The sequence below is a fragment of the Streptomyces sp. NPDC001068 genome (assembly GCF_042897315.1).
GTDB lineage: Bacteria > Actinomycetota > Actinomycetes > Streptomycetales > Streptomycetaceae > Streptomyces.
In genome coordinates this window covers 1-114695 of the sequence record NZ_JBIAYD010000004.1, presented here as the reverse complement: position 1 = coordinate 114695, position 114695 = coordinate 1, and the positions used below count along the sequence as shown (strand labels likewise).

At 71.6% G+C, this 114695-nt stretch carries 88 protein-coding genes and 1 pseudogene (1 of these 89 running past the window's edge); 43 read left to right on the top strand and 46 right to left on the bottom strand.

What is annotated here, in order from left to right:
* The 4 genes from ACFY3I_RS12770 to ACFY3I_RS12755 form a co-directional block, all read left to right on the top strand.
* Positions 1–776, top strand: the 3' portion of a protein-coding gene (locus ACFY3I_RS12770; protein WP_390860586.1) for an SDR family oxidoreductase. 226 nt of this gene lie to the left of the window's left edge; 776 of the gene's 1002 nt are visible here — the last part of the coding sequence; the start codon falls outside the window, past its left edge; its stop codon occupies positions 774–776.
* 127 nt (positions 777–903) lie between these two features.
* Complete coding sequence (locus ACFY3I_RS12765; protein WP_390860585.1) at positions 904–2178, top strand: sensor histidine kinase; 1275 nt, start codon at positions 904–906, stop codon at positions 2176–2178.
* Positions 2163–2813 (top strand): LuxR C-terminal-related transcriptional regulator, encoded by a 651-nt coding sequence (locus ACFY3I_RS12760; protein ID WP_390860584.1) that lies wholly within the window; start codon positions 2163–2165, stop codon positions 2811–2813. The genes ACFY3I_RS12765 and ACFY3I_RS12760 overlap by 16 nt, the downstream gene beginning before the upstream one ends.
* Before the next feature lie 172 nt (positions 2814–2985).
* Positions 2986–4548: a DUF1996 domain-containing protein gene (locus ACFY3I_RS12755; protein WP_390860583.1), complete on the top strand. Its 1563-nt coding sequence runs from the start codon at positions 2986–2988 to the stop codon at positions 4546–4548.
* Between the two features lie 76 nt (positions 4549–4624).
* On the opposite strand, the gene ACFY3I_RS12750 is transcribed toward ACFY3I_RS12755, so the two are convergent.
* A complete protein-coding gene (locus ACFY3I_RS12750; protein WP_390860582.1) occupies positions 4625–5032 on the bottom strand; it encodes a hypothetical protein in 408 nt (135 codons plus the stop codon).
* A 159-nt stretch (positions 5033–5191) separates the two neighbouring features.
* On the opposite strand from ACFY3I_RS12750, the gene ACFY3I_RS12745 reads away from it, so the two are divergent.
* From ACFY3I_RS12745 to ACFY3I_RS12730, 4 genes are all read left to right on the top strand, one after another.
* On the top strand, positions 5192–7120 hold the full coding sequence (locus ACFY3I_RS12745; protein WP_390860581.1) for a hypothetical protein: 1929 nt from the start codon (positions 5192–5194) through the stop codon (positions 7118–7120).
* A 133-nt stretch (positions 7121–7253) separates the two neighbouring features.
* The gene (locus tag ACFY3I_RS12740) at positions 7254–8159 is read left to right on the top strand and encodes a metal-dependent hydrolase (protein ID WP_390860580.1); all 906 of its coding nucleotides are present in this window, start codon (positions 7254–7256) and stop codon (positions 8157–8159) included.
* Positions 8159–9187, top strand: a complete 1029-nt coding sequence (locus ACFY3I_RS12735; protein ID WP_390860579.1) for a PDR/VanB family oxidoreductase — start codon at positions 8159–8161, stop codon at positions 9185–9187. Before ACFY3I_RS12740 ends, ACFY3I_RS12735 begins: the two co-directional genes overlap by 1 nt.
* A 56-nt stretch (positions 9188–9243) precedes the next feature.
* Positions 9244–9933 (top strand): TetR/AcrR family transcriptional regulator, encoded by a 690-nt coding sequence (locus ACFY3I_RS12730; protein ID WP_365296217.1) that lies wholly within the window; start codon positions 9244–9246, stop codon positions 9931–9933.
* A 10-nt stretch (positions 9934–9943) separates the two neighbouring features.
* Here the strand turns inward: ACFY3I_RS12730 and ACFY3I_RS12725 are convergent, their stop codons facing one another.
* The 7 genes from ACFY3I_RS12725 to pulA all read right to left on the bottom strand — a co-directional run bounded on the left by ACFY3I_RS12725 (position 9944) and on the right by pulA (position 22987).
* Complete coding sequence (locus ACFY3I_RS12725) at positions 9944–10300, bottom strand: 5-carboxymethyl-2-hydroxymuconate Delta-isomerase (RefSeq protein ID WP_390860578.1); 357 nt, start codon at positions 10298–10300, stop codon at positions 9944–9946.
* A gap of 62 nt (positions 10301–10362) precedes the next feature.
* On the bottom strand, positions 10363–11244 hold the full coding sequence (locus ACFY3I_RS12720; RefSeq protein ID WP_390860577.1) for an ABC transporter permease: 882 nt from the start codon (positions 11242–11244) through the stop codon (positions 10363–10365).
* Positions 11241–12353 (bottom strand): ATP-binding cassette domain-containing protein, encoded by a 1113-nt coding sequence (locus ACFY3I_RS12715; protein ID WP_390860576.1) that lies wholly within the window; start codon positions 12351–12353, stop codon positions 11241–11243. The genes ACFY3I_RS12720 and ACFY3I_RS12715 overlap by 4 nt, the downstream gene beginning before the upstream one ends.
* A gap of 105 nt (positions 12354–12458) precedes the next feature.
* Positions 12459–12614, bottom strand: coding sequence for a VenA family class IV lanthipeptide (locus tag ACFY3I_RS12710; RefSeq protein ID WP_365296223.1), 156 nt, complete (start codon positions 12612–12614; stop codon positions 12459–12461).
* 48 nt (positions 12615–12662) lie between these two features.
* Positions 12663–15356, bottom strand: coding sequence for a class IV lanthionine synthetase LanL (gene lanL, locus ACFY3I_RS12705; RefSeq protein ID WP_390860575.1), 2694 nt, complete (start codon positions 15354–15356; stop codon positions 12663–12665).
* A gap of 558 nt (positions 15357–15914) precedes the next feature.
* The gene (locus ACFY3I_RS12700; protein ID WP_390860574.1) at positions 15915–17549 is read right to left on the bottom strand and encodes a SpoIIE family protein phosphatase; all 1635 of its coding nucleotides are present in this window, start codon (positions 17547–17549) and stop codon (positions 15915–15917) included.
* A 71-nt stretch (positions 17550–17620) separates the two neighbouring features.
* Entirely contained in the window at positions 17621–22987 is a 5367-nt protein-coding gene (pulA, locus tag ACFY3I_RS12695) for a pullulanase-type alpha-1,6-glucosidase (protein ID WP_390860573.1), read from the bottom strand.
* Positions 22988–23354: 367 nt separating this feature from the next.
* Here pulA and ACFY3I_RS12690 point away from each other — a divergent pair, with 367 nt between their 5' ends.
* Positions 23355–23945: a DUF4232 domain-containing protein gene (locus tag ACFY3I_RS12690; RefSeq protein WP_390860572.1), complete on the top strand. Its 591-nt coding sequence runs from the start codon at positions 23355–23357 to the stop codon at positions 23943–23945.
* A gap of 79 nt (positions 23946–24024) precedes the next feature.
* Here ACFY3I_RS12690 and ACFY3I_RS12685 read toward each other — a convergent pair whose 3' ends face one another.
* The 5 genes from ACFY3I_RS12685 to ACFY3I_RS12665 form a co-directional block, all read right to left on the bottom strand.
* Positions 24025–25398: an alpha-amylase family protein gene (locus tag ACFY3I_RS12685; RefSeq protein ID WP_390860571.1), complete on the bottom strand. Its 1374-nt coding sequence runs from the start codon at positions 25396–25398 to the stop codon at positions 24025–24027.
* 151 nt (positions 25399–25549) lie between these two features.
* A complete protein-coding gene (locus ACFY3I_RS12680) occupies positions 25550–27211 on the bottom strand; it encodes a glycoside hydrolase family 13 protein (RefSeq protein WP_390860570.1) in 1662 nt (553 codons plus the stop codon).
* Between the two features lie 208 nt (positions 27212–27419).
* Positions 27420–28331 (bottom strand): sugar ABC transporter permease, encoded by a 912-nt coding sequence (locus ACFY3I_RS12675; RefSeq protein WP_390860569.1) that lies wholly within the window; start codon positions 28329–28331, stop codon positions 27420–27422.
* Positions 28332–28344: 13 nt separating this feature from the next.
* Positions 28345–29349 (bottom strand): carbohydrate ABC transporter permease, encoded by a 1005-nt coding sequence (locus ACFY3I_RS12670; protein ID WP_390860568.1) that lies wholly within the window; start codon positions 29347–29349, stop codon positions 28345–28347.
* Positions 29350–29452: 103 nt separating this feature from the next.
* Positions 29453–30727: an extracellular solute-binding protein gene (locus ACFY3I_RS12665; protein WP_365294561.1), complete on the bottom strand. Its 1275-nt coding sequence runs from the start codon at positions 30725–30727 to the stop codon at positions 29453–29455.
* Between the two features lie 394 nt (positions 30728–31121).
* Between ACFY3I_RS12665 and ACFY3I_RS12660 the strand changes: the two genes are divergently transcribed.
* Positions 31122–32144, top strand: a complete 1023-nt coding sequence (locus ACFY3I_RS12660) for a LacI family DNA-binding transcriptional regulator (RefSeq protein WP_365294559.1) — start codon at positions 31122–31124, stop codon at positions 32142–32144.
* A gap of 102 nt (positions 32145–32246) precedes the next feature.
* A complete protein-coding gene (locus ACFY3I_RS12655) occupies positions 32247–33068 on the top strand; it encodes a phosphatase PAP2 family protein (RefSeq protein WP_390860567.1) in 822 nt (273 codons plus the stop codon).
* Between the two features lie 149 nt (positions 33069–33217).
* On the opposite strand, the gene ACFY3I_RS12650 is transcribed toward ACFY3I_RS12655, so the two are convergent.
* Positions 33218–36238, bottom strand: a complete 3021-nt coding sequence (locus tag ACFY3I_RS12650; protein ID WP_390860566.1) for a bifunctional [glutamine synthetase] adenylyltransferase/[glutamine synthetase]-adenylyl-L-tyrosine phosphorylase — start codon at positions 36236–36238, stop codon at positions 33218–33220.
* 146 nt (positions 36239–36384) lie between these two features.
* Between ACFY3I_RS12650 and ACFY3I_RS12645 the strand changes: the two genes are divergently transcribed.
* The 4 genes from ACFY3I_RS12645 (at position 36385) to ACFY3I_RS12630 (ending at position 40514) form a co-directional block, all read left to right on the top strand.
* Positions 36385–36894, top strand: a complete 510-nt coding sequence (locus tag ACFY3I_RS12645; protein ID WP_390860565.1) for a pyridoxamine 5'-phosphate oxidase family protein — start codon at positions 36385–36387, stop codon at positions 36892–36894.
* Positions 36895–37268: 374 nt separating this feature from the next.
* The gene (locus ACFY3I_RS12640; RefSeq protein ID WP_390860889.1) at positions 37269–38141 is read left to right on the top strand and encodes an alkaline phosphatase family protein; all 873 of its coding nucleotides are present in this window, start codon (positions 37269–37271) and stop codon (positions 38139–38141) included.
* Position 38142: 1 nt separating this feature from the next.
* Positions 38143–39489 (top strand): MFS transporter, encoded by a 1347-nt coding sequence (locus tag ACFY3I_RS12635; RefSeq protein ID WP_390860564.1) that lies wholly within the window; start codon positions 38143–38145, stop codon positions 39487–39489.
* A gap of 5 nt (positions 39490–39494) precedes the next feature.
* The gene (locus ACFY3I_RS12630) at positions 39495–40514 is read left to right on the top strand and encodes a TolB family protein (protein WP_390860888.1); all 1020 of its coding nucleotides are present in this window, start codon (positions 39495–39497) and stop codon (positions 40512–40514) included.
* A gap of 106 nt (positions 40515–40620) precedes the next feature.
* On the opposite strand, the gene ACFY3I_RS12625 is transcribed toward ACFY3I_RS12630, so the two are convergent.
* The 3 genes from ACFY3I_RS12625 to ACFY3I_RS12615 all read right to left on the bottom strand — a co-directional run bounded on the left by ACFY3I_RS12625 (position 40621) and on the right by ACFY3I_RS12615 (position 43273).
* Positions 40621–41388, bottom strand: coding sequence for a calcium-binding protein (locus ACFY3I_RS12625; protein ID WP_390860563.1), 768 nt, complete (start codon positions 41386–41388; stop codon positions 40621–40623).
* A 134-nt stretch (positions 41389–41522) separates the two neighbouring features.
* A complete protein-coding gene (locus ACFY3I_RS12620) occupies positions 41523–41723 on the bottom strand; it encodes a hypothetical protein (protein ID WP_390860562.1) in 201 nt (66 codons plus the stop codon).
* 188 nt (positions 41724–41911) lie between these two features.
* Positions 41912–43273, bottom strand: coding sequence for a glutamine synthetase family protein (locus ACFY3I_RS12615; RefSeq protein WP_351325696.1), 1362 nt, complete (start codon positions 43271–43273; stop codon positions 41912–41914).
* 315 nt (positions 43274–43588) lie between these two features.
* Between ACFY3I_RS12615 and ACFY3I_RS12610 the strand changes: the two genes are divergently transcribed.
* Positions 43589–44776, top strand: coding sequence for a globin domain-containing protein (locus tag ACFY3I_RS12610; protein WP_390860561.1), 1188 nt, complete (start codon positions 43589–43591; stop codon positions 44774–44776).
* Positions 44777–44890: 114 nt separating this feature from the next.
* Here ACFY3I_RS12610 and ACFY3I_RS12605 read toward each other — a convergent pair whose 3' ends face one another.
* Complete coding sequence (locus tag ACFY3I_RS12605) at positions 44891–45337, bottom strand: Rrf2 family transcriptional regulator (protein ID WP_390860560.1); 447 nt, start codon at positions 45335–45337, stop codon at positions 44891–44893.
* A gap of 167 nt (positions 45338–45504) precedes the next feature.
* Between ACFY3I_RS12605 and ACFY3I_RS12600 the strand changes: the two genes are divergently transcribed.
* The 3 genes from ACFY3I_RS12600 (at position 45505) to ACFY3I_RS12590 (ending at position 49034) form a co-directional block, all read left to right on the top strand.
* Entirely contained in the window at positions 45505–46167 is a 663-nt protein-coding gene (locus tag ACFY3I_RS12600; protein ID WP_365294507.1) for a DUF3105 domain-containing protein, read from the top strand.
* On the top strand, positions 46167–46790 hold the full coding sequence (locus ACFY3I_RS12595; RefSeq protein ID WP_390860559.1) for a DUF305 domain-containing protein: 624 nt from the start codon (positions 46167–46169) through the stop codon (positions 46788–46790). Before ACFY3I_RS12600 ends, ACFY3I_RS12595 begins: the two co-directional genes overlap by 1 nt.
* Positions 46791–47075: 285 nt before the next feature.
* Positions 47076–49034: a protease pro-enzyme activation domain-containing protein gene (locus tag ACFY3I_RS12590; protein ID WP_390860558.1), complete on the top strand. Its 1959-nt coding sequence runs from the start codon at positions 47076–47078 to the stop codon at positions 49032–49034.
* Between the two features lie 85 nt (positions 49035–49119).
* Here the strand turns inward: ACFY3I_RS12590 and ACFY3I_RS12585 are convergent, their stop codons facing one another.
* The 5 genes from ACFY3I_RS12585 to ACFY3I_RS12565 all read right to left on the bottom strand — a co-directional run bounded on the left by ACFY3I_RS12585 (position 49120) and on the right by ACFY3I_RS12565 (position 54804).
* Positions 49120–49734 (bottom strand): Uma2 family endonuclease, encoded by a 615-nt coding sequence (locus tag ACFY3I_RS12585; protein ID WP_365294502.1) that lies wholly within the window; start codon positions 49732–49734, stop codon positions 49120–49122.
* A 122-nt stretch (positions 49735–49856) separates the two neighbouring features.
* On the bottom strand, positions 49857–51080 hold the full coding sequence (locus ACFY3I_RS12580) for an MFS transporter (protein WP_390860557.1): 1224 nt from the start codon (positions 51078–51080) through the stop codon (positions 49857–49859).
* Between the two features lie 144 nt (positions 51081–51224).
* Positions 51225–52277, bottom strand: coding sequence for an endonuclease/exonuclease/phosphatase family protein (locus tag ACFY3I_RS12575; RefSeq protein WP_390860556.1), 1053 nt, complete (start codon positions 52275–52277; stop codon positions 51225–51227).
* 202 nt (positions 52278–52479) lie between these two features.
* On the bottom strand, positions 52480–53121 hold the full coding sequence (locus tag ACFY3I_RS12570) for a TetR/AcrR family transcriptional regulator (protein WP_390860555.1): 642 nt from the start codon (positions 53119–53121) through the stop codon (positions 52480–52482).
* Positions 53122–53205: 84 nt separating this feature from the next.
* A complete protein-coding gene (locus ACFY3I_RS12565) occupies positions 53206–54804 on the bottom strand; it encodes an MFS transporter (protein WP_390860554.1) in 1599 nt (532 codons plus the stop codon).
* A 192-nt stretch (positions 54805–54996) separates the two neighbouring features.
* On the opposite strand from ACFY3I_RS12565, the gene panB reads away from it, so the two are divergent.
* From panB to ACFY3I_RS12550, 3 genes are all read left to right on the top strand, one after another.
* The gene (panB, locus tag ACFY3I_RS12560) at positions 54997–55872 is read left to right on the top strand and encodes a 3-methyl-2-oxobutanoate hydroxymethyltransferase (RefSeq protein ID WP_390860553.1); all 876 of its coding nucleotides are present in this window, start codon (positions 54997–54999) and stop codon (positions 55870–55872) included.
* Between the two features lie 305 nt (positions 55873–56177).
* Entirely contained in the window at positions 56178–57185 is a 1008-nt protein-coding gene (locus ACFY3I_RS12555) for an ATP-binding cassette domain-containing protein (RefSeq protein WP_365294491.1), read from the top strand.
* A complete protein-coding gene (locus tag ACFY3I_RS12550) occupies positions 57182–58015 on the top strand; it encodes an ABC transporter permease (protein WP_365294489.1) in 834 nt (277 codons plus the stop codon). Before ACFY3I_RS12555 ends, ACFY3I_RS12550 begins: the two co-directional genes overlap by 4 nt.
* 22 nt (positions 58016–58037) lie before the next feature.
* Here the strand turns inward: ACFY3I_RS12550 and ACFY3I_RS12545 are convergent, their stop codons facing one another.
* On the bottom strand, positions 58038–61304 hold the full coding sequence (locus ACFY3I_RS12545; protein WP_390860552.1) for a BTAD domain-containing putative transcriptional regulator: 3267 nt from the start codon (positions 61302–61304) through the stop codon (positions 58038–58040).
* A 173-nt stretch (positions 61305–61477) separates the two neighbouring features.
* Here ACFY3I_RS12545 and ACFY3I_RS12540 point away from each other — a divergent pair, with 173 nt between their 5' ends.
* Entirely contained in the window at positions 61478–62278 is an 801-nt protein-coding gene (locus tag ACFY3I_RS12540) for a site-2 protease family protein (protein ID WP_390860551.1), read from the top strand.
* A gap of 3 nt (positions 62279–62281) precedes the next feature.
* On the opposite strand, the gene ACFY3I_RS12535 is transcribed toward ACFY3I_RS12540, so the two are convergent.
* A complete protein-coding gene (locus ACFY3I_RS12535) occupies positions 62282–62929 on the bottom strand; it encodes a heme oxygenase (biliverdin-producing) (RefSeq protein ID WP_390860549.1) in 648 nt (215 codons plus the stop codon).
* A gap of 158 nt (positions 62930–63087) precedes the next feature.
* On the bottom strand, positions 63088–63945 hold the full coding sequence (map, locus tag ACFY3I_RS12530; RefSeq protein ID WP_365294481.1) for a type I methionyl aminopeptidase: 858 nt from the start codon (positions 63943–63945) through the stop codon (positions 63088–63090).
* Between the two features lie 58 nt (positions 63946–64003).
* Between map and ACFY3I_RS12525 the strand changes: the two genes are divergently transcribed.
* Positions 64004–64237 (top strand): hypothetical protein, encoded by a 234-nt coding sequence (locus ACFY3I_RS12525; protein ID WP_365294479.1) that lies wholly within the window; start codon positions 64004–64006, stop codon positions 64235–64237.
* Positions 64238–64250: 13 nt separating this feature from the next.
* Here ACFY3I_RS12525 and ACFY3I_RS12520 read toward each other — a convergent pair whose 3' ends face one another.
* Positions 64251–65519 carry an MFS transporter gene (locus ACFY3I_RS12520; RefSeq protein WP_365294477.1) on the bottom strand — a complete coding sequence of 423 codons (1269 nt, stop codon included), beginning with the start codon at positions 65517–65519 and terminating at the stop codon, positions 64251–64253.
* A gap of 82 nt (positions 65520–65601) precedes the next feature.
* Positions 65602–66204 carry a hypothetical protein gene (locus tag ACFY3I_RS12515; protein ID WP_390860548.1) on the bottom strand — a complete coding sequence of 201 codons (603 nt, stop codon included), beginning with the start codon at positions 66202–66204 and terminating at the stop codon, positions 65602–65604.
* Positions 66205–66284: 80 nt separating this feature from the next.
* On the opposite strand from ACFY3I_RS12515, the gene ACFY3I_RS12510 reads away from it, so the two are divergent.
* The 3 genes from ACFY3I_RS12510 to ACFY3I_RS12500 all read left to right on the top strand — a co-directional run bounded on the left by ACFY3I_RS12510 (position 66285) and on the right by ACFY3I_RS12500 (position 68481).
* Positions 66285–67364 (top strand): exo-alpha-sialidase, encoded by a 1080-nt coding sequence (locus ACFY3I_RS12510; RefSeq protein ID WP_390860547.1) that lies wholly within the window; start codon positions 66285–66287, stop codon positions 67362–67364.
* 37 nt (positions 67365–67401) lie between these two features.
* Positions 67402–68130: an NADPH-dependent F420 reductase gene (gene npdG / locus ACFY3I_RS12505; protein WP_365294472.1), complete on the top strand. Its 729-nt coding sequence runs from the start codon at positions 67402–67404 to the stop codon at positions 68128–68130.
* Positions 68131–68214: 84 nt separating this feature from the next.
* The gene (locus tag ACFY3I_RS12500) at positions 68215–68481 is read left to right on the top strand and encodes a hypothetical protein (protein WP_390860546.1); all 267 of its coding nucleotides are present in this window, start codon (positions 68215–68217) and stop codon (positions 68479–68481) included.
* Here ACFY3I_RS12500 and ACFY3I_RS12495 read toward each other — a convergent pair.
* The 3 genes from ACFY3I_RS12495 to ACFY3I_RS12485 form a co-directional block, all read right to left on the bottom strand.
* Positions 68474–69142 carry a PhzF family phenazine biosynthesis protein gene (locus ACFY3I_RS12495; RefSeq protein WP_390860545.1) on the bottom strand — a complete coding sequence of 223 codons (669 nt, stop codon included), beginning with the start codon at positions 69140–69142 and terminating at the stop codon, positions 68474–68476. The two genes, ACFY3I_RS12500 and ACFY3I_RS12495, sit on opposite strands and share 8 nt — an antisense overlap.
* A 73-nt stretch (positions 69143–69215) precedes the next feature.
* Positions 69216–70718, bottom strand: a complete 1503-nt coding sequence (locus ACFY3I_RS12490) for an HtaA domain-containing protein (protein WP_390860544.1) — start codon at positions 70716–70718, stop codon at positions 69216–69218.
* Positions 70719–70773: 55 nt separating this feature from the next.
* Complete coding sequence (locus ACFY3I_RS12485; protein WP_390860543.1) at positions 70774–72186, bottom strand: HtaA domain-containing protein; 1413 nt, start codon at positions 72184–72186, stop codon at positions 70774–70776.
* 119 nt (positions 72187–72305) lie between these two features.
* Here ACFY3I_RS12485 and ACFY3I_RS12480 point away from each other — a divergent pair, with 119 nt between their 5' ends.
* The 7 genes from ACFY3I_RS12480 to ACFY3I_RS12450 all read left to right on the top strand — a co-directional run bounded on the left by ACFY3I_RS12480 (position 72306) and on the right by ACFY3I_RS12450 (position 79916).
* Entirely contained in the window at positions 72306–73301 is a 996-nt protein-coding gene (locus ACFY3I_RS12480; RefSeq protein WP_390860542.1) for a hemin ABC transporter substrate-binding protein, read from the top strand.
* Positions 73298–74356 (top strand): FecCD family ABC transporter permease, encoded by a 1059-nt coding sequence (locus tag ACFY3I_RS12475; RefSeq protein WP_390860541.1) that lies wholly within the window; start codon positions 73298–73300, stop codon positions 74354–74356. Before ACFY3I_RS12480 ends, ACFY3I_RS12475 begins: the two co-directional genes overlap by 4 nt.
* A gap of 302 nt (positions 74357–74658) precedes the next feature.
* Complete coding sequence (locus ACFY3I_RS12470; protein ID WP_390860540.1) at positions 74659–75480, top strand: heme ABC transporter ATP-binding protein; 822 nt, start codon at positions 74659–74661, stop codon at positions 75478–75480.
* Between the two features lie 162 nt (positions 75481–75642).
* Positions 75643–76779, top strand: coding sequence for an iron uptake system protein EfeO (gene efeO, locus ACFY3I_RS12465; RefSeq protein WP_365294458.1), 1137 nt, complete (start codon positions 75643–75645; stop codon positions 76777–76779).
* Between the two features lie 10 nt (positions 76780–76789).
* Complete coding sequence (gene efeB / locus ACFY3I_RS12460; RefSeq protein ID WP_390860539.1) at positions 76790–78070, top strand: iron uptake transporter deferrochelatase/peroxidase subunit; 1281 nt, start codon at positions 76790–76792, stop codon at positions 78068–78070.
* Between the two features lie 3 nt (positions 78071–78073).
* Positions 78074–78967, top strand: a complete 894-nt coding sequence (efeU, locus tag ACFY3I_RS12455; protein ID WP_365294454.1) for an iron uptake transporter permease EfeU — start codon at positions 78074–78076, stop codon at positions 78965–78967.
* Positions 78906–79916, top strand: coding sequence for a hypothetical protein (locus ACFY3I_RS12450; RefSeq protein ID WP_365294453.1), 1011 nt, complete (start codon positions 78906–78908; stop codon positions 79914–79916). The genes efeU and ACFY3I_RS12450 overlap by 62 nt, the downstream gene beginning before the upstream one ends.
* Before the next feature lie 235 nt (positions 79917–80151).
* Here ACFY3I_RS12450 and ACFY3I_RS12445 read toward each other — a convergent pair whose 3' ends face one another.
* The 4 genes from ACFY3I_RS12445 to ACFY3I_RS12430 all read right to left on the bottom strand — a co-directional run bounded on the left by ACFY3I_RS12445 (position 80152) and on the right by ACFY3I_RS12430 (position 84491).
* The gene (locus ACFY3I_RS12445; protein ID WP_390860538.1) at positions 80152–80916 is read right to left on the bottom strand and encodes a bifunctional DNA primase/polymerase; all 765 of its coding nucleotides are present in this window, start codon (positions 80914–80916) and stop codon (positions 80152–80154) included.
* A 93-nt stretch (positions 80917–81009) separates the two neighbouring features.
* Positions 81010–82008, bottom strand: a complete 999-nt coding sequence (locus ACFY3I_RS12440) for a small ribosomal subunit Rsm22 family protein (RefSeq protein WP_390860537.1) — start codon at positions 82006–82008, stop codon at positions 81010–81012.
* A 9-nt stretch (positions 82009–82017) separates the two neighbouring features.
* Positions 82018–83238 (bottom strand): serine hydrolase domain-containing protein, encoded by a 1221-nt coding sequence (locus tag ACFY3I_RS12435; RefSeq protein WP_390860536.1) that lies wholly within the window; start codon positions 83236–83238, stop codon positions 82018–82020.
* Positions 83178–84491 (bottom strand): multidrug effflux MFS transporter, encoded by a 1314-nt coding sequence (locus ACFY3I_RS12430; protein WP_390860535.1) that lies wholly within the window; start codon positions 84489–84491, stop codon positions 83178–83180. Before ACFY3I_RS12430 ends, ACFY3I_RS12435 begins: the two co-directional genes overlap by 61 nt.
* 135 nt (positions 84492–84626) lie before the next feature.
* Between ACFY3I_RS12430 and ACFY3I_RS12425 the strand changes: the two genes are divergently transcribed.
* Together ACFY3I_RS12425 and ACFY3I_RS12420 are read left to right on the top strand one after the other, a co-directional pair.
* Positions 84627–85622 (top strand): Gfo/Idh/MocA family protein, encoded by a 996-nt coding sequence (locus ACFY3I_RS12425; RefSeq protein WP_390860534.1) that lies wholly within the window; start codon positions 84627–84629, stop codon positions 85620–85622.
* Between the two features lie 150 nt (positions 85623–85772).
* Positions 85773–86531: an SDR family oxidoreductase gene (locus ACFY3I_RS12420; protein ID WP_390860533.1), complete on the top strand. Its 759-nt coding sequence runs from the start codon at positions 85773–85775 to the stop codon at positions 86529–86531.
* A gap of 242 nt (positions 86532–86773) precedes the next feature.
* Here the strand turns inward: ACFY3I_RS12420 and ACFY3I_RS12415 are convergent, their stop codons facing one another.
* The gene (locus ACFY3I_RS12415) at positions 86774–87961 is read right to left on the bottom strand and encodes a D-alanyl-D-alanine carboxypeptidase (RefSeq protein ID WP_365294441.1); all 1188 of its coding nucleotides are present in this window, start codon (positions 87959–87961) and stop codon (positions 86774–86776) included.
* Between the two features lie 201 nt (positions 87962–88162).
* On the opposite strand from ACFY3I_RS12415, the gene ACFY3I_RS12410 reads away from it, so the two are divergent.
* Positions 88163–89620: an ABC transporter permease gene (locus ACFY3I_RS12410; RefSeq protein ID WP_390860532.1), complete on the top strand. Its 1458-nt coding sequence runs from the start codon at positions 88163–88165 to the stop codon at positions 89618–89620.
* 84 nt (positions 89621–89704) lie between these two features.
* On the top strand, positions 89705–90460 hold the full coding sequence (locus tag ACFY3I_RS12405; protein WP_390860531.1) for an ABC transporter ATP-binding protein: 756 nt from the start codon (positions 89705–89707) through the stop codon (positions 90458–90460).
* Positions 90461–90539: 79 nt separating this feature from the next.
* Here the strand turns inward: ACFY3I_RS12405 and ACFY3I_RS12400 are convergent, their stop codons facing one another.
* Positions 90540–91526, bottom strand: coding sequence for an aldo/keto reductase (locus ACFY3I_RS12400; RefSeq protein WP_390860530.1), 987 nt, complete (start codon positions 91524–91526; stop codon positions 90540–90542).
* Positions 91527–91573: 47 nt separating this feature from the next.
* The gene (locus tag ACFY3I_RS12395; protein WP_365294433.1) at positions 91574–91900 is read right to left on the bottom strand and encodes a nuclear transport factor 2 family protein; all 327 of its coding nucleotides are present in this window, start codon (positions 91898–91900) and stop codon (positions 91574–91576) included.
* A gap of 133 nt (positions 91901–92033) precedes the next feature.
* Between ACFY3I_RS12395 and ACFY3I_RS12390 the strand changes: the two genes are divergently transcribed.
* Complete coding sequence (locus tag ACFY3I_RS12390; protein ID WP_390860529.1) at positions 92034–92579, top strand: DoxX family protein; 546 nt, start codon at positions 92034–92036, stop codon at positions 92577–92579.
* 62 nt (positions 92580–92641) lie between these two features.
* Positions 92642–92986 (top strand): MazG-like family protein, encoded by a 345-nt coding sequence (locus ACFY3I_RS12385; protein WP_390860528.1) that lies wholly within the window; start codon positions 92642–92644, stop codon positions 92984–92986.
* 31 nt (positions 92987–93017) lie between these two features.
* Here the strand turns inward: ACFY3I_RS12385 and ACFY3I_RS12380 are convergent.
* Positions 93018–94118: pseudogene (locus ACFY3I_RS12380) on the bottom strand (polyprenyl synthetase family protein).
* A 172-nt stretch (positions 94119–94290) separates the two neighbouring features.
* On the opposite strand from ACFY3I_RS12380, the gene ACFY3I_RS12375 reads away from it, so the two are divergent.
* Both ACFY3I_RS12375 and ACFY3I_RS12370 read left to right on the top strand, forming a co-directional pair.
* Positions 94291–94839: an HD domain-containing protein gene (locus ACFY3I_RS12375; protein ID WP_365294426.1), complete on the top strand. Its 549-nt coding sequence runs from the start codon at positions 94291–94293 to the stop codon at positions 94837–94839.
* A gap of 209 nt (positions 94840–95048) precedes the next feature.
* Positions 95049–97337, top strand: a complete 2289-nt coding sequence (locus tag ACFY3I_RS12370; RefSeq protein ID WP_390860887.1) for an FdhF/YdeP family oxidoreductase — start codon at positions 95049–95051, stop codon at positions 97335–97337.
* Between the two features lie 16 nt (positions 97338–97353).
* Here ACFY3I_RS12370 and ACFY3I_RS12365 read toward each other — a convergent pair whose 3' ends face one another.
* Positions 97354–98187: a PIG-L family deacetylase gene (locus ACFY3I_RS12365; protein WP_390860527.1), complete on the bottom strand. Its 834-nt coding sequence runs from the start codon at positions 98185–98187 to the stop codon at positions 97354–97356.
* A 325-nt stretch (positions 98188–98512) separates the two neighbouring features.
* Between ACFY3I_RS12365 and ACFY3I_RS12360 the strand changes: the two genes are divergently transcribed.
* Complete coding sequence (locus ACFY3I_RS12360; RefSeq protein WP_390860526.1) at positions 98513–98881, top strand: hypothetical protein; 369 nt, start codon at positions 98513–98515, stop codon at positions 98879–98881.
* 1063 nt (positions 98882–99944) lie between these two features.
* Here the strand turns inward: ACFY3I_RS12360 and ACFY3I_RS12355 are convergent.
* The 6 genes from ACFY3I_RS12355 to ACFY3I_RS12330 all read right to left on the bottom strand — a co-directional run bounded on the left by ACFY3I_RS12355 (position 99945) and on the right by ACFY3I_RS12330 (position 114204).
* Entirely contained in the window at positions 99945–100529 is a 585-nt protein-coding gene (locus ACFY3I_RS12355; protein ID WP_390860525.1) for a hypothetical protein, read from the bottom strand.
* A 144-nt stretch (positions 100530–100673) separates the two neighbouring features.
* Positions 100674–101489: an SAM-dependent methyltransferase gene (locus ACFY3I_RS12350; protein ID WP_390860524.1), complete on the bottom strand. Its 816-nt coding sequence runs from the start codon at positions 101487–101489 to the stop codon at positions 100674–100676.
* Between the two features lie 325 nt (positions 101490–101814).
* Positions 101815–103095 carry an IS701 family transposase gene (locus tag ACFY3I_RS12345; RefSeq protein WP_390860523.1) on the bottom strand — a complete coding sequence of 427 codons (1281 nt, stop codon included), beginning with the start codon at positions 103093–103095 and terminating at the stop codon, positions 101815–101817.
* A gap of 362 nt (positions 103096–103457) precedes the next feature.
* The gene (locus ACFY3I_RS12340) at positions 103458–103874 is read right to left on the bottom strand and encodes a hypothetical protein (RefSeq protein WP_390860522.1); all 417 of its coding nucleotides are present in this window, start codon (positions 103872–103874) and stop codon (positions 103458–103460) included.
* Between the two features lie 174 nt (positions 103875–104048).
* Positions 104049–104561, bottom strand: coding sequence for a hypothetical protein (locus ACFY3I_RS12335; protein WP_390860521.1), 513 nt, complete (start codon positions 104559–104561; stop codon positions 104049–104051).
* 31 nt (positions 104562–104592) lie between these two features.
* Positions 104593–114204, bottom strand: a complete 9612-nt coding sequence (locus ACFY3I_RS12330) for a LamG-like jellyroll fold domain-containing protein (protein WP_390860520.1) — start codon at positions 114202–114204, stop codon at positions 104593–104595.
* Positions 114205–114695 lie beyond the last annotated feature (491 nt).

Sequence of the window (114695 nt, the reverse complement as noted above, 5' to 3'; positions counted from 1 at the left end):
CCGTGCGGGAGACCGCGCGGCTGCTGCGGGGCCGTGCCGGACGGTACGTGTACGTGTCCAGCTGCTCGGTGTACGAGTGGCCGGCTCCGGCGGGTGCCACCGAGGACACGGCCCTGGTGACGGGGACCGCCGCCGACGCCGGTCGAACCGACTACGCGCGGGACAAGCGGGGCGGTGAGCTGGCCGCCGTGGAGTCCTTCGGCGCGGACGGCTCGGTGCTGGTGCGGGCCGGGCTGATCCTCGGGCCGCACGAGAACATCGGCCGGCTGCCCTGGTGGCTGAACCGGATCGCCCGGGGCGGCCCGGTGCTGGCACCGGGCCCGCACGACCTGCCCGTCCAGTTCGTGGACGCCCGGGACCTCGCCGAATGGGCGCTGGGCGCGGTCGAGCGGGGCCTGTCGGGGCCCTACAACCTGGTCTCGCCGCCCGGCCACACCACGATGGGCGAGTTGCTGGAGGCCTGCCGCCGGGTCACCGGCTCGACCGCCGAGCTCCGCTGGACCGGCCCCGAGGCGATCCTCGCCGCCGGGATCGAACCGTGGGTCCAGCTGCCGGTGTGGGTGCCGGCGGGCAGCGAGTCGTACGACGCGGTGCACCGGCTGGACGTGACGCGGGCGGTGGGGACGGGACTGGTGTGCCGCCCGGCCGAGGAGACGGTGGCGGACACGTGGGCATGGCTGCGGGAGGCCGGCGGCGAGGCGCCGAGGCGTGCGGACCGGCCGGCCGTCGGGCTGGACCCTGTCGTCGAGGCGAAGGTGCTCGGCCTGCCGGCGTAGGAGTTCGCGACGGATCCGCGGCCCCCCTTTCGGGGTGCGACAGCGCCCGGGGTGTACCTGGCACCACCCCCCGGGACGGGGCTTCGGGCCAGTGACCCGTGACGTGGGGGTCGGACAGACTGGCGCCATGATGACGAACACGAACAGCGGGGGCCTCCGTGAGCGGGTGCGGGAGGTCGTGCTCGCCGCGGTGCGGGGGCTGGTGCTGGCGGTGGTGATGCCGGCGATCTCGATCCTCTGCTTCGTCCTGACCGCGGTCTCCGTCGCCCTGGTCCCGGTCGGCCTCGGCGTCCTCACGACCCCGTGGATCCTCGGCGGGGTGCGGGACGTGGCGGACGCCAGGCGGCGGCTCGCCGAGGAGTGGTGCGGGATACGGATCCGGTCCGGGTACCGGCCGCCGCCGGTGACGGCCAACCCCTGGACCCGCACCCTCGCGCTGCTCCGGGACCCGCAGGTCGGGCGGGACGTGCTGTGGCTGCTGGTGGACATGACGGCGGGGTTCGTGACCGCGCTGCTGCCGGCGCTGGTCGTGTTCTACCCGCTGGAGGGGTTCGCGGTGGCCGCCGGGCTGTGGCGGGTGCTGGGGGACGGCTACTGGTACGGCTTCGTGCCGGTCACCGGACAGGCCACCGCCTTCGCCGCGGCCGGGCTCGGCGCCGTCATCCTCGTGGCCGGTGCCCGCCGGGCCCCGGCCCTGCTGACCGCGCACTTCCGGCTCACCCGTGCGGTCCTCGCCCCCGGCGAGGGTGAACTCACCGAACGCGTGCGGGTGCTGACCGAGACCCGCAGGGACGCCGTGGACACCTCGGCGGCCGAGCTGCGCCGGATCGAGCGGGATCTGCACGACGGGGCGCAGGCCCGGCTGGTCGCCATGGGCATGGACCTCGGGACCGTGGAGATGCTGCTGGACAAGGACCCGGAGAAGGCCAGGCAGTTGCTCGCGCAGGCCCGGCGGGCGTCCGTGGAGGCCCTGGGCGAGCTGCGCGACCTGGTGCGGGGCATCCACCCGCCGGTGCTCGCCGAACGCGGGCTCGGGGACGCCGTGCGGGCGCTGGCGCTGCGGCTGCCGGTGCCCACGGAGGTGGCCGTGGACCTGCCGGGGCGGGCGGACGCCCCGGTGGAGTCGGCCGCGTACTTCGCGGTGAGCGAGGTGCTGACCAACGCGGTCAAGCACTCCGGCGCCGACCGGATCTGGGTGGACCTGCACCACGTGGCCGCAGGCGGCGGCATGCTGCGGATCTCGGTCACCGACCACGGCCGGGGCGGCGCGGCGACCGGCGCCGGGTCGGGGCTCGCGGGGGTCGAACGGCGGCTCGGTACATTCGACGGCGTCCTGGCCGTCAGCAGTCCCGTGGGCGGCCCCACCATGGTCACCATGGAGATTCCGTGCGCGTTGTCCTAGCCGAAGACCTGTTCCTGCTCCGCGACGGGCTGGTGCGGCTGCTGGAGGCCTACGACTTCGAGATCGCGGCCGCCGTCGAGACCGGCCCCGAGCTGGCCCGGGCACTGGCCGAACTGGAGCCGGACGTGGCCGTGGTGGACGTGCGGCTGCCGCCCACGCACACCGACGAGGGCCTGCAGTGCGCGCTCCGGGCGCGGCGGGACCGGCCGGGGCTGCCGGTGCTGGTGCTCTCCCAGCACGTGGAGCAGCTGTACGCGCGGGAGCTGCTGGCCGACGGCAGGGGCGGGGTGGGGTACCTGCTGAAGGACCGGGTCTTCGACGCGGAGCAGTTCGTGGACGCGGTACGGCGGGTCGCGGCGGGCGGTACGGCCATGGATCCGCAGGTGATCCAGCAACTGCTGTCCCGCCGGGCGGGCGACCGGCCCCTGGAGGGCTTGACACGGCGGGAGCTGGAGGTCATGGAGCTGATGGCGCAGGGCCGTTCGAACGCGGCGATCGCCGCGCAGCTCGTGGTGACGGAACGGGCCATCGCCAAGCACACCTCCAACATCTTCACCAAACTGGGACTGGAGGTGTCGGACGATGACAATCGGCGCGTCCTGGCGGTGCTCGCGTATCTTGACCGCGACCGCTGATTTTCCAGAAGTTGCCCTGCTCAAACGGTAGTTGTGCCCCAAGTCGGTAACAAGTCTCTGATGAATTCATGAGACGGCTGAACACCACTGAGGCGCCCTTCGTATGAGAGGGCGCCGCTTCACTCCTGTCGGGCGCCTCGATGCTGCCCCGCAAGGAAGTCAGAGGAGTTCCATGGGACGCAACACACGCAAGCGCCGCTCGCCGCTGGCCGTCAAGGCCATAGCCGCATCGGCGGCCCTAGTGCTCGGTGGGGGCGGGCTGCTCTGGGCACAGATGAACGCTTCGGCGCACGAGTCCAACAACTCGGCCCAGAACTACACCAAGGCCGCCGCCGCTTCGTCGGTCGCGACGATCTCCTGCCCGGACGTCGGTCAGAAGCTGACCAACGTGCCGTGGAAGGCCAGGCAGGGGGTGGCGATGGAACTGGCGAAGCTCGACAAGCAGATCACCGAGGCCTACGCCCGTCTCGCCTCCACCCGGCAGGCCCAGGCCAAGGACCCGAACTTCGTGCAGAACGCGATCGTCGGGCCCCTGAAGGAGAAGCGGGCGGCCACGATCGACCGGATCCGGATCGACATCACCCGGGTCGGCGGCAAGTTCGACAGTTCACTTGCCCAGCTCGCCGCCTGCACCACCCAGACCGCCAACCAGACCACCGCCGGCGGGGGCAACAACAACGGTGGTCAGAACAACAACAACGGCCAGAACAACGGTGGCCAGAACAACGGCGGGCAGAACAACGGCGGGCAGGCCACGGCCGCCCCGAGCGCCAGCGCCAGCGCCAGCGCCCCGGCCAACATCGGCGGGCAGGCGGGCAACGGCCCGGTCGCGGCCGACTTCGTGGACATCACGAGGGTCGCGCCGAACGTCCTGGCCAAGCCGCAGAAGCAGCAGACCGCTTCGACCGGTTCCTTCACCACCCGCTGCGGTGTGAACGCGAACAAGAACCACAACACCGACAACGTCATCGTGGCGCCCGGCGTGGCCAACGGCGCGCACCACCTGCACGACTACGTCGGCAACCAGAAGGTCAACGCCTTCGCCACCAACGACTCGATGCTGGCGGCGCCGAGCTCCTGCCAGAACCAGAGCGACCTGTCGTCGTACTACTGGCCGGTCGTGCGTGTGCAGAACGGCACGCAGGACTTCGACCAGAACTCGGACGGCGGTGGCAAGGAAGGCAACGTCGGCAAGATCCTGACCCCGCAGTCGGCGGAGATCAAGTACGTCGGCAGCCCGGCCTCCAAGGTCGTCGCGATGCCGCAGTTCCTGCGCATCATCACCGGTGACGCCAAGACCACGACCAACGGTCTGGCCAACGCCAACGCGCACTGGAGCTGCACCGGCTTCGAGAACAAGGTCCAGCTGACCCAGCAGTACCCGATCTGCCCGCAGGGCAGCAACGTGGTGCGGACCTTCGCCTTCCAGAGCTGCTGGGACGGCGTCAACATCGACAGCGCCAACCACCGTACGCACGTGGCCTTCGCGGACCCGGCGAGCGGTGTCTGCGGCAACGGCTTCAAGGCCATCCCGCAGCTGACGATGCGTCTGGTCTACAAGATCACCCCGCCGAGCATCCAGAACGGCCAGGTGAAGAACGCCTACGCGGTGGACGGTTTCCCGGAGCAGCTGCACAAGCCGGCGACCGACCACGACGACTTCATCAGCGTCACCAAGAACAACCTGGCGGCGAAGATCGCCAACTGCGTGAACTCCGGACGCCGCTGCCAGTGAGCGGTGGCTAGCCGGTAGCACGAGAGCGGGCGGTGGGAATCTCCCACCGCCCGCTTCCGTATGTCCCGGGGACGCCTCAGCCGGTGTGCTTGCTGTGGTCGGTCCCGATCTCCTCCTCGCCGCCCAGCGTGGTCTGCAGCGTCTTGACCACCACGTCGTCGCCGACGGCGACCCACTTGCGGCCCACGAGGTAGAAACCGCCGTAGTCCTTGGCGTCGTTGATCCACTCGCGCTGGCCGCGGTCGGTGGCGAAGGTGGCGAAGACGAACTTGCCGGCGGAGGTCTTGCAGATGGCCTGACGGACCTCGTCGGAGTCGATCTGCATGTCCGGGGTGCACTTCACCTTGGCGGCCAGGCTCTCCAGGCTGCCGGTGGCGGCCACCGGGATCTTCGCCTCCGCGGTGCTGTCGCCGGATCCACAGCCCGCCAGCGCCAGTACGGCCGCCGCGCCGGCCACGGCGAGCATCGGTCGGGTCAACCTCATCTGTTCCTCCGGTCGCGTTGCCGGCCCCGGGAACGACGTCGGGGCCCTCCCCCTCGATACGGCCGCGGGGCCCGGGACGCTCAAATCGCACTGGCGCCCATGATGCCGTGGTCACCCGAGTGGCGGTGACCTACCAACGGTTCGCTCGTTCTCCAGGACGTGCAGTCACAGGATGTAGCCCAGCGTCACGCAGCCGCCGCCACCGGATCCCCGGGTCCGGCCGTCGACGTCGAACAGGCCGAGGCCGCGCTCGTCGAGCACTACCCGCGGCTGGTACGGCTCGCCTACCTGGTGCTGCCCCCAGGCCTGGCCCGCAACCGCCGCGTTCTGACCGCCCACTGCCTGGTCCAGCGGGCGCTCCCCCGGGGACGCAGGCCGGCCCCGGTGATCCCGGCCCAGTCCACCGGGCGGAACACCGACCCCGGGTACGCCCTGGTCCGCCTCGACGTGGTGCGAACGGCACTGGAGGCGGGCCGTCCCCTCAGGCTCACGGCCTGGCCCAGGCGGGCGCAACTGCCGCCGCTGCTCCCCCAGGTGTGGGGTCTGCGGCTGTTCCCGCGTTCCGGGGGCGCCGACGAACTCGCCCTGGACCAGCGCCTCACCGCGCTGTCCGGCCCGGCCCGCGCCGCCTACGCCCTGCGCGGCCTCGAACAGCTCCCCGACGACGAGGTCCGCGGGATCCTGCGGACGGCGGGTGTCGAGCACCCGGACCGCGCGCTCGCCGACGCGAACGGCGTGCCGGCGGAGTACCCGCTGCTCGACTCCCCCGAGTTCGACCCCTGCTCGTTGCAGGCCCGGCCCACCGATCTGATGCGCCGCCGCAGGCACACGAAGGCGGCACTGGCCGCGGCCGCCGCGCTCGCGGTGTGCGGCGCGCTGGTCACGCTGCCGGGCGGCGGCTGGGGCGCGGACGGCGCGGCGGCACCGGTGTACGCGCAGAACCCGGCCGCCCTGGCCGCCCTGGACCCGGCCCAGCTGGCCAGGACACCGGCCACCGCCTGGAAGACCGCCGCCCGCACCGACTTCGCCGCCTGGCCCGCCCGCGGCGCGCTCACCGGCGACACCGCGCTGCTGCGCCGGGCGCTCGCCGTCTGGGCCCGCCCCGGCGAGACCGTCCGCGTCTCGGCCACCCCCGGAACCCAGACCGGCGGCCCGGCCGGCCCGCCCCAGCTCCTGTACGCGGGCGTCGTCGACAGCGCCCGGGTCGTGATCTTCTACGACGGTCTGCGCATCGCCCGGTACGCCGAGCCGAAGGACGGCACCGCGGGCGCGGCCCTGGACCTCGCGCGCGTCGACGGCGCGACCGGCGTCGAGGCGGAGGCGCTGGTCCTCGGCCGCTCCGACGGCAACGTCCGCTATCTGACGGCACCATGGGTGACCCGGGCGGCCGAGCGGGACCTGCTGAAGCCGGGCTCGGGGGCGATGGACCTCGGGCTGACCGACGGGGTGGCCGGTCCACTGGCGAGCTCCGCCCTGCAGCAGGGGGCGTGCACGTCGTGGAACGTGCTCCAGCTGACCGACGCGCAGGGCGTGCACCTCTCGACCGACCTGGGCGAACTGGTGCCGGCCCGGCTCACCTCCGGCAGGCCCGGGTACACCGAGGACGCCTCGGGGGCGCAGGCATTGCGCGACTGGGCGCCGTTCGCCTGCTCGCTCTCCGCCGAGCGGTCCGCCGGGGTGCGCAGCGTCAACGCCTGGGCGTTCGCGGAGCAGCCGCTGCCGGACGCCGGCGGCACCGGGTCGTGGGTGTGCACGCGGGCGGAGACCTGGCGGGGCGACGGCGCGGTGTCGCTGGCCCAGTTCCGGACGCCGGGCAGCCGGTACGGAGCGGTGGCGGCGAAGGGCTCCGACGTGACGGCGTGCGGCCCGCGCGATCCGCACGTGCTGGCCGGGGTGCTGTGGAAGTCCGGGGCCGGGCAGTGGTACCTGCTGGCCGCGGGCGGCCGTGACACGACGTCGGTCCGGGCGACCGGCGGGGTCACCGCGTCGGCGCAGGGGGCGCTGCTGACGGCCAGGGCGAAGCAGGGAGCGCAGGCCGACCTGACGGGCACCCTGCGGGAGGGGGGCGGGATCAGCGGGCTGCGCTGAGAGCGCGGTTCTCCGGCCGGGTTCGCCACTCGGCCCCGACGCCGGGTCCATGGCCGAGACCTTGCTGACACTTCCGTAAACAAGCTTCGCCCGGGGTCTTCTCACGCCGCTTACCCGTCAGTACATTGACGCCATGTCCAACAAGCAGCCGCAACCGGTGGCGTCCGAGCACATCGCGCTCACGGCCCGCAACGTGTCGTTCGCCTGGCAGGACACCCCCCTGCACTGGGTGCCCGGCGACCCGCTCGCGACGCACACCATCAACGTGCTGCACCTGCTGCTGCCCGCCGGCGAGCGCTGGTTCGTGCACGTCTACAAGCAGGTACTGCCACTGATCCGCGACGAACGGCTGCGCGCGGACGTCGTCGGGTTCATCGGCCAGGAGGCGACGCACTCCCAGGCGCACGACGAGGTGCTGCCCCGCCTCGAGGAGCTGGGGCTCGACCCGACGCCGTACACCGCCCAGGTGGACTGGTTCTTCGAGAAGCTGCTCGGGGACCGCACGCTGCCGCCGGGCCGGGCGCGCCGCTGGTGGCTGCTGGAGCGGGTCGCGCTGATCGCGGCCATCGAGCACTACACCGCCTTCCTCGGCGACTGGGTGCTCAACGCCGAGGAGCTGGACCGGCGCGGCGCCGACCCGACCATGCTGGACCTGCTGCGCTGGCACGGTGCCGAGGAGGTCGAACACCGGTCGGTCGCCTTCGACGTGTTCCAGCACGTCGACGGCGGCTACCGGCGGCGGGTGCGGACCTGGGCGACGGCCTTCGCCGCGATCGTGTTCCTGTGGCAGCGCGGCGCCCGCTTCTTCATGGCCAACGACCCGACCCTCGACGAGGGCCGCGCCCGGCTCCGGGACTTCCACCTCGCGGGCCGACGCGGCACCCTGCCCGCCACCGGCGACATGCTCAGGTCCGTCCCGAGGTATCTGAGCCGCGGCTACCACCCCTCCCAGGAGGGCTCCACCGCCCAGGCGGTCGCCTATCTCGCCTCCTCCCCCGCCGCACTGGCGGCGGAGCACGCCGAGAAGGGGGCGAAGTGATGCCGGGGCTGCGGACCGTCGTCGCGGTCGCGGGCGCCGCGCTGCTCGTCCGGCGGGCCGTGAGACGCCGTGTCGAGGTCTCCCCGCTCTGGCCGATGCCGGCCCTGGACCCGCCGGTCTCCGGTCGGCCGCGCTCCCGGGTGCTTCGGCTGCGGGTCGCCGCGCGCGAGACCGTCGCGGACGGCGTCGTACAACTGCGGCTGACGGGTGAGCGGTTGCCGGGCTGGGAGCCGGGGGCCCATCTCGACGTGGTACTGCCGTCGGGGCTGGTGAGGCAGTACTCGCTCTGCGGGGACCCGGCGGACACCTCGTCGTACACGATCGCCACGCGGCTGGTCGAGGACGGGCGGGGCGGTTCGCGGGAGGTCCACGAGCGGGTGACCGAGGGCATGGAGCTGGAGGTGCGCGGGCCCCGCAACCGCTTCCCGCTCGCCGGGGCCGACTCCTACGTGTTCGTCGCCGGGGGCATCGGCATCACCCCGATCCTGTCGATGGTGCGGGCCCTGCCGGCCGGGGCGCGGTGGCGGCTGCTGTACTGCGGGCGGAGCCGGGCGTCGATGCCGTTCGTCGCGGAGCTGGCCGGGGACGAGCGGGTCACGGTCGTCGCCGAGGACGAGGACGGCCGCCCGGACCTGGACGCGCTGACCGTCCCCGAGGGCGCGCTGGTGTACTGCTGCGGTCCGCAGGGGCTGATGAGCGCGGTGCGCGAGCGGTTCCCCGCGGTCCGCCTCGAACGTTTCGCACCGCACGCCGGTACCGCGGGCGACCAGGCGTTCGAGCTGGAACTGCGGCGCAGCGGACGGACGTTGACGGTGCCGGCCGACTCGACCGCGCTGGCCGCGGTGCGGGCGGAACTCCCCGCCACGGCCTATTCCTGCGCCCAGGGGTTCTGCGGAACGTGCCGGCAGCGGGTGCTGGCCGGTGAGGTGGAGCACCGGGACGAGCTGCTGACGGACGCCGAACGCGCCGACTCGATGCTGATCTGCGTATCCCGGGCGCGCGGGGGGAGACTGGTGCTGGATCTGTGAACGCCCCTGGCGGGTCAGGTCCGTGGGAGGCCGGATCCGATCGGTAAGGTGTTCGTATGAGTACCGGGGTACGCCGCAGATTGGGAGTCGAGGAGCGGCGGCAGCAGTTGATCGGCGTCGCCCTCGAACTGTTCAGCCGTCGATCTCCCGACGAGGTCTCGATAGACGAGATAGCGTCGGCCGCGGGCATCTCGCGGCCGCTCGTCTACCACTACTTTCCCGGCAAACTCAGCCTGTACGAAGCCGCGTTGAAGCGCGCCTCGGAGGACCTCGCGGGCCGTTTCGCCGAGCCGCGGGAAGGCCCGCTCGGGTCGCGGCTGCTGCGGGTGATGCGGCGCTTCTTCGACTTCGTCGACGAACACGGGCCCGGCTTCGCCGCGTTGATGCGCGGTGGCCCGGCGGTCGGCTCGTCCGCGACGAACGCGCTCATCGACTCCGTACGGCAGGCCGCCTACGAGCAGATCCTCGCGCACCTCGACGTCACCGAGGCACCGGCCCGGCTGGAACTGGTCATCCGCTCCTGGATCTCGCTGGCCGAGTCGACCGCGCTGATCTGGCTGGACGGCCGGCGCATCCCCCGTGCCGAACTCGAGGTCCAGCTCGTGCACGACTTCGCGGCGCTGGCCGCCGTGAGCGCGGCCCACGACGACGAGATGAGCGCCCTGCTGAAGCGCATGGTCAAGGACGAGCCGGGCGACGGCCCGTTCGCGGACCTGGCCGTCCGGCTGCTCGCGCTGGCGGGCTGAGCCGGAGCGCTCAGCCCTCGTACTTCCGGTACGACGGGTCCAGGTCCCGGACCTCGGCCGAGGCGTGCAGGGTGAACCCCTCCGGCTTCAGGTGCTCCCGCAGCAGGTCGAGAGTGGTCTCGGTCAGCCGTGACTTCGTCTCGTCGGTGCGGCCGGCCAGCAGGCCGAAGGTGACGTGCACGACGACGTGCGCCGCCTCGGTGCCGTGGCCGAAGACGGTGGCGTCGGCCGCGCGGAACAGCGTCTTGCAGGCCTCGGGCCGGGCGGCCGCGATCTCCACCACCGCGGAGTGCAGGGCCCGGGCGAACCCCTCCCGGTCGAATACGGGGTCCGCGGCGGCGGAGTAGTCGACGGTGATCTGCGGCATGAGCACTCCTGTTCCACGACAACGGGTGCCCAGCCTATGGCCTGCCGTGCGGACGGGCGGTGTCAGTCGGGGCGGCCGAAGCGGCGGGCGGCCCACAGCAGGGCCAGCGCGCCGACGGCCAACAGGAGACCGCCCTCCAGGAGCGCGGGCGGCTGCCGGCCGGACCACTCGATGCCCACCGCGCCCGCCTGGTGCGGGACCCGCAGCGCGATGCAGCGGCGGAGCAGGTCCACTCCGTAGGCGAGCGGGTTGACGACGGTCAGCGTGTGGGCCCAGCCCGGCAGGTTCGACAGGGGGAAGAAGCCGCCGGAGAGGAACAGCAGCGGCATCATCACCAGGCCGAGCAGCATCTGGAAGATCTCGGGCCGGTCGAGGCTGACGGCCAGCAGCAGGGACAGCGCCGTGACGGTGAACGCGCTGAGGATCATGGCGGCCAGGAGGAGCGCCAGCAGCAGCGGGTCGTAGGGCAGGCCGACGGCGCCGCCGAGGCACAGCAGGACGGTGCCCTGGACCGTGGAGACGAGGGTGCCGCCGGCGCAGCTGCCGAGCAGCAGCGTGGCGCGGCTGACCGGGGCCATCAGGAGTTCGCGCAGGTAGCCGCTCTGCCGGTCGGTGATCAGGCGGATGCCGACGACGATGGCCGGCGCCTGCACCGTCATGATCAGCATGCCCGGGAACAGGTAGGCCTGATAGCCCACGCCCAGCGACGAGTTCGGGATCAGCGCGGCCAGGCCGCCCCCCAGGACGAAGAGGTAGAGCACCGGCTGGAGCAGCATCAGGGCGGTGTGCACCCGCTGGACGGACAGCCGCAGCAGGTCGCGGTGGACCAGGGCGTGGACCGCGCGCAGTTCGTGGCGCAGGGCGCCCCACCGCGTGCGGTCGGTGCCGTCGGCGGGGCCGGGGGTTCCGGTGGCCTTGCCGGCCTGGAGGGCGGGGGCGGTCACGGGGTCTCCTCGTCCCCTGCCGCGGGGCCGTCGGGACCGGCGGCGGCCGGGGCCGGGTGGGGTCCGGGAAGGTGGATGCTGCGGCCGGTGTGGTGGAAGAAGACGTCGTCGAGGGTGGGCGGGGTGGCGGACGCGGCGTGCACCGCGATGCCGTGGTCGGCCAGGGCCACGCACAGCCGGGGGATCCACGCGCTGCCGTCCGGCACCCGCAGGGACACCCCTTCCTCGTCCAGGGTGACGGCGGTGCCCGGAGGCGCGGTCCGGCCGACGATCCGCCGGGCCGCCGTGTCGTCGCCGGTGCGCAGTGCCACCCGGTCGTCCCCGATGGCGGCCTTCAGGGCGACGGGCGTGCCCTGGGCCACCAGCCGGCCTTGGTCGATGATGGCGAGGCGGTCGCAGTGCTCCGCCTCCTCCAGGTAGTGGGTGGTGACGAAGAGCGTGCAGCCGTGCCGGTCGGGCAGCGCGCGCAGGTGGTCCCAGACCTGGGCACGGGCGTGCGGGTCGAGTCCGGTGGTCGGTTCGTCGAGGAACAGCACCCGAGGCGCGTGCAGCAGCCCGCGGGCGAGTTCCAGACGGCGGCGCATGCCTCCGGACAGGGTGCGGACCGGGAACCGCCGCCGGTCGGCCAGTCCGACCGTCTCCAGCATCTCGGTGACGCGCGCCCTCGCGTGACCGCGGCGCAGTCCGTACAGGCGGGCGTGGATGTGCAGGTTCTGTTCGGCCGTCAGGTCCGGGTCCAGGGCGCTGTGCTGGAACAGCATCCCGACCCTCCCGCGTACCTGCTCCGGCCGGCTGAGCACGTCGGCGCCCGCCACCGTGGCCTGGCCGGCGGTGGGGCGGGCCAGCGCGCACAGCAGGGCGAGGGTGGTGGACTTCCCGGCACCGTTGGGTCCGAGGAAGGCGAAGGTCTCCCCCGTGAGCACGTCCAGGTCCAGGCCGCGCACGGCGTGGGTGGTGGTTCCGTCCGGGCCCGGGTAGCTCTTGACCAGGCCGCGGGTGCGGATGGCGTGGGTGGGCCGGGCGGCGGACCGGGGGGCGTCCGGGTCCGTGACGGCGGCGGTCAGCGTGGTCGTCCGGGTGCGGGCGTCGTCACCGGTGTCTGGCTGCATGGTCGGGTCCTCGTCTACGGGGGCTTCCGCAGGTCTGGCTGCCGCAGCGGCCTGTGCTCCGGCCGGCGGCCGCCCGGGGGCGGCCACCGGCCGGAGGTCTTACGGTCAGGCGCAGCTGACGCCGATGCAGACGGTGTTCAGCAGCGTCAGCAGGCCGACGCACGCGCACGTACCGGAGAACGACGCTCCGTCGAAGTCGACCGGGTCGGTCTCCGGAAGGGCGTGCAGTTCGGCCAGCAGCTCGAGGGCCTGGTTCTCCATGGCAATCTCCTTCTCATTGTGCGGTGGCGGCAGGAGGGTTCCTGTCGCTCAGCCCGGCTGCTGGACGGTCCAGTGCCGGGAGTCGGTGTGGCGGGTCCTCAGGAGGAACGCCAGGATTCCTGCGGACCCGTCGCTCCAGCTCGTCGAGACGTCCCCGTACTCGTTGGGGAAGACGACGTGCCGGTCGCGGTGGGCGCGTTCGGCGACGATCAGGCGGGCCAGGTCGTCGGCCGCCGTCCGGTAGGCGGTCTCCCCGGTGGCGTCGGCCATGTCGAGGAGGAAGTCGCCGTTGCCCGCCAGCCCGTGGCACTGGGTCAGGGCGGCCCGGGTGGCGCGTTCCACGACGGCGAGGGCGGCGCCGCGGGCCAGGTCGCCGAACCGGTCGTCCCCGGTCCACTGCCAGAGCCGGACGAGGAAGGACCCGATGCCCGCGGAACCGTGGCACCAGTACGGGGCCGTGGGCGGGTCCGTGGCCTGGGCCGGCCACTGGGCCGCTTCGCCGACCGTCACGGCATGGGCCACCAGGTGCTCTCCGGCGGCGACGGCCAGCTCCAGGTGTTCCGGGCGGTGGGAGACGGCCGCGGCCGCGAGGAGGAAGCTGCCGATGCCGGCCGTGCCGTGCGCGAAGCCCAGATAGCGTTTGCCGGCTTCTTCGGAGACGGCCTCGGCGGGGACCGGCCAGCTCACTCCGGCCGGTTCGGGCCGAGCGGCGGCGGTCAGCCGGTCGGCCGCGTCCACGACCAGTTCGGCCAGGCGTGGATCACCGGTGCGGTGCCACAGGTGGGCGGCGGCCAGTCCGCTGCCCGCCGAGCCGTGGGTGATGTCGTGACTGGGCGTCGGCTCCAGCGGGGCCAGCGCCAGGGCCAGCGCGTGGTCGGTGAGGGCGCGGTCGTCGAGGGCGCGTCCGGCGTCGTACAGGGCCCAGGCGATGCCGCGGCCGCCGAAGTGCAGGCCGGGACGGACGGCGCCGGTGCCGGCGCGGGCGGTGATCCAGTTGCCCGCGGTGCGCATCAGGTCCGGCAGGCGCGGGTCGCCGGTGAGCTCGAAGTACCGGGTCAGGACGGCCAGTACACCTGCCGCCCCCTGCTGCACGGTGCACGGGTCGGTCTCCCCGGCCAGGGTGGACACGGGCCACAGGCGCCGGTCGTCGTCCGGGGTCATCGAGTCGACGAGGTGGTCCACCATCCCGGTGATCGCGGCCTGTGTCGCTTCGTCCGGACCGGGTGGCCGGGGCGGCGCTGCGGTGGCCCGGGGCGGCCCGGCGGTGGGCCGCCCCGGTGGCGCCGGGTCCGCCTCGCGGAGGGCGGCACGTGCCCTCGCGGGGTCCCAGCGCTCCTCGGGATCGTCCTTCGTGAGCCCCAGAACGAGCTGTGGCAGACCGTCCGGCAGCCACGACGTCCCGGCGCAGGCGGCCAGCCACCGGGCGTAGCGTTCCTCCGCGGGCCTGGCGGCCGGCTCCTCGGGGAGCAGGTTCGGTACCTTCCCGTAGAGCACGAAGCACAGGGTGGCGCCGAGGCTGTAGTAGTCGGCCGTCGGGGAGACCGGCGCGTCCGTCAGGCGTTCGGGGGCGCTGAAGCCGGGAGTCCCCACCCGGGTCGGGAGCGGGACGTCGTCCTCGGTGACGGCGAGCTCCAGGTCGATGAGGCGCAGTTCGCCGTCGGGGCGGACCATGACGTTGCCGGGGGTGAAGTCCCGCAGGACGCAGCCGTGTTCGTGGGCGGCCGCGACCAGTTCGACGAGGCGTGCGGCCTGGGCGACGGCGTCCGCCCGGTAGCGTTCGCTGCCGACGTCGCGGAAGTGCTCGGCGACCCAGTTGCGCAGGGGCGCGCCCGGCACCTCCTCCTGGGCGAGGAACAGGTGCCCGCCCGTCTCGAACATGGCGAGCGGTTCCGGCGCCAGTCCCGTGCCCTTGAGTTTCTCCAGCGTTCTGGCCTCGGCGCGCAGCCAGTCGCGGACGTCCGAGCCGGACGCGTCGCCCTCGACGTGCGGCCGGGTCTCCTTGATGACCACGGGTGCGCCGGTGGTGACGTCGGTGCCCCGGTAGACGCCGCCCTTGTTGGTGTGGCGGATCGCCTCCCTTACCGAGAACCGGCCGCCGAGGAGTACCGGCCTGTTCGCCTTCTTTTCCTCCCGTCGTGGCAGGGGAACCGGGGCGGGAAAGGGGCTGACCGCCCATGCGGGCGGGGAATACTGCCCGGTGCGCTTGTCCTCGACGGGATTTCCGTCGGGGTCCTCGATGAACCACACGAGCAGACCCTGGTCCGAAAGCCGCCGCCGGCCGACGAAGGCGCCGTAGCGGTAGTGCACCAGACTGTTCGGGGCATAAGGCTGGTCGGACAGGATCCGGGGGCCGGCCAGTCCTGCCGTGGCCCGGTGCAGTTCCAGCGCCAAGCGGGCGGCGGCGGTGTCGGAGGTCGGGTATACGGTGATGAACTTGCCGGAGCTCCCTCGTGGTGTGGCGCGGGAATTGAGCGCGCTCACCTGTTCGAGAGACCGTACGAACTTGAATCCCGACTCCTCGCGCAGCAGCACGTCCAGGGATTTCTCGAGTACTTTCGGGGCTGAGGCGGCCGTCGCCGAAACGTGCAGTTTCCAGCCTTGCCGGCGGCTCATTCCGGACTGGTGCGCAAGGCGGCACCACATCTCGTCCGCGTCGGTCGTCCAACGCGTGCCGGCGCCTGTGGCCTGTAATGCCCGGCGGAGCAGACTTTCGAGTTCGACTTCGGTTGCGTGGCTCGTCATGCACGTCCCTCTCAACGGCGAGAACCGCTGGTTGGAATAGGCCTTCGGTGAGAAGAAACGTACAACTCCCATCCGGCCGGACGCTACTCGATTCAGTGAGCGCACGGTGTTGCGCCGACATTGGAGGGCGCAGTCCGGCGCAAATGGAGGCGTATAAGCGCCGCCACTCCGAGAAATAATCCACGCGTTCGACGGCATCGCAGAACGCGGCCCGGAAAGGCTAAACAGTGTGCACCAATTAACTCTTAATCAAATCCCGGTGATGAGAATGGATTCGAGAGACCCGCGAGAACACGCAGACCCCACCCTCCCCAGCGTCGCTTATGCGAGCGATCACGGAAGGAGCCATTCCACCCTCATTATCGAACGGCTCCCGGCCCCGATCAAGCCACTGAATTGACCACGATTAGTGACAGTCATGGCCACGGCGAACGGCAACGGCGCGGAATACCTGGCACCACTTCCCGGCCGTCTTTCGAATTCGCTCGGTTGCGCGCGATCCCGCTCGGTTCCGCACGAATTCGCCATCACGCCCCCAGGGGCGGGCCGGCGGTCCGCTCAGCGGCCGGCCCGGTCCGCCAGGCTCAGCGCGAGCAGCGCGACGTCGTCCTCACGCTCGCGGCCGAAGCAGGCCAGGAGGGTGTCGCACAGGGCCTCCAGGCCGGGCAGCGCGCCGACGGCGGCGGCACGCAGGTGCTCCATCGAGACCGACAGGTCCGTGCCCCGGGTCTCGATCAGGCCGTCGGTCACCATGAGGAGGCGGTCGGTGGGCCCGAGGACCAGCTCGGTCGGCGGCGGGTGCGGAAGACCCACGCCGAGCAGCGGACCGGACGCCTTGACGTACTCGGCGCTGCCGTCGTCGCCCAGTATCAGCGGCGGGATGTGGCCCGCGTTGGCGATCCGGGTGCGCCCGCTGCCCGGGTCGATCAGAGCCAGGCAGACCGTGGCCGTGACCTCGGTGTGGTAGTGCTGGAGCAACTGGTCGAGCCGCTCGGCGAGCGCGGCCGGATCGCTCTCCGCGAGGCAGTAGGCGCGCAGCGCGTGCCGCAGCTCCACCATGACGGTGGCCGCGTCCAGCGAGTGCCCCACCACGTCCCCGACCGCCGTGAGCACCTGGTCGCCGACCCTGAGCGCGGCGTAGAAGTCGCCGCCGATCTCCGTCTCCTGGGAGGCGGGCTCGTACCGCACCGCTATGTCGACGCCCGGCAGTTCGGGCAGCTGGTGCGGGCGGGGCAGGAAGCTGTGCTGGAGGGTGAGCGCCACGTGCCGCTCCACCTGGTACATGAGCAGCGGCTCGGCGGCGAGCACGGCGGCCTGGGCCAGCTGCGCCAGCAGCGCCTCGTTCTCGGGACTGACCCGGCGCCGGCCACGGGTCGGGATCGCCAGGCAGACCGGCACCCTGCCGTCCTGGGTGAGGACCAGCGTCAGCCGGGCGTCGTGCTGCACCCCGGGCCGGAAGAACCCGGTGGGCCACAGCGGCGCCGGCACGGTGGTGATCCGGACCCCGGACTGGCCCCGGGTGAGCCGGCGCAGCAGCTCGGCCACGTCCCGGTGGGCGCCCTCGTCGGGCATGGCGAGGGAGGTGCGTTCCCGGCTCAGGCCGCGGTACAGCTCGCCGTCCCGGTCCAGGACGAAGACGGCCGCGGGACAGCCGAGCAGCCGGGCGGCGCCGTCGGCCGTCGCGTCGGCCAGTTCGTGCAGCGAGCGCGCCGACTGGATGGTGACGATCGTCTCCGACAGCAGCCTGAGCCGCCGTACCAGTGCCTGGTCGTCGGCGCGCAGCCGGGCCGCGCGGACCGCCGCACGGACCGCGGCCTCGATGTCCTCCGGCTCGGCGGGCACGGTCAGATACGCCTCGGCGCCCGTCTCCAGCCCCTGGCAGCGGTCGGCCGGGACGGCGGACTGGGCCGAGAAGTGCACGACGGGCAGACCGGCCATGTGCGGCCGCTCCTTGAGCCGGCGGCACAGCTCGAAGCCGCTCATGTCCGGCAGGTGCACGTCGATGAGGGCCACGTCGGGCAGCCGGCCCTTGCGCAGCCGTACGTCGAGTTCGCTGAGCGCCTCCTGGCCGCGGGTGACCGCGACGACCTCGTGGCCGGCACGGCGCAGCACGGTGCCGATCGCGTAGCGGCTCGCGGCCGTGTCGTCCACGATCAGCACGGTGGTGTCGGTGAGGTTGCCGTTGACGTCCATCTACCAGTCCCTGGACCACGCCGGTGGGACGGACCCGGTGCCGGGCCCGTCCCACCAACGTAGTCCGGATGTCACCCCGTCCGGGAGAACACCGCCACGGTCCGCCCCGGAACGGTGAACGTGCCCGCGCTCCGGTCGTACGAGGCGGACTTGACGACCGGGTCGGCGCCCGCCGCCTGCACGGGGTGCAGCCGGTAGCCGGTGCCCGACAGCGCGCCCACCCGCTGCTCCTGCCGCTCGGGAGTCGCGTTGAACACGACGACCAGGTCACCGAGGCGCATCGTGACGACACCGGGCGTCTCGTCCCTGCCGGAGAGCGGGAACGAGAGTTTCCGCTGCACCTGACCGGCCGTGCCGAGCGAGAACACTCTGTCGGTCGTACGGATCCTCAGCAGGTCCCGGTAGGCGGCCGAGGCGCCGTCGATCTCCGCGCAGCCGACGCGCACCGAACCCAGCAACGGCTTGGCGTAGGGCCACTTGGACGCGTTGTCGGCGGCCATGGGCAGTCCGCGCCCGAAGCCGTTGCCGTCGGAGCAGTTCCAGTGGATGGCGTTGAACCAGTCGCCGCTGTCGAAGGAGTTGCGGTCCAGCGACTTGGAGCGCAGCAGGTCCGTGCCGGCCTGGGAGAGCGACGGGCCCTGCGACAGGGCGGCCGTGGCCATCGCGAGGACCTGCATCCTGGCCCGGTCCTGGGCGCTGGTGGTGGCGGGCAGCTTGTAGGCCAGGGCGTCGAACAGCGACTCGTTGTCGTGCGCGTCCACATAGGCGAGGGCTTCCCCCGGCGCGTGTGCGTAACCGGCGGGCGCGCCGTTGTAGTCGACCTCGGCGCCGGTGACCTCCTTGCCCGCGGTGTCGGTGAACCGGTACCCGGCCAGGTTGCCGCTCAGGCCGACCTTGATCAGGTCCTGGTAGTGCAGAAGGCGCGCCTTCTGCTCGGCCGGTGTGCCGTTGGCCGCCGACGTGTTGGGGTCGGTGTACAGCCCGGACGCGAACCCCTGGACACCGGGGTCCTCGTCGAAGGGGCCCCCGCCGCGTACGGCGTCCCGGGCGCGGTCGGAGAACGTGGCGACGCCGGTGCCCGCCATGTTCGCCTGGGTGGCCTGCACGAACCGGGCGTCGTTCGCGACCTCGCCGAAGTTCCAGCCCTCGCCGTACAGGATGATCTTCCTGCCGTCGACGCCGTCCTTCTTCGGGGTCAGCGCGTCCAGGGCCTTCCTGACCGCCAGGATGTTGGCCTTCGGGTGGTGGCCCATCAGGTCGAAGCGGAAGCCGTCGACCTTGTACTCCTTGGCCCAGGTGACGATCGAGTCGACCACCAGCTTGCCCATCATGGCGTTCTCGGGCGCGGTGTTGGAGCAGCAGGTGCTGTCGGCGACCGAGCCGTCGGCGAGCAGCCGCTGGTAGTAGCCGGGCACGATCCTGTCCAGGACGGACGTGTCCGCCTGCCCGCTGGCCGCTGTGTGGTTGTAGACGACGTCCATGACGACCCGCAGGCCGTCCTCGTTCAGCGACTTGACCATCCGCCGGAACTGGACGGTGCGGGCGGTGCCGTCGGGGTCGGTGGCGTAGGAGCCCTCCGGGACCGTGAAGTGGTACGGGTCGTAGCCCCAGTTGTAGGCGTCCTTGGCGGCGGTCGCGGCGACGCACGCCTGCTGCTGGTCGGAGTCGGCGGGGTAGGAGGCGAGGTCGCAGCCGGGGCTCGCCCGGTCCGCTGACTTCTCGGGCACGGTGGCGAAGTCGAAGACCGGCAGGAGGTGCACGTACGACGTGCCGGACCTCGCGAGTTCGCGCAGGTGCTTCGAGCCGTCGCTGCCCTTGTCGGTGAAGGCCAGGTAGGTGCCCCGGTGGGCGGCCGGGACGGTGGCGTCGGCCACCGAGTAGTCCCGGACGTGCAGTTCCTGGATCTGGGCGTCCTTCAGGGGGACGGCCTTGGGCTTGGTGTAGGTGGACCAGCCGTCCGGGGCGAGGGACCCGTCGTCCAGGTCGACGACCAGACTGCGTTCGGAGTTCGCGGTGAGGGCGAGGGAGTAGGGGTCGGTGACCTTGTTGGTCACCACCTTCCCGGCGCCGGGCGCCCAGACCTTCACCACGTACCGGTAGGCCTTGTTCCTCCAGGAGCCGGGGCCGGTGACGGACCAGACGCCGGTGGCGGCGTCGCGCTTCATGGCCACGGTGGAGCCGTCGATCTCGACGCCCACGCTCTGCGCGGTCGGTGCCCAGACGGAGAGGGTCGGCCTTCCGCGGTGCAGGACCGGCCCGAGACGCGCCGTCGTCGCCTTGGCGTACAGGTCGTCGAGGACCCCGGCGACCTGTACTCCGGTGGCGGCCAGCACCGCGCCGTTCGCGGCCCGCTGGGAGGCGACGAGCTGTCCGGTGAGCGCCTCGCGCACCCGGTCGCGGTCGCGCGGATCGACCGACCAGGCCGTGTAGTCCTTCAGATGGGGGAATTCGGCCTTCTGGGCGTCGGTGAGGGTGGTCCTCGTCAGCCGCAGCCACCGCTCGTCGTCGCTCGTCAGCGTCCCGTCCGCCACGGCGATCGAACCGTCGTGGGAGGAGAGCAGCTGGGTGGAGGCGGCGCCGTCGACGCCGTCCCAGGCGACGGTGTCCCGGTCGATCCAGACCGCCTTGGAGGTGGTCAGGTCGAGGGCGGCCGCGCTGCCGGCGGGCTGTGGGAGCAGGTGCTCGTCCTGACCGTTCAGCAGCCACACCTCGTGCCCGCCGGACGTGAGGTCCAGGGACTGGTCGGCGGGGAGATCCTTGTCGTCGCCCTTGTGGATGATGTAGCTGAGGCTGGTGGCGCCCGCGGTGAGCGGCACCTCGAAGACCGCGCCGTAGGCGTCCGTCCGCGCCGGCTTCAGGGGGCTGGACCAGCCGGTGGGGTTCGCGGCGCCCGTCCAGACGTGCAGGCCCCAGCCGTCGTAGTCGCCGTCGGCGCGGTGGTAGTGGACGACGGCCTTGGTGGTGTCCTGGGCGGGGTAGGCGGGCCGTTCGGTCGTCACGTCCGCCTTCCCCTGTTCGATCCAGACCTCACCGGTCCTGGTGACGTCGATGGAGCGGTCGGCGGAGACGTCCTTGTTCCCGTCCTTGTCCACGACGAGGAAGCCGACGTCCGAGGCACCGGGCTTCAGTCTGACCCAGGCGAACGCGCCGTACGCGTCGCGGCCGGTGAACGGGTGGCCGGCGGGCCAGGTGGTCGCCTCCCCGTCGGCGAGGTCGCCCCAGGCGTACAGGCCCCAGTCGGCGTAGTCGCCGTCGGCGCGCTTGTAGTGGACGATCGCGTAGTCGCGGGAGGAGGCGGTGGGGGTCTCGGGGACGGGCGGGGTGCCGGAGGTGCTCGCGGCCGTGGCGGCCGCGCGGTGTCCGGCGGAGTCGATCACGACCGCCTTGTAGCGCAGCGGGGTGCCGGCCGGTACGTCCTCGGCGAGGGTCTGGGTGACCTGGTAGGGGGCGTGGTCGGCGGAGCCGAGGGTGGTCCACTTCCCGTTGCCGACCTGGGCGGCGAAGACGACCCGGTCGAGCCGGCCGCCGGTGACCTGCGCGGACAAGCCGACGGTGCCGGTGGCGCCGGCGGCCGGGGCGGCGAGGGTGATCCGCGGCGCGGTGGCGGGCGCGGCGAGGGGGCCGGCGGCTTTGTACACGACGGCGGACTCGGCCGGGACGGTGACGGTGACGTCGTGGTCGGCGCCGGAGGTGAGGGTCCCGTCGGTGCCGTGGATCGCGCGGTAGCGCATGTCCGCGGAGCCGGTGGCGAAGGTCGCGGTCTTCGCCGTGCCGGCGTTGTTGAAGGCGACGACGTACTCCTGGCCGGTCCTGGCGTCCGTCCGGGTGAACGCGTAGACGCCGGCGCCGTCGGCCGCGTAGCGCTCGGTCTGCACGCCGTCGGCGAGGGCGGGGTTGGCCTTGCGGAGCCGGGAGAGAGCACTGATCTGCTTGTAGAGCGGCGCACCGGTGTCGTAGGCGTCGCTCCCGTGGGTGCGGTCGGTGCCGATCTCGTCGTCGTCGAGGTAGTCGGCGACCTTGGAGGCGAACATCGTCTGCCGGGCGTCCTTGTCCCCGCCCGAGCCGGTGAAGCCCTGCTCGTCGCCGTAGTAGACGACCGGGTTGCCCCGGCTGAGGAACATCACCTCGTTGGCGAGCCGGTCCTTGGCGAGCAGCTGGGCGTCGGTGGCCTTCGGGTTGTCCTGCTCGAGGAAGTACCCGATCCGGCCCATGTCGTGGTTGCCGAGGAAGGTGACCTGCTCGTAGGCGTTGGCCTTGTCGGTCGTGTACTTGTAGTCGTCGCCGAAGACGCTCGCGAGTTTCCGCGCGCTGCCGCCCTGGGAGGCGTAGGAGCGGGCCGCGTCCTGGAAGGGGAAGTCGAGGGTCGCGTCCAGCCGTCCCCGGGTGACGTACGGGGAGGTGACCGAGGTGTCGGCGGAGTAGGTCTCGCCGAACATGAAGAAGTTCTTGCGGCCGTGCCGGGCCGCGTAGGCGTCGAGCGCGGTGGCCCACTGGGTCCAGAACCCCATGTCGACGTTCTTCACGGTGTCGATGCGGAAGCCGTCGACGCCGTAGTCGCGCACCCAGCGCTCGTAGATCCTCTCCATGCCGCTGACGACCTCGGGGCGTTCGGTCCACAGGTCGTCGAGGCCGGAGAAGTCGCCGTAGGTGGCGGACTCGCCGGCGAACGTGGAGTCGCCCCGGTTGTGGTACATCGTCGGGTCGTTGAGCCAGGACGGCACCTTCGAGCGGTCGGCCGCGGTGGGCGTGCGCGGGAAGGAGGCGGCGGAGACGGCCGGGAACCCCTTGCCGCCGGCCGCGTAGTCGGCGTCGTCGAAGGGGCGTCCGTCCTTGGTCAGGTAGGGGAAGGCGCCCTTGGAGAGGTAGTCGTAGGACTTCTCCCGGTAGTCGACGACGTCGGCGGTGTGGTTGGTGATGACGTCGAAGAAGACCTTCATCCCCTTGGCGTGTGCCTTCGAGATGAGCGTCGTCAGGTCCTTGTTGGTTCCGAAGTGCGGGTCGACCTGGGTGAAGTCGGTGATCCAGTAACCGTGGTAGCCGGCCGACGCGTTGTCGCCCGTGCCCTGCACCGGCCGGTTCTTGAAGATCGGCGCCATCCACAGGGCGGTGGTGCCCAGACCCTTGATGTAGTCGAGCCGCTTCGTCAGGCCCTTGAGGTCACCGCCCTGGTAGAAGCCCTTGTCGGTGGGGTCGTAGCCGGTGGCGAGGCGGGAGCCGGTCAGGCCGCCCTTGTCGTTGCCGGTGTCACCGTTGGCGAAACGGTCCGGCATGACGAAGTAGAACTGCTCGCGGGTGGCGTCGTGCCGGGCGGGCTCGGCGGCGAGCCTCGCGTCGGAGGGCGGGGCGGGCGGGGCGGCCGCGTGTGCGGCGGCGGGCTGCACGAGCGCGGCGGCGAGGGCGACGACGGCGACGGCCGCGACCCGTCTGACATGTATCACCGGTGTGAACTCCTAGCGATAGCGGCTCTCTTGGTCCGACCCGGCGCGACCGTATCGCCAACGCAAGGTTTACAGCAAGAGTCTTGAAACTCGCGGCAAGAGATTTCACAGCGCACATCGGCGCGGGATCTCGACACGGCACCTCGACCGCCGCACCCTCCGGGGTCGCCGAAGAACTCCCATCCCGGATGCCCGGCCCGTCGGCGACGGGCCGGGCATCCGGGATGGGAGATTTTTTCCGGGTTCCGGTGAACAGAACGGCTGTATCTCGCATCGAACCCTGTGCAGGTCACCAGAGGACGGCGCGGAGGGCGGGTACGGACACCGCCGCCGACCGCGCCGCGGAGCAGAGTGGAGCACCGTCATCGTGAACGATCACCGGAACACCATCGACAGGACCGGCACCGCCCCGCACCGCGCCCCCCGCGGGATCGGGCGCGCGGTGCTCGCCGTGGCCGCCGTCACCGGCCTGGGCCTCGCCTGGGCGGGCACCGCCGAGGCCGCGAGCCCGAGCGCCGCGAGGTCGACGCCGACCTGCTCCGCCGCCGCGCTCAAGGCCGGCTTCGGCCGGCAGCTCTCCGGCGGCATGAACCACCAGGGCGTCGTCATCACCCTGCGCAACCTCAGCGGCCGGACCTGCGCCCTGCGCGGCTATCCCGGCCTCGGCCTGGAGAACTCCGCGCACCACGCGCTCACGGCCCACACCCACTGGGGAAACACCTGGTACGCCAAGGACCCGGGCAGGAAGACCCTGGTCCTCAAGGACGGCCAGGGCGCCGAGGCCGTGATCGCCTGGACGCATGCCAACACCGGCACCTCGGGCGCGGTGCACGCCTCCTACCTGGAGATCACGCCGCCCGCCTCGACCCAGCACAAGACGCTGGCGTTCCCCCAGTGGGTGGACCACGGCGACCTCTCGGTCACCGCGCTCGCCACGCACGTCGACGTCACCCCTTGATCACGCGCGTCACCGGGACTCCTCGCCGGGGGCGAGGAGTCCCGGCCCGCGGCGGAGTCACCGGTACCCGCGGGACGGTTCAGCAGGCGGACTTCCCGGCGTAGACCGCGAGGGCCGTGTTGCCGCCGAGGGTCGCGGTGAGCTGCCCGGAGCCGTTCACCGTCACGCTCGTGTTGTTCTGCACGTTGCAGTACGTGCCCGCAGGCAGCGACGTCTGGTAGGTGCGGGTGAGGGACCCCGGTTCGTGGTTGATCGCCACGTATCCCTTCGTGCCCCGGCCGAAGGCGATCGCGTCGGCGCCGTCGTCCCACCAGTTCGTCACCGCCTGGCCGCGGGTCGCGTTGCGGAAGGCGACCATGCGGATGATCTCCGGCCAGGCGTGCTGGCACTTCCAGCCGTCCTGCCAGCAGGCGTTGACCGTGCCGCCGTTCGGCGGCCCCGCGTCGGCGTCGCTCCACTCGTAGCCGGAGTTGATGTCCGGCGCGCCGTAGGGGTAGGCGAGCATGAAGACGTTGGCCAGGGTGTAGTTCGCGCCGTCCTTGTAGTTCAGCGTCGAGCCGTTGCGCTCGGTGTCGTGGTTGTCGACGAAGACCCCGGCGACCGAGCTGCTCATGTACCCCCAGCCCTCGCCGTAGTTCTTGAGGTAGGCGAGGTTCTCGTCGTTGAAGACGCGCTTGAGGTCGTAGGCGTAGCGGAACTCCTGGACGTCCCCGTTGCCGGTGTACTCGGTGGGCTGGACGGCCTCGCCGGCGCCGTAGATGACCTCCTGCTTCCAGTAGGCGGACGGGTTGGTGAGCCGGGACTTGATGTCGGCGAGGTCCTCGGCCGGGATGTGCTTGGCCGCGTCGATGCGGAACCCGTCGACGCCGAGGCCCAGCAGGTCGTTCAGGTAGCCGGCGATGGTCTTGCGGACGTACTCCTCGCCGGTGTCCAGGTCGGCCAGGCCGACGAGTTCGCAGTGCTGGACGTTCCAGCGGTCGGCGTAGTTCGAGACGGGCGAGGTGCAGTCGTCGAAGTCGTAGGAGGAGTACAGGCCGGGGTAGTCGTACTTCGTGTACGAGGAGCCGCCGGTGCCGGTGCCGCTGCCCGCGGACATGTGGTTGATCACCGAGTCGACGACCACCTTCACACCGGCCGCGTGGCAGGTGTTCACCATGCTCTGGAAGGCCGTGCGGTCGCCGAGGCGGCCCGCGATCTTGTACGACACCGGCTGGTACGAGGTCCACCACTGCGGGCCCTGTATGTGCTCGGCGGGCGGGGAGACCTGGACGTATCCGTAGCCGGCGGGGCCCAGGGTGGCGGTGCACTCCTTGGCGACCGAGGCGTACTTCCACTCGAAGAGGACGGCGGTGACGTCCTTGGTGCCGGGCGGGGAGGCGGCCGCGACAGACGGGGCCATGACAACGCTACAGGCGGCGAGCGCCAGTGCGGCGGAGAGGATCTTGGGTGCCATGTGGGGGTTCCTTCGTCATTGAAGGCGCCGATGAAGGCTCTTGCTGAAATGTTGCGGAAACCTTGCGGTTGCGCAGATGTTAAGGGCCCGCTCCCCGAATGGGTAGCGGGCCCTCAGAAGTTGCCGCAATCAATTACCGGATGACGCTCCGTCAGGCGGTCGTCCACCACACGGTGGTGTCGGCCGGCAGCTTCGCCTCGCCGTCGGCCTCGGTCACCTCACCGCTGCTGAGCAGCAGGCGGCCGTAGGCCGGAGTGGTCACCGACTCCCCACCGGTGTTCGCCACGCACACGAACTCCCCGCGCCGGAAGGCGAGTACGCCCTCCGGGGCGCGCAGCCACTCCACCGCCTCGCCGGCTCCCAGGTCGGGCTGGGCGCGTCGGAGGCGGAGCGCGGCCCGGTACAGCTCCAGGGTGGAGCCGGCCTCCCCGCTCTGCGCCTCCACGCTCAGCCCGCCCCAGCTCGCGGGCTGCGGCAGCCAGCTGCCCCCGTCACCGAAGCCGTACGACGACCCGTCCCGCGTCCAGGGGATCGGCACCCGGCAGCCGTCCCGGAAGCCGTCCTGACCGGCGCCGCGGAAGTAGGCCGGGTCCTGGCGGACCTCGTCGGGCAGGTCGACGACGTCGGGCAGGCCCAGCTCCTCGCCCTGGTAGACGTACGCCGAACCGGGCAGCGCGAGCATCAGCAGGCTGGCCGCCCGTGCCCTGCGCAGCCCGAGCTCCCGGTCACCGGCGGTACGGATCTGGGTGCCGAGGCCGGGCGGGTTGGCGAAGCGGGTGGCGTGCCGGGTGACGTCGTGGTTGGACAGGACCCAGGTGGCGGGGGCCCCGACCGGGCGCATCGCCTCCAGGGTGCGGTCGATGACCGTGCGCAGCTCCTTCGCGTCCCAGGCGGTGCTCAGGTACTGGAAGTTGAAGGCCTGGTGCAGCTCGTCCGGGCGGACGTAGTTGGCGGTGCGCTCCACGGTCGGGGTCCAGGCCTCGGCGACGAAGATGCGCTCGCCCGCGTACTCGTCCAGGACGTGCCGCCACTGCCGGTAGATCTCGTGCACGCCGTCCTGGTCGAAGAACGGCATGACATCGTTGCCCAGCAGCTTCAGCTGGTCGGCGCCGCCGAGGTCCGGAAGACCCTCCGCCTTCACCAGGCCGTGCGCCACGTCGATGCGGAAGCCGTCCACGCCCATGTCCAGCCAGAAGCGCAGGATGGAGCGGAACTCGTCGCCGACGGCCGGGTGCTCCCAGTTGAAGTCGGGCTGCTCGGGGGCGAAGAGGTGCAGGTACCACTCACCGTCCGGCACCCGCGTCCAGGCCGGGCCGCCGAAGATGGACTCCCAGTCGTTGGGCGGCAGCTCACCGCTGACGCCCTTGCCCGGGCGGAAGTGGTAGCGGTCCCGCAGCGGCGAGCCGGGGCCTTCCGCGAGCGCGCGCTTGAACCACTCGTGCTGGTCGGAGGAGTGGTTCGGGACCAGGTCGACGATGACCCTGAGGTCCAGCCCGTGGGCGTCCCGGATCAGCGCGTCGGCGTCCAGCAGGTTGCCGAACATCGGGTCCACGGCCCGGTAGTCGGCGACGTCGTAGCCGGCGTCGGCCTGCGGGGAGGCGTAGAACGGGCTGAGCCACACGGCGTCGACACCGAGGTCACGCAGGTACGGGAGTCTGGAACGCACACCCTCCAGGTCGCCCATGCCGTCGCCGTTGCTGTCGGCGAAGCTGCGCGGATAGACCTGGTAGATCACCGCGTCCCGCCACCAGTCGCTGCGCTTGGCTTTGGCGGAGTTCGGTGCCGGGGCGATGGCGGAGTGCTGCTGGCTCATGGCGTCCTTGGTACGTGAAGGGGTCGTCGGATCAAGCGTGTGTGGATCGGTGATGACGAGACGGCCGCGGTGTCAGCGGGGTCGGATGGACATCGCGGCCGCCTCGGGTTTCGGGTGCGGCGCCGTCGGGGCTGGTCGCGCCCACTCGGCGGAGCCGCACATCAGATACAGTCCCGCGCCCCTTGCGGGGCGCCGGTGAACCGGCGTGCTACCCCTTCGTTCCGCCCGCGGTGAGCCCGGTCACCAGGTTCTTCTGCACGAGGTAGAAGAACACGGCCACCGGTATCGCGATCAGCACGGCCGTCGCGGTCATCAGGTTGCGCTGCGCGTCGTGCTCGCTGATGAAGCTCTGCAGTCCCACCGCGAAGGTGTACTTGTCGTCGCTCAGCATGAACGTGGACGCGAACGCCACCTCGCCGAAGGCGGTGAGGAAGTTGTAGAACGCGGCGACCGCGAGGCCCGGCTTGGCGAGCGGCAGGATCAGCCGGAAGAAGGTGCCGAACGGGGAGAGCCCGTCGACCCGGCCGGCCTCGTCGATCTCGAACGGGATCGTGTCGAAGTAGCCCTTCAGCAGCCACGCCGTGTAGGGGACGACGGTGGTGCAGTAGACCAGGATCAGACCGAGGTAGCTGTCGATGAGCCCGAGCCTCGACAGGATCTGGTACATCGGCACGATCAGGACGGCGATCGGGAACATCTGGGTGACCAGCAGCAGCCACATGAACTTCCGGTAGCCCGGGAAACGCATCCGGGACACCGCGTAGCCGGTGGTGGACGCGAGGATCAGGCCGATGACCGTGGTACCGCCGACGACGATCATCGTCGTACGGAACCAGTCCCAGAAGCCGGTGTGCTGGAGGACGAAGGAGTAGTTGTCCAGGGTCATCTTGTGCCAGATGCCGCCCGGATGGAGGTAGTCGTCCTTGTCCGGGCCCAGCGACAGGAAGATCAGCCAGCCGACCGGGAAGAACGCGATCAGGCTCGCGACGCCCAGCAGGCCGTGGGTGACGGCGGTGCCGAGCGGACCGCGCTCGCCCCGGCGGCGGACACGGCGCGTACTGCTGGTCACAGGTGCCTCCTCGGTGACCTGGGCGGAGGTCTCGACAGTGGTCGTACTCATGGGAACTCCTGCCTCAGATCGCGAGCTGCTGGTCGTTGCGGTTGAGCCAGCGGCGGTAGAAGGAGGTGAAGACGATCAGGACGGCCAGCAGCAGCATGCCGTAGGCGGCGGACTGGGCGAAGTCACGCGGCTGCTGTCCGAAGCCGAGGTAGTACGCCCAGGTGACCAGGATCTGCGCGTCGGGGGCGGTGTTGCCGAACAGCAGGAAGATGACGGCGAACTGGTTGAACGTCCAGATGATGCCGAGCAGGACCACCGTGGAGCTGACGGACCGCAGACCCGGAAGGGTGACGTACCGGAAGCGCTGCCAGGCGCTCGCGCCGTCCATCTCGGCGGCCTCGTAGAGCGTGCCGTCGATGGCCTGCAGGCCGCCGAGCAGCGAGAGCATCATGAACGGCACACCGCACCAGGTGTTGACGAGGATCGCCGCGGCCCGCTGCCAGAAGGTGTCCTCCAGCCAGTCGGGTTGCGGCAGATGGAGGAAGTGCAGGGCGGCGTTGACGATGCCGCCGTCGGCGAGCATGAACCGCCAGCCGAACACGGTGACGAAGGTCGGCACCGCCCAGGGCAGCACCAGGACCATGCGGTAGAAGGTGCGGCCGCGGAACTTCTCGTTCAGCAGCAGGGCCAGGCCCAGGCCGATGGTGTAGTGCAGGGTGACGCAGAGCGCGGTCCAGACGATCGTCCAGACGAAGTGCGACCAGAAGCGGTCGTAGGACGTCGGGCCGAACAGGATGTCCTTGTAGTTGTCCAGGCCGACGAAACTGTAGGTGGCGTCGATGTGGTTGACGCCGATGGTGCGGGCGGTGTTGAGGCTGTTGGCGTCCGTCAGCGTCAGGTAGAAGCCGTACACCAGCGGGTAGATGACGAGCGCCCCGAGGACCACCGCCACGGGGGCGATCATCGCGTAGGCGTACCAGTACTTCTGGTAGTTGTTGCGGATCCGCCGGCCCAGCCCTGGGCGGGGCGCGCGGTCGCCGTGGCGCTTGCCGGTCGCGCGGTCGATGGCGACTGTCATGGTTCGACACCTTCTGGGTTTTCCGGGATCGGGCTGGGCACAGGCTCGTGGCCGCCGGGTCCTGTCCCTGTCCGTCAGGGGGGATCCGGCGGCCACGCGGGGCTTACTTGCTGAAGTCGGGGACGAGCTTCTCGACCCCGAGTTCGGCGGTGCTCAGACCCTTGTCGAGGGTCTCCTTGCCACCGGCGATCTTGGTCAGCTCGGTGCCGACCGGACCCCACAGGGAGGAGTACTCGGCGAGCGCCGGGCGCGGCTGCGCGGAGGACAGGACCGCCTGGTAGCCGGCGATGCCCGGGTCGGCCTTGACCTCCGCCGTGTAGGCGTCGGAGCGGGTCGGCAGGGTGGAGTTCTTCAGCGCGATCTGCGTCTGCGTCTTGGCGGAGGTCATGAAGGCGACGAACTTCTCGGCCGCCTCCTGGTGCGCCTTGTCGATGCCGGCGTAGATGGAGAGGTTGTGGCCGCCGGTCGGGGCGCCCGCCTTGCCGGTGGAGCCGGCCGGGACGGTGGCGATGCCGAGGTTGGACTTGTCGCCGAACGCGGAGCCCTTGTAGAAGTTGGTGATCTCCCAGGGGCCCTCCATGGTCATGGCGACCTTGCCGTTGACGAAGGCGTCCTGGCGGTGGGCGTAGGCGTCGGCGGTGGTGTCCGCCTTCTGCAGGCCCTTGCCGGAGTAGAGGTCCAGCCAGGTCTGGTAGCCCTTCTTGGCCGCCGCCGAGGTGAGGGTGATCTTCTTGGCGGAGGCGTCGACCATGTCGGTGCCCTCGCCGTAGAGGAAGGGCTGCGTGTAGTACGCGGCCTCGGGACCCCAGTAGCCGGTGACCTTGGCCTTGTCCTGGATCTTGGCGGCGTCGGTCCGCACCTCGTCCCAGGTCTTGGGGGCCTCGGTGATGCCGGCCTTCTTCAGCAGGGCCTTGTTGTAGACGAGCGCCAGGGTGTCGGTGACCAGCGGCACGCCGTAGGTCTTGCCCTCGTACTGGGCCTGCGTCATCAGGCTGGGCTGGAACTTGTCCTTGTCCGCGAGCGCGCCGGTGCCGTCCAGCGGCAGGAAGTAGCCGGCCTTGGCGAAGGCGGGCGTCCAGCCGACCTCGGAGCGCAGCACGTCGGGTGCGCCCTTGCCGGACTGGGCCGCGGTGTCGAACTTGTTCTGCGCCTGGTCGAACTGGACGTCGACGTAGTTGACCTTGATGCCCTTGTTGGCGGCTTCGAACTCCTTGACCAGGGCCTTGTAGGTCGGTGCCTCATTGGTGGCGTTGGAGGTGTCCCACCAGGTGATGGTGACCGGGCCGTCCGACTTGCTGTCGCTGTCGCTCCCGCCGCACGCCGTCGCCGTGAGGGCGAGGGACGCCACCAGCGCGGAGGCCGCTATGCCACGCCGCATGAGTTCTCCTTGAGGGTGAAAAGCCCGAGTGATGCGAGGGCGGTCCCGTCCGCCGTCCTCGCCGTCGTGCCGACAGCGCCTTTGCGGCGGCCGGGCGTCAGGGAACGTAACAGCGATGTAAGCGTGACGAAAGACCTTGCAGCAAAAAAGTGCAAGAGATCTTCGAAGTTATCCGCGCGTGACCTCCTGGCGACCGCCGTGAGACGCTTGCCTGCCGGTTGTTTTCGGCGGTAGAGCGCTACAGGGGCCACTTGTGCAAGACTCTGCAAGCTCTTGCCATCACGTTTCACGAGGGAGTGCGATGACGCAGCAGCCCGGACCGGGCCGCCCCCCAGGCCGCATCAGGCGCCCGATCGGTGTGCAAGGGGACATACGGCCGGTACAGTCCAGTGCCGTGACCACACGGCTTGCCGACATCGCAGCGCAGGCGGGGGTGAGCGAGGCGACCGTCAGCCGGGTCCTCAACGGGAAGCCGGGCGTCGCCGCCACCACCCGCCAGTCCGTGCTCGCCGCGCTGGACGTGCTCGGCTACGAGCGTCCGGTACGGCTTCGGCAGCGCAGCGAGGGCCTGGTGGGGCTGATCACCCCCGAACTGGAGAACCCGATATTCCCGGCCCTGGCCCAGGTCATCGGACAGGCCCTGACCCGGCAGGGCTACACGCCCGTGCTCGCCACCCAGACCCCCGGCGGGTCCACCGAGGACGAGCTGACCGAGATGCTGGTGGACCGCGGGGTCGCGGGCATCATCTACGTCTCCGGCCTGCACGCCGACACCACCGCCGACATGCAGCGCTACGAGCGGCTGCGGGCCCAGGGCGTGCCCTACGTCCTGGTGGACGGCTTCTCGCCCAAGGTGCAGGCGCCGTTCATCTCCCCCGACGACCGGGCGGCGATGACCCTGGCCGTCACCCACCTCGTCTCCCTCGGCCACACCCGCATCGGCCTCGCCCTCGGCCCCAAGCGGTTCGTGCCGGTGCAGCGCAAGATCGAGGGCTTCGTACGGGCCGTGCAGGACCAGTTGGGGCTGCACGCCGACACGATCGAGACCGAGCTGGTGCAGCACTCCCTGTACACCCTGGAGGGCGGTCAGGCGGCCACCACGGCGCTCATCGACCGCGACTGCACGGCGATCGTCTGCGCCAGCGACATGATGGCCCTCGGTGCGATACGGGCGGCCCGGCAGCGGGGTCTGGACGTCCCCAAGGACGTCTCGGTGGTCGGTTTCGACGACTCCCCGCTGATCGCCTTCACCGACCCGCCGCTCACCACGATCCGCAAGCCGGTCCCCGCGATGGGGCAGGCCGCGGTGCGCACCCTCCTGGAGGAGATCGGCGGGACGCCGGCTCCGCACAGCGAGTTCGTTTTCATGCCGGAATTGGTGGTACGCGGTTCTACGGCGGCGGTACCCGGGAAGTAGTCGCGGTGCCGTAGGCCGGGCTCCGCACGCCGTAGACATGCACCGTAAAGCCAACCTTGGGATGATCTGTCGAAGACGTCTTTTCTGGCAGACTCTGTGCCTATGAGTGACTCGACCGTGACAGAGCCGGAAGGTCGCGCACAGCAGACCCTTCCGCGGACCGTCACGGGCGAGGGGGACCGTGGGCTCCTGCGCCGGCTGCGCACACCGCGCCGGCCCCGGCTGTGGTTCGAGATCCTGCTGATCGCGGTGAGTTACTGGATCTACTCGCTCATCCGCAACGCGGTCCCGGAGCAGAAGGCGCAGGCGCTGCGCAACGCGGACTGGATCTGGCGGACCGAGCACCAGCTGGGGATCGCCGTCGAGACGTCGGTCAACCACGCGGTCAACTCGGTGACTTGGCTGATCGTCGGGATGAACTACTACTACGCGACACTGCACTTCGTGGTGACGCTGGGTGTGCTGGTGTGGCTCTACCGCCACCATCCCGGCCGCTACGCGGCCGCCCGCCTCGCCCTCTTCGCCACCACGGGCGTGGCCCTCCTCGGGTACTACCTGTTCCCGCTCTCCCCGCCGCGGCTGATGACCGGTGGCGGCTTCGTGGACACGGTGACGGTCCACCACACCTGGGGTTCGATGGCCTCCGGCGACCTCAAGCACATGTCCAACCAGTACGCCGCGATGCCGTCCATGCACATCGGCTGGTCGCTGTGGTGCGGCCTGACGGTCTTCGCCCTGGCGTCGGTGCCGTGGGCACGGGTGCTGGGGCTGCTGTACCCGACGGCCACCCTGCTGGTCATCGTCGCCACCGCCAACCACTTCTGGCTGGACGCGGTGGGCGGTCTGCTCTGCCTGGCCTTCGGCTTCACCACGGCCGGCCTCTGGTACGGCACACCGCCCTACTCCCTGCCCAGGAGAACGTAGCCCGTCCCGCGCGGACCCCGTCCCGCGGGGACCCCGTCCCGCGGGGACCCGGGGAACCGCGCGACCGGCCCCGCCCACCCGCGCCGCAGACACGGCCGCGCCGCAGACGCGGCCACGCCGGGCACACGAACGCCCCCGGCCACGAACTCCTACGCGCCGTAGAAGAGCTCGTCCACCACCACCCGGGCCCGCCGCGCGGTCCGCCGGTACGCGTCGAGCATGTCCCCGGCGTGCCCGTCCCCGTACCCCAGGTACCGGCCCACCGCGGCCAGCTCCCGGGTCTCGGGGGGAAACGTGTCGCCGGCCCGCCCCCGCACCAGCATGACCGCGTTCCGCACCCGGGTGGCCAGCACCCACGCCTCGTCCAGGATCCCGGCCTCCTCGGCCCCCAGCAGCCCCGCCGCGCAGGCCGCGGCCAGCGCCTGGCGGGTCCGGGTGGTCCGCAGGCCCGGCTCGGCCCAGCCGTGCCGCATTTGCAGCAGCTGCACGGTCCACTCGACGTCGGACAGCCCGCCCGGTCCGAGCTTGGTGTGCAGCTTGGGGTCGGTCCCGCGCGGCAGCCGCTCGGACTCCATCCGCGCCTTCAGCCGCCGGATCTCGCGCACCGCGTCCTCGCCGAGCCCCTCCACCGGGTACCGCAGCGGATCGACCAGTTCGATGAACCGGCGACCCAACTCCTCGTCGCCTGCGACCGGTTCCGCGCGCAGCAGGGCCTGGGACTCCCACACCAGCGACCACCTGCGGTAGTACGCCTCGTAGGACTTGAGCGTGCGCACCAGCGGCCCGGACTTGCCCTCGGGGCGCAGGTCGGCGTCGATCAGCAACGGCGGGTCTGCGCTCGGGATCTGGAGCAGCCGCCGCATCTCGGAGACGACCTTGTTCGCCGCGTCGGCGGCCTCCCGCTCGGCCACACCGTCCTGGGGCTCGTGCACGAACAGCACGTCGGCGTCGGACCCGTAGCCGAGCTCGTGCCCGCCGAACCGGCCCATCCCGATGATCGTGAACCGGGTCGGCAGGGTGTCGCCCCAGCCGTCGCGGACCACCGCCCGCAGCGTCCCGGCCAGGGTGGCCGCCGTGAGGTCGGAGACCGCGCCGCCGACCCGGTCCACCAGGGCTCCCTGGTCCGCCTCGACGGGGTTGGCCTCGGTGCCGTAGGAGTCGACGATGTCGGCGGCGGCCGTACGGAACAGCTCGCGGCGGCGCACACCGCGCGCGGCCCGCACGCCGTCCGCGGCGTTGTCGGCGCGGCCGACGGCGGCGAGGGTCTCCCGTTCCAGCTGGGCGCGGCCGCGGGGTTCGAGGCCGCCGCCGGGGCCGCCTGCCTCGCGGGCACCGCTGTCGCCGTCGCCGAGCAGGGCGACCGCCTCGGGGGCGCGCATCAGCAGGTCGGGGGCGAGCCGGCCGGCCGACAGCACCCGGGCGAGGTTCTCCGCGGCGGCGCCCTCGTCCCTGAGCAGCCGCAGGTACCAGGGGGTCTTGCCGAGCGCGTCGGAGACCTTGCGGAAGTTCAGCAGGCCCGCGTCCGGGTCGGCGGAGTCGGCGAACCAGCCCAGCAGGACGGGCAGCAGGGTGCGCTGGATGGCGGCCTTGCGGGTGACGCCCGAGGCGAGGGCCTCCAGATGGCGCAGGGCGGCCGCCGGGTCGGCGTAACCGAGCGCCTCCAGGCGTTCCCTGGCCGCCTTCGGGCTCAGCCTGGCCTCGCCCGGCCCGAGTTGGGCGACCGCGTCGAGCAGCGGACGGTAGAAGAGCTTCTCGTGCAGGCGCCGTACGACACCGGTGTGCCGCTTCCACTCGCGGATCAGCTCGGTCACCGGGTCGGTGCGCAGGCCGAGGGAGCGGCCGAGGCGCCGCAGGTCGGCCTGGTCCTCGGGGACCAGGTGGGTGCGGCGCAGCCGGTAGAGCTGGATGCGGTGCTCCATGGAGCGCAGGAAGCGGTAGGCGTCGTCGAGCTGGCCGGCGTCGGCGCGGCCCACGTAGCCGCCCGCGGCCAGCGCCTGGAGGGCGACCAGGGTGGTGCCGGAGCGGACACTGGCGTCGGCCCGTCCGTGCACCAACTGGAGCAGCTGGACGGCGAATTCGACGTCGCGCAGTCCGCCGGGACCCAGCTTCAGCTCGCGGTCGACCTCGGCGACGGGGATGTTCGCCACCACCCGGCGGCGCATCTGCTGCACGTCGGCGACGAAGTTCTCGCGCTCGGCGGCCTTCCAGACCAGCGGTTCGAGGGCGTCGGTGTACTCCTGGCCGAGTTCGGGATCGCCCGCGACCGGGCGGGCCTTGAGCAGGGCCTGGAACTCCCAGGTCTTGGCCCAGCGCTGGTAGTAGGCGAGGTGGCTGCTCAGCGTGCGGACGAGGGGGCCGTTGCGGCCCTCGGGCCGGAGGTTGGCGTCGACCGGCCAGATCGAGCCCTCCACCGTGGTCTCGGAGCAGATCCGCATCATGTGCGAGGCGAGCTTGGTGGCCGAGCGCAGGGCCTTGGCCTCGTCGGCGCCGGCGGCGGCCTCGCCGACGAAGATGACGTCCACGTCGGACACGTAGTTCAGCTCGTGGCCGCCGCACTTGCCCATGGCGATCACCGCGAGCCGGCAGGCGGCGGCGTCGTCGGGCGCGGCACGCTCGGCGATGGCCAGGGCCGCGCGCAGGGTGGCGGTGGCGAGGTCGGCGAGCTCGGCGGCGGTCTCGGCGACGTCGGTGGTGCCGCACACGTCCCGGGCGGCGATGGACAGCAGGCAGCGCCGGTAGGCGACCCGGAGGCCCACCGGGTCGACGGCCTCGGACAGGCCGCGTTCGAACTCCGCGACGCCGGGGTGCAGGTCCCGGGGTTCGTAGGTGACCAGGGCCTCCCAGTCCCGCGGGTGCCGGGCCAGGTGGTCGGCCAGGGCGGCGGAGGCGCCGAGGACGCCCAGCAGGCGGTCCCGCAGCGGTTTGGCCGCTATCAGGGTGTCGAGCAGTTCCCGGTGCGCGGTGGGGCCGGGCTGGGCCTCCAGCAGTCGTACCAGGCCGTCCAGGGCGAGATCAGGGTCGGCGGTGGCACCGAGTGCCTCCAGGAGGACCGGGTCGTCGCGGACGGCCGCCAGCTCGGGGCCGTCGAGCAGCCGTTCGGCGGCCGAGGCATCGGTGAAGCCGTGCCGCAGCAGTCGCGTGAAAGTACTGCTCCTGCGCCCCGGCGTCATCCGCGGCCTCCCCTCGGCTCGTCAACCGGATCAAGGTCGTCCTCGCCAGAGCCTAACCGCAGACCCGGTCCCGGGCGCCGATGAGTTCGCGGCGCGGCCGCGGTCTGTACAGGGTGTGCACGGACAGGAGAACCGGAGGAGGCATCATGCGCGAACCCGAGGGTGTGCTGGACGCCCGCTACAGCAGCCCCGGCACCCGGGCCCACGACTGGTCCGAGGCGGAGAAGCTGCTCACCGGCGCGGAACTGTTCTGGCTCGCCACGGTACGGCCGGACGGGCGGCCGCACGTCACCCCGCTGATCGCGGTGTGGCACGACGGCGCGCTGCACTTCAGCACCGGCGGCGACGAGCGCAAGGCGCGCAACCTCGCCGCGAACCCGCAGGTCGTACTCACCACCGGACGCAACGACTGGGCCCGGGGGTACGACCTGACCGTGGAGGGCGCGGCGGTGCGGGTCACCGACGACGGCCGGCTGCGCGAGCTGGCGGCGGCGTGGGAGGCGAAGTACGGCGCCGCCTGGCACTACGAGGTGGCCGACGGCTGCTTCCGGCACGGGCCCGGCGCGGCCCTGGTCTTCGCGGTGCGGCCCCGCAAGGTCCTCGGCTTCGGCAAGGGCGAGCCGTTCAGCCAGACGACGTGGACGTGGACCGAGTAGACGCTCGGGCGCTCCGCTGCGAGCACGGTGCCGTATGTCCTTCGGCCGCGGCGGTGTGGAATGCCGTCGCGCGGCCGCGGCTTTGTCGTGGCTGGTCGCGCAGTTCCCCGGGCCGCTGAAGGGCGCTGGACTCCCGGCGTCTCGTGGGAGCCGTTGCGGCACGTTCTGAGGGGGTGCTGGCCTTGCGGCGTCTCGTGGGATCCGTTGCGGAGCGTCGCGGTCATCGGGAGCAGTTCACCCGCTCTTCATCCGTCCGGCCGGGCGCGGTGGGACAGGGGATTGTTGGCGTGTGCATGCTCTGTCCGCACCGCCACCGACCCTCCCCCTTCCCAGCACCGGAGGTTGATGTGTCCGGCAGTTCCGCACGTTCGGCGATGCTGCGCCGAGCCCGTACGACGGTGGCCTCCGCCACCGCCTTCACCGCGGCCGCGGTCGGCCTGTGGACCGGGCTTGGCGGCACGTCCGCGCACGCCGCGAGTGCCGTGCCGACCCCCGACCACGTGATCGTCGTGGTCTTCGAGAACCACGCCTACTCCCAGGTCATCGGCTCCTCCAGCGCCCCGTACATCAACTCGCTGGCCACCGGCGGCGCCAACCTGACCCAGATGTACGCCGAGACCCACCCGAGCCAGCCCAACTACTTCGCCCTGTTCTCCGGCGCCACCCAGGGCATCACCGACGACGGCTGCTACACCGCGGGCTTCTCCACGGCGGCGAACATCGCCTCCGAGCAGCTCGCCGCCGGCCGCACCTGGGCCAGCTACAACGAGACCCTGCCCAGCCAGGGTTCGACCACGTGCAGCAGCGGCGACTACGCGCGCAAGCACAACCCGTGGTTCGGCTTCAAGAACGTGCCGACCTCGAGCGCGAAGACGTTCGCCCAGTTCCCCACCGACTTCACCACCCTGCCCCAGCTCTCCTTCGTCACCCCCAACCTGTGCAGCGACATGCACGACTGCTCGGTGTCCACCGGTGACACCTGGCTGAAGAACAAGCTCGGCGCGTACGCGACCTGGGCCAAGACCCACAACAGCCTCCTCGTCGTCACCATGGACGAGGACAACCGGCTGGCCGGCAACCGCATCCCGACGGTCCTGTACGGACAGCCGGTCAAGGCGGGATCGACCTCCTCCACCACCTACAACCACTACGACCTGCTGCGCACCCTGGAGGACGGCCAGGGCCTGAGCGCGCACGCGGGCAACGCCGCCTCCGCCGACGACATCACCGGGATCTGGGCGTCCTGACGTGTACGTAGCGGACAGCCGAGCGAGCACCCCGGCGGCGTCCGCGGAAGGTACCGTCCGGCCGGAGACAGCCGGGCGGTACCGCACCGCGGTCGCCCCCACCGTCCTCGCCCTCGGCACGGTGAGCCTGATCACGGACGTGTCCTCCGAGATGGTGACGGCGGTCCTGCCGCTGTACCTGGTGGCGGGCCTCGGCCTGTCCCCGCTGGGCTTCGGCCTCCTGGACGGCGTCTACAACGGCTTCTCGGCGGTCGTACGCCTGGCCGGCGGCCATCTCGCCGACCGCGGCGGCGGCCGGCACAAGTGGGTGGCGGGCGCGGGCTACGCCCTGTCGGCCCTGTGCAAACCGCTGCTGCTGCTCGCCCACACCCTCACCCCCATCGGCCTGGTCCTGGCGGCGGACCGCACCGGCAAGGGCCTGCGCACGGCCCCGCGCGACGCCCTGATCTCGCTCTCCAGCACCCCCGAGACCCGGGGCCGGGCCTTCGGCGTGCACCGGGCGATGGACACGGCGGGCGCGCTGCTCGGCCCGCTGGCCGCGTTTCTCATCCTCCGGGCGACGGTGGACGGCTACGACGCGGTGTTCACGGTGAGCTTCTGCGTGGCGGTGGTCGGCGTCCTGGTGCTGGTGCTGTTCGTGCCGGGTGGGCGTGGCGAAGTCGTACCGGGAGGCCGTGGCGAAGTCGTACCCGGTGACCCGGGCGAAGTCGTACCGGGGGGAGGCCGTGGCGAAGCGGCCGCCTCCGCAGCCGCCCGCCCGACCCTGCGCGCGGCGCTCGCCCTGCTCACCCACCGCGACCTGCGCCGGCTCACGGTCTGCGCGCTGCTCCTGGGCCTCGCGACGGTGAGCGACTCCTTCGTCTACCTGCTGCTGCAGCGCCGGCTGGGCGTCCCGGACCGCTGGTTCGCCCTGCTCCCCCTCGGTACGGCGGCCGCGTTCCTCCTCCTGGCCGTCCCGCTGGGCAGGCTGGCGGACCGCTGGGGCCGCTGGCGCGTCTTCCTGACCGGCCACGGGGCCCTGCTGCTGGCGTACGCCCTGCTGCTCACGTCCTGGCACGGCACGGCCCTGCCGTACGCGGTCCTCGCCCTGCACGGCACGTTCTACGCGGCGACCGACGGGGTGCTGATGGCGGCCGCCTCGGACAGCGTGCCCGAGGCGCTGCGCTCGTCGGGCCTGGCGCTGGTCCAGACGGGCCAGGCGGGCGCGCGGTTCGCCTGCTCGCTGGCGTTCGGCGCGGCGTGGACGCTGTGGGGCGACCGTACGGCGCTGCTGCTGGCCACGGTCGCCCTGGCCGCGTGCGCCGGGTACGCCGTCTCCCTGCGCCCCTTCCGGAAGGCCGCCGCATGACGCCGATGACGCTCCGCTCCCGCCTCCTGATCCTGCTCTCGGCGCTGGTGGTCCTGACGGCGGTCGCCCTGACCGCCGTCCTGCACGCCTCGGCGCGGGCGGAGCGCCGCGACCAGGCGCAGGCGGGCGGCCCCGAGGTCACCGCGGGGAGGGTCACCCTGACCACCCCCCACCGCATGGTCTTCCGCAACATGGCGTGGGGTCCGCACCGGGACGAACTGACGGCGGTCCCGGCGTCGGACCCGGCCGCCCCGCGCACCGCGTCGGGCGTCAAGTGCCTGCGGTTCCACGCGGCCGCCGGCACCGGAGTCTGCCTCCAGGCCGTCCACGGCCCGGTCTCTGACACCTACCGCGCCCTGGTCCTGGACGCGGACCTGCACGCCACCGCCCATTACGACGTCCCCGGCATCCCGTCCCGCGCCAGGGTCTCCCCCACCGGCCGGTACGCGGCCTGGACGGCGTTCGTGGGCGGCGACTCGTACGCGGGCACGGACTTCTCCACACGCACGGCGATCGTCGACACGCGTACCGGGGAACTGATCCCCTCGCTGGAGGCGTTCCGGATCGTCAAGGACGGAAGGACGTACCACGCGGCGGACGTCAACTTCTGGGGCGTCACCTTCGCGTCCGACGACCGCACCTTCTACGCCACCCTGGCGACGAAGGGGTCGACGTACCTGGTCCGCGGCGACCTGCGCAGCCGCACGGTCACCACCCTCCACCCGAACGTGGAATGCCCCTCCCTGTCCCCCGACGGCACCCGCGTCGCCTACAAGAAGCGCGTCAGGGGCCTCCCGAAGGACGCCCCCTGGCACCTGTACGTCCTGGACCTCCGGACCATGCGCGAGACCCCGCTGGCGGAGCCGCGCAGCGTCGACGACCAGGCGCTCTGGAAGGACGCGCACACGGTCGTCTACGCGCTGCCGGGCGACTACGGGGCGGACCTGTACGAGACCCCGGCGGACGGCACGGGAAAGCCGCGGCGGATCAGCGTGTCCGCGGTGTCGCCGGCGTATCTGCCCTGACCGGCACGGATCTTCCCTGACCGGCACGAACCGGCACGGACCGGCTCCCGAAGGCCTGGGAGCCGTGCCGCCGGGATGGCCCGGAGCCGCCGCCGTCTCAGGGCGACTACTTCACGGCGACGCCGTCCCCGGTCGCGTTGGCCGCGCCGGTGGTGCCGGTGCCGGCGAACCGCCAGCGCCAGGTGCCGGCCGAGTGCGCGGTGACGGTCGTCCGCAGCTTCCCGCTTCCGTCCGTGGTCACCGTCTTGACGGTGCCGTACGTCGAGGAACCGGCCTTCTTGAACTGGAGGGCGACGTGCTGGGCGCCGAAGCCGTCGTAGCCGCCGCCGGTCCAGTCGGCGCGGCTCAGGGTCCCGGTCACGGTGAGCGCGTGCCCCTTGGCGACGGGCTCGGGGCCCGCCTGGGTGGCGGTGAGCCGGGCGTAGCGCTTGACCTTCATCGTCTTGCTGGTGGTCAGCCCGTAGTAGTCGCCGTCCTTGGCCGCGGCCTCGGCGTCGAGGTGCCAGGTGCCCGCGTCGGCGTTCTTGAGGTTCTCGTAGTCGGCGCCGTCCGGGTCCAGGAGGTACTTGAAGACGCACTTCATCGTCGTCGAGGAGGGCCTGGTGCAGTCGGCGCTCCTGGGGAAGGCGATGCGGCCGGCGGGGCTGACCAGCTTGCCGCCGTAGATGTTCTTGATACCGGAGTTGTCCTTGACGGTCGCCGTGACCGTCAGGCCGTGCGCCGTGCTGGCGCCGAGATAAAGGGTGGACTTGCTGAAGGTCACCGACGTGAAGACGGTGTCACCCTTGTGGGTGTCCGCCTGCGCGGCGGGGGCGGACAGGGCCAGCACCGCAAGGGTGCCCGCGGCGGCGGCCGCGGCCGTACGGATGTGCATCTCTCTCCCACACGATCAGCCGGATCTTCGTCCGGGCGTGCAGAAGACACGCGAGGCCGCCTGTTGGTTGTACGGCGGACACCCCTGGTTCACCGCACGTCCGCCCGGACCCGAGGGAGCCGCGCGGCGCCGGCTCACCCGGGGCGCTTCAGGAGCACGGCGACTCCCGTGTTCCACATGGACTGCGTTCCCCCCTGGCTGTTGCTGCTGTAACTCGCGCTGACGGGCACCACACCCACCGCTTCCCAACCTTCCCGGCCCGCGGCGTTCAGCGCCTCCTCCCAACCGGCATCCCCGTTGATCCGGACCGTCCGGTACTCCCACGCGGTCGCCAACTCCGCCCCTCCTTCACATCCTTGACGAGACGTCACCCCGCCGACTGTGACACGCCCGGCGACCCGGGCGACAGGGTGCGGCACACACCACCGGATACGGCCGGCAGGACAAGACAGGACGGGGCCGACGGTCACGTACCGTCGGCCCCCACTCGTCTGACAGACGGGAAGCCCGCCCCGCCCCGCCCCTACAGCACCGGCAGGTTCTTCCGCAGCTCGAAGGCCGTGACCTCGCTGCGGTACTCGTGCCACTCCGCGCGCTTGTTGCGCAGGAAGAAGTCGAAGACGTGTTCCCCGAGGGTCTCGGCGACCAGGTCGCTGCGTTCCATCAGGGTCAGGGCCTCGCCGAGGTTCTGCGGGAGGGGCTCGATGCCCATCGCCCGGCGCTCCGCGTCGGACAGGGCCCAGACGTCGTCCTCGGCGCCCGGCGGGAGCTCGTAGCCCTCCTCGATGCCCTTCAGGCCGGCCGCGAGCAGGAGGGCGTAGGCCAGGTACGGGTTGGCGCCGGAGTCGATGGAGCGGACCTCGACCCGCGCCGAGCCCGTCTTGCCGGGCTTGTACATCGGGACCCGGACCAGCGCGCTGCGGTTGTTGTGGCCCCAGCAGATGTAGGAGGGGGCCTCGCCGCCGGCACCGGCGGTGCGCTCGGAGCCGCCCCAGATGCGCTTGTAGGAGTTCACCCACTGGTTGGTGACCGCCGAGATCTCCGCGGCGTGCTTGAGCAGGCCCGCGATGAAGGAGCGGCCGACCTTGGAGAGCTGGAACTCCGCGCCGGACTCGTAGAACGCGTTCCGGTCGCCCTCGAAGAGGGACAGGTGGGTGTGCATGCCCGAGCCGGGGTGCTCGGAGAACGGCTTCGGCATGAAGGTCGCGTGCACGCCCTGCTCCAGCGCCACCTGCTTCATGACCAGGCGGAACGTCATGATGTTGTCCGCGGTGGACAGCGCGTCGGCGTACCGGAGGTCGATCTCCTGCTGGCCGGGCGCGCCCTCGTGGTGGGAGAACTCGACCGAGATGCCCATCGACTCCAGCATGGTGATCGCCTGGCGGCGGAAGTCCATGCCGACGTTGGTCGGGGTGTGGTCGAAGTAGCCCGAGTTGTCGGCCGGGATGGGGCGGGTGCCGTCCAGCGGGCGGTCCTTGAGCAGGAAGAACTCGATCTCGGGGTGGGTGTAGAAGGTGAAGCCGAGGTCGGAGGTGCGGGCCAGGGCCCGCTTGAGGACGTAGCGCGGGTCGGCGAAGGACGGAGAGCCGTCCGGCATCAGGATGTCGCAGAACATGCGGGCCGTGCCGGGGGTCTCCGCGCGCCACGGCAGGACCTGGAAGGTGGACGGGTCCGGCTTGGCGATCATGTCGGACTCGTAGACCCGGGCGAAGCCCTCGATCGCGGAGCCGTCGAAGCCGATGCCCTCGTCGAAGGCCTGCTCCAGCTCGGCCGGGGCCACGGCGACGGACTTGAGGAAACCCAGCACGTCCGTGAACCACAGGCGTACGAACCGGATGTCCCGCTCCTCCAAGGTCCGGAGCACGAACTCCTGCTGCTTGTCCATCTTCCGCTTCCCCATCCTTGCTGGTCAGGCCGCCTGATCCCGGTCCCACAGGAGGCGGTCGGGCACCTGAGCATCACACCACAACAGCATTTCATGCGCGTTGCGGACCATGATCGCCCCGGCGTCCCGGGCCTGAACGGCTCCCGTACGGCAGGTGTACCGCTCTGGCGCCCATCTTGCCTGCTCGCCCAGGCATCCGTAACGGCCGCTCCGCATCCCGAGTGACCGAGACCACGGACTTTAAATTTGAATCTCAGATGCAAGTTTTAATACGGTCGAGGCGCAGAACCGTCCGGCGAGCCACAAGGAGCCCCGATGCTGTCCGAACCGTCCGCTGCCACCGTCCGCGCCACCCTCCCCGCCGTCGGCGCGGCCATCGGCGAGATCTCCGAGCGCTTCTACGCCCGCCTGTTCGCCGCCCACCCCGGCCTCCTGCGCGACCTCTTCAACCGCGGCAACCAGGCCGCAGGCACCCAGCGCCAGGCCCTCGCCGGCTCCATCGCCGCCTTCGCCGCGCACCTGCTGGACCACCCCGACCAGCGGCCCGACGCCCTGCTCGGCCGCATCGCCCACAAGCACGCCTCCCTCGGGGTCGCGCCCGAGCAGTACACGGTGGTCCACGAGCACCTCTTCGCCGGCATCGCCGAGGTGCTCGGCGACGCCGTCACCCCCGAGGTCGCGGCCGCCTGGGACGAGGTCTACTGGCTGATGGCGAACGCCCTGACCGCGATCGAGAAGCGGCTGTACGAGGAGAGCGGCGACACCGGGCTGCGGCCCTGGCGGGTCGTCGAGCGGGTCACGGAGACCGCGGACGTCGTCACCTTCCGGGTGCGGCCCGCGGACGGCGGGGCGGTCCGCGGCTTCCGGGCCGGGCAGTACGTCTCGGTGGGGGTCACGCTCCCCGACGGCGCCCGCCAGATCCGCCAGTACAGCCTGTCGGGGGCGCCGGGCGAGTCGGTCCGCCAGTTCAGCGTCAAGCGGGTGTCCGGCGACGCCGCGACCCCCGACGGCGAGGTCTCCCACCACCTGCACGCGCGCGTGCGCGAAGGCGACGTCCTGGAGCTCTCCGAGCCGTTCGGCGACCTCGTCCTGGACGGCACCGCGGACCGGCCCCTGCTGCTCGCCTCCGCGGGCATCGGTGTCACCCCGATGGCGGCGATGCTCGCCGCGCTCGCGGCCGACGGTCACCGCGCCCCGGTCACGGTGGTGCACGGCGACCGCTCCCCCGCCCACCACGCCCTGCGCGCCGACCACACGGCGTACGCGGCGAAACTGCCGGACGCCGCCGTGCACCTCTTCTACGAGCGCGACGGCGAGCCGGGCACCCGCACCGGCCGGGTGGACCTCGCCGGCATCGACGTCGCGCCGGGCACGCGCGCGTACCTGTGCGGTCCGCTGCCCTTCATGCGCGCGGTGCGCGCCCAGCTGATCGAGAAGGGCGTGTCCGCGGCCGACATCCACTACGAGGTGTTCGGCCCGGACCTGTGGCTGGCTCGGGCCTGACCCGACGCCTCCCCACAGGCGAGCCCGGTGGGGAGGCGTCCGGGGCGTGGAGCCCCTCTTCCGCACCGTCGGGGCCCGCGCCCGCCCCGCTCGGGCCCCGATGGCGGGTGTCGTCTAGCCGTCGCCCCGCGGACGGGTCGTGATCCCCAGCAGCAGCGGCCCCGTGGGCTCCCGCACGATGTCCGTCACGGTCACCGGGTCCAGGGCGGCGAAGAAGGCCTCCTGGGCGCGGCGCAGGGCGCCCCGGAGGCGGCAGGCGGTGTTGAGGGGGCAGGGGGTGGCGCCCTCGCAGTCGACGACGTCGCCTTCGCCCTCGAAGCCGCGGACGAGCGCGCCCACCGACGCGGTACGGCCCTTCTCCGTGAGGGTGAGCCCGCCGCCCCGGCCGCGCCGGGCGTCGACCAGTCCCAGGTGCTGGAGTTCGGCCACCACCTTCGCGGCGTGCGTGTACGGCACGTCCATGTCCCCGGCGACCTCGCGGGTCGTGGGGGTGGAGTCGCCCGCGACCGCGAGCCGCATCAGGAGCCGCAGGGCGAGGTCGGTGGAGCGCAACAGCCTCATACCGCCCAGGGTAGGTAATAAGCATCCACCGTTCAAATTATCGGTTTCCTGTCGGATGGCAGGACTTTCCCGGCCTTTCCTGTGCCCTCCCCACGGCCGCCCCCTTCTCCCGATTACGATCGGCGGGCCCGCTTCTCACACCCCTCACCCGCAGAAGGACACACCTCATGGGTTCCGCGAAGAAGAGCAACAACGCCGAACGCAAGGCGCGCATAGAGGAGATGCGGCGCGCGGAGCGGGCGCGTGAGCGTCGCAACCGGATCCTGGTGATCGCCGCGAGCGTGGTGGTCGTCGCCGGGCTCGTGGCCGGCGGTGTGGTGCTGGTGAAGAAGCAGTCCGGTGACGACACCGCGGCGGCCGACGCCAAGACCTCGGGGCACTTCGTGACCGGCGCGGACGGCGTGAACACCTGGAAGGGCACGCTGGGCCGCACGCACGTGACCACGCCCGTGCGCTATCCGACCGAGCCTCCGGTGGGCGGCAACCACAACCCGGTCTGGCAGAACTGCAACGGCGACGTCTACACCGAGGCGCTGGACGACATGAACGCCGTGCACTCGCTGGAGCACGGCGCGGTCTGGGTGACGTACAACAGCAAGGCGAAGAAGGCCGACGTCGACGCGCTCGCCGCGAAGGTCAAGCAGACGCCGTACACGCTGATGAGCCCGGACGACAAGCAGAAGGACCCGATCATGATGACGGCGTGGGCGCACCAGCGCACCGTGACCGGGGCCGGCGACCCGAACGTGGGCAAGTTCTTCGAGGAGTTCGTGCAGGGCAAGCAGACGCCCGAGCCGGGCGCCGCGTGCACGGGCGGTAAGGGCCAGTGATGCGCTCGGTGCTCATCGCGGGTTCCGCGGTGGCGGTGGTGGTCGCGGTCGGCGCGATCACCTACGCGGTCGCGGGCGAGGACGGTCACGGCGGCGGCACGGTCCCCGCCGCCGGCTCCGCGGACGCGGGGTTCGCGCGGGACATGGCGGTCCATCACCAGCAGGCGGTGGAGATGTCGTACATCGTGCGCGACCGCACGAAGGACGCCGACGTGCGGCGGCTCGCCTACGACATCGCGCAGACGCAGGCCAACCAGCGCGGCATGCTGCTGGGCTGGCTGGACCTGTGGGGGCTGCCGAAGGTGTCGGCCGATCCGCCGATGACCTGGATGGGCATGGGCGACATGGCCTCCGGCAAGGACGGTTCGCTGATGCCGGGGATGGCGACCAACACGGAGCTGAAGAAGCTCGGGACCCTGAACGGCAGGCAGGCGGAGGTCTTCTACCTCCAGCTGATGACGGACCACCACAGGGGCGGGATCCACATGGCCGAGGGCTGTGTGGCCAAGTGCACGGTGGGCGTGGAGAAGAGCCTCGCCCAGGGCATGGTGGACGCGCAGCAGTCGGAGTTGACGGCGATGGCGCAGATGCTGAAGGAGCGGGGCGCCGCGCCGCGCGACTGAACCCCCGCACGAGATGGGGGATTTGTCGATTTGACGGCACCGCAAGAGCAAACCGACCATCGCAATGGACCCGTCACCTTTGGTACGGCGCTCAAAACAGGCCAAAGAGCCCCAAGCAACGCGGACTTGGGGTTTCCTTGGCCTTTTCATTCCCCTGGCATGAACAGTTCACCGCAAGAGTGACCCCGATCGTGTGATCCATTCACGGGCCGTTCCGCCGCCGGCCTCCTGATGATCACGCCTGACCGACCACTCGATGCGTCGAACCGCATAGCAGGGGGCAGTATGAGATCGAACCGTGCCAAGGTGCGGGCCAGCGTGAGCATGGCAGCGACACTGCCGATGATCGCCGGCGCGCTCGCGCTCGGCATACCCGCGGCGCACGCCGCGGACAGCCCGGCCCGTGACACCCTGAAGGGCACCAAGCCCACCTGGGCCACGGCCAAGGCGGACAAGGGCGCCACCTCCGACAGCGCGCAGGTCAAGGCGCGCGTCTACCTCGCCGGCCGGAACGCCAGCGGCCTCGCGGCCTACGCGAAGTCGGTGTCCGACCCCAGCTCGCCGAACTACGGCAAGTACCTCAGCGCCAAGCAGGCCCAGGCCCGCTTCGGCGCCACCGCGGCGCAGGTGAAGGCCGTCAAGTCCTGGCTGACCACGTCCGGCCTGAAGGTCACCGAGGTCACCCAGCACTACATAGCCGTCTCCGGCGACGTGTCCGCCGTCGAGAAGGCCTTCGGCACCCAGCTGCACAACTACGCCAAGGGCTCGAAGACCTACCGCGCCCCGGCGGCGACCGCGACCGTGCCGGCCTCCGTCAGCGACGCCGTCCTGACCGTCACCGGCCTGGACAACGCGCCGCACAAGGCGACCCACGACGACACGCTGCCGCCCCCGGCCGGTGTGTTCAAGAACGCCGGGCCGTTCTCGTCGTACTACGGCTCGAAGACCGCGACCACCCTGCCGGCCGCGTACGGCAGCAAGGTCCCGTACGCCGTCAAGGGCTACACCGGCAAGCAGCTGCGGGCCGCCTACGGCGCCGGCAAGTACACCGGCAAGCACGTGCGCGTCGCGATCACCGACGCGTTCGCCTCGCCGACCATCGCCTTCGACGCCGGCACCTACGCCAAGGCGCACGGCGACTCCGCGTGGAAGACGAGCCAGCTGCACCAGGTGCTGCCGGCGAACTACACGAACACCGGCGCCGACGAGTGCGACGCCTCCGGCTGGTACGGCGAGGAGACCCTCGACGTCGAGGCCGTGCACGCGGTCGCGCCGGACGCCGACGTCACCTACGTGGGTGCCGCCTCCTGCCAGGACAGCGACCTGCTCGACGCGCTCAGCAAGGTCGTCGACAACCACCTGGCCGACATCGTCTCCAACTCCTGGGGCGACATCGAGGGCAACGAGACCCCCGACGTCCAGGCCGCCTACGACCAGGTCTTCCAGCTGGGCGCGGTACAGGGCATCGGCTTCTACTTCTCCTCCGGTGACAACGGCGACGAGGTCGCCAACACCACGGTGAAGCAGGTCGACACCCCGGCCAACTCCGCCTGGGTGACCGCGGTCGGCGGTACCTCGCTGGCCGTCGGCAAGGGCGACAAGTACCTGTGGGAGACCGGCTGGGGCACCGAGAAGGCCTCGCTGTCCGCCGACGGCAAGAGCTGGACCGGCTTCCCCGGCCCGTTCACCTCGGGCGCGGGCGGCGGCACCAGCAAGACGGTGAACGAGCCCTCCTACCAGAAGGGCGTCGTCCCGGACTCCCTCGCGAAGGCCAACAGCGCCGGCGGCAACCGCGTGGTCCCGGACATCTCGGCGATCGCCGACCCCAACACCGGGTTCAAGGTCGGCCAGACCCAGACCCAGGCGGACGGCACCGAGGCGTACAGCGAGTACCGCATCGGCGGCACCTCGCTGGCCGCTCCGGTCATCGCGGCGGTCCAGGCCCTCGCCCAGGAGGCACGCGGCAAGGCGATCGGCTTCGCCAACCCGCTGATCTACTCCAAGTACGGCACGAAGGCCTACCACGACGTCACCGACAAGCCGACCGGCAAGGACCTCGCGGTCGCCCGCGTCGACTTCGCCAACGGCTTCGACGCCACCGACGGCCTGCTGTACTCGGTCCGCAGCCTCGGCAAGGACAGCTCGCTGTCCGCGGTGAAGGGCTACGACGACGTGACGGGCGTCGGCACCCCGGCGGCCGGCTACGTCGAGTCGTACAAGGCGCAGGCGCACCGCAAGCACTGACGCGGTGAGCCGCTGAGCAGAAGGGCGTGAGGTCTTCACCGGCCTCGCGCCCTTCTGCCGTAATGCAGGGGGCGAGAGGCGGCGCTCAGTCGGCCTTCCTCGAGGCGGCCTTGAGGATCCCCTCGACGTCGAGCGTGACCTCCGCGCCGATCGACTCGGGCAGCGTGACGGTCTCGCCGGGCGAGTACGGGCGGTGGTGCTCGTACTGCTCCCCGTCGGGCTCGGTGAGCACGTGGACGCGCCGGTGCTTGCGGTCGACGACGACATAGACCGGAACCTTGGCCTGGGCGTAGGCGACGGCCTTGGTCTTGAGGTCGTCCTTCCAGTTGCTGGAGGTGACCTCCAGGACAAGTCGGAAGCAGACCGGGTCGTAGGCGTTGTTCTCGACGAAGTGGTCGTCGATGTCGGCGTCCACGATCGCGAGGTCGGGGATGGCGTAGTCCTCGGCTCCGGTGGGCAGCCGGAGTCCGACGTTCTGCAGGACCTCGGTTTCCTCTCCGTGCAGACCCGCGGCAATGAAGGGAATCATCAGGCCGGTCAGGGCACGTGCGTGAGGGGCGTCCGGTGATGGGGTCACGAGGAGGTGGCCTCCGATGATCTCGACGCGGTAGCCCGGATGCCGATCCATGATCTCGTCGGCGATGGCCGTGAGCGAGAACGGCTCGTCGTCGAAGGGCTGCTCGATGGCTGCGGCGGACATCGCGTGCCTCCCGGGGGCTGGTGTCGAGAGCATCATCGTAGGCAGACCGGGTCGTCCGCGTCCCGCCCGCACCGCTTCACCCCTTGACGTCATGGGCCGGAAGCCGGCCGGGGCGCCGCCGGTCAGGAGGAGCGGACCAGTTCCGTGGGGTCCGGGACGTGCGAGGCGACGACGCGTTCCTGACCCGCCGAAGGCGCCGCTCCGCGGCGGTCCACGGCGAAGGCCACGCTCGCCACGCCCAGCCCCAGGACCGCGAGGGCCGCGCCCGCCACCGCCGGCGAGGTGGTGCCGAAGCCCGCGGCCAGGGCGACGCCGCCGATCCAGGCGCCGCCCGCGTTGGCGAGGTTGAAGGCCGCCTGGTTGGCGGAGGAGGCGAGGGAGGGGCCCGCGGCGGCCCGTTCCATGACCATCAGCTGGAGCGGCGAGCCGGTGACGAACGCGGCCACGCCGAGCAGGGTCACCGCGAGGGCCGCGCTCCACTGCGTGTGCATCAGGGCGGGGAAGAGCAGCAGGACCACGACCATGGAGGCCAGGCCGCCGAAGAGCGTGCCGCGCATCGCGTGGTCGGCGAGGCGGCCGCCGATCAGGTTGCCGGCGGTGGCGCCGACGCCGAAGAGGGCCAGCAGCAGGGTGACGTCGGAGTCGGCGTACCCGGCGGAGCCGGTCAGCATCGGCGTGATGTAGCTGTACGCGGAGAAGAGAGCGCCGAAGCCGACGACGGTGGTGGCGAGGGCCAGCCAGACCGGCAGGGAGCGCAGCGCGGTCAGTTCGCCGCGCAGGCCCGAGACCGGGGCCGGGGTGTCGGTCCTGCGGATCAGCAGTGCGAGGGCGGCCATCGCGGCGACGCCGATCAGGCTCACGCCGAGGAAGGTCGCCCGCCAGCCCAGGTGCTGCCCCGTGAGGGTGGCGACGGGGACGCCCGCGATGTTGGCGACGGTCAGGCCCATGAACATCAGGGAGACCGAGCGGGCCTTGCGCTCCGGTGCCACCAGGCCGGTCGCCACGACCGCGCCGACGCCGAAGAAGGCGCCGTGCGGCAGGCCGCTCAGGAAGCGGGCGGCCAGCAGCCAGTGGTAGCCGGGGGCCAGGGCGGACAGCGCGTTGCCCGCCACGAACAGGGCCATCAGGGAGATCAGGACGGTGCGGCGGGGCATGCGGGCGGTCAGCGCGGCCAGCAGCGGGGCGCCTATGACGACGCCCAGCGCGTACGCGGAGACGAGGTGGCCGGCGGTCGGGATCGAGATGTGCAGGTCGTCGGCGACGTCGGGCAGCAGGCCCATCATCACGAACTCGGTGGTGCCGAGGCCGAAGGCGCCGACGGCCAGGGCGAGCAGGGCCAGGGGCATGACGGGCTTTGCCTTTCCGGAGCGGTGGGGAGCGTGTTCCGCACGTCTTTAAGTTCAAGTGCGGAACAAATGATCCCAGGCAAAGTATTCCGACAGGTCAAGGCGCGGTTGCCGATTGTCCTGACATGGCTGTGACCTGGCCTCTTACGAACCCGGCGTGGTCAGGTTCACACGTGCCGCGACCGGCAGGTGGTCGCTGCCCGTCCTCGGCAGGGTCCAGGAGCTCTCCGGCTCCACGCCCTTCACCATGATCTGGTCGATCCGCGCCATCGGGAACGCGGCCGGCCAGCTGAACCCGAACCCGCTGCCCGCCGCCCCCTGCGTGGACCGCATCTGCGAGGTGACGCCGTTGAGGGAGCGGTCGTTCATCGTGCCGTTGAGGTCGCCCAGGAGGACCACCCGCGGCAGGCTCTCGTCCGCGATCGCCTCGCCGAGCGCGTCCGCGCTCGTGTCGCGCTGCCGGGCGGTGAACCCGGCGTTCAGCTTCACCCGGACAGAAGGGAGATGGGCGACGTAGACCGCGAGGGAACCCTCCGGTGTCGCCACCGTGGCCCGCATCGCGCGCGTCCAGCCGAGCTTGATGTCGACCGCCTTCAGTCCGGTCAGCCGGTACTTGCTCCACAGCCCGACGGTGCCCTCGACCGCGTGGTACCTGTACGTCGGGGCCAGCGCCTTCTCGTACTGCGGTACGGCCGACGCCGTCAGCTCCTCCAGGGCCACCACATCGGCCCCGGACGCGTCGAGTTTGTCGGCGGTCCCGGTCGGGTCGGGGTTCTCGGCGTTCACGTTGTGCGTGGCGACCGTGAAGTCGCCGCCGGTTCCGGCCTTGTCGGTGAGCAGTCCGCCGAACATGTTCAGCCAGACGATCGCCGGGAGCAGTACGGCGATGAGCGCGGTCGCCGACCGGCGCAGGAACCCGAGCAGCACCAGCACCGGGACCAGCAGGCCCAGCCAGGGCAGGAACGTCTCTGTAAGACTGCCGAGGTTGCCGATGGCGTTGGGGATCCGGGAGTGCATCAGCATCACGCCGGCCAGCAGCAGCGCGACGGCGGCGAGGACCAGGCCCCGGCGCCAGATGCGCGGGTCGTCGCGCCAGCCCACCAGCACACGGTTCACCAGGCGCCGGAACCGGTCTCCCCGACGGTCGGGCCCCGAGCCGCCGTTGTCCGTCTCCGTCATGTACGCCTGCTGCGCCATACGCCTGCCTCACAACCTGCCCGTGCACACCGTCGTCCCCCGGGATACGACCCTAGGGGATGATCGGCTCCGATCCCGCCGTCACATGACGGCCGTACGGAAGACGAGGACGAACTCACCGGCCGAAGGGGTTCCGGTTACCGGCCGGTCGGGGCGGACTGTGACGAAACGTGCACATTCCGCCGGGAGACGGCCTCGCCCGCTACGGTTCCGGTTCCGGTTCCGGCGTGCTGACGGGCCGTAGCCCGGCCAGCACCGAGTCGACGATCTCCTCGGCCATGCCCTCGGGCAGGTCGGCGTCCGGGCGCAGGACGGCCCGCAGCAGCATCGGCCCGGTGAACATGTCGTTGGCGAGGTCCACGTCGATGTCGGCGCGGAGTTCGCCGTTGCGCTGGCCGCGGCGCAGCACTTCCTTGCCCAGTTCGCGCCGCGGGTTGACGACGTTGACGTGATAGGCGTTCCAGATGCGGGGGCTGCTCTTCATCTGGGCGTACACGTTGTGCAGGATCGCCGACGAACGGTTCATCAGTCCGCGCCGGCGCAGCGATTCGAGCAGGACGACGAGATCGTCGCGCATGGAGGTGCCGGGGAGTTCGGGGTCCGGGGGCTCGGCGGCGCGCATCACGTCGACGAAGAGCTCCTCCTTGCCGTTCCAGCGGCGGTAGATGGTGGCCTTGCCGACGCCGGCGGTCCGGGCGATCCGCTCGATGGACAGCTCGGCGAGCGGAACACCGTCCTCCAGGAGCTTCATCACCCCTTCCAGGATGGCGCTCTCCACCGCCTCGCTGCGGGGACGCCCCCGGGCGGGGCCCACGGACCGCGGCCGGCTGTCGGCAAGCCTCACGTCGTACCGTCCTCTCACTGGCTGCGGGAATTGTCCCGCAGCCCAAGCCTCCCCCCGTGGATCCTCGCCCTATCGTGTGCCCGCTCACTCCCCGGCGGTGACCAACTCCGGTTCGCGCTCGCCCTGCTGACCGGCCGGCGGCTTGCCCGGCAGGAACAGGGCGGTGACCACCGCGCCGAGCAGCGCGACGCCCACCCCGCACAGGGCGGTGGTGTGCATGGCGTGCAGGAACGCGTCGTTGGCGGGGTCGACCAGGGCCTTGCCCTGCGCCCCGAGCTTCTGGGCGACGCCCAGCGTGGCCTCGATGGACTCGCCGGCGGTGTCGCGCAGCCCCGGCGGCAGCGCGCCGAGCTTGTCCTCGATGCCGTCGCGGTACGACGTCGACAGGACCGAGCCGAGGACGGCGATCCCGAGGGCGCCGCCGACCTGCCGGAAGGTGTTGCTGAGCGCGGAGGCGGAACCGGCCTTCTCGCGGGGCAGGGCCTGCATGATGACGACCGAGGTGGGCGTCATGATGTGCGCCATGCCGGTGCCCATCAGGAAGAAGACGACCTCCAGGATCCAGATCGGGGTGTCGGCCTCGAAGGTGGCGAACATGCCCAGCATCGCCGCGATCAGGACCAGGCCCGCGGTGGTGGTGGCCTTGTTGCCGATCCGGTCCACGACCAGCCGGGCCCGCGGCGCGAAGATCAGCTGCGCGACGGCGAGCGGGAGCAGCAGCAGGCCGGACTGCAGCGGCGAGTAGCCGCGGACGCTCTGGGTGTAGAAGACCGAGAAGAAGGTGACGCCCATCAGCGCGAAGAAGACCAGCGCGATGGCGGCCATGGCGGACGAGAAGATCTTGTTCTTGAAGTAGGTGACGTCCAGGGACGGGTGGTCGCTGCGCATCTCGTAGACCACGAAGCCGGCGAGCACCACGACTCCGGCGATGGTGGTCGCGAGCACCTTGGCGTCGGTGAAGTCGGCGAGTTCGCCGCCCTTGATGATGCCGTAGACCAGCAGGACCAGGCCGATGACGGAGAGCACGACACCGACGGGGTCGAGGCGGCCCGGACGCGGGTCGCGCGAGTCGGGCACCAGCCACACCATCAGCGCCAGCGCGACGATCACGATCGGCACGTTGACGAGGAAGACCGAGCCCCACCAGAAGTGGTCGAGCAGCACACCGCCGGTGACCGGGCCGATCGCGATGGCGAGGCCGACGCCGCCGGCCCAGATGCCGATGGCCTTGGGCTGTTCCTGGCGTTCGAAGACGTTCATCAGGACGGCGAGGGTGGCCGGCATCACGAAGGCGGCGCCGAGCGCCATCAGGGCGCGGTAGGCGATCAGCTGGTCCGGGGAACCGGACTCGGCGGCCAGGGCGGAGCCGAGGCCGAACACCACGAGACCGCCGATCAGCACCTTCTTGCGGCCGAGCCGGTCACCGACGAGCCCGGCGGTGAACAGCAGGCCCGCGAAGACCAGGGTGTAGGCGTTGATCGCCCACTCCAGCTGGCTCTGGGTGGCACCGAGGCCGGTCGGGGCGGGGGTGGAGATGGTCTTGATGGCGACGTTCAGGATCGAGTTGTCGAGCACCACGATCAGCAGGCTCAACATCAGTACGCCGAGGATCGCCCAGCGGCGCCGGTGCACCTCCTCGGGTATCCGGGGGCCGGTCGGAGCGCGGTCGGCAGGAGTTGTCATGACGACGAGCCTAGGCCCATTTCAATACGGCACCGTCTCGTATCTGAATTCCTTTACCGAGGCCTTACGCAAGACGGGTGACCGACGGATCACACGGCGGTCCTCTGGCCCGGGACGGCACGAAGTGCCACCATGGAACCGGTCCGGGGACACCGTGAGGGTGCCTCGAGATGACGTGAAGGAGCCGTTCCCATGACGCAGCTCTCCGCTGCCCAGCCCACGCCTGACAGCCCCTCCGACGGCAGCAGGACGCTGTACGGAGGCAAGGGAAGCCGCCGCATCACGGTCCGTGACATCGCCCTCGCCAAGGAACGCGGCGAGAAGTGGCCCATGCTCACCGCGTACGACGCGATGACCGCCTCCGTCTTCGACGAGTCCGGGATCCCGGTGCTCCTGGTAGGCGACTCGGCGGGCAACTGCCACCTCGGCTACGACTCGACGGTGCCCGTCACCCTGGACCAGATGACGATGCTGTCGGCGGCCGTGGTCCGCGGCACCCGGCGCGCCCTCGTCGTCGGCGACCTGCCCTTCGGCTCCTACCAGGAGGGCGCGGTGCAGGCGCTGCGCTCGGCGACCCGGATGGTCAAGGAGGCGGGGGTCGGCGCGGTCAAGCTGGAGGGCGGCGAGCGCTCGCACGACCAGATCCGGCTGCTCGTCGAGTCCGGCATCCCGGTGATGGCGCACATCGGCCTGACCCCGCAGTCCGTCAACGCCATGGGCTACCGCGTGCAGGGCCGCGGCGAGGAGGCGGCCCAGCAGCTGCTGCGCGACGCCAAGTCGGTCCAGGACGCGGGCGCCTTCGCGGTCGTGCTCGAACTGGTCCCGGCGGAGCTGGCGGCCGAGGTGACCCGGACGCTGCACATCCCGACGGTCGGCATCGGCGCGGGTCCCGAGACCGACGCGCAGGTCCTGGTGTGGACCGACATGCTCGGCCTGACCTCGGGCCGGGTGCCGAAGTTCGTCAAGAAGTACGCGGACCTGCGCGCGGTCATGGGCGACGCGGCCCGGGCCTACGCCGAGGACGTCGTCGGCGGCGCCTTCCCGCTGGACGAGCACTCCGTCCACTAGAGCCACTGCGGCAACACCCAGGCCGGCCCGCCGATCTTCCCCCGTCGGCGGGCCGGCCGCCCGCGTCTCACCCGGGGCCTCACCCCGCCGGCTCCGGTCGGACGGTGCCGCCGCCGTATCATCGGTGTGCTCGACGCGCAACTGCGGCAGATCCGGTCGACCGGTGACGACGGGCTGGGCCGGGTGGGCGGCAGCCCCGGCACGGTACCCGTGTCGGCGGGATGTCGGCGGGATGTCACCGGGCTGTCGGACGGTGTCGGCGGCCTGTCGGTGGTTTGTCGGTGGGGCCTGGCACGGTTCTTCCCATGACGCGAATCGACAACACCGCCGTGACCGTACGGGGGCTGGTGAAGCACTACGGCGACACCAAGGCTCTCGACGGAGTTGATCTGGACGTCCGCGAAGGCACCGTGATGGGTGTCCTCGGACCGAACGGGGCCGGCAAGACGACCATCGTCCGGATCCTGTCCACCCTGCTGAAGCCGGACGCCGGGCAGGCCTTCGTCGCCGGCTACGACGTCCTGAGCCAGCCCCGCCAGCTGCGCCGGGTGATCGGCCTGACCGGGCAGTACGCCTCGGTCGACGAGAAGCTGCCGGGCTGGGAGAACCTCTACATGATCGGGCGGCTGCTCGACCTGTCCCGCAAGGACGCCCGGGCCCGGGCCGACCAGCTGCTGGAACGGTTCTCGCTGACGGAAGCCGCCAAGCGCCCGGCGAGCACCTACTCCGGCGGCATGCGCCGCCGCCTGGACCTCGCCGCCTCGATGATCGGGCACCCCCAGGTGCTGTTCCTGGACGAGCCCACCACCGGCCTCGACCCGCGCACCCGCAACGAGGTGTGGGACGAGGTCAAGGCGATGGTCGGCGAGGGCGTGACCGTCCTGCTCACCACCCAGTACATGGAGGAGGCCGAGCAGCTCGCCTCCGAGCTGACCGTCGTGGACCGCGGGAAGGTCATCGCCGGCGGCAAGGTGGAGGAGCTCAAGGCCAAGGTCGGCGGGCGGACCCTGCGCGTGCAGCCGGTCGACCCGCTGCAGGTGCGGCCGCTCGCCACGATGATCGACGAGCTGGGCATCACCGGACTCGCCAACACGACCGTGGACGCCGAGCGCGGGACCCTGCTGGTGCCGATCCTCAGCGACGAGCAGCTGACCGCCGTGGTCGGCGCCGTCACCGCCCGCGGTATCACCATCAGCTCCATCGTCACCGAACTGCCCAGCCTGGACGAGGTCTTCCTGTCCCTCACCGGCCACCGCGCCAGTGCCCCGCAGGACGCCACGCCCGCCGACGACCGCGAGGAGGTCGCCGTATGAGCGCCGTCACCACCAAACCGGCCATGACCACCGTCCCGGGCACCGCCGACGCCCGGATCCCGCTGCGCGGGCACCTGCGGCACACCGGCGCCCTGATCCGCCGCAACCTGCTGTGGATCCGGCAGGACCCCGAGTCGATGTTCGACGCGCTGCTGATGCCGGTCGTCTTCACCCTGCTGTTCGTGTACGTCTTCGGCGGCTCGATCGGGCAGGCGCTGGGCGGCGGCCAGGACGGCTACGTCCAGTACGTCATCCCGGGCATGATCGCCATGATGAGCATGACGCTCTCGCAGGGCGTCGGCACCGGGTTCAGCCAGGACTTCAACTCCGGTGTGATGGACCGGTTCCGGTCGCTGCCGATCGGTCGCGGCTCGGTGCTGTTCGCGAAGATCTCCGTCGAGCTGGTGCGGATGCTGTTCGCGACCGCCGTGCTGATGGTCGTCGCCGTGCTGGTCGGGTTCCACATCACCCACTGGGCCGGGCTGTTCGCCGCCGTGGGCCTGTCCGCGGTGTTCGCCTCCTCGATCATGTGGGTGTTCCTCACCCTGGGCGTGATCCTGAAGAGCGCCCAGTCCGTGCAGGCGATGGGGTTCCTGGTGCTGTTCCCGCTGCAGTTCGGCTCGTCGATCTTCGCGCCGACGAAGTCGATGCCGGGCTGGCTGCAGGCCTTCACCGACTACAACCCGCTGTCCACGCTCGCCGACGCGGCCCGCGGCCTGATGATCGGCGGTCCGGTCGCCCACGACCTGTGGATCACACTGGGCTGGTCGGTGGCGATCACCGCGGTGGCGGCGCCGTACGCGGTCTACAAGTTCCGTACCAAGAGCTGAGGGCCGGCGGCCGGGTGCCGGGTCAGAGCAGGGCGGTGGCCTCCACGAGGGAGAGGCCGCCGCCCTCGGCGTACGCGGCCTCGTAGGCGGTGTCGTCGCCGACCGCGGCACGGACCCGGTCCTCGGTGCGGCCGTGCAGCCGGCGTTCCATGCCGGAGGGGACATGTGCGGCGGGCCGCAGGGCGACGGCGGCGCCCAGGCAGCGGGCGGCGTCCAGGGCTCGGGTGCCGCCGTCCGCGCCGGCCAGGGCGAAGGCGGCGACGGTCAGGCTGGAGGAGCCGGAGTGCGGGGTGACGGCCTGGGCCAGCGGGTCGTCGGAGTGCGCTATCGCCTCCCGCAGCTTGGCCAGGGCCTCCGTGTGGAGACCGTCGAGGGCGTCCACCCAGGCCTCCTGGATGAGGATCATGGCGTCGAAGACGACGAAGTGCGAGATCTTGAACTGGACGCGCAGCAGGCGGAGCTGCTCGCGGGCCTCGGCGATCCGGTCGGTCAGCAGCAGCCACACGGTCAGGAAGAGCCGGGCGGCGGGCATCGCCTCGCTGTGGCTGCTCTCGTGGTGGTCGATGACCTCGCGCAGCAGCCGTTCGCCGCGTTCGGTCTCGCCCAGTTCGAGCAGCGCCATGCCGAGGCGGGCGTTGAGCACGGCGACCTGGGTGCGGGCGTCGAGCCGCTCGGCGCAGCGGATGGCGGCCTCGTAGTCGGCGGCGGCCTCCCGGTACTCCCCCATCCGCTCCCGGGACTCGGCGCGCGCCGAGAAGGCCTCGGCGGTACCCCAGTCGTCCCCGAGGCGCCGGAAGATCTCCAGCGCCTCGTCGGCGTCGCGGGTGGCGGCACCGGCCGAGGTGGCGAAGTTGGCGAACACGTTGGCGCGCAACTGGAGGGCGCCGGCGAGTTCCCACTCGTAACCGGGTGTACGGCGACAGGTCTCGACGCCGGCGTCCACGATGGTGCGCAGCTGCTCCAGGCCACCGGTCAGCATCACGGCGAAGAACCAGAACATGCCGGGGGCCCGGCAGGTCTGCGGCAGTCCGGGCTCGTAGGCCTGGGTGACGGCGCGCATCTTGGTCTGCGCCTGCGGTGTCTGCCAGGCCTCCAACTCGGTGTCCATGCACGCCAGATGGGCCAGGTGGATGCCGCGCCGGGCCTCGACGAGCACCTCCCCGGTGTACGGCGGCGGGGTGTCGTGCGGGCGCTGCCACACCGGTTCCGCGCGGCGGACCGGCTCGGCGAACGGGTCCGGGCCCAGGGCCATGATGTCGGCGCACCAGGTGCGGGTCTCGACCCGCTTGTCACGCAACTGCCAGTACCAGACCAGGGAGTGGGCCAGGCACAGCGCCTCCTGCTCGTCCCTGGCGGCGACGGCGTGCCGGATGGCCGTGCGCAGGTTCTCGTACTCCCGCTCCAGCCGGGCCACGGCGGCGCGCTGACCGGTTCCGCGCAGCAACGGGTCGGTGGTGCGGGCGAGTTCACGGTAGTACGTCAGATGGGCGCGCTCGGCGGGGGCGCGCTCGCCGCTCTCGTCCAGGCGGGCGCCGGCGTACTCGGCGACGGTCTCCAGGAGCCGGTAGCGCATCCCCTGGCCGTCCGAAGGGGCGGCGACTACGAGGGACTTGTCGACCAGGGAGCCCAGCGCGTCCAGGGCCGCGGGGCCGCAGACCGCCTCGGCGGCGGCCAGGTCGCAGCCGCCCGCGAACACCGAGAGCCGGCCGAGGACGCCGCGTTCGTCGGCGTCGAGCAGGTCCCAGGACCAGTCGACGACCGCGCGCAGGGTCTGCTGGCGGGGCAGTACGGTCCGGCTGCCGGAGGTGAGCAGGCGGAAGCGGTCGTCGAGCCGGTCGGCGATCTGCCGGGGCGTGAGCATCCGCAGCCGGGCGGCGGCCAGTTCGATGGCCAGCGGCAGCCCGTCCAGGCGGCGGCAGATCTCGGCGCAGGCCGCCGCGGTCTCCTCGTCGGCGTCGACCGTGAAGCCGGGCCGGGCCGCGGCGCCCCGGTCGGCGAGCAGCCGCAGGGCCACCGGATCGGGCAGCGGCTCCACCGGGCGCAGCAACTCCCCCGGTACGCCGAGGGGTTCACGGCTGGTGGCGAGAATCCTCAGGTCCGGGCAGCGTTCCAGTAGCCGGGCCGCGAGATCGGCCGCCGCGTCGACGACGTGCTCGCAGTTGTCGAGGACGATCAGCATGCGTCGCCGGGAGCAGTGGTCGACGAGCCGGTCGACGGGGTCGTCGTGCCGGTCGGCCGCGGCCCGCATGCCCTCGGCGCCGGCGCCGTAGAGCACGGTCTCGCGGGCACCGACCGCGCTGAGCACGGCCTCGGGGACGTCGGCCGGGTCGTCGACGGGCGCCAGCTCGGCCAGCCACACCCCGTCCCGGACGGTGTTCCGCGCGGTCTCCGCGGCCTCCTGGGACAGCCGGGTCTTGCCGGCCCCGCCGGGCCCCAGCAGGGTGACCAGGCGGGCGGTGGCGAGGTCGCCCCTGATGGCCTCCAGGTCGGCCTCGCGGCCCACGAAGGAGGTGAGCCGGGCGCGCAGGTTGCCGGGCCGGGCCGGCTGCTCGGGGGCCGCCGCCGGTTCGAGCAACCCGGCGTGCAGAGCGCGCAGTTCGGAACCCGGGTCGGAGCCGAGCCGGTCGGCGAGCAGATGCCGTACGTCGTCGTAGGCGGCCAGCGCCTCGGCGGTGCGGCCGCAGGCGTGCAGGGCGCGCAGGCGCAGCGTCTGGAGGGGTTCGTCCAGCGGGTGGGCGTCGCACAGGGCGGTCAGCTCGGGCAGCGCCTGTTCGGCGTGGCCGAGGGCGAGGGCGGCGGCGTGGCGGGCGCGCAGCGCGTCGAGGCGGCGGACGTCGACGCGGGCCGCCTCGGCGGTGCGGTCGGGCAGGTCGGCCAGGGCCGGGCCGTGCCACAGGGCGAGGGCGTCGTCGAGGACGGCCGCCGCCTTGGCGGGGTCGCCGTCGGCGAGCGCCCGCAGTGCCTCGCCGGTGAGCCGCTCGAAACGGTGCAGGTCGATGTCGTCGGGGGCGGCGGCGAGCCGGTAGCCGCCGTCGGTGGACGCGACGGCGTCGGCGCCGAGCGCCCGGCGCAGCCGGCCGACCAGGGCCTGGAGCGCGCCGGCCGCGTCCGCGGGCGGGTCCTCGCCCCACACCTCGTCGACGAGCAGCCCGGCGGGCACCGCGCGCCCGGGCCGCAACGCCAGCACGGTCAGCAGGGCACGCAGGCGCGCCCCGCCCACGGGGACGGCCGTGCCGTCGGGGCGGAGTGCCTGGGTGGTGCCGAGAATCCGGTAGCGCACGGGGTCCATTGTCCCTGGGGACGCCCGGGCGCCGCTCGCGGGTTTCGGATACGCGTGAACCGGGAGGAGTCGAGGGTGCGGGTCCGGCCGGTCACGGGATGATGAACTCCTTCTTCACCCGCCACCTGTACGGTCTACCCCGCACGCCACCACCACCGACGCGTCCCCAGGAGTCCCGGCCCATGACCGCCACCACCACCCGCCACAGCGACCGGCGGATCTCTCCCGTGTTCGTCGGGATCGCGGCCGTCACCGCGGTCACCGGGTGGGCCACCTGGTCCGGCTTCGCCGAGCAGCCCGGCGTCGCCGTGTTCCTGTTCGTGACGGCGGCCTGGATCGTCTCGCTGTGCCTGCACGAGTACGCGCACGCGCGCACCGCCCTGCACAGCGGTGACACCTCGGTCCGCGCGAAGGGTTATCTGAGCCTCAATCCTCTCGCCTACACCCACGCCCTGCTGAGCATCGTGCTCCCGGTGCTGTTCGTGATCATGGGCGGGATCGGCCTGCCGGGCGGCGCGGTCTTCATCGAGCGCAACCGGATCCACGGCCGCTGGCGGCACAGCCTCGTCTCGGCGGCCGGCCCGCTGACCAACGTGCTCTTCGCCGCCGTCTGCACCGCTCCCTTCTGGCTGGACGCCCTGGACGGCGTGCCGCGCGACTTCCGTTACGCGCTCGCCTTCCTCGCCCTGCTCCAGGTCACGGCCGCGATCCTGAACTTCCTGCCGGTGCCGGGCCTGGACGGCTACGGCGTGATCGAGCCCTGGCTGTCGTACGGCGTCAAGCGCCAGGTGGAGCCGTTCGCGCCGTTCGGCCTGCTCTTCGTCTTCGCGCTGCTGTGGGTGCCGTCGGTCAACAGCGTGTTCTTCGACGTGATCGACGCGCTGCTGCGGGGGCTGGGCGTGGGCGACGTCGACACCTACTGCGGCCAGGAGCTGTACCGCTTCTGGCAGGGGACGAACGACTTCTGCTCGGCGGTCGGCTGACCCTCACGCGGAGAGCGGGAACTCCTCGCCGAGCGCGTGGAACATGTCCGTGTTGAGCGCGAAGGCGCGCTTGCACTCGGTGACGATGCGCTGCTTCTCCAGGTCGTCGGCGTCCACCGCGTCGAGGAGTTCGCGGTAGCCCCGCTTGAAGGCGGCGGGGTTGGCGACGTTCTCGAAGACGTAGAACCGGACGCCGTCGCCCTTCTTCTCGAAGCCCCAGGTCCGCTCGGCCCGGTCGCGGATGATCTGGCCGCCGGAGAGGTCGCCGAGGTAGCGGGTGTAGTGGTGGGCGATGTATCCGGCGGGCCATCCCCCGGCGCACTCCCGGACCCGGGCCGCGTACTCCTCGGTGGCCGGCAGCGCGGTGAGGCCGGTGCGCCAGCCGGTCCCGCGCAGGTGCGCGAGGTCCCGCTCCAGCGCGGCGAGCCGGAACAGCTCGGGCCGCACGAACGGCCCGGCCACCGGGTCGGACGCCAGCCGCGCGGCCCCGCTCTCCAGCGCGTCGTACACGAACCACAGCTGCTCGGTGTAGCGCGCGTACGCCGCCACGCCCAGCCGGCCGCCCAGCAGGTCGCTCATGAACGTCGAGGTCTCCGCCGCCACGTGCTGCTCGTGGGACGCGGTGCGGATGAGTGTCGAGAAGGACTCCATGGGCACCATCCTCTAAGGTAAGGCTTACCTAAGTCAATGGCCTTTCCGACGTTTCGTCGGCAACGTTACCGACACCATGTCGGTAAAAGCGTACCCGAAAAGGGCCCGCCCTCCGAGGCGGAGGACGGGCCCGGTGGAACGGCGGGGCCGCGGGCGGGCTACGGCAGCGTGAGGATCTCCGCGCCGGTCTCGGTCACCACCAGGGTGTGCTCGAACTGCGCGGTCCGCCTGCGGTCCTTGGTGACCACGGTCCAGCCGTCGTCCCACATGTCGTACTCGTGCGTGCCGAGGGTCAGCATCGGCTCGATCGTGAAGGTCATCCCGGGCTGCATCACGGTCGTCGCGTGCGGGCTGTCGTAGTGCGGGATGATCAGCCCGGAATGGAACGACGAGTTGATGCCGTGGCCGGTGAAGTCCCGCACCACGCCGTATCCGAAGCGCTTGGCGTACGACTCGATGACCCGGCCGATGATGTTGATCTGCCGGCCGGGCCTGACCGCCTTGATCGCCCGGTCGAGGGACTCCCGGGTCCGCTCGACCAGCAGCCGGCTCTCCTCGTCGACGTCCCCGACCAGGTAGGTCGCGTTGTTGTCGCCGTGCACCCCGCCGATGTACGCCGTCACGTCCAGGTTGACGATGTCGCCGTCCTGGAGGACCGTCGAGTCCGGGATGCCGTGGCAGATGACCTCGTTGAGGCTGGTGCACAGGGACTTCGGGAAGCCGCGGTAGCCCAGCGTGGAGGGGTAGGCCCCGTGGTCGCACATGTACGCGTGCGCGACCCTGTCCAGCTCGTCCGTGGTCACCCCCGGCGCGATGATCTTCGCGGCCTCCGCCATCGCCCGCGCGGCGATACGGCCGGCGACCCGCATCGCCTCGACGGTCTCCGGGGTCTGCACCTCGGGCCCGGTGTACGGGGTCGGCGCGGGTTTGCCGACGTACTCGGGGCGGCGGATGTTCCCGGGTACCGAACGGGTGGGAGAGAGCTCCCCTGGTACGAGCAGCGACTGGCCAGACATGCCAGCGAGTCTAACCAGCGGGCATGCGGGAACATGTGGAAGGCGAAAGGAGATGGTCATGGCCCTGTTCAAGAAGCGGACCGTCGGCAAGCCGGGCGAGTGGTACTACTGCCTGGAGCACAAGAAGGTCGAGGAGGGCCCCGAGTGCCCTGCCAAGGACCGGTTCGGCCCCTACGCCAGCCGGACGGAGGCCGAACACGCGATGGAGATGGCCCGCGAGCGCAACCTCGAGTGGGAGAACGACCCGCGCTGGCACGACGCCCCGGCGGGTGACTCCTCGGACGAGGGCTGACCGGAGGAACCGGTCAGAGGGGGGTCGGTGCGGCCGTGCGCTGGGCGCGCAGCCGCACGGCGTGCTCGTCGGTCCGGGCGTCGTAGGCCATCAGCGCGGGCAGGCACAGGGCGAGCAGGCCCACCGCGCCGGCGCACAGCACACCGCCCACACCGACGGACGTCCGCACGCCGAGCCAACCGGCCATCCCTCCGGCCCGGACCTGTCCGACGGTCGGGCCGACCGAGTACGACAGCAGTTCGATCCCGGCGAGCCGGCCGCGCAGCTCGTCGGGGATCGTCTGGTTCCACATGGCGCCCCGGAAGATCCCGCTGACCATGTCGCAGCCGCCGGCCACGGCCAGCAGGAGCAGCACCAGCCACACGTTCCGCACGGCACCGGCGGCGGCGATCGCCAGGCCCCACAGCGCGGCCGACAGCACCACCATCCGGCCGTGCCTGCGCACCCGGCCGGTCCAGCCGCTGACCAGGCTCACCAGCAGCGCGCCGGCCGGGATCGCCGCGTACATCAGCCCGAGGGACCACTTCGCGTCCAACTCGTCGGCCAGGAACGGCAGGACGGCGAGCGGCATCGCCAGGAACATCGCCGCGAGGTCGACGGCGTAGGTGCCGAGGAGTTCCTTGCGGCCCCAGGCGTAGCGGGCGCCCTCCGCGATGGAGCGCAGGGAGGGCTTCACCGCCTCGTGGGCGGCGGGGGACGCGGCGATCGGAACGATCAGGACGACCGAGACGGCGAAGGTGACGAGGTCCGCGCCGTACGCCCAGCCGAGGCCCGCGTAGGCCACGACCAGGCCGGCGACGGCGGGTCCGGCGACGCCGCCGACCGTCCAGCGGAACGAGTTCAGCGCGGCGGCGGCCGGGAGGTCGTCGTGGGCGACGATCCGCGGCCAGAGCGAGTCGAGGGCCGGGCGCTGCACCGAGCTCAGCGCGGCGGAGAGCGCGGCGACGGCGTACAGCGGCCAGACGGCCGGACGCGGCACCAGGGCGTTCAGCAGCAGGGCCGCGCTGAGCAGGCCCTGGCCGGCCTCGGTCCACAGGATCAGCAGCCGCTTGTCGAGGGCGTCGGCGAGGGCACCGCCGTACAGGCCGAACAGGATGAGCGGGAGCAGTTCCACCGCGCCGATGGCGCCCACGGCGGCCGCGCTGCCGGTGAGGTCCTTGATCTGCACCGGGAGCGCGACGAACGTCAGGAAGGTCCCGAAGTTGCTGATCAGGCCGGAGGCCCACAGGCGGCGGAAGTCGGCGGAGGCCCGCCAGGGGGCGAGGTCGGGAAGCACGGTCACGCTGAGCCATGCTGAACGGCCGCCGCCGCGGCCTCAACCGCTTTTTCCGCCCACCGACCCGAGCCGGGTGGTGGGCGGGAGATCACCAAGGGGTCGGGGGCGGGGCCGTCACCGTCTCGGCCAGCCTCGCGAGGCGGTCCCTGAAGCGGCGGCGTCCCCTCGGCGACGGGCCGTTCTCCCCCGTCGCCGCGCTGACCAGGTGCTGGACCGTGTCCAGGTCGAGTTCCGCGTCCTCGGGGACGGTGAGCGTCTCGTGGGCCATCGACGCCAGCGCGCCGTCGGGCGCGGCGGCCAGCGCCAGTACCGTCACCCCGGCCCGGCGGGCGGTGTGCACGTGGTCCAGGAGCGGTTGCGAGGAGTCGCCCGGCGCCACCACCAGCAGCGTCTCGCCCCGGCGTGCCGCCTCGATGCGTCCGGGGCCGACGGCGAGGTGCGCCGGGTCGGTCGGCCTGGCCCGGTGCCGTACCAGCGTCGGCGCCAGTTCAGGGGTACCGGACCACGCGGCCTCGTCCACGAGGTGCGCGGCGAGATGCCACGGCTCGTACTCAGGGGTGCCGAGCAGCAGCAGTCCGCCGCCGTGCGTCACCACCGAGCCCCGCAGCGCACCCGCGAATCTGCGTGTCGCCCCCAACCACTCGGTTCCGGCCAGCACTTCACGCAGCAACGCGACCCGTACGGCGTCCATGCCCCGGCATACTGCCTCAATCGGTCACTCGTGACGCGGAGTTCACCGCGAATTCGCCCGCCCCGGGGAGGAGGCGGCCCATGAGTGACGCAGAAGCAACCATTCCCTTCCGTGCGGGCACCGAGGGTTACGCCAGTTTCCGGATCCCGGCCGTGGTGGTCTCCCGGGCGGGCACCGTGCTCGCCTTCTGCGAGGGGAGGGTGGACTCGGCCGCCGACCACGGGCACATCGAGGTGGTGCTGAAGCGCTCCACCGACGGCGGGCGCACCTGGGGAGCGCTCCAGGTGGCCGCGGACAACGGCACCGACCTCGCCGGCAACCCCGCTCCCGTCGTCCTGGACAGCGGCCGGATCCTGCTCGTCCACGTCCGCAACGCCGCCTACGCCACCGAGAACGCCATCCTGCGCGGACAGGTGCCGGACGCGGACGGGCGCCGGGTGTGGGTGCGGCACAGCGACGACGACGGGGTGACGTGGTCCGTTCCGCGGGAGATCACCGGGTCGGTGAAGGAGGCCGGGTGGCGGTGGTACGCCACCACCCCCGGGCACGCCCTCCAACTGGCCTCCGGGCGGGTCGTCGTGGCCGCGAACCACACCCTGCCGCCCACCGGCACCGACAACGGCACGGAGGCGAGGTACAACAGCGGCCACTGCCTGCTCAGCGACGACCGCGGCGAGACCTGGTATCTCGGCTACGTCGACGAGAACACCGACGGCTACGTCAACGTCAACGAGACCTCCGCCGCCGAACTGCCGGACGGGCGCGTCTACTTCAACACCCGCAACGACTCGCCTTCGCCGGGCAACCGGGCCGACGCGCACTCCGAGGACGGCGGGCGGACGCTGGTGAAGCCGTTCCGGCCGCAGGCCGGGCTCACCGCGCCGGTCTGCGAGGCCTCCGTCCTGCAGTTGCGGGACCCCGACGTGCTGCTCTACTCGGGCCCCGCCGACCCCGCCACCCGTGCGCTGATGACGATCCGCGCGTCCGGCGACGGCGGTACCACCTGGCGTCCCGTCCACCCGGTCGACGGCCTGCCCGCCGCGTACTCCGACCTGACCCGGGTCGACCCGGACACCGTCGGACTGCTGTACGAGACCGGGGACTTCGGCGCGTACGAGACGATCACCTTCCGCCGGGTACCGGTGAACCGGCTCACCTGACCGGGTGCGGCCACCCCCGCGGACGTAGAGTCGGCCCATGACCTCTTCCGACACTTCCGACAGCGCACAGCAGGCGGCGGCCGAGAAGGCCCCCGCCAAGGATCCCTGGGACCTGCCCGACGTCTCCGGACTGGTCGTGGGTGTGCTCGGCGGCACCGGCCCGCAGGGCAAGGGCCTCGCCTACCGGCTGGCCCTGGCCGGCCAGAAGGTGATCATCGGTTCCCGGGCCGCCGAGCGCGCGCGGGCCGCCGCCGACGAACTCGGGCACGGAGTCGAGGGCGCCGACAACGCGGAGTGCGCGCGCCGCAGCGACCTCGTGATCGTCGCCGTGCCGTGGGACGGGCACGGCAAGACGCTGGAGTCGCTGCGCGCGGAACTGGCCGGGAAGCTGGTCGTGGACTGCGTCAACCCGCTCGGTTTCGACAAGAAGGGCGCGTACGCGCTCAAGCCGGAGGAGGGCAGCGCGGCCGAGCAGGCCGCGGCGCTGCTGCCGGACTCCAGGGTCACGGCGGCCTTCCACCACCTGTCGGCGGTACTGCTCCAGGACCCGGAGGTCGAGGAGATCGACACCGACGTGATGGTGCTGGGCGAGGTGCGCGCGGACGTGGAGATCGTGCAGGCACTGGCCGGGCGCATCCCGGGCATGCGGGGCATCTTCGCGGGGCGGCTGCGCAACGCCCACCAGGTGGAGTCGCTGGTGGCCAACCTGATCTCGGTCAACCGCCGCTACAAGGCGCACGCCGGGCTCCGCGTCACGGACGTCTGAGCGGCACCGGCTCACGTCGGGCCCTCCCCGCGGATCCTGCGGACGGGCCCACCACGCGGATCCTGCCGACGGATCCTCCGGGCGATGGGGGACACTGGTGGACGGCCACCGGTGTCCCCGGCCGAACCGACCGAACCGAAAGCGACAGCTCCTATGCCCCGCCTCGCCCTCTACTCCCTGGTCGTCTGCGTTCTCGCCGTCGTCGCCGCCGTCGTGTCGTTCGTCCAGGGCAGCTGGCTGATCGGCGTCGTCTGGGTGCTGCTGACGGGCCTGTCGTCGAACATGACCTGGTACTACGTGCGGCGCGGGCGCGCGGACAAGCCGGTCGCCGCCGGTCGCAGCACTAGCTGAGACCGGGCTGCCGTTCGGCGCCCTCCAGGAGGACCCGCCCGCCGATCTCCACCCAGCCGTACGGCTGCGGTGCCGTCAGGATCTGCGAGCCCCGGCCCTGGGTGATGTTCAGGGCGCGGCCCAGCCGGTCGGTGAGCAGCAGCGCGGCCGCGCCGGTCGCCTCGTCCTCGTCGATGCCGTCGCCGCGGCCGGGGAAGGCACGGGCCCGGACCCGCCCCGCGGGCTCGTCCTCCCAGGCCCAGGCGTAGATCCACTCCCCGGGCTCGGGCACCGGCAGGGCGTCCACCTGGGCGGCCGTGGCGTACTGGCGCAGGGTGCGCGGCGGGGCCCATTCGGGGCGTGCCTCGATCCAGCTGAACTCCCCGTCCAGCCGGGCGCCGACCACGCCGGCCGGTGTGACCAGTTCGGGCACGTCCAGCAGCCAGGCGGTGCCGACGCAGGGGTGGCCGGCGAAGGGCAGCCGCAGCGTGGGGGTGTAGATGTCGACGACCCCGCGCTCGGGGTCGTCGACGAACACGGTCTCGCTGAACCCGAGCTTCGCCGCCAGGGCCTGACGGTCCTCGCGCGCGGGCAGCAGCGAGCCGTCCCGGACGACCCCGAGTTCGTTGCCGTAGCCGCCGTTCGCCGCGCAGAAGACACGCAGCACGTCGTAATCAGTCACTCCGGCATTCAAGCACCGCGGCGGCGGCCCGGTCGCCCCGGCCGAGGGGCCCGCGGCCGCCGCCGGGCGGGGATCACGCCTCGGTGCGGCGCCTGCGCATCGCGAACACCACGCCCGCGCCCGCCGCCACCGTGACCGCGGCGGCCGTGCCGAGCGCGGCGGCCGGAAGGGCCGAGCCGGTGGAGGCGAGGCTGCCGCCGGTGCCGCCGGTGCCGCCGGTGGTCGAACCGGTGACGCCGCCGCTCGCCGAGCCGCCCGCGTCCGAGGCGGTGGAGGTCGGGACGGCGGTGGAATCACCGTCCCCGGAGGGGAGTTGGGCGTCGTCGGTGAGGGCGACGGAGAGGTCGACCGGGTCGAGTTCGGTGCCCGCGGTGTAGTAGCCGCCGAACGCCTTCGCGCCGGCCTCGGTCAGGGTGGCGGCGACGTCGTCGAGGCCGATCACGTCGTCCTCGGGCGTCAGATCGGCGGAGCCGGCGTCGAGGTCGGCCAGTTCCACGTTCTTCGTGGTGGTGCCGAGGCTGGTCACGTCGGCGGTGAGTTCGCCCCTGCCGCCGTCGACCGTCGCCCGGACGTTGCTGAGGGTGAGGTCGAGGCCGTACGTGCCGTTGCTCTCGTGGCCCTTGAAGTTGACCGCGCCCTCGAAGGCGGCGGAGAGGGTGCCGGCGTCCGTGTCGTAGCTGCCGGTCGCGTCGGCGAAGGTGAAGGCGCCGTTGCCGGCGGCCTGGGTCGCGCCGTCGGAGGCGGTGATCCGGCCCTGGGCGACGCCGCCTACCACGTAGGTGCGGAAGGACTCCTTGACGCCCCAGGTGAGGGTGCCGTCGGCTATGTCGCCCTCGGCCGGGGCCGGTTCGGACGCGGACGCGGAGGGCGACGGGGAGGCGGAGGCGGAGCCCGACGCGGAGGCGCTGGTGGAGGGCGAGGCCGACGCCGAGGCGGACGGGCTCGCGCTCTCGGAGGCGGACGGGGACGCGGAGGGCGTCGCGGAGGGCGACTCGGTGGTCCTCTGGACGACGGTGAGCGGGTCGCCTGCCGCGCCCGCGTAGCTCGCGCTGCCGAAGACGTCGGCCGCCTGCCGGGTGAGGGTGGTCGTCATGTCGGTCATCGCGCGGGTGACGGTGACCGTGGCGAGCGGCACGTCGTCCGTGGTGGTGCCGTTGCTGGTCACGTCCGCGGTGATCTGCGCGGCCCCGCTGTCGAACTTCACGTCCGACAGCGTCAGGTCGAAGCCGTGCGGCTGGGAGACGATGTGCAGGCTGCCCCGGAAGCCGAGGTCCACGGTGTGGGCGTCGGAGTCGTAACTGCCGCTGCCCCCGGTGAAGGTGAAGGCGCCGTTGCCGTCGGCCTGGGTCGCGCCGTCCGCCGCGGTGAAGGTGCCGGCCGCGTAGGTCGTGACATAGGTGCGGTAGGACTGCTTGACGCCCCAGGTCAACTCGTATCCGCTGAGCGGCACTTCGGCGGCGGACGCGGTGGTCGCCGCGGTGAGCGCGCCGGCTCCCAGGGTGACCGCGACGGCGGCGGCGAGGGCGAGCTTTCTGGGGGCGGTGGCGCGGGTGGTGGTGCGCGTGCCGGCGGGCATGTGGCTCCTCGTGAATGGTCCGGGGGTCCCGGGAGTCCCGGGATCCCGCAGGGGGCTAGTCCTCGTCGGCGGGGGCGGGCCCGGCCGCGGTGCGGGTGCGGCGCCGGCGGACTGCGACCGCGAAGAGCGCGGCGGCGGCCAGCAGGGCACCCGTGGTGAGGACGACGGGCAGGACGGGGGTGCCGTCACCGGCGGCGGTGGTGTCGCTCGCCACCGGACGGGCCGAGGCGGGGCTCGGTGACGGGGTCTCCGTCTCGTCTCCCGCGCTGCCCAGGTCGGGCAGGGCGGGAAGGGTGGCGTCGGCGGTGAGGGCTACGGCGAGGGAGACCGGGTCCATGGCCGTACCGGCCGGGTACATCCCGGCGAAGGCCTTCGCGCCCTGGGCGGTGAGCTTCGCGGGGGCCTCGGTGACCTCGGCGAGCCCCTTCTTCGGGGTGAGGCCGCCGGCCGTGAAGGTGACCAGCGGGACCTTGCCGGCGGTGAAGCCGTCACTGTCGACGTCGGCGTAGAGGGTGCCCCGGCCGTCCCGGACGGTGACCCCGACCCCGCTCAGTCTCAGGTCGAGGCCGTGGTCGCCGGTGAAGCGGACGGCGCCCGCGAAGGCCGCCGTCAACGCGCCCTCGCGGTACCTCCCTTCACCCTTCGGGAAGCGGAAGAGGGCGCCGCCGTCCTCGGCGCCGCCGGTCAGCGTCCACCTGCCGCGGGCGATGTCACCGGTGACGTACTCCCGGAAGGTGCGGCGCACGCCCCAGTCGACGGCGGCGTCCTCGACGGAGTCGCCCTTCGCGGCGGGCTTCCGCACGGGCGGCTTCGTGGACGGCCTCGTGGACGTGGGGGTGGGGGTGGTCGCCGCCTCGACGTCCGCCGCCAGGCTCACCGGGTCCAGGGCGGTACCGGCCGTGTAGTAGCCGGCGAAGGCGGCGGCGCCCTGCGCGGTGAGGGTGGCGGGCACGTTCCTGAGCACGACGGCCGTGCCGCCGCCCCTCATGTCGATGCCGCCCAGGGCGAGGGAGGCGAAGGGCACCTGTGAGGACGTCGTGACCGCCCCGGTGCCCTTCTCCTTGCTGACGACGTCCAGGTAGAGCGTGCCGGACGAGCCGGAGATACGGACGGTGGGACGGCTGAGGGTGAGGTCCAGCTGATAGGTGCCGTCACTCTCCCGGTGCCCGACGAAGTGCACCCCGCCGGCGAAGGACGCGGTGAACGCGCCGGTGCCGTCGTCGTAGCTGCCGGTGGCGGAGGGGAAGCGGAACTGGCTGCCGCCCACGGTTCCGGTGCCGCCGGTCAGGGAGTAACTCCCCTTGGCTGTCGGCCCGGTGACGTAGCTCTGGAAGGACGATCTGACGCCCCAGTCGAGCCGGCCGCCCTGCACGGTGCGGCTCTCGGCGTGCGCGGGAGCCGCCGGGAGCAGCGCCCCCAGGAGGGTCACGTACACGACGGTGACCAGGGCACGAAGGCACGCGGGCATGGGAGGTCCTCCGGAGACGACGGCCGGTAGCGAACAAAGGTAAGGCTAACCTAAGCTGCACACCAGGCCGCCGCGGTGGCCTCCCACGCCCCGAGAGAAACGGACGGACCGTGCGACGTTTGCGCACTCGACTGGCGGGAGCGGCGGTCTGCGTGCTCGCCCTGACACTGACGGCGGCCGGCTGCGGAAGCGCACCGGAGACCGCGGCCGCGAAGACCACGACGGCGGCCGCCGACCGCGTCGAGCCACTCACCGACACCCCGGCACCGGAACTCCCGGTCACCGTCACCTCCGCCGACGGCCGGAAGGTGACGATCCGGCAGGCCCGGCGGATCGTGCCGCTCTCCGGCAGCCTCAGCGAGATCGTGTTCACGCTCGGACTCGGCGACCGGGTGGTCGCCCGGGACATCACGGCGACCTTCCGGCAGGCGGCGAAGCTCCCGGTGGTCACCCGCAACCACGACGTGTCCGCCGAGGGCGTCCTCTCGCTGAAGCCGGACCTGGTCCTCGCCGAGACGACGACCGGGCCCGACGAGGCCATGGACCAGATCCGCGAGGCCGGCGTCCCGGTGCTGGTCGTGGACCCGGCCCAGGGGCTGGACGACGTCCGCCCGCGCATCCGGGCGGTGGCCGGCGCGCTCGGCGTGCCGTCGGCGGGCGAGGAGCTGGCCCGGCGGTCGCGGGCGCGGATCGCCGCCGTGCGCAAGGATGTTCCGCAGGAGAGTACGAGACCGCGGGTCGTCTTCCTCTACCTGCGCGGCTCGGCGTCCGTGTACCTGATCGGCGGAAGGGGCTCGGGCGCCACGTCCCTCCTGGAGGCCGCCGGGGCGGTGGACGCCGGGGCCGCGTCCGGGCTGGAGAAGGACTTCACCGCCATCACCACCGAGGCGCTCGCCAAGGCCGCGCCGGACGCGATCCTCGTCATGACCAAGGGACTCCAGTCCGTCGGCGGCATCGACGGCCTGGTGAAGATCCCAGGCGTCGCGCAGACGCCGGCCGGGATGGACCGGCGGATCGTCTCGGTGGAGGACGGAGTGCTGCTCAACTACGGGCCGCGCACCGACCAGGTACTGGCGTCGGTCGTGGCCCAGCTGTACGGGGACGGCGCGAAGTGACGGCCGTCGCCGCGCGGTTGCGCAGGAGGCCCTCGGCTGCGGGGCTGCTCGCGGTGGGCCTGACGGCGGTCCTGCTGGTCCTGGTCCCGGTGGCGGCGGGACTCGGCGCGTACCCGATCCCGATCGGGGACGTCCTCGGGTCGGTCCTGCACCGGGCGGGACTCGGCGGTACGGCGCTGGACCGGGTCCCCGAGTCCGTGCTGTGGAACGTCCGCTTCCCGCGGATCGTGCTGGCACTGCTCGTCGGCGCGTCGCTGGGCTGCGCGGGAGCGTTGATGCAGGGCGTGTTCGGCAACCCGCTCGCCGAGCCCGGGGTCATCGGGGTCTCCTCGGGGGCCGCGGTGGGGGCGGTGGCCGCGCTCGCCTTCGGGGCCGGCCTCCTCGGCACCTGGACGGTGCCGGTCTTCGCGTTCGCGGCGGGGCTGGCGACGGTACTGCTGGTGTACGCGGCCTCCCGGTCCGGGGGACGTACGGAAGTGGTCACGCTGATCCTCACGGGCATCGCGCTGAACGCGTTCGCGGGGGCGCTGATCGGGCTGTTCCTCTTCTTCGCGGACACGGCGGCGGTCAGCCAGATCACGTTCTGGCAGCTGGGTTCGCTCTCCCAGGCGACGTGGCCGAAGGTGCTGGCGGTCCTGCCGTGCGCGGTCCTCGGCCTCGCCCTCGCGCCCCGCTACGCCCGCCGCCTCGACCTGCTCTCCCTCGGCGAGCGCCCGGCCCGCCACCTGGGTGTCGACGTCGAACGGCTGCGTCTCACCCTGGTCCTGGTCATCGCCCTGCTCACGGCGGCGGCGGTGAGCGTCTCGGGGATCATCAGCTTCGTGGGCCTGGTCGTGCCGCATCTGCTGCGGATGGCGGCGGGGCCGGGGCACCGGTTCCTGGTGCCCGGCAGTGCGCTCCTGGGGGCGACGGTTCTGCTGGCGGCGGATGTCGCGGCCCGTACGGTGGCCGCGCCGGCGGAACTCCCCCTGGGTGTGCTGACGGCCCTGCTCGGAAGCCCGTTCTTCTTCTGGCTCCTGCGTAGGACCAGGCGCCGGCAAGGGGGGTGGGCATGAGCCGCGCCTCGGCATCCGCTCCGTGCACGCGTACGGCTCCGCCGGGCCCGTGCACGCGCACGACTCCGACCGCTCCGTGCACGCCCGCGGCGCCGTGGGGGCCGGTCGCGCAGTTCCCCGCGCCCCTTAGGTACGCCGGTGGCGGCGCCTGTTCCAGGACACCGGTGCCGTGGGGGCCGGTCGCGCAGTTCCTCGCGCCCCTTTGGTACGCCGGTGGCGGCGTCTCTTCCAGGAGACCTCGTGTCCCTTGGGTGCGTCGGTGCCGTCGGTTCTCAGCCCTTCGACCGGAAGTGCCTGGCCTCATGAGACTCCTGCGATCGCGTCCCGTCCCGCCGCCTCCGTCCTCCCCCGGTGACGTTCTCGTCGAGGCCGAGGGGGTGCGTGTCCGGTTCGGTTCGCGGACCGTGCTCGCCGGGGTCGGACTCGTCGCGCGGGCCGGGGAGGTCGTCGCGCTCGTCGGGCCCAACGGGGCCGGGAAGTCCACGCTGTTGGCGGCGCTCGCCGCCGACGTGCCGGCCGGCGAGGGGCTCGTGCGGGTCTTCGGGCGGCCCGTCGCCGAGTGGTCGGCGGCCGAGCTCGCCCTGCGCCGGGCGGTGCTGCCGCAGGCGGCCGTTCTGTCGTTCCCGTTCACCGTCGAGGACGTCGTACGGATGGGGCGGGCGCCCCATGCCGACGCCGCCCCCGCCGAGGACGCGCGTGCGGTGGCCGGGGCGATGGCGGTCACCGAGGTGGCGGGGTTCGCCGGCCGCCCGTACTCCGCGCTGAGCGGCGGGGAGCGCGCCCGCGTCGCGCTGGCCAGGGTGCTGGCCCAGCACTCGCCGCTCCTGCTGCTGGACGAACCCACCGCCGCGCTCGACCTCAGGCACCAGGAGCTGGTGTTGCGGCTCTGCCGGGAGCGGGCCCGCGCCGGGGACGCGGTCGTCGTCGTGCTGCACGACCTGGCCCTCGCCGCCGCCTACGCGCACCGCGTGGTGATCCTGCGGGCCGGCCGGATCGTCGCCGACGGCCCGCCCGCCGACGTGTTCGAGGACCGGCTGCTGTCGGAGGTCTACGGCCATCCGGTCGAGGTGTTCCCGCACCCGCGGACCGGCGCGGTCGTGGTGGGCCCGAAGCGGCCCGCTTGATCTTCCCTTGACCCTCCCTTGGCGGTGGTTTTCCGCCGCCGGGATCAAGCCGTATCTGTGATCTATCTGTGTCTGGTCAATCCCGACCCGGGTGGGTATCACTGAGGTAAGCCTCATGTAACTTAGGTCAGCCTCACCACACCTCCCCCGCTTGGAGCCTGCATGCGTGCCGTCCGACTCACCGTCACCGCCGCCGCCACCGTGGCGGCTCTGACCGCCCTCTCGGCCTGCACGGCGAAGAGCGACGCCAAGGGCGACGACGCGATCAAGGTGACCGCCGCCGACGCCAAGTGCGAGACGTCGACCAAGTCCGTACCGGCCGGGCAGGTCACGCTCGCCATCGAGAACACGGGCTCCAAGGCCACCGAGGTCGAGATCCTCTTCCCCGACGACCGGATCGTCTCGGAGAAGGAGAACATCGGCCCGGGCACCAAGTACACGCTGACCGCCGAGGTGAAGGCGGGCGCGTACGAGATAGCCTGCCGCCCCGGCATGAAGGGGCACGGCGTCCGGCAGAAGCTGACCGTCACCGGCTCCGGCACGGTGGCCAAGCGCAACCCGACGCTCGACAAGGCCGTCGCCGACTACCGCGAGTGGGCCCAGGGCGAGGCCGACGCGACGATCCCGAAGGTGGAGACGTTCGTCAACGCCGTCAAGGCCGGTGACCTCACCGCCGCGAAGAACGCCTACGCCCCCTCCCGCGTCGGCTGGGAGAGCACCGAGCCGATCGCCGAGTCCTTCGGGGACATCGACCCCAAGACGGACACCCGCGCCGACGGCCTGGAGAAGGGCCAGAAGTGGACCGGCTGGCACGCGCTGGAGAAGGCGCTGTGGCAGGACAAGAAGATCGGCGCCGAGCAGAAGACCCTCGCCGACGAACTGCTCACCGACCTGAAGGACTGGCAGAAGCGGGTCGGCAAGGCCGAGATCACCCCGACCTCGATGGCCAACGGCGCCAAGGAGCTCCTCGACGAGGTCGCCACCGGCAAGGTCACCGGTGAGGAGGACCGCTACTCGCACACCGACCTCAGCGACTTCAAGGGCAACGTGGACGGCGCGCAGAAGGCGTACGAGCTGCTGAAGCCGGTCGCGCAGAAGAACGACGCGGCCCTGGCCGGCGAGCTGGACAAGCAGTTCGCCGCGCTGAACACGCTGCTCGACAAGTACCGCACCACGTCCACCTCGGACGGCTTCGTGTCGTACGACAAGGTCACCAAGGCCCAGCGCAAGGAGCTCTCCGACGCGGTCAACGCGCTCGCGGAGCCCCTGTCCAAGCTCGCCGCGACCGTCGTCAAGTAGGGGGCAGACCATGGCCGAGAAAGCCAATCCGTCGCGGCGCGCGCTCATCGGCTGGGGCGGGGCCGGGCTCGCGCTCGGCGCCGCCGTGGCCGGGGGCGCGGTGGCGATGGCCGACGCGGGCGACGACATGTCGCCGGCCGCCGCCGACGCCGGTGGCGCGGTCGAGTTCCACGGCGCCCACCAGGCCGGGATCGCCACCGCCGTCCAGGACCGGCTGCACTTCGCCGCGTTCGACGTGAAGACCGAGGACCGGGACGAGTTCGTCCAGTTGCTGAAGGACTGGACGGCCGCGGCGCGGCGGCTGACCGCCGGGAAGGCGGTCGGCGACGGCGCCTACGGCGGGCTCGCCGAGGCGCCGCCGGACGACACCGGTGAGGCACTCGGCCTGAAGCCGAACCGGCTGACGCTGACGATCGGCTTCGGACCGTCCTTCTTCGAGAAGTTCGGGCTGAAGGACAGCCGTCCGGACGCCCTGGTCGACCTGCCGCGGTTCCCCGGCGACAACTTCGACGCCGCCCGCATCGGCGGCGACCTGTGCGTCCAGGCCTGCGCCGACGACCCGCAGGTCGCCGTGCACGCCATCCGCAACCTGGCCAGGATCGGCTTCGGCAAGGTCGCCATCCGCTGGTCCCAGCTGGGCTTCGGCAAGACGTCCTCGACCACGCCGGACGCCCAGACCCCGCGCAACCTCATGGGGTTCAAGGACGGCACCCGCAACATCGCGGGCACCGAGACCGACCGGCTGAAGAAGTTCGTGTGGGTGGGCGACGGCGACGGTCCGGTGTGGATGAGCGGTGGCTCGTACCTCGTCGCCCGGCGCATCCGGATGAACATCGAGACCTGGGACCGGACCTCGCTCCAGGAGCAGGAGGACGTCTTCGGCCGGGACAAGGGCGAGGGCGCCCCGGTCGGCAAGGCCAAGGAGCACGACGCGCCGTTCCTCAAGGCGATGAAGCCGGACGCGCACGTGCGGCTCGCGCACCCCGACTCCAACGACGGGATCACCATCCTGCGCCGGGGCTACTCGTTCACCGACGGCACGGACGGCCTCGGTCGCCTGGACGCGGGCCTGTTCTTCCTGGCCTACCAGCGTGACGTGCGCAAGGGGTTCATCCCGCTGCAGCGCAGGCTGTCGGCGTCCGACGCGCTCAACGAGTACATCCAGCACGTGGGTTCGGCGGTCTTCGCGGTCCCGCCCGGCGTCCGGGACAAGGACGACTGGTGGGGCCGGGCGCTGTTCTCCGAGCCCTCCGGGTCCTCCAAGTCCGCCGAGTCCGCCAAGGGGGCGTGAGCCGTGTTCTCCAACTACCTGATCGGGCTGCGCGAAGGCCTCGAGGCCTCGCTCGTCGTCTGCATCCTCATCGCCTACCTGGTCAAGACCGGCCGCAGGGACGCCCTGCGGCCGATCTGGACGGGCATCGCGGTCGCGGTGCTGATCGCCATGGGCTTCGGCTGCGCCCTCGAATTCGGCTCCCAGGAGCTGACGTTCCAGGCGCAGGAGGCGCTCGGCGGGTCCCTGTCGATCGTCGCGGTCGGTCTGGTGACGTGGATGGTGTTCTGGATGCGGCGCACCGCCCGGCACCTGAAGAAGGAACTGCACGGCAAGCTGGACGCGGCCCTCGCGATGGGCACCGGCGCGCTGGTCGCCACCGCCTTCCTGGCCGTGGGCCGGGAGGGCCTGGAGACCGCCCTGTTCGTGTGGGCGTCGGTGCACGCGGCCAGCGACGGCACCCCGCGCCCGCTGATCGGTGTCGCGCTCGGCCTCGCCACCGCGGTCCTGCTCGGCTGGCTGTTCTACCGCGGTGCCCTGCGGATCAACCTCGCCAAGTTCTTCACCTGGACCGGAGCCATGCTGGTCGTGGTCGCCGCCGGCGTGCTGGCGTACGGCTTCCACGACCTCCAGGAGGCCGACTGGATCCCGGGCCTGACCAACCAGGCCTTCGACATCAGCGGCACCATCCCGCCGGACAGCTGGTACGGCACCCTCCTCAAGGGCGTGTTCAACTTCCAGCCCGACCCGACCGTGCTCCAGGTCACGGTGTGGCTGCTGTACCTGGTCCCGACACTCGTCCTCTTCTTCGCCCCGGTAGGGTTCGGCTCCGGGAAGGGGAAGGTGAAGGCTCCTGATGACGCACCTGACGACCAGGGATCGCGGTCCGCTGCGGCGCCGCAGGCTCCGCAGGCGTGATCGGAACGCGCTGCTGGCGGTCGCGCTGACCGCCGTGTCGCTGACGGCGAGCGGGTGCGTGGTGGTGCACGGGGAGCGCGAAATCCTCCCCACCACCACCCGCGCCGAGGCCGCCAAGGCGCTGAAGCAGTTCACGGACGCCTACAACAAGGCGGACGAGGCCTACGACGGCTCCCTGGACGCCGACTACACGACCGGCGCGCTCGCCGACATCGACTCCGCGCGGCTGAAGGCCGGCCACGCCAACAGCCCGAGCGGCAACTCCGGTCATTCCGCGCTGGAGTTCGACGACGTCCGCTACACCATCCCGAAGAAGGCCGGCTGGCCGCGCTGGTTCCTCGCGGACGCGCACGGCAACAAGGGCGGCGACGACCGCTGGCTGCTGGTCTTCACCCGCAACAGCCTCTCCGAGCCGTTCCAGGCCGCGTATCTGACACTGGTCGCGCCCGGCGCCGTACCGAAGTTCAGCACCGACAAGGACGGCTGGGCCGAGGCGGTGCCGGACGGCGGCGCCCAACTGGCCGTCTCCCCGGGCGACCTGGGCCGGGACTACGCCACGTACCTGAAGAGCGGCGGTGCCGCCTTCGCGGACGGTCCGCACACCAGCGGCTGGCGCACGGACCGCAGGAAGTCGACGAAGCCGGGTCTCGCGACCCAGTACATAGACGAGCCGCTGACCGACGGCGACTACGCGCCGCTCGCGCTGCGCACCGCGGACGGCGGGGCGATGGTGTTCTTCACCACCCGCTACTACGCGAAGGAGACGGCGGCCGCGGGCACGTCGCTGCCGACGCCGAACCAGGACGTGAAGGCCCTCACCAAGGGTGAGATCAAGCAGTCGCTGACCATGGAGTTCGTCTCCAACCAGGTCGCCCTGGACCCTGCGGGCGCCGGGAAGGTCTCGCTCCTCGGACGCATCCAGGGGCTGACGTCCGCCGAGGGTTCCTGACCGGGCCCGGGCCCGTGCCCGGAGGTTCCCCGCCGCAGGTCTCCTGCGGGCGGTTCCCGGCCGGCGGTTCCTAAGGGCTGTCCCGTAATCCCCGGTGGGTCGGCGCACGGCGTCGGATGCGGTGCATCGCAAGGCGGAGGGTCGCCCTCATACCGGGCGTATTCGGGCGACCCCGACAACGCTGCGAGGTGCCGTAGCTGTCGTCGTGCGCCCGCCGGGGATTACGGGACAGCCCTTAGCCGCGGGCCGGCCAGGCGGCGGACAGTCGGTCGGACTCGTCGCCGGCGTACCGGGCACAGGCGTCGGTGAGGCTCTCCAGGAGGCTCAGCGGGTCGGGCAGCGGACGCTCGGGGCCGCGCACCCAGCGCACCCGGCGGCCGTCGTCACCGGGCAGCCGGGCGGGCGGTACGAGGACGTAGGAACCCCGGCAGTGCCAGCGCAGGCCCGGGTGCTCGTCCATGGTCTCGGGGCGGCAGTCCAGCTCGCACGGCCACCACTCGTCCTCGTCCTCGGGGGTGCCGCGGGTGGCGGTGAAGAACAGCATGCGGCCGTCGTCGCTCTCGGCGACCGGACCGACCTGGACGCCGTCCGCGAGCAGTCGCTCCAGGGCCTGCCGGCCGGCCTCCAGGGGGACGTCCAGCACGTCGTGCGACATCCCGGTCGCGGTGATGAAGTTGGCCTGCGGCTGGTGCCGGGCCCACCGCTCGACCTGCGCGCGGTCGGTGGTGGACTGCGACTGCCACGCGAACGACACCGGGTGCCGGGCCGGGGTGGGACAGCCGACGCGGTCGCAGGAGCAGCCGTAGCCGGGGGCGGGGTGCGCGGCGGGGGCCAGCGGCAGACCCGCCTCGGCGGCGGCGAGCAGCAGCGTCGTGCGGCCCTCGTCGTCGGCGGCGGCATCCCCGGTCCGCCGTCCGAGCAGACGCTGGGAGAACCGCTGGGAGAGCCAGTGGGAGAGTGTGCCCTGGCGGCCGTCACGGCCGCCGAACGTCCCGCTCATGTATCGCCTCGCCTCGCTGTGGTGCGGCCAGCATGCCTTATCGTCCCATCTGGGCGTGAAGGGGGGTACGCGAGCGATAGGGCATTGCGGGAGTTACACCCTCGAACCCGGCGGCGGCCACTCGTCGCCCCAGTCCGCGTCCCGCGCCGCCTTGTACAGGTCGCCGTGGCGTTTGGTGACCGTCGTCCGGCGCAGGTGCTCGTCCTTCTCGCACAGGTCGAGCAGGACCTGGCCCTTGCGGATCTGCGGACGCCGGACCACCCGGGCGGGTGCCGGGGCGGCCGGGAGCCGGGTGGCCGCCACGTAGCTGAACTTCTCGTCCTCGTACGCCAGCGAACCGCCCTTGACCTGGCGGTGCAGGGAGGAGCGGCTGACCCGGGCGGAGAAGTGGCACCAGTCCGTGCCGGGGGTGATCGGGCAGGCGGCGCTGTGCGGGCAGGGCGCGGCCACCCGGAAGCCGGCGGCGACCAGGCGGTCCCGGGCCTCGATGACCCGGGCGTAGCCCGCCGGGGTGCCGGCCTCGACGATGACGACGGTCCGCGCGGCGGTCGCCACGGCGTCCACCAGGGTGCCGCGAGCGGCCTCGTCGAGTTCGTTGAGGACGTACGACACGGTGACGAGATCAGTGCTCTCGATGGTGAGCCCCGGTCCGATCCGGGCGCGCCGCCACTCGGCGTCCCGCAGCTCGGGACTGGCCGCGGCGATCTCCCGGCCGAGGGCCAGCGCCGGCTCGGCCCAGTCGAGGACCGTCACCGGCCGCACCCCGGCCCAGGTGTCGGTCACCGCCCAGGTCGCCGCGCCCGTCCCGCCGCCGACGTCCACGTGGCTCTCCGGCGCCCAGCCCTCGGGCGCGGTGTCGGCGAACGCCGTCAGCGCCGCCCGTACCGCCTCGAAGGTCGCCGGCATCCGGTAGGCGGCGTAGGCCACCACGTCCGCCCGGTCCCGCAGGATCGGAGCGTCGGTCGGGGTGGCCCCCCGGTAGCTGGCGATCAGCCGTTCGACGGCTGAGGCGGCCTGCTTGGGGGGCAGGCCGCCGAGGAGTTCGGCGAGCGTGGCGCGGAGCCGGTCGGCCGGGGATGCGGGGTGGTTCACCCGGCGATTCTAGGGGGCCGCGCCGCCGCCCCCACCGCCCGGCGGGCGGGGGAAGACCGCTCTGGCCAGCCTGGTCGCCGCGGCGGCCCGCGGGGTGCTGTCGCCGGGGCGGCGGCGCGGGTGGACGGTGTTGGCCAGCAGGACCAGGAAGGTGTCCGTCGCCCGGTCCAGGACCAGACTCGTGCCGGTGAACCCGGTGTGCCCGGCCGCGCCCCGGCCCGCCAGTTCGCCCATGAACCACCCCTGGTCGACCAGGAATCCCAGCCCCGGCGGGTCCAGCAGCAGGCCCACGAAGTCCGGGCCGAGTATGCGTGCCGTGCCGTAGGAACCGCCGCACAGCAGCGCCCGGCAGAAGACGGCCAGGTCCCGGGCGGTGGAGAACAGACCCGCGTGCCCGGCCACCCCGCCCAGCGCCCAGGCGTTCTCGTCGTGCACGACTCCGCGCAGCATCCCCCGGTCCGCCTTGGCCCACGGCCGCCGCTGGTCCTCGGTGGCCGCCGCGCCGGGGCAGGGGCCGAAGTCGGTGGCGGTCATCCCGAGCGGGCGGGTGATGCCCTCCCGGATCAGGACGTCGAGGGTACGGCCGGTGATGCGCTCCAGGACGGCCTGGAGGAGGAGCATGTTGAGGTCCGAGTAGCGGTAGGCGCCGGGCGCGGCGCTCGGCGCCTCGGCGCGGAGCAGGTCGAGGCGGGCCGCGCGGTCGGGGCAGTCGTAGAGCGGGAGTTCGGGCCGCAGCCCGGAGGTGTGGGTGAGGAGCTGACGGACCGTGATGCCGTGGACCGAGGCCGCCCGGAAGTCCGGGAGGTGGGCGCCGACCCGCGCGTCCATGCCGAGGGTGCCGCGTTCGAGTTGCTGCACGGCGGCGACCGCGGTGAAGAGTTTGGTGAGGGAGGCCAGGTCGAAGGGGGTGTCGACGGTCATCGGAACCCGGGCCGCGGGCGGCGGTTCGACACCCGCGTCGGCCTCCGGGTCGTAGGCGGACCAGCGCACCGCCCAGCCGGCCGCCTGCTGTACTGCGATCACGGGACCGCGTCCGGCGACCACCACGGCTCCGGCCGCCCAGGGCCGCTCACCGGTGGTGAGTGCCTGCACGTCGCGCGCGAGGTGCCTGAGTTCCGCGGGGTCGAGCCCGGCCCGTTCGGGTGTCTCGACGCGCAGTCTCGGTACGCTCAGCTCCCTGCTCCCTCCATCTCCGCACGTGTGTTCCCACGTGCGGTCCAGGGACGGCACATTCCCACGAAGCAGGCCAGCGCCACCAGTGCCCCCGCCAGTTGGACGATCGCCATGGGTACGGCGGTTCTCTCCCCGGCGATCCCGACCAGCGGCGAGGCGACCGCGCCCACCAGGAAGGACGAGGTCCCGAGCAGCGCGGACGCGGTCCCGGCGGCGTGCCGGGTGCGCAGCAGGGCGAGGGACTGGGCGTTGGGAAGGGTGAGGCCCATCGCGGACATCAGCACGAACAGGGCGGCGGCGACAGGCGCGAGACCGACCGGGCCGAATACCCCGGTCGCCATGAGGAGCAGGGCGGTCGCGGCGAGCACGGTCACGGCCAGGCCCGCGCCGAGCACCTTGTCCAGGCTCACCCGGCCCACCAGTACCTTGCCGTTGACCTGCCCGGCGATCACCAGCCCGACCGAGTTGAGCCCGAAGAGCAGGGAGAAGGTCTGCGGGGAGGCGCCGTAGATCTCCTGGATCACGAAGGGCGAGGCCGATATGTACGCGAAGAGCGCGGCGAAGGCGAAGCCGCCCGAGAGCAGGTAGCCGGCGAAGGGGCGGTCGGCGAGCAGGGTGCGCATGGCGCGGAGGGCGGCGGCCGCCCCGCCGGCGTGCCGCTCGGCGGGCGCCAGGGTCTCGGGGAGCCTCGCCCACACCACCACGGCGAGCACGGTGCCGACGGCCGTCAGGACGACGAACACGCCCCGCCAGTCGGTCACCCGCAGGATCTGCCCGCCGATCAGCGGGGCGACGATCGGTGCCGCGCCGGAGACCAGCATCAGGGTGGAGAAGAAGCGGGCCATGGCCACACCGTCGTAGAGGTCGCGTACGACGGCACGGGCGATGACTATCCCGGCCGCGCCCGCGAGGCCCTGGGCGAGGCGGAAGGCGACCAGCGTCCCGGCGTTCGGGGCGAGGGCGCACAGCGCGGTGGCGGCGACGTAGACGGCGAGGCCGGCCAGCAGCGGGCGGCGGCGGCCCCAGCGGTCGCTCATCGGGCCGACGACCAGTTGTCCCAGGGCCATGCCGGCGAGACAGGCGGTGAGGGTGAGCTGGACGGTGGCGGCGGGGGCGTGCAGGGAGCGGGTGACCTCGGGCAGCGAGGGGAGGTACATGTCCATCGCCAGCGGGGGTGTCGCGGTGAGCGCGCCGAGGACCAGCACCAGCAGCAGACCGGCCCGGCGGGCGGCGGGCTCGGCCGTGGGCGGCACGGCGCCGTCCGGGATGTCCGGCGTCGGCGCTGCCGGCCGCTCCGGTATCCGGCGCATGTGTCCCCCCGCTCGTTCGGTGCCCGGCGGTCCCGCCCCGCGGATCCGCTCCTGTCGGACCCCGATGTCCGCCGCCTATGCTCTCAGCTCGTACGGACTGCCTGGAAACACATGAGCGAGGGTGGGGCTGCCGGGATGGCTGAGCAGAGTGTGCGGTGGGGGATCCTGGCGACCGGCGGGATCGCCGCCGCGTTCGCGGCGGACCTGGTGGATCTGCCGGACGCGGAGATCGCGGCGGTCGCCTCCCGGACGGCGGAGTCGGCGGAGGCGTTCGCGGAGCGGTTCGGGATCGGACGGGCCTACGGCGACTGGGAGTCGCTGGCCCGGGACGAGGACATCGATGTCGTGTACGTCGCCACGCCGCACTCGGCGCACCGGGCGGCGGCCGGGCTGTGCCTGGAGGCCGGCCGGAACGTGCTGTGCGAGAAGGCGTTCACGATCGACGTCCGCGAGGCCACGGAACTGGTGGCGCTGGCGAAGGGGCACGACCGCTTCCTGATGGAGGCGATGTGGATGTACTGCAACCCGCTGGTGCGGCGGCTGAAGGCGCTGGTCGACGACGGGGCGGTCGGCGAGGTGCGCACCGTGCAGGCGGACTTCGGCCTGGAGGGGCCGTTCCCGCCGGCGCACCGGCTGCGGGACCCGGCGCAGGGCGGGGGCGCGCTGCTCGATCTGGGCGTGTACCCGGTGTCGTTCGCGCAGTTGCTGCTGGGCGAGCCGGACGGCCTGTCGGCGCGAGCGGTGCTCTCGGACGAGGGCGTCGATCTCCAGACGGGTGCACTGCTCTCCTGGGAGAGCGGCGCCCTGGCGAGCGTGCACTGCTCCATCGTCGGCGGAACCGGCACCACCGCCTCGGTCACCGGCTCCCGGGGCCGGATCGACGTCCCGGACGGCTTCTTCAATCCCGAGCGTTTCGTCCTGCGCCGTGACGGCCGCGCCCCCGAGGAGTTCGCCCTCGATCCGGCCGACGGCCCGCGCAACACCTTCCGCCACGAGGCCCGGGAGGTCATGCGCGCCCTGCGGGCCGGCGAGAAGGAGTCCCCGCTCGTCCCCCTCGACGGCACCCTGGCCGTCATGCGCACCCTGGACGCACTGCGCGAGCAGGTGGGCGTCCACTACGAACGCCCCTGAAAGGGGAGCGGGGAACGGCGCACACCAACGCCCCTGTAAAGGGGCGCGGGGAACTGCGCGCTCGGCCCCCACGGCCCTGCACCCGCAAACGCACCGCCCCCGCACAACCCTCCCCGCCCATCCCCGGCGGAGCGCCTACGCTGCGACCCCATGGATGCCAAGCAATCGAAGATCGCGGTGGTCACCGGTGCCGGATCCGGTATCGGCCGCGCCGTGGCCGTGGAGCTGCTGCGGGACGGCTGGTCGGTGGCGCTGGCCGGCCGCCGTCCCCGCACCCTTGAGGAGACGGCGGCGCTCGTCCCCGGGGGCGCCGCTCTCGTCGTACGCACGGACGTGGCGCAACCCGACGACGTCGCCGGGCTGTTCGCGGCGACCGTGGCCCGGTTCGGGCGGGTGGACCTGCTGTTCAACAACGCGGGGACGTTCGGGCCCGGCGGGGTGCCCGTGGAGGATCTCGCCTACGACGCGTGGCGGCACGTCGTGGACACCAACCTCAACGGGGCGTTCCTGTGCGCACAGGCCGCGTTCCGGCAGATGAAGGAGCAGGAGCCGCGGGGCGGGCGGATCATCAACAACGGGTCGATCTCGGCGCACACGCCCCGCCCGCGCTCCGTCGCCTACACCGCGACCAAGCACGCCCTCACGGGGCTGACCAAGTCCCTTTCCCTGGACGGGCGTCCGTACGGCATCGCGGTCGGGCAGATCGACATCGGCAACGCGGCCACCGACATGACCGCCGCGATGAGTTCCGGTGTCCTCCAGGCGAGCGGGGAGACGGCCCCGGAACCCGTGATGGACGTGGCCGACGTGGCACGCACCGTCCGTCACATGGCCGGACTGCCGCTGTCGGCGAACGTGCAGTTCGCGACGGTGCTGGCGACGGCGATGCCGTACGTCGGGCGGGGCTGAACCGCCGCCCGGTCCGGACGCCTTCGCAACCTGCACAACCGGAATTGAGACGTCCGCGCTATTGCGGCCGATAACGCGCCTATGCTCAACTTTCCTCCACCAGAACTTCACAGTTGAAGCTCTGGTGTTCCGCCGAACCACATCGAGGGGGGAGGCGGCAGCCGTCCTGCCGGACCGGGTGGGGGTGGACCCGTGTGGGACCGCGGGTACGCACCGGTGGGCGGGACGGCTGCCGCGTGACGTCAGCTCACCGGCGTGTCGGCGGAGTCGGCCGCGGCCGCCCGGCGGCGCCGGCGCACCGCCCAGGCCCCCGCGCCCAGCAGCGCGAGCGCCCCCGCACCGCCCTCCGCGAACGTCCACGCCGACGGTCCCGACGACCCCGCGCCGTCCGCCGCCCTCGTCCCGGCCGCACCCGCGGCGCCCTTGGCCGAGCCCGGCGACGGGCTCGCGGCGCTCTCGCTCAGCGGATCGACCAGGGTGCCGACCGGCTGCGCCGAACTCCCCTTCCCGAAGCCCCAGTCGAGCAGCGCGGCGGTCTCCTCGTAGACGGCGTTGCTGCCGCTGTCGGGGTGCATCACGGTGACCAGCAGGGTGCGGCCGCCCCGGGTGGCGCCGCCGGTGAAGGTGTTGCCGGCGTGGCTGGTGTAGCCGTTCTTGACACCGAACAGGCCCTTGTAGACGCCCAGTCCCCAGGAGCCGGTGAGCAGGCGGTCGGTGTTCTGGATCTGGAAGGTCTTCTTGCCGCCGGCCGGGAAGTCCGCGATCCGCGTTCCGCAGTAGCCGCGGAAGTCGTCGTCCTTCAGTCCGTGCCGGGCGAAGAGCGTCAGGTCGTAGGCGGAGGAGAGCTGGCCGGGGTGGTCGAAGCCGTCGGGGCTGACCACCCGGGTGTCCAGGGCCTGCAGGTCGGCCGCCCTGGCCTGCATCTCGGCGACGGTCTTCGCGATGCCGCCGTTCATGTGGGCGAGGACGTGCACGGCGTCGTTGCCGGAGCGCAGGAAGACGCCCTGCCACAGCTGCTCGACGGTGTAGGTGATGCCGGGCTTGATCCCGACCAGGCTGGAGCCGGCCGGCACGTCGGAGATGTCGCTGTCCTTGACCCGGTAGCGCTCGGTCCGCTCGAACTTCTTCAGCACGGTGTCCGCGAACAGCATCTTCAGGGTGGACGCGGGCGCCAGGCGCCGGTGCGCGTCGTAGGAGGCCAGCACCGCCCCGCTCGCGCAGTCGGCGAGCAGCCAGGCATGGGCGGTGATCTTCTTCGGGAGGCCCGTGGCACCGCGCACCTGGACACCGCCGCGGGCGAGACGCTCGCCGCCGATGGCGGTGCCCGCGGAGGCGGGTGTGGCGGAGGCGGGTGTCGCCGCGGAAAGGGGAAGGGCGGCGGCCGTGAGTCCGAAGACGGCACGCCTGGTCAGCCGGGAGGAATCGCGCACCCCGGGACGGTACACCGAATCGAACAGTCGATTCCGGGGTGAGCCCCCTCGGCACGAGAGGAATTTGCCGTCTTATGAAAGTTCGATAAGACTACGGGCTTTCTCAGCTCTGACACATGTTTTACCCAGTGTGACTCAAAGGTTTCTCCCTAGCTTGGGCCGGCGTCCACAACGGGCGCCGGGAACCTTCGAGGAAACGGGATGTTTGGCATCTATCTCAAGCGCGAGCTGGGCCGCAGAAAGAAGGCGGCCCTGGTCGTCGCACTGGGTCTGGCGCTCGGAATCGCGCTGGTCATCACGGTCGACTCCGTGTCGGCCGGTATGGCGCAGGCGCAGGACAAGGTCCTCAAGTCGCTCTACGGCCTCGGTACCGACATGACGGTCACCAAAACCCGTACCGCGCCCACCTCGGGCGGCTCCGGCCGCCCGAACTTCACCTTCGACGCCAAGTCCGGCAGCGGCTCCTCGCAGAGTTCGGACCGCGTGACGACCCAGGGCGGTCAGGCCCTGAAGTCGGCGCTCGTCACCGAGGTCGCCGCCCAGAAGGGCGTGGACAGCGCGGTCGGCGCGCTCTCCCTGAACGTCACCAAGGTCGACGGCTCCTTCACCCAGGGCAAGGCGCAGAGCTCCGGCACCAGCGGCGGCGGCCAGGGCGGTCCGGGCGGCGGCACCGGCAGCACCGGGCAGCCCCGGGTCCAGGGCGGCGGCGCGGACTTCGACGTCGACAGCTACTCCGTCGTCGGCGTCGACGTGGCCCACCAGGGCCTCGGCCCGCTCTCCTCGATGAAGATCACCTCGGGCCGGACCTTCACCTCCGCGCAGACCGGCGCCAAGGTCGCGGTGGTCGGCAGGTCGTACGCCAAGGAGAAGAAGTACAAGATCGGCTCGACCCTCAAGATCTCCGGCACCAGGATCACCGTCATCGGCATCGCGACCCCGGACAGCGGAGAGTCCGACACCGACGTGTTCGTCCCCCTGAAGGTCGCGCAGACCCTCGGCGACGCGAAGAACCAGGTCACCACGATCTACGTCAAGGCGACCGACTCCCAGCAGATCGCCGCCGTGAAGAAGGAGATCACCGAAGACATCTCCGGTACGACGGTCACCACCTCCGCGGACCTCGCCTCCACCGTCTCCGGTTCCCTCTCCACCGCCTCCGGCCTGGCGACCAGCGTCGGCAAGTGGCTGTCCGTCGCCGTCCTGGCGGCCGCGTTCCTGGTGGCGGCGCTGCTCACCTCCTCCGCGGTCTCCCGCCGGGTGCGTGAGTTCGGCACCCTGAAGGCGCTCGGCTGGCCGTCACGGAACGTCACCCGGCAGGTCGTCGGCGAGTCCATGGTCAACGGCCTGATCGGCGGCGCCCTCGGCATCGCCCTCGGCGTCGGCGCGGCCTGGGCGGTCACCGCGGTCAGCCCGAAGCTGACCGCCCAGCTGGGCGGTACGGGCGGCGGTGGCGGCACGGGCGGCGGCCCGGGCGGCGGCGGACCCGGACAGCAGGCGTCCCGGACCACCATGGAGATCGCGCTGAGCGCGCCGGTCTCCCTGACCACCATCGCGCTCGCGGTCGGCCTCGCGGTCACCGGCGGTCTGATCGCCGGCGCCATGGGCGGCTGGCGCGCCTCCCGGATGCGCCCGGCCGACGCCCTGCGCAGCGTCTCTTAGCACCGCCGCCCCCTCGGACCGGGGCGCCGCTTCCGATCCCCCCGGGACGCGGCGCCCCACCCCCTCACCTTCAGTGGAGATCCCATGTACCGGCTCACCGGAGTCACCAAGCGCTACAACCGGGGCAAGGAGACGGTCGAGGCGCTGCGCGGCGTCGACCTGACCATCGAGGACGGCGACCAGCTCGTCATCCAGGGCCCGACCGGCGGCGGCAAGTCGACGCTGCTCCAGATGATCGGCGGCCTGGACCGGCCGACCGAGGGCGGTGTCGAGCTGGACGGCGTCGACCTCGCGCGGATCGGCGAGGCGAAGCTGACCCGGCTGCGCGCCGAGAAGATCGGCATCATCTTCCAGGCGTTCAACCTGATCCCGACGCTCACCGCGCAGGAGAACGTCGAGACGGCCCTGGTGCCGCTCGGCGTGAAGCCGGCCGAACGGCGCGAGCGGGCGGCGGACGCGCTGCGCTCGGTGGGCCTCGGTGAGCGTCTCGCCCACTCCCCCGCGGAGCTCTCCGGCGGCCAGCAGCAGCGGGTCGCCATCGCCCGCGCGCTGGTGAAGAAGCCGAAGGTGCTGCTCGCCGACGAGCCCACCGGCAACCTCGACGAGGGCACCCGGGACGACATCATGGGCCTGCTGGAGGGCCTGTGGCACGAGTACCGGCTGACCTTCGTCATGGTCACCCACGACTCCTCCATCGCCCGCCGCGCACCGCGCCTGGCCACCATCAGGTCCGGCCGGATCACCCTCACCGAGCAGGGCGGCGGGCAGCGGTACGCCGAGCAGGGGGCCGGCCACGGCGCGCTCCCCCAGGGGCACGAGCCGAAGCCGTACGCGCAGTAGCCGTACGCGCAGTAGCCCTGCGTACGGCAGCCCCACGGCGGTGACGGGCAGGGGCGCTGACCGGTCTCCAGGGGGCCGTTCAGCGCCCGAGCAGCGCGTCGATCTCGGCGAGCTGCCCGGCGGTGAGCGGCCCCTTCGCCAGTGCGCCCGCGTTGTCCTCGGCCTGGGCGACGGACCGGAAACCGGGGATGGGGACCGTGCGCGGGCTGCGGGCCCAGATCCAGCCGAGGGCGCCCTGCGCGAGGGTCCGGCCGCCGCTGGTGAGGACGGCCCGCAGCGCGTCGACCCGGGCGATCCACCCGGGATCGGCCCCGGTTCCGTCCCCGAACCCGGGCAGCCAGGCGGGCGGCCTGCTCCGGATGTCCCCGGCTCCGGCCGCCCCCCGCCGGCCACCGAGCAACCCCATCGCGAGCGGGCTGCGGTTGACGGCGGCGAGCCCCAGTTCGTCGGCCAGGGACAGGAGTTCGGGCGCGTCCTGGAGCACGTTGAGGGTGTGCTGCACGGCCGTGCAGTGCGGGCCCTCGGCGAAGACCGCCGCGCGGGCCGGGTCGTCGGTGCTCCAGCCGTAGCCGCGGATGAGCCCTTCCGTCACCAACTCCTCGCACACATCGCGCAGTTCGGCGGCGCGGGCCGGGTCCGCGTCGGAGAGGTGCAACTGGTAGAGGTCGATGCGGTCGGTGCCGAGGCGGCGCAGGGAGGCGGTGAGGGCACGGCGGACGTGGGCCGGGGAGTCGTCGGCGCCGGTGAGCGTACGGCTGTGTTCGTCGAACACGTTGCCCCACTTGGTGGCGAGCACCACCTCGTCCCGGCGGCTGCCGAGGGCCCGGCCGAGGACGCGCTCGCTGTGCCCGGCGCCGTAGGTGTCGGCGGTGTCGAAGAAGGTGACGCCGAGGTCGAGGGCGCGGCGCACGGCCCGTACGGACTCCTCGTCGTCGACCCTGCCCCAGCCCAGCGGCTGCCCGCCCGCGTCCTGCCACTCACCGCCTATGGCCCAGCAGCCGAAGCCGAGCGCGCTGACCTCGATACCGGAACGTCCCAGGGTCCTGGTGGTGCTGTCACTGTCCATGCCCCGGGACGCTAGGAGTTGAAGTGCACGCGAGGGCAAGGGGCTCGTCAGGCCTGCCCGGTCTCGAAACGGGAGATGCGGCCGTCGTCCTCGACCGTGAAGTTCCAGCGGGTGACCATCTCGCCCCAGGTGTCGTTGCGGTAGTGCGCGAGCAGGGAACGACCGCCGTTGGACTCGTTGTCGACGTCGAGGTGACCGTTGGAGGAGAAGATCTCCCGGTCGATCCACTCGTCGAGGTCCCGGTCGGAGCCGTCGTCGGCCATGGTCGCGTCGGGGGTGAGGAGGCCCACGAGGCGCTCGCGGTCGCTGGAGTTGACGGCGGTGACGAAGGCCCGGACCGCCGGGTCGCTGAGCTTGGCTGTCTTGATCGTCATGCGAGCCAGCGTCACACCGCGGCCGTGGGTCCGCCACCCGAACGGCGGCGAGGGCGGGCCGGCCGGGTGGCCCGGTGCGACGGTGGAGACCCGACCCCGAGACCCGACCCGCCCGGCCTTCCGAGGAGCCTCCTTGACCTGCTACGACCGACGTGACGTGGGCCTGCTGCTGCTCCGGCTGGGGACCGGCGGGGTGCTGGCCGCGCACGGCACGCAGAAGCTGTTCGGCTGGTTCGGCGGCGGCGGGGTCGAGGGCACCGGCCAGTTCATGGAGTCCGTCGGGTACACGCCCGGACGGCAGAGCGCGCTGGCGGCGGGCCTGGCGGAGGCGGGCGGCGGCACGCTGCTGGCGCTGGGCCTGGCGACCCCGGCGGCGGGCGCCGCGGCGGCCGGCGCGATGGCGGGCGCGGCCGCGCTGCACGTGCCGAACGGCTTCTTCGCGGCGGAGGGCGGCTACGAGTACGCGGCGAGCCTCGGCCTGACCGCCGCCGGCCTGGCGGTCTCGGGCCCCGGCCGGCTCTCCCTGGACCACACGCTCGGGCACGTCTTCGACCGGGGCTGGATGGTCCCGGTGGCGCTGGGGGTGACGGCGGCGGCCACGGCCGCGGTGGTCGGGGCCAGGAGCCGGCGGGTGCGGCGGAAGCGGGAGGGCGAGCAGGAGGCGCTGTTCGAGGAGTGAACTCCCCGGCTGCGCGGGTGAACCCCCGGGACCGCCGGGCGGGGCGTGGCAGGCTACGGGGCATGACGCAGCATCCGACCCCGCCCGTCGACGTGTGGGCCGCCATCGACGGCCTCTGGACCTGGCTGGAGACCCACCGCGTGCACGACGGCGACACCGGCGTCGTCCTGCGGATGCTGAAGCTGACCGAGGAGGTCGGCGAGGTCGCCCAGGCGGTGATCGGCGCGACCGGCCAGAACCCCCGCAAGGGAGTCACCCACACGTGGGACGACGTCCAGGGCGAGCTCTGCGACGTGGTGATCACGGCGCTGGTGGCGCTGCGGACGCTGACACCGGAGGCCCGGGCGGTCTTCGAACGGCACCTGGCGGGCGTGACGGCCCGCTCACTGGGCCCGGCCGCGTCCTAAGGGCCGGGCGGGGGCGGGGGCACGGCCGGATTCAGTGGGCGCGCTCGATGCTCCAGTACGGCAGCCGTTCGAAGAAGGCGACCGCCTCGCCCCGCCGGCGCTGCCGCCAGCCCTCGGCCACCTCGGCGGCCTGTTCGGCGCGCTCGCGCATGCTTGCCCGTAGCCGGCCGGCCACCCCGCACGCCTCGGCGATCTCCCGGATCCGGGCGACCGTACCGGCGGTGCAGGCCGGATCGCCCAGCGCCTTCGTCAGCAGGGCCCGTTCCGCACCGCCGAGGTCGTCGAGCGACGACAGCAGCGCGGTCACGACGTAGTCGCGCTTCCCGTCGCGGATGTCGGTTCCGGTCGGCTCGCCCATCACCTCGCCGTCCCCGAACAGGTCCAGACAGTCGTCCCGCATCTGTGCGCAGATCCCCACCAGGCGCGCGTAGCGGCTCAGCTCCTCCTCGCAGGGGTCCGGTCCGGCACCGGCCGCGAGGAGTCCGAGCCGCAGCGGCGCCAGCAGCGAGTACCGCGCCGACTTGTAGTCCGCCACCTCGTCGACGACCTCGGTGTCCGGGAGCCCGCCCGCGACATCGCGCTCCAGGTCGGCGATCTGGCCGAGGAGCGTCTCCGCCGCCGCTCTGGTCTGCGCCTCGATCATGGCCTGCCGTACCGGCGGCGCGACCTCCGCGTCGAGGAGCACCCGCATTGACAGCGCGAGCGCCAGGTCGCCGGCGAGCACGGTGAGGCCGAGGGCGGTCCTGGGGCGGCCGGGGAACCGTTCCCGGTAGGCGTAGTAGGTGGACGGACCGCCCCGGCGGGTCGGGCTGTCGTCGATGAGGTCGTCGTGGATCAGGCCGTGGTCGTGCAGCAGTTCGAGGCTCAGGGCCGCCTGCCGCAGTCCCGGCACGGGCGCGTCCGTCACCAGGCGGGCCGCCTCGTGGAGGATCACCACCCGGATCCGCTTCCCGCCGCGCAGCTACAGCTCCCTGAGCAGGTGCAGGCACTCCGGCGTGAACCTGCTGAAGGACGGGGTGTCCAGGGAGGCGCCCAGGGAGTCGAAGTACTCCGCGAAGAGCTTCTCGAAGGCCCGGGTGTGACCGGCGAGGCGAGCCGTCAACCGGTCGTGGGCGCCGACGGGTTCGGGCATGGCGGGCCTCCTGGGCTGGGCGTGCGGGCACGGACGTCCCATCATGCTCGACGCCGCGAAGGTCCTGACTGTTCACTTTCCGGGCCGGGGCAGTTGGCCGGCGGCAAGTTGTCCGGACGAGTTCGGCGGACACCGTGCCCGGAGTGACGACTGTCCGCGACACGGAGGAATCATGAACACGCTCACGAGTGACCGGCTGGCCGAACTGATCGACGGCCTCGCCGGCCTCCCCTACGGCGGGGAGCCGGTCGACCAGCGCACCCACGCCCTGCAGGCCGCCCACCTCGCGGTGGCCGCGGGCGCCGACGACGAACTGGTGGTGGCCGCCGCCCTGCACGACATCGGCAGGGCCAGGCAGGTACGGGCCGACCACCCGGGCCTGCCGCACGAGCTGGCGGGCGCGGAGTGGGCCCGCCGGCACCTGAGCGAGCGGGCCGCCTGGATCATCGCCCAGCACGTGCCGGCCAAGCGTTACCTGGTGGCCACGGACCCCGCGTACCGGGCGCTGCTCAGCAAGGCGTCCATCGCCTCGCTGAAGGTCCAGGGCGGCCCGATGGACGAGGCGGAGTCCGCCGCCTTCGCCGCCCATCCGATGGCCGGGGACGCGGTGTCCCTGCGCCGGTGGGACGACGCGGCCAAGGACCCGCAGGGGCCGGTGCTGGCGATGACGGAGCTGGTGGCGGCGTACGAGCGGTGCGTGGCGGGTGCGGACCGGGGGTAGCACGGCCGCCCCCTCCGCCCCTCTCGCGAGGCCCGATCCACGTGCATAGCATGGCAAAGGGCGCCACTTGGTCCGGCGGCCACACTCGACGGCGAAGGGCGAGAGCCGTGAGTACCTCCCATGACGAGCAGAAGCGGACACGACCGGGCGGGGAAGAGCGGACACGACCGGGCGGGGAGGAACGGACACGGCCGGGCGCGGAGGAGCGGATCGAGCCCGAGGTGGGACCGCGGCCGGACGCGGAGCCGTTCTTCCACCCGTACCACCACCCGGCCGCCGGCTGGGGCGCCGCCAAGAGCGTGACCAAGTTCCTGATCCGGGAGCGGGCGCTCGTGGACGGGCCCCGCGCGATCATGAAGATGAACCACGAGAACGGCGGGTTCGACTGCCCCGGCTGCGCGTGGCCCGACGACACCAAGGGGCTGCGCCTGGACCTCTGCGAGAACGGGGTCAAGCACGTCACCTGGGAGATGACCCACAAGCGGGTCGGGCGCGAGTTCTTCGCCGCCCACTCGGTGTCCGACCTGTTCGAGTGGAGCGACTTCGCCCTGGAGGACCAGGGCCGGCTGACCGAGCCGATGGTGTACGACGCCGAGTCCGACCACTACGTGCCGATCAGCTGGCGTGACGCGTTCGCCCTCGTCGGACGCTCGCTGCGGGAGCTGGACGATCCGAACCGGGCGTCGTTCTACACCTCGGGCCGGCTCGGCAACGAGGCCACCTTCCTCTACCAGCTGCTCGCCCGCGAACTGGGCACCAACAACCTCCCCGACTGCTCCAACATGTGCCACGAGGCGAGCGGACGGGCCCTCACCGCCTCCCTCGGCACCGGCAAGGGGACCGTCGACCTCAAGGACTGGGACGCCACCGACGCCCTCTTCGTCATCGGGGTGAACGCGGCGTCGAACGCGCCCCGGATGCTGACGGCGCTGGCCGACGCCTACCAGCGGGGCGCGCAGATCGTGCACGTCAATCCGCTGATCGAGGCGGCGTCCCGGCGCACGATCATCCCGCACGACTTCGTGGACATGGCGGTCATGCACGCGACCCGCACCGGCACCCTGAACCTCCAGGTGCGCGTCGGCGGCGACATGGCGCTGCTGCGGGGCATCGCCAAGGCGGTCATCGACCAGTCCGGGTCCGACCCGAAGGCACTGGACCAGGAGTTCATCGACCGGTACACGACGGGCTTCGAGGAGTACCGCAAGGTGTGCGAGGCCACGCCGTGGGAGGAGATCGAGCGCCAGTCGGCCATCAGCCGCGCCGACATCCTGCACGCCGCGCGGATCTACCGGGAGGCCGACCGTTCCATCATCAGCTGGTGCCTGGGCGTGAGCCAGCACGAGCACGGCGTGGACACGGTGCGGGAGATCGTCAACCTGCTGTTGCTGCGGGGCAACCTCGGGCGGGAGGGGGCCGGGCCCTCGCCCGTGCGCGGGCACAGCAACGTCCAGGGCAACCGCACGTGCGGCATCGACCACCGCCCCGAACCGGCGTTCCTGGACCGGCTGGGCGAGGTCTGCGGCATCACCCCGCCCCGCGAGCACGGCCTGGACACCGTCGGCACGATCGCGGCGATGCTGCGCGGTGACATCAAGGTGTTCGTCGGCATGGGCGGCAACTTCGCGCTGGCGGCGCCGGACAGCCGGGCCACCTACGAGGCCCTGCGCAACTGCGACCTCACGGTGCAGGTGAGCACCAAGCTGAACCGCAGCCACCTGGTCCACGGCCGCCAGGCCCTGATCCTCCCCTGCCTGGGACGCACCGAGAAGGACCACCAGCGCCACGGCGTCCAGGCCACCTCGGTGGAGGACTCGATGAGCATGGTGCACCTGTCGGTGGGCATGAAGAAGCCCGCCTCCCCGCACCTCATCTCCGAGCCGGCGGTCATCGCGGGCATCGCCCGGGCGGCTCTTCCCGACTCCGCCACCCCCTGGTCCTGGTACGTCGAGGACTACGACCGCATCCGCGACACCATGGCCCGGGTCCTGGACGGCTTCGAGGACTTCAACCGCCGGGTCCGGCTCCCGCTCGGCTTCCGCATCCGCCAGCCGGCCCGCGAACTGGTCTTCCGCACGGACTCCGGGCTCGCCGAGTTCTCCTCGGCCCCGCTGCCGGACGTGGTGCCCCCGCCGGGCACCCTGGCGCTCGGCACCATGCGCTCCCACGACCAGTGGAACACCACGATCTACTCCGACAACGACCGCTACCGGGGCATCCGGAACCTGCGCACCCTCGTCTTCATGAACCCGGCCGACATGCGCGAACGCGGCATCGGGGAGTTCGACCCGGTCGACATCACCAGCACCGCCAAGGACGGCACCACCCGCGCCCTGGACGGCTACCTGGCCGTCCCCTACGACCTCCCCCGGGGCTGCGCGGCCGGCTACATGCCGGAGATGAACGTGCTGATCGCCCTGTGCGACTACAGCGAACAGAGCGACCAGCCGTTGATGAAGCACATCAGGGCGGTGATCAACCGGTCGGCCGCCGACTGAGGGTGCGCCGCCGGGTTCAGCGCAGTCCGGCGAAGAGGTCGTCCTCGGGAAGGTCCGCGCCGGTGCTGTCCTTGACCCGCACGAAGGTCTCGACGCCCATCAGCTCGGTGAACCTCTCCTCACCCATCTTGAGGAAGAAGATGTTCTCGCCCTGGCTGGCGTGCGCGGCCAGCGAGTCGAACTTCTGGCCGCCGAACGCCCTGGTGTCCACCCAGGTGCTGATCTCGTCGTCCGGCAGTCCGATCTCCGCCAGCGCGGCGGCCTCGGCCGGATCCGGCTCCGGCATCTCCTCGCCGAACTCGCGCAGGGCCTCGCCGAACCGCTGCATCGCGGAGCGCGGCATCGTCGTCCAGTAGGCCTTGGACACCGAGTCGGTCATCTCCAGCGCCGCCATCGTGATCCGGTGGGCCTGGATGTGGTCGGGGTGCCCGTAGAAGCCGTTCTCGTCGTAGGTGACGACGACGTCGGGCCGGTAGTGCCGGATGAGTTCGGCGAGCCGCGCGGCCCCCTCCTCCACCGGCGTCTGCCAGAACGACCCGGGGGCGGCGTTGGACGGCCAGCCCATCATCCCGGAGTCGCCGTACCCCAGCATCTCGAGGTCGCTGATCTTCAGGATCTCGCAGCTGGCCTCCAGCTCCTGCCGCCGGAGCGCGGCGACGGCCGCCGGGTCGTGCCCGGGGTCACCCGGTTTGACGCCACCGGGCCCGTCGCCGCAGGAACCGTCGGTACAGGTCACCAGAACCGTGCGCATCCCTTCCGCCGCATACCTCGCGAGCACTCCCCCCGTGCTCGTGGCCTCGTCGTCGGGGTGGGCGTGCACCGCCATGAGCGTCAACGGCCGGTCGTTCATCAAACAGTCCTCCAGTACGGAAAGCCATCGGTCCGAGTCCACGGCGGGCGCCCGGTCGGGCGCCCGCGACGGCAGACTCCCGAGCACACCGATTCTCACCGCCCGGGCGGCACCGCTTCCTCAACGGATGCAACGGTGCCGCCCGGCCGAACTGTTCCCTCCACGCGCCGGGGCGCGCCGGGAGACGGGGCGCCCCGGAGAACCCATTGGACAAAAGTCGCGTTGTTGCATGCGGCGATATCCAGCGCGGCACGTCCTGAACCCTGGATGATGGGTAACTGCACAGTGACGGTAAGTGAAGAGGGGCGATGCCGTGGGGGCCATGATGACCGCACAGGAAACCGACCGCACGGAGGGTCTCCCTCCGCACAGCTCCTCCGGGCACCCTCCGGGCGGCGCGCACCGGCGGCCGCGCGCTGAGGGCGGCCGGACCGCCTCGTCCGCCGTCTTCGTCGCCGCGTGTACGGTCTTCGGGCTCACGCTGGCCACCGCGGCCGCGCTCCTCGTGCCCCGTTCCGGGCGTACGGCCGTGTTCCTCGCCGTACAGGCGGCGGCGACCCTGCTGGCCGTGGCCCTGGGGCTGCTGCGCCGCACCCGCCGTCGCGGGCCGGACACCCCGCCCGGCATCGCGTGGACCACCCCGGGCGACCGGACGGGCGTCAACGGCGGCGGTGCGAGCCCTGCCGCCGGCTAGGCCGCCCGGACCGGCGACCGCCACCGCGCCGCCCCGGCCCCTGGCCCGTCCCGCGGCCCGCGTTGCGGCGACGGATCACGGTCGCCGCACCCGCCCCGCCGGCGGATGCCAGCGCCCCCGAGCCGATCGCCCAGCCGGCGACGCCCACGGCGTGGGCCGCCATCATGGCTCCGATCACCGACGCGGGCAGCAAAAGCACCAGCAGACCGAACTGGATCACGGCATGCCACGCCGAGTCGTTCTTCGTGAAAACCCGGTCCGAAAGACGGTCGAGAAAATCAAGAAAGCTTTCGGGGGGAGTGTCTGAACGACCATTCGGCGCGCCGGTTCTCCGCTCGTGGATATATGCACCGTTGACGGAGGAGTCGCGTCCCGCCCCCTCCTGTCCCGGCCTGCCGTCCCCATTGGGGCGGACACCGTTCCGCGAGGGGATATTCGGCGTCCCGGAACCGGACTCGGGCATCCCTGATGCCGTGGGAACAGGATCGGGCACCGGGAACTCCTGACTGATACACCAACATGAAGCAGCGTTCGCCGCTCCCCTCACACCAGACGGCGACCTGCGAGGATCCCCTGGTCACCGATCCCCGTCGCCGATCCGTACGTCGTCCCGCCACCGACCCCGTCGGACAGCCACGCACGGACGGAAACACAATCTATAGCCCCAGGACTCCCGGCACGCGTGCGCTCAAGAATGCGGCACCGGTAATCAGGAACGTCTCGCACACTCGGTGCCGACAACACGACCTGTTACATGCCTGTTCGGACTCCACGCACCGTCAACGGGTTCCTGAATGGCACCCCTTTCACCCCCGGGAGTGACACCGCACGCCCCTGGACAGAACAGGTTTCACTCTCGCTTTACACACGGCCCGCCCCTGTCCGGACGGAGATCGCGTATTCCGCTCCACGCCGTACGGGAAACCGGAGTTGGGGGCGCGGTCCCCACGGGCGCCCACGCACTCCGTGAACGGAATCAGCACGCGGAGGCGGCTCCCCGAACACGACGGTGCCGTGGCGGGCAACACGCCCGCCACGGCACCTCGTCCACGGCCCTACGGCGTCACCAGGTGTGCGCCACGTCCACCACGAGGTGGTTGGCGGTCTGGAGGACGCGGAACGGCAGCCGGGCACGGACGCCGAGTCCGGCCTGGGTGTAACCCTCGCTGCCACCGGTGAACTTGAACTCCCGGAAGGTCCGGTACCCGGTGACGTCGACGGGCTGAAGCACCGGGTAGGGCTGCCCGGTCGCCGGGTCGTAGCGCGGGGAGAACAGCGAGATCTCCAGAACGGCCCCGCCCTTGAACGGAATGACGACGTCGCTCGGGTCCTGGTGCAGTACGTCGACGTAGCGGACCGTGTACCCGATCGGCTCGGCTCCCGTGCCCTGGACGTCGAAGACCAGCCGGTCGAAGCACTCGTGCTGTCCGGCCCGCACGTCGGTCAACCGCCGTGCGGAGGCGGGGTCGGCGCTCTTCGCCAGACTGCCCCACGTCACGGCGCAGTCCGCGGCTGCCGCGGGCGCGGCCACCGCGGGAACGGTGCCGGCCACCGCGGGAACGGTGCCGGCCACCGCGGGAACGGTTCCGGCCACCAGCCCACCGCCCGCCAACGTGATCGCGGCCAGTGCAGTACCTATCCGTCGCATGACTACCCCCCTGGTAGCTCGCGCAGGTGTGTGTCTGTTCAGACCGGCCACCCTCCGGAAGGTTGCGCACCCCGGAGGAGTCCCTTCCGACCCGACAGCACACCCTGCACCGGCCACCCCGGGAGACCACTCCCGTGGGCACGCCTACGGCTTGCGCGCGAGCCCACCGTGCTCGGCGACGACCACCGGGGCGTCCGACCCCGGCTCCGGACGCCACTCGGTCACCGAGACGACACCGGGCTCGACGAGCTCAAGCCCTTCGAAGTACGTGGTGATCTCGTCGACGGAACGCAGGTTGTACGGGACGGCACCGCTGTTGTTGTAGGCGTCCTGGGCCTGCTCGAAAACGGGGTCGATGCCACGGGACCCGTCGTTGACGGACAGGTAACTGCCCGAGGGCAGTGCCCCCATCAGCCGCGACACGATGGAACGGGCCTGCTCCAGATCGCCGACGTGCCCCAGGATGTTGCTGAGGATGAGCGCGGTGGGACGACCGAGGTCCAGCGTCTTCGAGGCGGCTTCCAGGATGCGGTCCGGATCCGTCACCGTGGCGTCGATGTAGGCGGTCGCGCCTTCCTCGGTGGAGGTCAGCAGGGCGCGGGCGTGGGCGAGCACCATGGGATCGTTGTCGACGTAGACGATCCGCGCCTCGGGGGCGATGCCCTGCGCCACCTCGTGGGTGTTCTGCGCGGTGGGGAGCCCGGTCCCGACATCGAGGAACTGCCGGATGCCGGCCTCGGAGACGAGGTACGCGATGTTCCGCCGCAGAAAGGCCCGACTGCTCCGGGCGATGGTGACGATCCCGGGAAACACCTCGGTGTACGCGTCCCCGGCCGCCTCGTCGACGGGGTAGTTGTCCTTCCCGCCGAGCCAGTAGTTCCAGATACGCGCGGAGTGCGGCACCGTCGAGTCGATCTTCTGCCGCTCCGCCGGCTCGGGCGTGGGCACGGGGTCACTCATGAGTGGTGTACGTCCTTCAACCGGGGGCGGGGACCGTTCGCGGCACATCCTACGACCGAACACCCTTTCGTTGAGGGCTGGTTCGCGTGATGCCGAAAGAGCAGGAGGAGGCACTCCGCCCGTCACCGCGAGGCCGGGTACAGGGGCGAACCACACCTGAAACTCGTAGAGTTCACGCATGACTGACGACCTCGACGTTGTGCTCGGCCGCCTCGACGCGAGCGCCGCCTAATAGGACTCCGTTAGGTCTTTCTTGATCTTGTTGTCGTGCGGGTTCGGATGGGGAGGGGTTGGTGGCAGCTGGTGCAGGTCCCGGTCCAGCACCTCAGGGTGTCCTGGAGTGCGTCGAGGATCTGGTAGAGGGTGAGGCTGGGTGCGGTGCTTTTGGGGCGAGGCGCTGTTCGGTGAGGAATGCGTGGGCGGCGGTCACGAGGGTGACGTGGTGGTGCCAGCCGGGCCAGGAGCGTCCTTCGAAGTGGTCCAGGCCGAGGCCGTGTTTGAGCTCCCGGTAGTCGTGCTCGATGCGCCAGCGGACCTTGGCCAGGCGGACCAGGTCGGCGATCGGGGTGTCGGGCGGGAGGTTGGACAGCCAGTATTCGCTGGGCGCTTCGGCTCCGACGGGCCATTCGGCCAGGAGCCAGCAGTCGGGCAGAACTCCGTCCCACCAGCCCTGCTCTGCCGAGACCGCTGCTTTGATCGGTCGTTCGACGGCTTTGCCTGCCGGACGCACGCGCACGGCCGCGAAGCGGGAACGCAACTCCCCTTTCGAGCCCTGCCGCCATGTGAGCGGGGTGAACGCCTCCGGGCCGAGGTCGGTGGCAAGGACTGCCACTGACGGTGCCTTCTGGCGGTAGCGAGGCTGAGGCCAACAGCCCACATCTCCTTTGCGGTCCGGAGCCATGGGCTGTGCGTCGAAGGGGTGGGCGCTCACGTCCGACCGGATGGACAGGACGTAGGTGAGTCCTCGCGCGGACAGGCCGGCCCGCAGGTGGGCGTTGGTGCCGTAGGCGGCGTCGGCCACGACCGCCGGCGGTGTCATCCCCCAGCGCGCGAGGCTGTCGAGCATGTCCAGGGCCAGCCGCCATTTCTCCCGGTGCGCGACCTCGGCCGGAACCAGGGTCCTGGTGCGGCGGTGGCTGTCCGCAGTCCATTCCTCGGGCAGGAACAGCCTCCACTGCAGGGGGCACGAGGCAGTGTCACTGGCAGCGTGGACACTGACGGCGACCTGGCAGTTCGCCCGTTTGCCCAGGGCTCCGCAGTACTGCGGAGCCACCCCGACCGACATCCGGCCGTCCTTCGGCATCGACACATCGTCGATCACCCAGGCCACCGGATCGACCCTCGGCAGCAGCCGTTCATTGATCCGCCGCTGCACGGGCGCCGGATCCCAGGTCGACTGGTTCACGAACTGCTGCAGGTTCTGCTCATTGCCGTCCGGCAGCCGCGCAGCCATCGCCTGGATCGACTTGCGGCGCCCGTCCAGCATCAGTCCCCGCAGATAACAGTCCCCCTTGGCCCGCTGATCCTTCCGCGGCACCGAAGCAAACACATCGGCCACGAACAACGCCAACGTCGCCCGAACACGCCTCACTTCATCTAAGTCCACCACCCCAACATGCTCTTGATCAGCGCAAACCGAAAGACCTAACGGAGTCCTATTAGGAGATCAGACTGCTGCCGAGGCGGGTGTACCCGGCCTGCACCGCTCCGGCGTGACGCGGTCGCGTACGTAAGTGCGAAAACAGTGTTACTGAGAAGTACTTCAAGTAAGGCGAAGGGCCCGATGCGGCCAGTGGGACTTCCCGGGGACAGTCGACCGAGAGGCTTCGGGCGTGAGGTTGGCGGTATGCCGCCTGGCCTCAGCGTCCGTGACCACCGGCCCGCCGGCCCGCACCAGGCAGGACGAGGTTCTCGCCGGCCAGCCGCCGATCTGTCGGGGTGAGGTTCTCACGCGGGCGCAGCCACCTGTCACCCGGCAACCGCGTCGGAGAGGCTCCGCACACTCACCGCGTCCGGGTCCAGATGTGTGGTCCCGCGCAACGGTCGGCCGGAGATCACCACGAAGCGGACATGCGGGGTGCCCCCCGACGCGAGGCGGAGGGCGACAGCCGAGCGAGCTGCGGTGCCCGTGGTGACGACCACCGAGCAGCGAAGCCGCACGAGCGTGTTGACGTAAGCGACGGCGTCCTCCCCGGCCGGCAGGCGGTAGCGCTGGACGACGATGTTCGAGCCACGCGCCCCGGCCGTCTTCTGCATCGCGGCCCACGTGCCCGTCGTGTCCACGTCTGTGGATGTCAGGAGACAATCCCGGGTCGCGGTGTCGACATGCGACACCGGCTCCGGCGCGTGCACGCCGTCCTCCGGAGCAGCACGCAGGAACCACACCAGGACACCCGCCGTCACCAGGGCCGCCCCTGCACCCAGCAGGGCCCCCAGGCGCCGCCGTGAGACGCGCAATGTCATCGGTACGCCCTCTGTTCCTCGTTCTCAGAAGTTGCTGATGTCGCACCCGGTGAGGCCGAAGTCGCCGGCAGGAACAGCGAAGGGAGGGCACCAGGGTCAGAAGCCTTCAAGGTCGTCGCCCTCGTCGAGCAGACGCTGTTCTTCACGCCATGATTCGAACGTGGCCGGCATGGCGAGCTCGGCCCCCAGCGGCGGACGGATCTCCCCTTCCACCAGACGCAGAAGGAACTCGGCCATCCCCACGCCGTACACGTGTTCCTGGCGACGGTTCCTGGGCCGGAAGATCACCTGCCACTGACCCGGTTCACCCGCACAGCGCCACATAAAGTCGTCACCGGCCTCGTTCGAAGCCCAGGTCAGCACCCCGCCCTCAGGTGGCCGCTCGGCCCGGAAGAGCAAGTGGTCCTCGTACGGATACCCCTCGAAGGGCGGCGTGCGGACGCCCATCGAGTCACTGATCGTCCCCATACCGTACGTCGCGACGAAGTCGCGGTAGTCGGCTGGGAGTTCCCACCCGGTATCGGTCCGCAGTGCGTCCCAGTCGACCGTGTCGCCACCGTCCGGGGGCGGGGGCATGACACGGCTCAGTTCTTCTACAGCCCAGTGCATGGTGTCCTCGTGGCGAGATCCGATGTGTTGGTCATGACGTGGGAACGTCCCTGCCGGTGCGCGAGTCCACCACCGTGCCCAGGTTGCGCCAGCCCTGTGGCGTGTTCATGAGGTTCACCACTTCCCGAGTGGTGGTCCCGACCAGGTTCCCGTCCCGGTCCCAGGCCGTGGCGGTCATCACGTAAGCCTCAGCTGTGACGCGGTTGCCCACATACCTGGGGTGTACGGAGTACAGAACAGTCTCACCCGCCTCCACCTGGGCCTGCACCTGATTCTCGAATTGAACCATGTTGTCCATGGCCCCCAGCCCGCCCCGTTCGGGGAAGGCATTCGCGTCCCGCCCACAGGTCGAGAGGTTTCTCAGGTCGGTCCCGGAACCGGAGAGCTGGCTGCCGAGGAGGTGGCAGTTGTTCACCGACACCTTGGGCACCGCACCGAGGTGCCGGGCGTACCGCTGTGCCCAGGCGTAGCCGGGTGGACGGATGTCCTTGGTCGTGGCCGATCCAGCATGGTCGTCCACGAATTGCTCGTTCAGGCAGGCGGTCACGCCTTGAGCGCGGCCGCCGTGCGAGGGATCCGTGCTCTGGTAGTCGACCCACCCGTCGCCGTTCGCCGCGCAGGTTGAGGACTCGTCGTCGCGGGGCGCGCAGGCACCGGTGACCACGCAGACGGCGGCGGTCGTGAGGCCGGCGGCGACGGCGGAAGCGGCATTGCGGACCGAGTTGCCGATGTTGATGCTCACGGTCGGTGGCTCAGCCGCGGCCGAGATCGAGTGGACCTTCAGCGTGGACTTGCCGATGGACGCGGTGATCTTGATGGCGTGGGCGCGGATCGCCGCGCGGCGCGCCGCGGCGGCGGCTGCCGCTGCCGCAGCTGCCCTGGCCGCGGCGGCCGCCTGTTCCGCGGCGCTGACGCCGCTGCCCCCGCCGCCGCAGTAGTAGCACGTGCCGCCGCCGGAGCCGCCGCCCCCGGAGCCGGATCCCGAGGAGGAACGGCCGCCGCTGTGCGAGGGCCTGCTGTAACGGGTCTCGCAGGCCATCGACCAGTAGTCGACGCACTCTCCGGACGCGGCGTGGGTGGCGCTGCCGCTGGAGCTGGCGGCATGGGAGTGGCTGTGCGTGGTGGAGCTGGAACTCCCCCAGCTGGATACTGAGTTCCATGCGTCCGAAATGCTGTTGGACAGGCTGGAACAGTACGCGATGCAGGTGCCGACCAGGGCCGTGCCCAGGAGGTAGGCGCCCTCGGCTTCTCCGATGCACAGGTCCCACAGGCAGTGCCCGCTCGGGTCGGTCCCGGTGAGCGGTGCGTCGTTCGCGTAGGCGTAGTCGTTCGCGTTGACGCTGCTGCCGACCGCCGGGTTGTCGACCGTGTCCGCCGAGTCGAAGCCGCCTGTGCCGGGGCTGTACCAGCGGGCGGCCATGTTCACGTTGCCCGTCGCCGGGTCGGTGTACTCGCTCTGGTAGCCCGCGCTGCCGGTCAGCGTGGAGGCGGAGACAGTGCCCCACGGGTCGTAACTGGCCGATCCGGTCAGCGTACTGCCCGTCGCCGTGAACTGGCCGATGACGTCGGTGTGCAGGTCGGTCCAGGCCAGGGTGGCCCCGGCCGCTGAGGACTCGCCGGTGAGGGCGCCCGAGGGATCGCGGCTGTAGGTGGTCGTGCCGTCGGAGGCGACGGTGTTGTCGGTGCCGGAGTAGGTGAGTGCGGTCGTGCCGTCGGTCATGGCACGCCCCAGAGCGTCGTAGGTGTAGGCCGTGGCTCCGGCGGTGGCCTGCTGACCGTAGGCGTCGAAGGTGTATGTCGTGGAGCCCTTGGCGGCGAGGGTGCCGCGTGCCGTGTAGCTGTAGTCGAGCGTTCCGTCGGAGGTCAGCTGATCGCGAGCGTTGTAGGTGTAGGTCTTGGCGCCCGCGGTCAGGCGGTTGCCGTCGCCGTCGTAGGTGTAGCCGGTGGTCGTGGCGCCGGATGCCCAGGACGTGAGGCGGTCGGCGTAGTCGTAGGTGTACGAGTTCGTCGCGGCGCCCTGGAATCCCGTGGTGGTCTTGGACGTCAGGTTGTCGTTCTTGTCCCAGTCGTAGCCGACCGAGGCGATGGTGGTGCCGGCGGCGGTGGTGAGGATGTCGGAGGTGAGGCGGTGCAGGGAGTCGTAGCCGTAGTTGCGGACGTCGCCCGAGGTGCCGTAGGTCACCGACATCGGCTGGGAGAGGGAGTTGTACCGGTAGGTGAGGGCGGTGCCGGTCGCCGCGTCCGTGTCGGTGTGCAGGCGGCCGTCGGTGTCATAGGTGTAGCTGCTGGTGCCGGAGGCGTCGGTGCGGGTGGCCGGGTTCTCGTCGGCGTCGTAGGTGAAGGACGAGCTGCCCGCCTGGCCGGAGGTGGTGAGGGCGTCGCCGAGCGCGTTGGTGTCGTAGTACTCCCAGGTGCTGCCGACGGCCGAGGCCACCAGGTGTCCGTTCAGCGAGTAGGCGAAGTGACGGTCGGCGGTGGCCGCGTCGGCGCCCGTACCGGTCTGTGCGGTCAGGTCGTCCAGGGCGTCATAGGTGTTGCTGAGGGTGACGCCACCGGGGTCGGTCCGGGTGACGAGTCGGCCTCGTTCGTCGTAGGTGTAGGTGGTGGTCCGGTCGGCGTCGCTCGTGTAGCCGGTGACCGCCGGGACCTCCTTGCTCGCCTGCAGGCCCAGCGCGTTGTACGTGTAGTACGTGGGGTCGCCGTTGCCGTCGGTGTACGCGGTCTGGTGGCCGGCCGTGTCGTAGCCGAACCTGGTGGTGATGCTGGTGCCGTCGGTGACCGGCTCCGTCTGCTTCGTCAGGTCGCCGACGGCGTCGTACTCGTAGCTCGTGGTGTGCTGACGGGCATCGGTGGCCGTCTGGAGTCGGCCGTCGTTCGTGTAGGCCGCGGACGTGGACGAGAGCACCGTGCCGGCCGACGTCTGGTTAGCGGTCGCGGTCTTGCGGCCGGCCGCGTCGTAGGTCGCCGTCTGGACGCTCTGATCCGGCAGGACCGTCTTGATGACGTCGTCACGCAGGTCGTAGGTGTAGGACGTGGTGTCCCCGGTCGTGTCGGACACGGTCCGGGTCCTGCCGAGCGCGTCGTAGGTGTAGCCGTCGGAGACACCGGTGACGGACGTCGTGGAGGCGACCCGCCCCGCGCTGTCGTACGCGGTGTCGACCTCCTGCTTCGTCTGTGCGGTCGTGGAGGTGTAGACGTACTTCCAGGCGCTGCTGTCGCGGCCGAGGTCGTCGTAGCCGTGGTGGGTGACCGAGCCGTACGGGGAAGTCTCGGTGAGCTGGTCGCCGGCCAAGTCGTAGGAGTAGGAGTAGGTGCCCCGGGTGGCGGTGCCGGAGATACTGATCGCCGGGTTGGTCCGCTTGACCAGGTCGCCCAGCTGGTCGTAGGCGTAGTCGGTCTCGCCCTTGGCGTCGGTCTCGGTGAGGACGTCGCCCGCGGCGTCGTAGGTCCACGCGGTGGTGGCCGAGGTGCCGTTGTACGACGGGAGGGTGGTACCGGTCCTGCGGCCGTCCCGGTCGTAGGCGGTGGCGGTGATGTGGCCGTCCGCGTCCTCTGCCTCGGTGCGGTCGCCGAAGGTGTCGTAGCCGTCGAGGGTGATCGGGTACTCGGTGTCCGTGGCGCCGGTGCCGGGCGCGGTGACGGTGATCGTCGGGCTGGTGGTCGTGGTGGGCCGGCCGGCCTCGTCGCTGGCGTAGTGGGTGACCTGCTGCTCGGCGTCGGTGGAGGTGACCTTCAGTTCGCGCTTGTCGTAGGTGGCGCTGGTGGTGAGGGTGAGAGAGCTGGAGACGTACTGCGCGGAGGACAGCGTGTCACCGGCCGCGTCGTAGGTGTACGTCCACTTCTGCGCCGGGTCGCCGGCCCGGTCGGTCTGGGTGGACGTCAGGACGCGCGAGTCGGAGTCGAAGGTGTACGTGGTCGACCGGCCGAGGGTGTTCGGGTCCTCGGTGGTGCCCGTGGTGCGGTCGGCGGCGTCGACCGTGTACGTGGTGGTGAGTGTGCCGTTGGCGGTGGTCTTCGCGGTGAGGTTGCCCGCGTCGTCGTAGGAGTCCTGCTCGTCGACGTAGCCCGTGCCGGCGGAGCCGGTGCGGGTGATCTGCTTCGTCAGGCCGTTGTCGTAGTAGGCGTAGGTCGTGGTGACGCCGATGCCGTCGGTGAGGGTGTGGAGGTGGCCGGCACCGTCGTAGGTCCGCTGCTCCAGAAGCTTGGCGGCGGAGCCGCCGGGAGTGGCCGACGAGCCCGTGTAGTTGGTGAGGGTCGTCGTCAGCTGGTTGGCGTCGGCGTCGTAGGTGAAGGCGTAGGACTGGCCGTCGGCGTCGGTCTCCGTCTGCTTGTTGCCGTAGGAGTCGTAGGTGAAGGCGGTGGTGTGCTGTTCGGGGTCTGTGACGGTCTTCGGTTCGCCGACGTCGTTGTAGACCGTGCTCGTGCTCCGGGCCGTGTCGCCGCCGGTGGTGTCGGAGACCGTACTGGTGAGGGTGTTGCCGTCGGCGTCGTAGGTCCTGGTCGTCAGGGCCGTGTGGACGACGTTCGCCCGGACGGCGTTCGTGGTACCGGGGTCGAGTTCGGTGAGGACGCGGCCCAGCGGGTCGTACGTGTAGCGGGTCACCAGACCGGCCGGATAGGTGTCCGAGATCTGGGTCTTGGTCAGGACCCGGCCGACGGCGTCGTACGTGTACCGGGTGACCAGGCCGAGCGGCGAGGTCTCCTGGGCGAGGTCTCCATTGGCGTAGTAGACGTACGAGGTCGCCGCGCCACCCGGGGTGGTGGTCGAGGCGAGCAGGCCCGCGGGGGCGACCGTGCCGGATACGTAGCCGGCCGTGGTGGACGTCGTGTACGTCTTCTTCGTCGTCAGGCCCGCGCTGTGGCCGGTGACCGCCGGTGTCGTGGTGTTCAGCAGGTTGCCGTTGGTGTCATAGCTGTTGACGGTCTGGTAGGCGGTGTCCGTCGAGCCGGCCGAGCGGCCGTCGGAGGAGGTCAGCAGCTGGTCATTGCGCGGATCCGTGTCGGAGGAGGTGTTGAGGTAGTACGTGAAGTACGACGTCGAGCACTTGGCCGCCGACTGGTCCTGGCACGTGGTCCGGGAGACCACGTCGCCGCGGGAGTTGTGACCGGTTGTGGTCACGTCACCGTTGCCGTCGGTCGTGGTGTACACGAAGCCCGAGGTGTCGTACCCGTAGGAGGTGGTGGCGCCCGTGCCGTCGGTGTCGGTGAGGATCCGGCCGCCGTCGGACAGGTCGTAGGTGCTGCTGAGGGTGTTGTTCCCGGGGTCGGTGACGGCCACGGACTCGGTGGCGACGGTGCCGCCCGCCTGCTTGTAGGCGTTCCACTGCGTGGCGACCTGGGCGGAGGTCAGATTGTGGCCGTAGAAGGCGACCTCGGCGATGGAGCCCTTGAAGTAGCTGACGTCACCGGGCGAGTCGAGCCAGCTCTTGGCGAAGCCCGCGCCGATGTAGGTGAGGGTGTTGGACTGGTCGGCGGGGGTGCCGGAGAAGGTGTCCTGCTTGGTGCCGTCCAGGAACAGCGCCTGGCTGTCGACGTCACAGCTGAGCACCGCGTAGTGCCAGGCGTTGTCGGTGACCGTGCCGGTGGAGCCGAAGTCGGCGCTGCCGGAGCCGCTCACGCTCCACCAGTGGCCGTGCAGCTTGCCGTCGGAGCCCACGTACAGCACCGGCGTCCAGGTGCCGGCGGCGGCGGTGGCCCCGTCGATGGCGGTCGACTGGTCACCGATGAGCACGCCGGCGGTGGACGTCTTGAACCAGATGCCGACGCTGCGCTTGGTGTCGGTGTGCAGCAGGTCGGCGGGGACGGAGACATAGGAGTCGGTGCCGTCGAAGGAGGCGGCGGTGTTCGCGGTGCTGTCCTTGGCGCTGAACGGCCCGCTCACCCCGAGGGTGACGTTGTTGAAGGTGCCGTCACCGCCGTCGACCTCGTCGTCCGCGTAGGCCGCCGAACCGTCGTCGCTGTCGTCGCCGAGCTGCCAGTACCCGGCCGGGTCGGCGCCCAGGACCGAGCCGCGGAAGACCGCGCTGGATCCGGCCACGGTGGGGGCGCCGAGCTTCCAGGTGCCGCCGTGCTCGTCGGTGACCTGTGTCAGGCGGTCGGCATCGGTGTCGTAGGCGACGGCCGCGGCGGTGCGCCCGGCCGGGCTCACCTCCTTGGTCAGCAAGGCCGCGCTGGTGGTGCCTGCCGCGTGGAGGTCGTCCGCCTGGGAGGCGGTGAGGGGGTGGCTGTAGAAGGAGACGTCGGAGATGGAACCGGTGAAGTAGCTGACGGCGCCCGGGGAGTCGATCCACGAGTCCGCGAACCCGGCACCGATGTAGGTGTCGACGTTCGACTGGTCGTCCGGGGTGCCCGAGAAGGTGTCCTGCTTGGTGCCGTCCAGGTACAGGGTCTGGGTGCTGCCGTCGGAGCTGAGCACGGCGTGGTGCCAGGCGTTGTCCGTGACGGTGCCGGTGGAGCCGAAGTCGGCGCTGCCGGAGCCGCTCACGCTCCACCAGTGGCCGCGCAGCTTGCCGTCCGAACCCACGTACAGGACCGGCGTCCAGGTGCCGGAGGCCGCGGTGGCGCCGGTGACCGACTTGGACTGGTCACCGATCAGGACGCCCTTCTTGGACGTCTTGAACCACAGCGACACCGCGCGGGTGGTGCTGGCGTGCAGCAGCCCGGCCGGCACCTTGACGTATCCGCTGCCCGCGAGGGTCGCGGCTGTCGCCGAGGATCCGGTGAGCGGTCCGGCGGAGCCGCCGAGCGTGGCCGACTTGTAGCTTCCCGCGTCCGTCTGCTCGTTGGCCAGGACCGAGGAAGCGGCCGTGGTGCTGCCGGACGCCTCGTCGAGGCGCCAGTACCCGCTCGGGTTGGCGTCCAGGGCGGCGGCCGGGAAATTGGAGCCGGACTCGTAGGTGTACGCGTAGCACGAGGTCGACGCGGTCGACGGAGCCGAGGTGGCGGGCGGGCACACCGAGGTGAGCCGGTCGCCGGTGTAGCCGTAGCTCCACAGCGCAGCGGTGCTGGTGTCACCGCTGGTGGCCGCGTCGGTCGTGACCGTCTGCACGTGGTAGTGGGCGGCGCCTGACGGCTTCGACCAGGCGAAGTACAGGGTGCGGCCGGAGACGTTGTTCTTGATGGTGCTCAGGCGGTGCGACGTGTCGTAGGTGAGCGTTTCGGTGAGGCCGGCGTGGGTCTTGATCTGCGACAGCAGCCAGACGTTCGTGCCTCCGCCGGTGTCGAAGATGTAGGTCGTGCCCGAGGTCTCGGTCAGCGAATATCCGGCCGAGAGCGCCTTGAAGGTGCCGTAGGTGCCGGTGGGCGGGGTGTAGCCGGAGGCTGAATAACCCCAACGCTGCTGCTTGCCGCCGTCGTCCGTGATCACCACGCTCTTGGATCCGTCGTCGTCCACGACGGCGCGCATGTCGGCGAGCGCCGACCAGCCCGCGCCGAACGCCCCGGCGGTACTGGTGTCCAGGGAGTTGTAGGAGCGGGCCACCTGCAGGTCCGGGCCGACGGTGGACACGTCGGCGTCGGTGGCGGAGGTGGTGAAGTTGCCTGCCTCCTCGTCGTAGCCGTGCCCGCCGTTCTGCGCCAGGCGTGAGGCGACCAGGGGTTGGGCTACCAGGGTGGACAGGGATCTGGTGCCGCTCGTGGTCGTCGACCAGCCGTCGTTGGCGGAGACGGTCCAGTAGTACGAGGTCGACCAGTCCAGGTCGCCGGATGGGACCGTCCACTTGGTGGACGTCTGCCAGCCGGAGGTGTCGATCTGCTTGCCCGCCGAGGTGTAGACGGCGAAGTCGAACTTGAGGGCGGAGTTGGGGAAGGTGTCCGGGTCGACGGCCTTGGCCTGCAGTTGCGGGCGCAACGACGGCGAGACGAAGCCGGCCGCCGGGTTGGTGCGTTCGATGTCCGGCACCGAGTTCTTGCTGTAGGTCACCGTGATGTACGGCGCGTGCGAGTCGACCTGGGAGGAGTCGAACTTCTTCCACTGGTTGGAGCTGGTGCCCGAGGAGAACACGGACAGGCCGTAGTTGCTGGTCTCGCCGAGAGCCACCTTCTGGAACCAGTCCGTGTCCAGACTGGTGGTCTGCCACTGGCCGGTGCCGGTGGAGACGGAGGTGTTCCCGCACACGGTGTCGGAGACGGTGCCCGACCAGGTGCCTATGGACGCGGCCGTCGCCGGCCGGTCCGACCAGGACTTGCTGCCGGTCACCCACCACTGCTCCGTGATCGGCATGACGTTGTACGAGGTGGACGAACTGCACGTGTACGCCCACACGTCGAACAGGTGCAGGGAGGCGGCGCTGATGTGGTAGCCGTCGCTGTCCGGCAACCCCAGAAACTTCATGAACGCCTGACCGATGTAGGCGCCGCCGTCCGGGGTCCCGACTCGCATGGTCGTGTCCGACGAGTAGTCGGCGGTGTTCGGGTAGTAGACGTACGTCGTGAGGGTCTGGCCCGCGGTCGACACCGTCATCGTCGGGTCGACGGTCACCGGGAACGCGATGTCGGAGCCGGACAGCCAGGAGGTGTCCAGCGACATCCTCACGGCCGGGGTGCCGTCGACGTCGGTGACGCTGTAGGTCATGCCCCAGTTGTCGTGGGACTCTCCGGTCGCCGGGTCGACGTAGGAGTCCCGGGCGAACGGCTGGGGCAGCGCGGCGGCGACCGTGCCACTGCCGTCCACCAGCTCCACCGTCCCGTCCGCTGCGGTGGTGAGCGTCAGGCCCTTGAGCGACATCGGGAAGACCCAGCTGGTCGGCGCGTTCGCCGAGGCCAGCACGAGGGACTCCTTGACGCCGTCGGCGGTCGGCGCGAGCACGAGGTTCGTGTCGGTGAGGACGCCGTCGTACTCGACGGACGAGCCGGAGGCGGTACCGGACACGGCATTGGCACCGGCCAACGACCAGGACACCGACTCCGCGTCGGAGATGGTCAGCGTGGCCAGATCACCCTGGGCGGAGGTACCGGAGCTGACGGTGGGGCTGGGGGTGGCCGTCGGATCGTCGGCCTGGACGGCGGACGTGGTCTTCCAGCTCAGGGCGGCGGGCACGACCGAGCCGGTGCCGCCGGCCCGCAGCGCGGACTGCCGTACGGAACCCGCCGTGGCCGGGGCGAAGGACACGCCGAGGGAGTTCGCCTTCTCGTGCCAGCGGCCGTCGTCGTCCTTCGCCACCCGGGTGTCGATGGACTTCCAGGTCCCCGTGTCGTCCTTGTAGTTGATCCGGGACTGCGACATCTTCCGGGTGAAGGACCCGTCGGTGTTCTGGAAGTAGTCGAACTGCGCGCCGGACTTGGCGGCGACACGCTTGCTCGTCTTCGGGTCGAAACCCACGGACGCCCTGCCGGAACGTTCTTTCTCAGCTCGGGTGCTCGGCGTCTTCCAGGCGGCCAACTGCCCCTTGCCCTTGCCCGGTGCCTTCCCCGAGGGCCGTCCGGGACCACTCTTCGCGGCACGCACGTCATGCGCCGAGCCGGTCTTCGACCCCGGGCCCGGACCGTCGGAGCCCGACAGCCACTTCCAGACCTGGTCCAGTCCGGCCCCCAGGGAGGCGGACGGCCGCGTCGCCGCGTAGGCCGCGCCTCCCTCCTGAGCCCAGAAGGACACCAGCAACGGCACCACGGCCAGCCACACACGCCACCGCGACAGCGGACGCACCCCACCCACCGACCTTCACGAACGCACCGCCAGGAAACAGAGACAGCCGGAGGCGTTCGGGCTTGGCCGTAAACGCACAGGCTGCGGCGACAAGTTGTAAGCGCCACGTGAAGGAGATGACAAGATCCCTTTTGGCAACCCTGAACACCCCTTTGGCAAGCTCTGAACAACCCACCCGGCCGCAGCCACCCGTTCGCACGTACGACACCGCGACATCACCTGTACGCCAACTATCTTGCAGGGGCGATTCGAACACGCGGCCGCCGTCATCCGCCGGACGAGTGCGGCGGGTGCCACTGGCCCGACCGGTACTCGTCCAGCAGCCGCCGGCTCGCGACCGTGAAGGGGTGCCCGGGCCTCCGGTCGCCTTCCCGCCGTGCGAGGACATCAGCCATCAGAGGGCGGTTCGTGACGCGATGCCCGTTTCCTGGTGTCTTTGAACTCGGGGTGGGTTCCACCTGCGGCGCGGGTCGAGTGCCTCGCCAGGGAGA

What these genes read in the sequence shown, in the direction of transcription:
- ACFY3I_RS12765 (WP_390860585.1), top strand. Translation starts at nt 904, where the DNA reads ATGATGACGAACACGAACAGCGGGGGCCTCCGTGAGCGGGTGCGGGAG.
- ACFY3I_RS12755 (WP_390860583.1), top strand. Translation starts at nt 2,986, where the DNA reads ATGGGACGCAACACACGCAAGCGCCGCTCGCCGCTGGCCGTCAAGGCC.
- ACFY3I_RS12750 (WP_390860582.1), bottom strand. Translation starts at nt 5,032, where the DNA reads ATGAGGTTGACCCGACCGATGCTCGCCGTGGCCGGCGCGGCGGCCGTA.
- ACFY3I_RS12740 (WP_390860580.1), top strand. Translation starts at nt 7,254, where the DNA reads ATGTCCAACAAGCAGCCGCAACCGGTGGCGTCCGAGCACATCGCGCTC.
- ACFY3I_RS12735 (WP_390860579.1), top strand. Translation starts at nt 8,159, where the DNA reads ATGCCGGGGCTGCGGACCGTCGTCGCGGTCGCGGGCGCCGCGCTGCTC.
- ACFY3I_RS12730 (WP_365296217.1), top strand. Translation starts at nt 9,244, where the DNA reads ATGAGTACCGGGGTACGCCGCAGATTGGGAGTCGAGGAGCGGCGGCAG.
- ACFY3I_RS12725 (WP_390860578.1), bottom strand. Translation starts at nt 10,300, where the DNA reads ATGCCGCAGATCACCGTCGACTACTCCGCCGCCGCGGACCCCGTATTC.
- ACFY3I_RS12715 (WP_390860576.1), bottom strand. Translation starts at nt 12,353, where the DNA reads ATGCAGCCAGACACCGGTGACGACGCCCGCACCCGGACGACCACGCTG.
- ACFY3I_RS12710 (WP_365296223.1), bottom strand. Translation starts at nt 12,614, where the DNA reads ATGGAGAACCAGGCCCTCGAGCTGCTGGCCGAACTGCACGCCCTTCCG.
- lanL (WP_390860575.1), bottom strand. Translation starts at nt 15,356, where the DNA reads ATGACGAGCCACGCAACCGAAGTCGAACTCGAAAGTCTGCTCCGCCGG.
- ACFY3I_RS12700 (WP_390860574.1), bottom strand. Translation starts at nt 17,549, where the DNA reads ATGGACGTCAACGGCAACCTCACCGACACCACCGTGCTGATCGTGGAC.
- ACFY3I_RS12685 (WP_390860571.1), bottom strand. Translation starts at nt 25,398, where the DNA reads ATGGCACCCAAGATCCTCTCCGCCGCACTGGCGCTCGCCGCCTGTAGC.
- ACFY3I_RS12680 (WP_390860570.1), bottom strand. Translation starts at nt 27,211, where the DNA reads ATGAGCCAGCAGCACTCCGCCATCGCCCCGGCACCGAACTCCGCCAAA.
- ACFY3I_RS12675 (WP_390860569.1), bottom strand. Translation starts at nt 28,331, where the DNA reads ATGAGTACGACCACTGTCGAGACCTCCGCCCAGGTCACCGAGGAGGCA.
- ACFY3I_RS12670 (WP_390860568.1), bottom strand. Translation starts at nt 29,349, where the DNA reads ATGACAGTCGCCATCGACCGCGCGACCGGCAAGCGCCACGGCGACCGC.
- ACFY3I_RS12665 (WP_365294561.1), bottom strand. Translation starts at nt 30,727, where the DNA reads ATGCGGCGTGGCATAGCGGCCTCCGCGCTGGTGGCGTCCCTCGCCCTC.
- ACFY3I_RS12655 (WP_390860567.1), top strand. Translation starts at nt 32,247, where the DNA reads ATGAGTGACTCGACCGTGACAGAGCCGGAAGGTCGCGCACAGCAGACC.
- ACFY3I_RS12650 (WP_390860566.1), bottom strand. Translation starts at nt 36,238, where the DNA reads ATGACGCCGGGGCGCAGGAGCAGTACTTTCACGCGACTGCTGCGGCAC.
- ACFY3I_RS12645 (WP_390860565.1), top strand. Translation starts at nt 36,385, where the DNA reads ATGCGCGAACCCGAGGGTGTGCTGGACGCCCGCTACAGCAGCCCCGGC.
- ACFY3I_RS12640 (WP_390860889.1), top strand. Translation starts at nt 37,269, where the DNA reads ATGCTGCGCCGAGCCCGTACGACGGTGGCCTCCGCCACCGCCTTCACC.
- ACFY3I_RS12630 (WP_390860888.1), top strand. Translation starts at nt 39,495, where the DNA reads ATGACGCTCCGCTCCCGCCTCCTGATCCTGCTCTCGGCGCTGGTGGTC.
- ACFY3I_RS12625 (WP_390860563.1), bottom strand. Translation starts at nt 41,388, where the DNA reads ATGCACATCCGTACGGCCGCGGCCGCCGCCGCGGGCACCCTTGCGGTG.
- ACFY3I_RS12615 (WP_351325696.1), bottom strand. Translation starts at nt 43,273, where the DNA reads ATGGACAAGCAGCAGGAGTTCGTGCTCCGGACCTTGGAGGAGCGGGAC.
- ACFY3I_RS12610 (WP_390860561.1), top strand. Translation starts at nt 43,589, where the DNA reads ATGCTGTCCGAACCGTCCGCTGCCACCGTCCGCGCCACCCTCCCCGCC.
- ACFY3I_RS12605 (WP_390860560.1), bottom strand. Translation starts at nt 45,337, where the DNA reads ATGAGGCTGTTGCGCTCCACCGACCTCGCCCTGCGGCTCCTGATGCGG.
- ACFY3I_RS12600 (WP_365294507.1), top strand. Translation starts at nt 45,505, where the DNA reads ATGGGTTCCGCGAAGAAGAGCAACAACGCCGAACGCAAGGCGCGCATA.
- ACFY3I_RS12595 (WP_390860559.1), top strand. Translation starts at nt 46,167, where the DNA reads ATGCGCTCGGTGCTCATCGCGGGTTCCGCGGTGGCGGTGGTGGTCGCG.
- ACFY3I_RS12590 (WP_390860558.1), top strand. Translation starts at nt 47,076, where the DNA reads ATGAGATCGAACCGTGCCAAGGTGCGGGCCAGCGTGAGCATGGCAGCG.
- ACFY3I_RS12585 (WP_365294502.1), bottom strand. Translation starts at nt 49,734, where the DNA reads ATGTCCGCCGCAGCCATCGAGCAGCCCTTCGACGACGAGCCGTTCTCG.
- ACFY3I_RS12580 (WP_390860557.1), bottom strand. Translation starts at nt 51,080, where the DNA reads ATGCCCCTGGCCCTGCTCGCCCTGGCCGTCGGCGCCTTCGGCCTCGGC.
- ACFY3I_RS12575 (WP_390860556.1), bottom strand. Translation starts at nt 52,277, where the DNA reads ATGGCGCAGCAGGCGTACATGACGGAGACGGACAACGGCGGCTCGGGG.
- ACFY3I_RS12565 (WP_390860554.1), bottom strand. Translation starts at nt 54,804, where the DNA reads ATGACAACTCCTGCCGACCGCGCTCCGACCGGCCCCCGGATACCCGAG.
- panB (WP_390860553.1), top strand. Translation starts at nt 54,997, where the DNA reads ATGACGCAGCTCTCCGCTGCCCAGCCCACGCCTGACAGCCCCTCCGAC.
- ACFY3I_RS12555 (WP_365294491.1), top strand. Translation starts at nt 56,178, where the DNA reads ATGACGCGAATCGACAACACCGCCGTGACCGTACGGGGGCTGGTGAAG.
- ACFY3I_RS12550 (WP_365294489.1), top strand. Translation starts at nt 57,182, where the DNA reads ATGAGCGCCGTCACCACCAAACCGGCCATGACCACCGTCCCGGGCACC.
- ACFY3I_RS12545 (WP_390860552.1), bottom strand. Translation starts at nt 61,304, where the DNA reads ATGGACCCCGTGCGCTACCGGATTCTCGGCACCACCCAGGCACTCCGC.
- ACFY3I_RS12540 (WP_390860551.1), top strand. Translation starts at nt 61,478, where the DNA reads ATGACCGCCACCACCACCCGCCACAGCGACCGGCGGATCTCTCCCGTG.
- ACFY3I_RS12535 (WP_390860549.1), bottom strand. Translation starts at nt 62,929, where the DNA reads ATGGAGTCCTTCTCGACACTCATCCGCACCGCGTCCCACGAGCAGCAC.
- map (WP_365294481.1), bottom strand. Translation starts at nt 63,945, where the DNA reads ATGTCTGGCCAGTCGCTGCTCGTACCAGGGGAGCTCTCTCCCACCCGT.
- ACFY3I_RS12525 (WP_365294479.1), top strand. Translation starts at nt 64,004, where the DNA reads ATGGCCCTGTTCAAGAAGCGGACCGTCGGCAAGCCGGGCGAGTGGTAC.
- ACFY3I_RS12515 (WP_390860548.1), bottom strand. Translation starts at nt 66,204, where the DNA reads ATGGACGCCGTACGGGTCGCGTTGCTGCGTGAAGTGCTGGCCGGAACC.
- ACFY3I_RS12510 (WP_390860547.1), top strand. Translation starts at nt 66,285, where the DNA reads ATGAGTGACGCAGAAGCAACCATTCCCTTCCGTGCGGGCACCGAGGGT.
- npdG (WP_365294472.1), top strand. Translation starts at nt 67,402, where the DNA reads ATGACCTCTTCCGACACTTCCGACAGCGCACAGCAGGCGGCGGCCGAG.
- ACFY3I_RS12500 (WP_390860546.1), top strand. Translation starts at nt 68,215, where the DNA reads ATGGGGGACACTGGTGGACGGCCACCGGTGTCCCCGGCCGAACCGACC.
- ACFY3I_RS12490 (WP_390860544.1), bottom strand. Translation starts at nt 70,718, where the DNA reads ATGCCCGCCGGCACGCGCACCACCACCCGCGCCACCGCCCCCAGAAAG.
- ACFY3I_RS12485 (WP_390860543.1), bottom strand. Translation starts at nt 72,186, where the DNA reads ATGCCCGCGTGCCTTCGTGCCCTGGTCACCGTCGTGTACGTGACCCTC.
- ACFY3I_RS12470 (WP_390860540.1), top strand. Translation starts at nt 74,659, where the DNA reads ATGAGACTCCTGCGATCGCGTCCCGTCCCGCCGCCTCCGTCCTCCCCC.
- efeO (WP_365294458.1), top strand. Translation starts at nt 75,643, where the DNA reads ATGCGTGCCGTCCGACTCACCGTCACCGCCGCCGCCACCGTGGCGGCT.
- efeB (WP_390860539.1), top strand. Translation starts at nt 76,790, where the DNA reads ATGGCCGAGAAAGCCAATCCGTCGCGGCGCGCGCTCATCGGCTGGGGC.
- ACFY3I_RS12450 (WP_365294453.1), top strand. Translation starts at nt 78,906, where the DNA reads ATGACGCACCTGACGACCAGGGATCGCGGTCCGCTGCGGCGCCGCAGG.
- ACFY3I_RS12445 (WP_390860538.1), bottom strand. Translation starts at nt 80,916, where the DNA reads ATGAGCGGGACGTTCGGCGGCCGTGACGGCCGCCAGGGCACACTCTCC.
- ACFY3I_RS12430 (WP_390860535.1), bottom strand. Translation starts at nt 84,491, where the DNA reads ATGCGCCGGATACCGGAGCGGCCGGCAGCGCCGACGCCGGACATCCCG.
- ACFY3I_RS12425 (WP_390860534.1), top strand. Translation starts at nt 84,627, where the DNA reads ATGGCTGAGCAGAGTGTGCGGTGGGGGATCCTGGCGACCGGCGGGATC.
- ACFY3I_RS12420 (WP_390860533.1), top strand. Translation starts at nt 85,773, where the DNA reads ATGGATGCCAAGCAATCGAAGATCGCGGTGGTCACCGGTGCCGGATCC.
- ACFY3I_RS12410 (WP_390860532.1), top strand. Translation starts at nt 88,163, where the DNA reads ATGTTTGGCATCTATCTCAAGCGCGAGCTGGGCCGCAGAAAGAAGGCG.
- ACFY3I_RS12405 (WP_390860531.1), top strand. Translation starts at nt 89,705, where the DNA reads ATGTACCGGCTCACCGGAGTCACCAAGCGCTACAACCGGGGCAAGGAG.
- ACFY3I_RS12400 (WP_390860530.1), bottom strand. Translation starts at nt 91,526, where the DNA reads ATGGACAGTGACAGCACCACCAGGACCCTGGGACGTTCCGGTATCGAG.
- ACFY3I_RS12395 (WP_365294433.1), bottom strand. Translation starts at nt 91,900, where the DNA reads ATGACGATCAAGACAGCCAAGCTCAGCGACCCGGCGGTCCGGGCCTTC.
- ACFY3I_RS12385 (WP_390860528.1), top strand. Translation starts at nt 92,642, where the DNA reads ATGACGCAGCATCCGACCCCGCCCGTCGACGTGTGGGCCGCCATCGAC.
- ACFY3I_RS12375 (WP_365294426.1), top strand. Translation starts at nt 94,291, where the DNA reads ATGAACACGCTCACGAGTGACCGGCTGGCCGAACTGATCGACGGCCTC.
- ACFY3I_RS12365 (WP_390860527.1), bottom strand. Translation starts at nt 98,187, where the DNA reads ATGAACGACCGGCCGTTGACGCTCATGGCGGTGCACGCCCACCCCGAC.
- ACFY3I_RS12360 (WP_390860526.1), top strand. Translation starts at nt 98,513, where the DNA reads ATGACCGCACAGGAAACCGACCGCACGGAGGGTCTCCCTCCGCACAGC.
- ACFY3I_RS12355 (WP_390860525.1), bottom strand. Translation starts at nt 100,529, where the DNA reads ATGCGACGGATAGGTACTGCACTGGCCGCGATCACGTTGGCGGGCGGT.
- ACFY3I_RS12350 (WP_390860524.1), bottom strand. Translation starts at nt 101,489, where the DNA reads ATGAGTGACCCCGTGCCCACGCCCGAGCCGGCGGAGCGGCAGAAGATC.
- ACFY3I_RS12335 (WP_390860521.1), bottom strand. Translation starts at nt 104,561, where the DNA reads ATGCACTGGGCTGTAGAAGAACTGAGCCGTGTCATGCCCCCGCCCCCG.